The 106,372-nt window shown below is 36.9% G+C and carries 75 protein-coding genes (1 of these 75 running past the window's edge); 24 read left to right on the top strand and 51 right to left on the bottom strand.

All coding sequences use genetic code 11. From position 1 onward, the window contains the following. Nucleotides 1-104: 104 nt before the first annotated feature. The 3 genes from G5B32_RS02425 to G5B32_RS02415 all read left to right on the top strand — a co-directional run bounded on the left by G5B32_RS02425 (nucleotide 105) and on the right by G5B32_RS02415 (nucleotide 2,227). Nucleotides 105-542 carry a VOC family protein gene (locus tag G5B32_RS02425; RefSeq protein WP_165289957.1) on the top strand — a complete coding sequence of 146 codons (438 nt, stop codon included), beginning with the start codon at nucleotides 105-107 and terminating at the stop codon, nucleotides 540-542. A gap of 52 nt (nucleotides 543-594) precedes the next feature. Then, a complete protein-coding gene (locus G5B32_RS02420) occupies nucleotides 595-1,152 on the top strand; it encodes a YdeI/OmpD-associated family protein (RefSeq protein WP_165289956.1) in 558 nt (185 codons plus the stop codon). Nucleotides 1,153-1,474: 322 nt separating this feature from the next. After that, nucleotides 1,475-2,227, top strand: a complete 753-nt coding sequence (locus G5B32_RS02415; RefSeq protein WP_165289955.1) for a hypothetical protein — start codon at nucleotides 1,475-1,477, stop codon at nucleotides 2,225-2,227. A 6-nt stretch (nucleotides 2,228-2,233) separates the two neighbouring features. On the opposite strand, the gene G5B32_RS02410 is transcribed toward G5B32_RS02415, so the two are convergent. From G5B32_RS02410 to G5B32_RS02400, 3 genes are read right to left on the bottom strand one after another with little or no spacing between them, the layout of a single operon-like run. Further along, a complete protein-coding gene (locus G5B32_RS02410; protein ID WP_165289954.1) occupies nucleotides 2,234-3,244 on the bottom strand; it encodes a zinc-binding alcohol dehydrogenase family protein in 1,011 nt (336 codons plus the stop codon). A gap of 24 nt (nucleotides 3,245-3,268) precedes the next feature. Next, on the bottom strand, nucleotides 3,269-4,279 hold the full coding sequence (locus G5B32_RS02405; RefSeq protein ID WP_165289953.1) for an SMP-30/gluconolactonase/LRE family protein: 1,011 nt from the start codon (nucleotides 4,277-4,279) through the stop codon (nucleotides 3,269-3,271). Between the two features lie 57 nt (nucleotides 4,280-4,336). After that, complete coding sequence (locus G5B32_RS02400; protein ID WP_165289952.1) at nucleotides 4,337-5,977, bottom strand: alpha-L-fucosidase; 1,641 nt, start codon at nucleotides 5,975-5,977, stop codon at nucleotides 4,337-4,339. A 271-nt stretch (nucleotides 5,978-6,248) separates the two neighbouring features. On the opposite strand from G5B32_RS02400, the gene G5B32_RS02395 reads away from it, so the two are divergent. Together G5B32_RS02395 and G5B32_RS02390 are read left to right on the top strand one after the other, a co-directional pair. Beyond that, nucleotides 6,249-7,109, top strand: a complete 861-nt coding sequence (locus G5B32_RS02395; RefSeq protein WP_165289951.1) for an AraC family transcriptional regulator — start codon at nucleotides 6,249-6,251, stop codon at nucleotides 7,107-7,109. A 42-nt stretch (nucleotides 7,110-7,151) separates the two neighbouring features. Next, complete coding sequence (locus tag G5B32_RS02390; RefSeq protein ID WP_165289950.1) at nucleotides 7,152-7,826, top strand: MBL fold metallo-hydrolase; 675 nt, start codon at nucleotides 7,152-7,154, stop codon at nucleotides 7,824-7,826. A gap of 91 nt (nucleotides 7,827-7,917) precedes the next feature. On the opposite strand, the gene G5B32_RS02385 is transcribed toward G5B32_RS02390, so the two are convergent. The 22 genes from G5B32_RS02385 to G5B32_RS02280 all read right to left on the bottom strand — a co-directional run bounded on the left by G5B32_RS02385 (nucleotide 7,918) and on the right by G5B32_RS02280 (nucleotide 45,671). Next, on the bottom strand, nucleotides 7,918-9,651 hold the full coding sequence (locus G5B32_RS02385; protein WP_165289949.1) for a glycoside hydrolase family 43 protein: 1,734 nt from the start codon (nucleotides 9,649-9,651) through the stop codon (nucleotides 7,918-7,920). A gap of 21 nt (nucleotides 9,652-9,672) precedes the next feature. After that, on the bottom strand, nucleotides 9,673-11,547 hold the full coding sequence (locus G5B32_RS02380; protein ID WP_317166067.1) for a glycoside hydrolase family 97 protein: 1,875 nt from the start codon (nucleotides 11,545-11,547) through the stop codon (nucleotides 9,673-9,675). Between the two features lie 69 nt (nucleotides 11,548-11,616). Next, complete coding sequence (locus G5B32_RS02375) at nucleotides 11,617-13,176, bottom strand: hypothetical protein (RefSeq protein ID WP_165289947.1); 1,560 nt, start codon at nucleotides 13,174-13,176, stop codon at nucleotides 11,617-11,619. Between the two features lie 6 nt (nucleotides 13,177-13,182). Further along, entirely contained in the window at nucleotides 13,183-15,228 is a 2,046-nt protein-coding gene (locus tag G5B32_RS02370; protein ID WP_165289946.1) for an alpha-glucuronidase, read from the bottom strand. A 105-nt stretch (nucleotides 15,229-15,333) separates the two neighbouring features. Next, the gene (locus G5B32_RS02365) at nucleotides 15,334-16,299 is read right to left on the bottom strand and encodes a glycoside hydrolase family 43 protein (protein ID WP_165289945.1); all 966 of its coding nucleotides are present in this window, start codon (nucleotides 16,297-16,299) and stop codon (nucleotides 15,334-15,336) included. 26 nt (nucleotides 16,300-16,325) lie between these two features. After that, a complete protein-coding gene (locus G5B32_RS02360) occupies nucleotides 16,326-17,474 on the bottom strand; it encodes an endo-1,4-beta-xylanase (protein WP_165289944.1) in 1,149 nt (382 codons plus the stop codon). A gap of 11 nt (nucleotides 17,475-17,485) precedes the next feature. Further along, on the bottom strand, nucleotides 17,486-18,898 hold the full coding sequence (locus G5B32_RS02355) for an MFS transporter (protein ID WP_165289943.1): 1,413 nt from the start codon (nucleotides 18,896-18,898) through the stop codon (nucleotides 17,486-17,488). A gap of 23 nt (nucleotides 18,899-18,921) precedes the next feature. Further along, a complete protein-coding gene (locus G5B32_RS02350; RefSeq protein ID WP_240898979.1) occupies nucleotides 18,922-21,303 on the bottom strand; it encodes a glycosyl hydrolase 115 family protein in 2,382 nt (793 codons plus the stop codon). A gap of 386 nt (nucleotides 21,304-21,689) precedes the next feature. Next, nucleotides 21,690-23,786, bottom strand: a complete 2,097-nt coding sequence (locus G5B32_RS02345) for a hypothetical protein (protein WP_165289941.1) — start codon at nucleotides 23,784-23,786, stop codon at nucleotides 21,690-21,692. Nucleotides 23,787-23,805: 19 nt separating this feature from the next. After that, nucleotides 23,806-25,668 carry a sialate O-acetylesterase gene (locus G5B32_RS02340; protein WP_165289940.1) on the bottom strand — a complete coding sequence of 621 codons (1,863 nt, stop codon included), beginning with the start codon at nucleotides 25,666-25,668 and terminating at the stop codon, nucleotides 23,806-23,808. A 15-nt stretch (nucleotides 25,669-25,683) separates the two neighbouring features. Beyond that, nucleotides 25,684-27,048, bottom strand: coding sequence for a glycoside hydrolase family 43 protein (locus G5B32_RS02335; protein WP_165289939.1), 1,365 nt, complete (start codon nucleotides 27,046-27,048; stop codon nucleotides 25,684-25,686). Nucleotides 27,049-27,060: 12 nt separating this feature from the next. Beyond that, the gene (locus G5B32_RS02330; RefSeq protein ID WP_165289938.1) at nucleotides 27,061-28,428 is read right to left on the bottom strand and encodes a glycoside hydrolase family 43 protein; all 1,368 of its coding nucleotides are present in this window, start codon (nucleotides 28,426-28,428) and stop codon (nucleotides 27,061-27,063) included. 9 nt (nucleotides 28,429-28,437) lie between these two features. Next, nucleotides 28,438-29,841 carry a glycoside hydrolase family 43 protein gene (locus G5B32_RS02325; RefSeq protein WP_165289937.1) on the bottom strand — a complete coding sequence of 468 codons (1,404 nt, stop codon included), beginning with the start codon at nucleotides 29,839-29,841 and terminating at the stop codon, nucleotides 28,438-28,440. A 30-nt stretch (nucleotides 29,842-29,871) separates the two neighbouring features. Next, a complete protein-coding gene (locus G5B32_RS02320; RefSeq protein WP_223815185.1) occupies nucleotides 29,872-31,437 on the bottom strand; it encodes a glycoside hydrolase 43 family protein in 1,566 nt (521 codons plus the stop codon). 155 nt (nucleotides 31,438-31,592) lie between these two features. Next, nucleotides 31,593-32,921, bottom strand: coding sequence for a xylose isomerase (xylA, locus tag G5B32_RS02315; RefSeq protein ID WP_165289936.1), 1,329 nt, complete (start codon nucleotides 32,919-32,921; stop codon nucleotides 31,593-31,595). A 6-nt stretch (nucleotides 32,922-32,927) separates the two neighbouring features. Further along, the gene (locus G5B32_RS02310; RefSeq protein WP_165289935.1) at nucleotides 32,928-34,409 is read right to left on the bottom strand and encodes a xylulokinase; all 1,482 of its coding nucleotides are present in this window, start codon (nucleotides 34,407-34,409) and stop codon (nucleotides 32,928-32,930) included. Between the two features lie 18 nt (nucleotides 34,410-34,427). Beyond that, on the bottom strand, nucleotides 34,428-36,881 hold the full coding sequence (locus tag G5B32_RS02305; RefSeq protein ID WP_165289934.1) for a glycosyl hydrolase family 95 catalytic domain-containing protein: 2,454 nt from the start codon (nucleotides 36,879-36,881) through the stop codon (nucleotides 34,428-34,430). Nucleotides 36,882-36,926: 45 nt separating this feature from the next. Continuing rightward, entirely contained in the window at nucleotides 36,927-38,849 is a 1,923-nt protein-coding gene (locus G5B32_RS02300) for an alpha/beta hydrolase-fold protein (RefSeq protein ID WP_165289933.1), read from the bottom strand. Nucleotides 38,850-38,895: 46 nt separating this feature from the next. Then, nucleotides 38,896-39,852, bottom strand: a complete 957-nt coding sequence (locus G5B32_RS02295) for a transketolase family protein (RefSeq protein ID WP_165289932.1) — start codon at nucleotides 39,850-39,852, stop codon at nucleotides 38,896-38,898. Between the two features lie 86 nt (nucleotides 39,853-39,938). Then, on the bottom strand, nucleotides 39,939-40,790 hold the full coding sequence (locus G5B32_RS02290) for a transketolase (protein WP_165289931.1): 852 nt from the start codon (nucleotides 40,788-40,790) through the stop codon (nucleotides 39,939-39,941). Nucleotides 40,791-40,797: 7 nt separating this feature from the next. Beyond that, on the bottom strand, nucleotides 40,798-41,466 hold the full coding sequence (gene fsa / locus G5B32_RS02285) for a fructose-6-phosphate aldolase (RefSeq protein WP_165289930.1): 669 nt from the start codon (nucleotides 41,464-41,466) through the stop codon (nucleotides 40,798-40,800). A gap of 176 nt (nucleotides 41,467-41,642) precedes the next feature. Further along, nucleotides 41,643-45,671: a two-component regulator propeller domain-containing protein gene (locus G5B32_RS02280; RefSeq protein WP_206366766.1), complete on the bottom strand. Its 4,029-nt coding sequence runs from the start codon at nucleotides 45,669-45,671 to the stop codon at nucleotides 41,643-41,645. Between the two features lie 494 nt (nucleotides 45,672-46,165). Here G5B32_RS02280 and G5B32_RS02275 point away from each other — a divergent pair, with 494 nt between their 5' ends. From G5B32_RS02275 to G5B32_RS02210, 14 genes are all read left to right on the top strand, one after another. Next, nucleotides 46,166-49,315, top strand: a complete 3,150-nt coding sequence (locus tag G5B32_RS02275) for a SusC/RagA family TonB-linked outer membrane protein (RefSeq protein WP_206366765.1) — start codon at nucleotides 46,166-46,168, stop codon at nucleotides 49,313-49,315. A gap of 12 nt (nucleotides 49,316-49,327) precedes the next feature. Beyond that, a complete protein-coding gene (locus G5B32_RS02270; protein ID WP_165289928.1) occupies nucleotides 49,328-51,268 on the top strand; it encodes a RagB/SusD family nutrient uptake outer membrane protein in 1,941 nt (646 codons plus the stop codon). Nucleotides 51,269-51,287: 19 nt separating this feature from the next. Beyond that, nucleotides 51,288-54,140, top strand: coding sequence for a SusC/RagA family TonB-linked outer membrane protein (locus tag G5B32_RS02265; protein ID WP_165289927.1), 2,853 nt, complete (start codon nucleotides 51,288-51,290; stop codon nucleotides 54,138-54,140). A 22-nt stretch (nucleotides 54,141-54,162) separates the two neighbouring features. Beyond that, nucleotides 54,163-55,932, top strand: coding sequence for a RagB/SusD family nutrient uptake outer membrane protein (locus G5B32_RS02260; RefSeq protein ID WP_165289926.1), 1,770 nt, complete (start codon nucleotides 54,163-54,165; stop codon nucleotides 55,930-55,932). Nucleotides 55,933-55,962: 30 nt separating this feature from the next. After that, entirely contained in the window at nucleotides 55,963-56,979 is a 1,017-nt protein-coding gene (locus G5B32_RS02255) for a DUF5627 domain-containing protein (protein ID WP_165289925.1), read from the top strand. Nucleotides 56,980-57,029: 50 nt separating this feature from the next. Then, nucleotides 57,030-58,700, top strand: coding sequence for an endo-1,4-beta-xylanase (locus tag G5B32_RS02250; protein WP_206366764.1), 1,671 nt, complete (start codon nucleotides 57,030-57,032; stop codon nucleotides 58,698-58,700). 557 nt (nucleotides 58,701-59,257) lie between these two features. Continuing rightward, nucleotides 59,258-62,425, top strand: a complete 3,168-nt coding sequence (locus tag G5B32_RS02245; RefSeq protein WP_240898978.1) for a SusC/RagA family TonB-linked outer membrane protein — start codon at nucleotides 59,258-59,260, stop codon at nucleotides 62,423-62,425. 11 nt (nucleotides 62,426-62,436) lie between these two features. Beyond that, nucleotides 62,437-64,338 (top strand): RagB/SusD family nutrient uptake outer membrane protein, encoded by a 1,902-nt coding sequence (locus G5B32_RS02240; protein WP_165289923.1) that lies wholly within the window; start codon nucleotides 62,437-62,439, stop codon nucleotides 64,336-64,338. Between the two features lie 27 nt (nucleotides 64,339-64,365). Further along, nucleotides 64,366-67,230 carry a SusC/RagA family TonB-linked outer membrane protein gene (locus G5B32_RS02235; protein ID WP_240898977.1) on the top strand — a complete coding sequence of 955 codons (2,865 nt, stop codon included), beginning with the start codon at nucleotides 64,366-64,368 and terminating at the stop codon, nucleotides 67,228-67,230. 21 nt (nucleotides 67,231-67,251) lie between these two features. Beyond that, complete coding sequence (locus G5B32_RS02230) at nucleotides 67,252-69,018, top strand: RagB/SusD family nutrient uptake outer membrane protein (RefSeq protein WP_165289922.1); 1,767 nt, start codon at nucleotides 67,252-67,254, stop codon at nucleotides 69,016-69,018. An 18-nt stretch (nucleotides 69,019-69,036) separates the two neighbouring features. Continuing rightward, nucleotides 69,037-70,071 carry a DUF5627 domain-containing protein gene (locus G5B32_RS02225; RefSeq protein ID WP_165289921.1) on the top strand — a complete coding sequence of 345 codons (1,035 nt, stop codon included), beginning with the start codon at nucleotides 69,037-69,039 and terminating at the stop codon, nucleotides 70,069-70,071. Between the two features lie 29 nt (nucleotides 70,072-70,100). Beyond that, nucleotides 70,101-72,266, top strand: coding sequence for an endo-1,4-beta-xylanase (locus tag G5B32_RS02220; protein WP_165289920.1), 2,166 nt, complete (start codon nucleotides 70,101-70,103; stop codon nucleotides 72,264-72,266). 102 nt (nucleotides 72,267-72,368) lie between these two features. Next, on the top strand, nucleotides 72,369-73,199 hold the full coding sequence (locus G5B32_RS02215) for a sialate O-acetylesterase (RefSeq protein WP_165289919.1): 831 nt from the start codon (nucleotides 72,369-72,371) through the stop codon (nucleotides 73,197-73,199). Nucleotides 73,200-73,268: 69 nt separating this feature from the next. Next, on the top strand, nucleotides 73,269-73,634 hold the full coding sequence (locus G5B32_RS02210; protein ID WP_165289918.1) for a winged helix-turn-helix transcriptional regulator: 366 nt from the start codon (nucleotides 73,269-73,271) through the stop codon (nucleotides 73,632-73,634). Between the two features lie 51 nt (nucleotides 73,635-73,685). Here the strand turns inward: G5B32_RS02210 and G5B32_RS02205 are convergent, their stop codons facing one another. The 4 genes from G5B32_RS02205 to G5B32_RS02190 all read right to left on the bottom strand — a co-directional run bounded on the left by G5B32_RS02205 (nucleotide 73,686) and on the right by G5B32_RS02190 (nucleotide 78,922). Continuing rightward, the gene (locus G5B32_RS02205; protein ID WP_165289917.1) at nucleotides 73,686-74,315 is read right to left on the bottom strand and encodes a YceI family protein; all 630 of its coding nucleotides are present in this window, start codon (nucleotides 74,313-74,315) and stop codon (nucleotides 73,686-73,688) included. A gap of 93 nt (nucleotides 74,316-74,408) precedes the next feature. Beyond that, complete coding sequence (gene murA / locus G5B32_RS02200; RefSeq protein ID WP_165289916.1) at nucleotides 74,409-75,734, bottom strand: UDP-N-acetylglucosamine 1-carboxyvinyltransferase; 1,326 nt, start codon at nucleotides 75,732-75,734, stop codon at nucleotides 74,409-74,411. Between the two features lie 90 nt (nucleotides 75,735-75,824). After that, nucleotides 75,825-76,589: a DUF4290 domain-containing protein gene (locus G5B32_RS02195; RefSeq protein WP_165289915.1), complete on the bottom strand. Its 765-nt coding sequence runs from the start codon at nucleotides 76,587-76,589 to the stop codon at nucleotides 75,825-75,827. A 59-nt stretch (nucleotides 76,590-76,648) separates the two neighbouring features. Then, nucleotides 76,649-78,922 carry an ATP-dependent helicase gene (locus G5B32_RS02190; protein ID WP_165289914.1) on the bottom strand — a complete coding sequence of 758 codons (2,274 nt, stop codon included), beginning with the start codon at nucleotides 78,920-78,922 and terminating at the stop codon, nucleotides 76,649-76,651. A 124-nt stretch (nucleotides 78,923-79,046) separates the two neighbouring features. Between G5B32_RS02190 and G5B32_RS02185 the strand changes: the two genes are divergently transcribed. Further along, a complete protein-coding gene (locus G5B32_RS02185; protein WP_165289913.1) occupies nucleotides 79,047-79,724 on the top strand; it encodes a M15 family metallopeptidase in 678 nt (225 codons plus the stop codon). A gap of 4 nt (nucleotides 79,725-79,728) precedes the next feature. Next, the gene (locus tag G5B32_RS02180) at nucleotides 79,729-80,076 is read left to right on the top strand and encodes a VOC family protein (protein WP_206366763.1); all 348 of its coding nucleotides are present in this window, start codon (nucleotides 79,729-79,731) and stop codon (nucleotides 80,074-80,076) included. Between the two features lie 74 nt (nucleotides 80,077-80,150). Here the strand turns inward: G5B32_RS02180 and G5B32_RS02175 are convergent, their stop codons facing one another. The 13 genes from G5B32_RS02175 to G5B32_RS02115 all read right to left on the bottom strand — a co-directional run bounded on the left by G5B32_RS02175 (nucleotide 80,151) and on the right by G5B32_RS02115 (nucleotide 95,105). Then, nucleotides 80,151-80,681, bottom strand: a complete 531-nt coding sequence (locus G5B32_RS02175) for a YfiT family bacillithiol transferase (protein ID WP_165289912.1) — start codon at nucleotides 80,679-80,681, stop codon at nucleotides 80,151-80,153. A 10-nt stretch (nucleotides 80,682-80,691) separates the two neighbouring features. Next, the gene (locus G5B32_RS02170; protein WP_240898976.1) at nucleotides 80,692-82,200 is read right to left on the bottom strand and encodes a M14 family zinc carboxypeptidase; all 1,509 of its coding nucleotides are present in this window, start codon (nucleotides 82,198-82,200) and stop codon (nucleotides 80,692-80,694) included. Beyond that, nucleotides 82,197-83,249 (bottom strand): LD-carboxypeptidase, encoded by a 1,053-nt coding sequence (locus tag G5B32_RS02165; RefSeq protein WP_165289911.1) that lies wholly within the window; start codon nucleotides 83,247-83,249, stop codon nucleotides 82,197-82,199. The genes G5B32_RS02170 and G5B32_RS02165 overlap by 4 nt, the downstream gene beginning before the upstream one ends. Continuing rightward, nucleotides 83,249-84,583 carry a dihydroorotase gene (locus tag G5B32_RS02160; RefSeq protein ID WP_165289910.1) on the bottom strand — a complete coding sequence of 445 codons (1,335 nt, stop codon included), beginning with the start codon at nucleotides 84,581-84,583 and terminating at the stop codon, nucleotides 83,249-83,251. Before G5B32_RS02160 ends, G5B32_RS02165 begins: the two co-directional genes overlap by 1 nt. 136 nt (nucleotides 84,584-84,719) lie before the next feature. Then, entirely contained in the window at nucleotides 84,720-85,352 is a 633-nt protein-coding gene (locus G5B32_RS02155) for a gluconate 2-dehydrogenase subunit 3 family protein (protein WP_165289909.1), read from the bottom strand. Nucleotides 85,353-85,364: 12 nt separating this feature from the next. Further along, nucleotides 85,365-86,789: a Gfo/Idh/MocA family protein gene (locus G5B32_RS02150; RefSeq protein ID WP_165289908.1), complete on the bottom strand. Its 1,425-nt coding sequence runs from the start codon at nucleotides 86,787-86,789 to the stop codon at nucleotides 85,365-85,367. A 19-nt stretch (nucleotides 86,790-86,808) separates the two neighbouring features. Next, entirely contained in the window at nucleotides 86,809-88,500 is a 1,692-nt protein-coding gene (locus tag G5B32_RS02145) for a GMC oxidoreductase (RefSeq protein WP_165289907.1), read from the bottom strand. A 38-nt stretch (nucleotides 88,501-88,538) separates the two neighbouring features. Beyond that, nucleotides 88,539-89,774, bottom strand: a complete 1,236-nt coding sequence (locus G5B32_RS02140; RefSeq protein ID WP_165289906.1) for an MFS transporter — start codon at nucleotides 89,772-89,774, stop codon at nucleotides 88,539-88,541. A 21-nt stretch (nucleotides 89,775-89,795) separates the two neighbouring features. Beyond that, complete coding sequence (locus G5B32_RS02135) at nucleotides 89,796-90,716, bottom strand: hydroxypyruvate isomerase family protein (protein ID WP_165289905.1); 921 nt, start codon at nucleotides 90,714-90,716, stop codon at nucleotides 89,796-89,798. A 5-nt stretch (nucleotides 90,717-90,721) separates the two neighbouring features. Further along, nucleotides 90,722-91,732, bottom strand: coding sequence for an FAD:protein FMN transferase (locus G5B32_RS02130; protein WP_165289904.1), 1,011 nt, complete (start codon nucleotides 91,730-91,732; stop codon nucleotides 90,722-90,724). A gap of 3 nt (nucleotides 91,733-91,735) precedes the next feature. Further along, complete coding sequence (locus G5B32_RS02125; RefSeq protein WP_223815178.1) at nucleotides 91,736-93,049, bottom strand: Gfo/Idh/MocA family protein; 1,314 nt, start codon at nucleotides 93,047-93,049, stop codon at nucleotides 91,736-91,738. 40 nt (nucleotides 93,050-93,089) lie between these two features. Then, nucleotides 93,090-94,091: an SUMF1/EgtB/PvdO family nonheme iron enzyme gene (locus G5B32_RS02120; protein WP_165289961.1), complete on the bottom strand. Its 1,002-nt coding sequence runs from the start codon at nucleotides 94,089-94,091 to the stop codon at nucleotides 93,090-93,092. 99 nt (nucleotides 94,092-94,190) lie between these two features. Then, nucleotides 94,191-95,105, bottom strand: coding sequence for an AEC family transporter (locus G5B32_RS02115; RefSeq protein WP_165289902.1), 915 nt, complete (start codon nucleotides 95,103-95,105; stop codon nucleotides 94,191-94,193). A gap of 124 nt (nucleotides 95,106-95,229) precedes the next feature. Here G5B32_RS02115 and G5B32_RS02110 point away from each other — a divergent pair, with 124 nt between their 5' ends. Then, nucleotides 95,230-96,363, top strand: a complete 1,134-nt coding sequence (locus G5B32_RS02110; protein ID WP_206366762.1) for an acyloxyacyl hydrolase — start codon at nucleotides 95,230-95,232, stop codon at nucleotides 96,361-96,363. A 20-nt stretch (nucleotides 96,364-96,383) separates the two neighbouring features. Here G5B32_RS02110 and G5B32_RS02105 read toward each other — a convergent pair whose 3' ends face one another. From G5B32_RS02105 to G5B32_RS02090, 4 genes are all read right to left on the bottom strand, one after another. Continuing rightward, a complete protein-coding gene (locus G5B32_RS02105; RefSeq protein ID WP_165289901.1) occupies nucleotides 96,384-96,992 on the bottom strand; it encodes a hypothetical protein in 609 nt (202 codons plus the stop codon). Between the two features lie 9 nt (nucleotides 96,993-97,001). Continuing rightward, nucleotides 97,002-97,745, bottom strand: a complete 744-nt coding sequence (locus G5B32_RS02100) for a hypothetical protein (protein WP_165289900.1) — start codon at nucleotides 97,743-97,745, stop codon at nucleotides 97,002-97,004. Nucleotides 97,746-97,850: 105 nt separating this feature from the next. Continuing rightward, nucleotides 97,851-98,714: a flagellar motor protein MotB gene (locus G5B32_RS02095; protein WP_165289899.1), complete on the bottom strand. Its 864-nt coding sequence runs from the start codon at nucleotides 98,712-98,714 to the stop codon at nucleotides 97,851-97,853. A 226-nt stretch (nucleotides 98,715-98,940) separates the two neighbouring features. Next, complete coding sequence (locus tag G5B32_RS02090; RefSeq protein WP_165289898.1) at nucleotides 98,941-99,972, bottom strand: quinone-dependent dihydroorotate dehydrogenase; 1,032 nt, start codon at nucleotides 99,970-99,972, stop codon at nucleotides 98,941-98,943. A 96-nt stretch (nucleotides 99,973-100,068) separates the two neighbouring features. On the opposite strand from G5B32_RS02090, the gene G5B32_RS02085 reads away from it, so the two are divergent. Then, complete coding sequence (locus G5B32_RS02085; protein ID WP_165289897.1) at nucleotides 100,069-101,982, top strand: ABC-F family ATP-binding cassette domain-containing protein; 1,914 nt, start codon at nucleotides 100,069-100,071, stop codon at nucleotides 101,980-101,982. 39 nt (nucleotides 101,983-102,021) lie between these two features. Here G5B32_RS02085 and G5B32_RS02080 read toward each other — a convergent pair whose 3' ends face one another. Genes G5B32_RS02080 through ubiE form a run of 5 tightly spaced genes read right to left on the bottom strand, consistent with a single transcriptional unit; the run spans nucleotide 102,022 to nucleotide 105,271 of the window. Further along, on the bottom strand, nucleotides 102,022-102,471 hold the full coding sequence (locus tag G5B32_RS02080) for a GNAT family N-acetyltransferase (RefSeq protein ID WP_165289896.1): 450 nt from the start codon (nucleotides 102,469-102,471) through the stop codon (nucleotides 102,022-102,024). A 5-nt stretch (nucleotides 102,472-102,476) separates the two neighbouring features. Further along, the gene (locus G5B32_RS02075; RefSeq protein WP_165289895.1) at nucleotides 102,477-102,926 is read right to left on the bottom strand and encodes a GatB/YqeY domain-containing protein; all 450 of its coding nucleotides are present in this window, start codon (nucleotides 102,924-102,926) and stop codon (nucleotides 102,477-102,479) included. 7 nt (nucleotides 102,927-102,933) lie between these two features. Continuing rightward, nucleotides 102,934-103,692 (bottom strand): SDR family oxidoreductase, encoded by a 759-nt coding sequence (locus tag G5B32_RS02070; protein ID WP_165289894.1) that lies wholly within the window; start codon nucleotides 103,690-103,692, stop codon nucleotides 102,934-102,936. Between the two features lie 2 nt (nucleotides 103,693-103,694). After that, nucleotides 103,695-104,477, bottom strand: coding sequence for a PorT (locus G5B32_RS02065; RefSeq protein ID WP_165289893.1), 783 nt, complete (start codon nucleotides 104,475-104,477; stop codon nucleotides 103,695-103,697). 53 nt (nucleotides 104,478-104,530) lie between these two features. Then, complete coding sequence (gene ubiE, locus G5B32_RS02060) at nucleotides 104,531-105,271, bottom strand: bifunctional demethylmenaquinone methyltransferase/2-methoxy-6-polyprenyl-1,4-benzoquinol methylase UbiE (protein WP_165289892.1); 741 nt, start codon at nucleotides 105,269-105,271, stop codon at nucleotides 104,531-104,533. A 410-nt stretch (nucleotides 105,272-105,681) separates the two neighbouring features. Here ubiE and dnaB point away from each other — a divergent pair, with 410 nt between their 5' ends. Then, nucleotides 105,682-106,372 carry the 5' end (the start) of a replicative DNA helicase gene (gene dnaB, locus G5B32_RS02055; protein ID WP_165289891.1) on the top strand. The gene runs 902 nt beyond the window's last position, so the window shows 691 of its 1,593 coding nt (coding positions 1-691); the start codon lies at nucleotides 105,682-105,684; its stop codon lies beyond the right edge, outside the window.

Genomic DNA, 106,372 nt, shown 5'->3' with positions numbered 1-106,372 from the left:
AAAAGTGAGGCTTTTTTTGTGATCACTTATATTTATCCACTCATTCGAAACCCACTATTTTTCCTTAAATTTATCGTACTAATTCCGAATTAAAAGCTTTAATTATGGCAAACATCAATCCTCACATTAATTTTAATGGAAATGCTGAAGAAGCTTTTCTATTTTACCAATCTGTCTTTGGAGGCGAATTTGCAAATATCACCCGCTTTAAGGATATGGCTAGTGAAACATTTCCCATAGCTCCACATGAGGAAAACAAAATAATGCATATTGCGCTACCTATTGGTGAGAGCGTTTTAATGGCTAACGATGTACCCGAAATATTGGGAAGAACCAATGAAAGGGAAAATAGAAGTAAAATAGTGGTAAGCGCAGAAAGCAAAGAAGAAGCGGAGAAAATTTATGAGGGTCTATCCGAAGGAGGAGAAATAGAAATGCCTTTGGATGAAAGTCCTTGGGGCTCTTATTTTGCAATGTTTAGAGATAAATATGGCATTGAGTGGATGCTGGATTATGACCCTAGATATAAAGGGAAAGTATAATATCCTTATTTGCATCTCAACATTAAAAGAAATTTTTCAGCACTCCTTACTTATGACGCCCATTTTCTTCGAAAATCAAGAACAATTCAGAGCGTGGCTGGATAAAAACCACCAAAAGCAAACAGAATTATTAGTCGGATTCTATAAGGTGAAAAGTGGAAAACCAAGTATGACATGGTCTGAATCTGTTGATCAAGCCCTGTGTTATGGATGGATCGATGGTATTCGAAAATCCATAGATCAAGAAAGTTATAGCATCAGATTTACCCCTAGAAAGCCTAATAGCATCTGGAGCAATATCAATATAGCAAAAATCGAAAAACTAAAGAAAGCAGGTTTACTCCAACCAGCTGGTTTAAAAATTTTTGAGATAAGGAAGGAAGAAAACTCCCGAATATATTCTCATGAAAAAGAGCTATCCGTATTAACAGAAGAATATGAGAATTTATTCAAACAAGACCACTCGGCTTGGAACTTCTTCAATAACCAACCACCATCCTATCGGAAGGTTATTACGCATTGGATTATGAGCGCAAAACAGGATAAGACCAGACTATCTCGATTAGATAAAACAATCCTTTTTAGTAAAAATCAACAACGAATTAAATAGTTTAATAAAAAAATAATTTTCCCACCCTTTATTACAACTAAGCTGTTTTAAGTTAAAAATTATCCAAGCAAAAATAACATTCTCTACTAGGAGTATGGATAATATTCTACAAAATTATTAAAACCTTAGTTTTCACCTCTATAATTTAATTAAAAGATATTTTCTATCCTTATATTTAACCCGTTAAAAATATTCTACTGTATTAATAATCATTTACATTAGAACCTCGATAACTAATACTTTAAAAACTAATAAAACAAACATAAATTCCATTAGGGATCATATGTGGGTACTTAATAGTATTCAGAATTAATTCAATCATATGAAGAGACGCTTAAATTATTTAATAATCGTATTACTTATAATTCTTCCTTTTATACCTATCTCAGATATAATTGTACCCAAAGGTTATGTATTAGATGATGATATTTTTTGTTTAATTCTGATAATTTCTAGTATTAAAATTATCTGTTCTACATTATTAATCATGTCACATCGTTCCTACAATTCTAATAAAAAAGGATGGTTGCTTTTTATATGTGGATTATGCATGATGCTGCCTCTTTATTTGGAAATTTCTACACACAATCCCAAAGATTATAACTTAGTATTAGTATCTTATCTGAGACAAGGATATATTATTATAGCACTTATATCACTCCTATTCGTATTTGTTAAAACACTTCTCCCCTTCAAAACATTTATTGTAAGATCAATACTAACAGTAGGCTGTCTTTTATTAGCTTATCATATTGGAAATAATCTGATGACCTTAATTCATGCTAAATCCTTTTCCGAAACGAATGGTAGTAGATTGGAAACATTGACCATATCTTTAATCTATTTTATTCCTGTACTAATCGGATTAGCCTATGTTTATAAAGGAAAAATCAAGTCTTGGAAATTTTATGCCGTAACTTTATTATCCCTAATTGGTGTACTATTTTGCTTGCCCAATATAATCTTAGGCATGAACACATTTAATTCGATTTTTATAAATATAGCGATGACCTTTATTCCTTCCTATTGGCTAGGAATTATCTTACTTACCAAATCAGCTAAAAAATTAAAGTAAGTCTATTTATAGTTCTATAACCGCTTTAATTACATTTTCTGAAGGAATATTAAAAATATTAAACCTTTCTATTACCTCCTCGAAAGGAATACGATGGGTTATAAATAATAACGGATTTATTTTTTTATTTTTTATACTCTCCATCACGAAATCAAAATCCAATTTGGTTGCATTGCGGCTGCTCATAAGCGTAGATTCTCTTTTGTGAAATTCTGGATGGCTGAGGCTAAAACTTTCTTTCTGTATACCTACAAGCACATAAGTACCACTGTGAGCTAAATATTCCAGAGATTGTTCAATAGCATTTAGATTACCAGTTGCATCAAAGATTGCTGTGGGCATATCACCGTTTGTAATTTCTTTTAATCGCTCATAAGGATCAACCGTTCCAATATGAATAGTGTGCTTCACTTCTAATTTACCCTTACAAAAAGCCAACCTTTCTTTGTTCACATCCATTACAATGACTTTCGCACCTGCAATTCGACCAAACTCAACTAAACCTAGCCCTATCGGTCCAGCTCCTACTACCAAAATAAAATCATCTTTTTGCAAATTTGCCCGGGCAATAGCATGCGCACTAATTGCAAAAGGCTCTACCAAAGCTAATTCATCCAATTCTAATCCTTGCCCCTTTATAATCAAATCATTAGGCACAGTAATGTACTCCGCCATTCCGCCATCAATATGAACCCCTAATACTTGCATCGAAACGCAACAATTATTTTTTTCCCTTTTGCATGCTACACATTTGCCACAAGACTTATACGGCATAATCGTTACGTATTCGCCTACTTTTAAATTATCAGAAGTAGTTTCAACAATTTCAGCAGCTAGTTCATGCCCTAAGACACGCGGATAATTAAAGTAAGGCTGTGTGCCTTCAAAAGCATGAATATCCGTTCCGCACACTCCTATTCTCTTTATTTGAAGTAGTGAATGTCCATCCTCTAAAGAAGGAATTGATGTTTCGTGGAATTGGAAGTTATGCGGGTTTTCGCAACTAAGCAGTTTCATAAAGATTTAGGGAGTAATAAGCAATTATTTTAAAGGAATTCGAATGACACGTCCTGTATTCGTTAAATACATATATTTTTCATCGTCTGACAAAGCCACATTAGAAACAGGCATCTTGAATTTTATTTTTCCAAGTAATTTGGCTGTAGAATCAAAAATCCAAACACCGCCCTGACCACTGGCAAACACGATATTATTCTTACTAATTTTTAAACCATCAGGTAAACCAGGAGAGCCATCCAATAAGGGTGTGGCATCATAAAAAACTGACGTCCGTACGGTATCTGATTCAGTTTCTATGATATACCAAGCTGCATTTTTTACATCCGAATTACTTACTAGTAATTTATTAGAATAAGGAAATAATGCTATACCATTAGGCCGTGATAATTTATCGGTAAGAAGCGTTAAATTACCATCTTTTTGAAATACAAAAACACCATTGAAGGAAATTTCTTTGGATGGATCAATATCATTTTGAGTGGGTAAACCATAAGGTGGATCGGTGAAGTACAAGTCTCCATCAGGATGGTAAACCGCATCATTGGGACTATTTAATCGTTTATTATCGTACGAATCCACCACAGTTTTGTAAATAGGAATTGGAGTTTTTAGCGAACCTTTCATCCGAGCAATTCGACGATCTCCATGTTGACACAATACTAGGTTTCCCTCTTTATCCAGTAACAAACCATTACTTCCAGGTTCTCGTGTAGAAGGATTAGCATTAGAAGTATAGCCACTCGGGTTTAAGTATAGTTCTTTCCCTTTTTGCTCAGTCCATTTATAGACAGTATTGGAAGGAATTTCAGAAAACAACAACATTTTCTCTGCTTCAACCCACAAAGGACCTTCTGTCCAACGCAAACCTTCGACAAGAACCTCCACCTGAGTATTAACATCTAAAATACTATGAAGAGCTTCATGTAATACTTCCACCTCCAGCTTTTCCTTTTTAGATTGTTGCGAAAAAACTGGAAGTTGAATTAAAATAAACACTAAAACAAGGAATATGTTATTATTTATGTTCTTCATGTTGGTGGTCTATTGGTAAAACATGAAGATAATAAAAAATAATTTCTCTCTTACTCATTATGAAAGCTTTAGCACGTGTGCAATTTCATTCTTCTTAATATCCTGAGGCCATTCTACTTGTAAGTTATCACCTTCTTGTTTAAATGCTAACGACTTTTTATAGCCCAGCAATTCGACTTTTTTAATTTTTAATCCTTTTGAAAAGTTTGTACCCAAAGATTGTATTTTAAGCTGATTCGTGCTGGGTTCCCCCATAATAAAAGCATACAAGGATTTTCCTTTTTGCGTAAAACGGAAATCTTCAGCAGTAAGCGGTTTTCCTCGACCTTCATTGAATCCTTGCGCATGTAATTCAGGAGCATGTGCTATAGCTGGCCCCTCTCCAAATGTATGCCATGGTCGTGATCCGATAATTCCCTCACTATTTACTTGCATCCAATCGGCAATTCCCTCTACAGTTTTGCGTGCTTTATCATCCAAAGAACCATCACCACGTAATGGAACACTTAATAATAAATTACCATTTTTGCTGACTACGTCCACGAGCATATGGATTACAGTTTTTGCAGACTTATAATTTCCTCTATCATATACACGACGGTCATAATGCCAGGATCCTATACAGGTACAAGTTTGCCAAGGTTCGGGTTCTATTCGCTTGCTTTGTCCACGTTCGATATCCCAAACCATACATTTACGCTGCTGCTCGTTTAGAATTTTCCCGGTAATAACAGCCTCCAGTTTACCTTTATTATCTTTTATACTTTTATTGTAGAAGTGCGCTGCAATTTCGAGTCCCACATTACTTACTGGCCATAACGGCAAAGCCGTGTCGTCAAAATAAACCACATCAGGCTTGTAATTATCTATTAACTCTATTGTTCTGTCTTTAAAATTAGCACAGTACTCTGGAGTTGGGACACTTACTCCCGTCTTGACATCCCAGTGCCATTGCTCATGAACCGAGTGGTCATTCAAACTATCTTTGCTCAATTCATGGTTTTGTGCATATAATTCTTGCGGATCGTAACCTTCCCACCAAGTACCCTTACCGTCTTCCTTAGTCAATTTACCATCATAAGAAACTCCTTTGTATGGACCTTCCTTATCTGATCTTTGTGCTGTTTCATACCAAGTCCAAGCATGTGCAGCATGCACACTCACCCCAAAGCGTAACCCTCGCTTGCGAGCTGCTTTTTGCCATCCTCCTACAATATCTTTTTTAGGCCCAAAATTCAGACTATTCCAACGGTGATGAGAACTTTTATATAAATCCAAATTATCATGGTGATTTGCCAATGTCATGAAATACTGTGCTCCGGTGCGCTTATACAAATCCATAAGCTCTTCTGGATTCCATTGTTCAGCCTTCCACTGATTAATGACATCTTTAAAACCGAACTTGGACGGATGTCCATATTTCTCCACGTGATATTTATATTGATCCGATCCTTCCTGATACATTCCCCGCGCATACCAATCCCCACGTTCAGGCTGACATTGTGGTCCCCAGTGTGCCCAAATACCAAACTTAGCGTCACGAAACCATTGAGGTACTTTATAATTTTCTAACGATGACCAAGTAGGATTAAAAGGTGCTTTTCCCCAATTATCATTCGCTAATAAGGGAAAAGATTTACTTAAAAATAAGGTTGGTAGTATTGCTCCTAATGATTTTATTGCGGTTCTTCTATTCATAATTTAATTTCTTCAAATCATTTTTCTCCCATTAATTACAGTATATCGATATGGTCTTGAATTAGAATTAAAAGCAAAACATATATCTTTTTTTGTTACTGTTGGATATTATTGATTTTATAATTGGATATAAGTAAATGTCTCTATTCAAAAGTAAGGTATTAAAGACGTTAAATCGTTTAATACTATCGACTAATAATTGCACTATATCGACTTTCTGAGATATTATATATAAATTAGAGCAAACCATAGAAACTTAATCAGAAAAACAATGTCTCTTAAAGGCGCTATTGATAATTTAGATTTCATCTTGTTAAATATTGGATATGCAGAGCATGTTGCTGACTGGAATTATCAAGGAATTAATAGTCCCTTTGTTCGCATACATTTTGTTGTGAAAGGAAAAGCGGTGATTTTGCACCATAAAGAATCTATCGAACTCAGAGAAAATCATCTGTATCTCACTCCATCCTATACACAGCATAGTTATAGTTGTGATCAGGAATTTCATGTTTTTTATATCCATTTGTATGAAAATTTACAACACTATTCCAGCATTTTCGACCTATATAAATTCCCTATTGAAATAGAAGCAGATCCTTTAATTGCGCAATTAATTCAAAGGTTATATTTTATCAACCCAAATCGAGAATTGACAAAATATGATCCTTCTTCTTACGAAAGTTCAAAAGAACTCATTAAGAATATTTCGCTCAATTACGAAAATCATCCAGCCATCAAACTAGAATCTCAATCCATAATTAATATCTTACTTTCTAGATTTTTGGATCATGCAAAGGTTAAAACAGATATACATGACAACCGAATACATCGCGTAATAACTTATATTCATGAAAGAATAGAGCATTCCATTAGCATTGAAGAGTTAGCCAACTTAGCGAATCTCACAAAAGACCACTTGATTCGTTTATTTAAAAAACAAATGGGCTGTACTCCAGCAAAGTACATCAATCAGAAGAAAATTGAGAAAGCTCAATTACTTATTTTAGTGGAAGATATGAGCCTCAAGAATATAGCTTATAAATTAGGTTTTGATAATATTTCCTATTTTATTAGGTTATTTAAACAACTCACTGGAGAAACGCCAAGTACCTACCGCAAGAAACAGTAATTCACCTTAAAACACTTATATTGTTATTGAAATTAAAACCAAATGAATCAAATCAACCAAGATCTCTTACAAATTTCTGTTCTGCCCAGAAATAGTATCAATTGCTATATAGCGGATGGCATACTATTCGATTCTGGCATACAATGCGGATATAAAAAGATCCGTAAAGCCTTTGATAAAAACCCAATACATACACATGTTTTAACTCACGCGCATGCAGATCATCAAGGCTGTAGCGCACGTATATGTAGTGAATTAAACGTTCCTTTACTTTGCCATAAAGAAGAAGTACAAAAAGCCGAGACTGGTTTCGTCGTAGCGGATTATCCTTCACCTAGCGGAATGATAGCAAAACTTCAACAAAAATACTGGGCAGGAGCTGGTTATCCTGTTACACAAATACTCCAAAATGGGGATGTTATTGGCGATTTTGAAGTAATAGAGACACCTGGTCATACAGCAGGACATTTGTCCTTCTATAGAGAAAGAGATGGTACTTTAATAATTGGAGATGCTCTTTGCAATATGAATTTATTAACTACGGTAGTAGGGTTACAACTTCCGCCTTTCCTTTTCACATCCAATCAAAACCAGAATATTCAATCCCTGCAAAAGCTGAATACTTTGCATCCAAAGATTATTTGTTTTGGTCATGGACCTGTGTTGATGAATAGAAAAAATGAGTTTGAAAAATTTATAGACAGCCTGAAAAGTTAAGAGTAATTCACAAAAAAGTGCGATTCACTTTCATCTTAGGGGACTTAAGAATCAAATGAATCGCGAGCTTAACTATACTAACAATTATGAATTAGAGATTTATATCATTGTTTTTGGTGGCATACAAACCGATTAAAGCACCAGTAAATCCGCCTGCTATATTGGTGGACAAAATGTCGCCAGAAACAGTACCTCCTAGATTTTCGTACTCCTTACCATTCTGCGAAAAATTGAAGGTATAATAATCGCCAGCAGCATTAACATTTAATTTTACAGGAGAATTATTATCAAATTTTTTAGATGCCAAAATTTTTGTTTCGCCTTTCTCTGTTCTAGCGAGCACAATGTAGCTATCGTTACCCGATTTGGTAACTCCGAATACATAATGAAAATTCTCGCTTTGTAATGTTGAAATACCTGCAAGATCTTTATCCGAAGTTGGGGTATAATCCATCTCTACCTCCACAGAAAAACTATTGTGCTGTTGACGATGGAATAGAGCCGAAATTGGTTTCTTCTCTTTTATCGAAACTTCGAAAGGTTTTATTTTTAAACCCTTTTCCGTTAATTCAGAAAATGATTCTCGAGGTCCTCTTAAAGCCACCCAACGATGATCAAAAGCATTATCATTAAACTTTTCAGTGAAAATGAAATTTCCATTCGGAAAATAATCAGAAGTATTCATTTTATTTGTTACACCATTCGGCATAGGAATAGTGGGTTTGAATGCTTCCAAACCTCCTTGAAAAACAGGAAATTCACCTGACCAATCTACTGGCAACATGAAAGTCTCACGTCCTATATTTACTCGGTTCTTTTCGTTAGGTCTGATGGCCAAGAATACAGCATACAACCCTCCGTCAGGCCCTTCGACAATATCAGCATGACCTGCCCATTCTACAGGATTAAGGCGACTTTTGTCCAAATGACGCTGAGTTAATATTGGATTTTTGGCAGCAGGTTTATAAGGACCTCGAGGATTATCACTCACGAAAATAACTTCGCTGTGATCATCTGCTGTGCCTCCCTCTGCACACATAAGATAATATTTATTATTTCTTTTATAAATATGTGGCGCTTCAATCCATATCGGCTTTTTGGAAATATCGACTCCTCCATCCACGATGATTTTGTCTGTTCCTGCTATAATCTGATCTTTTTCCACATCGTAATCCCAAATTTTAATTACGCGATGTCCAGTATATAATTCTTTTCCGGGATCAGGAGCGTCATTATGAACTACGTAAGCTTTACCATTATCATCAAAAAAAAATGACGGATCAATACCTTCGAAATTAAGTTTAATTGGATCAGACCAATTGCCTTCTTTAGGATCTTTCGTTTTTACCACCATATTGCCAATACCTCCAGCAAATTGAGTGGTAATCATGTAGAATGTGTCATTGTTCGGGTTATAACGAATTACAGGTGCATAAATGCCTTCACTAATTCCTGCTGTTTGCACTTTTAATTGCGATTCACGATCCAAAACATGACCTATTTGTTTCCAGTTAACTAAATCATTGGAATGAAAAATAGGTACTCCAGGAAACATTGCGAAAGAAGAATTCACTAAATAATAATCGTCTCCTTTACGAGCAATGCTAGGATCTGGATAGCATCCTTGCAATATTGGACTATAAAATTGCCCTTCTTGAAGTGGATTTTGTTCGTAAATTTTATCTTTTCCGACATAGGTGAAATTACTAAATAAAGGTTCTCCAGGTTCTGTGTTAGAATTTCCGTGTTTAGATTGTTGGCAACCGAAAGCAAATACGGTTGATAGCAAAGGAATATATTTTAACAATCTTCTCAAATTATTCATAGTGACGATTTTTTATATTAATTAATGAATTACAAAACCTCCATTTGGCTGAATAGAAATTTCAAACTGACCATTTTTATCTATTTTAATATCTTGATGTTTAGGGCTATTATTTTGATCATCTGTAATCAGTTTTAGTGTTTTACTTTTTAGCATGGACGCATTCACTTTCAGTTTGATTACTTCTTTTTTAGCATTCACCCCAGCTATATACCACTTCTCTTTATGTCTTCTGGCAAGAATTACATATTGACCGGGATAGCCATCGAGATATAATGTTTCATCCCAAGTAGTCGGTACTTCTTTCATAAAATCTATGAGAAAAGGCTCCGCATCTGTCAAATTATTTGGTGTAAGCGCAAAAGGCTGTATAGGATTTTGAAATAAAATCGCTGTCGCTGCTTGAAAGGCATCCGTCGTAAGTCGCTTATTTCTACTTTTGTTATCCTTAGTCAGAAATTTATTGAAAAAGACTCCTCCAAACTCCATACTACCCACTGCATTGCGAATAAAAGGATGTAAGGTGGCAAAAATCGCTTCATTGTCGCGAGCATATTGTGAGAATATCAACATTTCCGAGGCAAGAACTGCTTCGCTCCCTACATAATTTGGATACAGTCGTTCCCAACCTCTCGGTAAAGTAGCTCCATGGAAAATAATCATCAAACCATGATCATTTGCGTCGGAAAGAATATCTTCATACAGACGCATAGTTTCTTGTTTATCTCCACCGAAGAAATCTACTTTTAGTCCTTTCACGCCGATTTTCTGAAGCCATTTCATTTCTTGCTTCCGCGCGATAGCTGTATGCATACGGTTTCTAGGACCTTGTGGTGCATCATTGAAAGTACCATTTGAATTGTACCATAAGAAGACATCTACCTTTTTAGAATTAGCATATTGAATTAATTTCTCCATTCTATCTCTGCCAATATTTGTATCCCACAAAGCATCAATCAAAATATATGGATAACCCAAAGCAGAAGCCAGATCAATATATTTTACTTGATCATCCCAGTTCATACTCTGATCTTGCCACACAATCCAACTCCAAGTTGACTTACCAAACTTGTAGTTTTGTGATGGGGCATACAAGGGATCCACCACATCAAAAGGAATGGTGGTCTGCACAATAGGATTTAAATTCTTACCTACTGTAATTGTCCGCCAAGGAGTCGATCCTGGTAAAGAAAGTGCTGCTCCAGTACTACCAAAACCGTTGTTTTGTTCTTGTTGTGGATAAGCCACATAAAAGATGCCTTCGGCAGAAATCTCACTTAAATGAGAGGCACAATAAGCACTTGTTACCCCCGTTTCCGAAAGTAAAGCCCAGCCATTTTCTCCGACTTTGAATAAACTTGGGAAAACAAAACCATATTGACTTTTAGCTGCAGAAATGGGCGAATCAATATTATATCCACTTTCGTAACTCACAGCCGTACGTGCAAAACCTGTCATTGGTTTCATCATCGTAGAAATGAAAGCTGTTGTAGTCGATGGAAATTTATAACCTGTGTTCTCTTCGTGAATTACTACACTTCGCGTATCTTTCCAAGTAGGCAGATCATATCGAAATGCAATATCATTATTACTTACTTGAAATGTGACAGCAAAGGATTTTTTATCCGTATTTGAAAAACTAACCGTTAGTGAATTGGCTTTATAATTTACATTTGAAACCTTTATTCGATCTTGTGCATACTGTTTTTCTACTACCGAAGATTTACTTCCTTCAAAGGTAATACCTGAAGAAAAATCGCCTTCATTGGTTTTAAAGCCAAGTGGGGACGTTTCCAAAATGGTCTTTCCTTGAAATATTACGGTATAGAAAGCTTTATTTGCATCCACGTGTACATCCACCCGCAATTGTTTATCAGGGCTTTCTATAATGGCCACTTGGGCTTTTACAAAAGCATAATTACATAGGATTAAAAGTGTAAATAGAAATCGAAGATTATACATAATTTATTTCTTAATTTTTACGGAGAGAATGGATTTAGGATTAATTGTCAACGATACAGCTTGATTATTTTTTATCGCGCTGACCGTTACAGCTTCCATATTTTTGGTAGAATTAGTTTCCACAGCACTCACACTATTAAACGCTTGTGGAAAATCAAATTGAACAGATGGTATGATAGCGTCACCTTGATTTTGAATAATCAAAGTATAATCGTTAACGCTTTCATAAGCTGTCAAAAGAATATTGTTATTATTTGGAACTTTATCTACAGCTATTCTCTTACGCTCTGAAGCATATTGTGCATAATGCGACAGTACATAGCCACGTTTCAACACTTCACTTTTTGTTGTGCCATATTCGCCATCTCCAAGCATACTGTAATGTCTTTTCAAATACCACCAGATGTAGGCATTAAAATTAGCTTCCATACAATCGTGCAATTCTTTAGCAAAAATCAAGGCATCATTCCAGCTCCAATCATTCGCAGAATTGTTATTCAACAAATGCTCTGTCATCCAGATTTCCTTATTGTACTGTCTTGCCAAAGGATAATCGCCAATTCCCCCACCATAAAGATGTGTTCCAACAATATCCAAATGTTCACGCGCTATAGGATCGTTTAATACAGGATCCGTAAATTCCTTTTTGAAATTCACCGCTTCCGCAGCTATTACTTTGACTTTGATATCTTTTCCATGATTTTTTATAAAATCCAAAATTTGCTGACCTGTCCATACACATGCATCATATTCTGGATCCCAATCTGGTTCATTCTGTATAGAAACAGCTTCTATGGTCACACCATTAGCAGCCATATAATCAACGAAAGCATTCAAATGTTTGGCATAATCCGCATAATATTCAGGCAATAAATAACCGCCATTTCCACCTCCCTGCTGTTTACTGCTCTTCATATGAGCTGGTGGCGACCAAGGAGAACCAAATATTCTTGCCCCCAAAGATTGTGCTTTTTGTGCAACAGCTAAATCTCTACTCCAATCATTGGAGTTTGGATAAATCATCATACGCAGCATTTTGTATCCAAGACCATTGGCCCCGTACAATCTTTCTATCTCTGCGTTAGTTAATTGGTTTCCTCCTTGCCATAAAGCTGGATTAAGCATTCCACCGAAACCTGTTATCTGTTGATAAGTTGTAGACGACTTTACTTCAAGCACATTCGGGGGTTTAGGCGATTGTTTTACTGTAATCTGCGTAGTTTCACTTGTTAAGACATTTTTAAGCTGAATAGTCTGCACACGCTCCGAATTGGTATTGTTTTCAGAAAAATTGAATTGAACACGAGTTTGATTACTATGCGTAAAACTCCCCCCTTTTAAGAAATTAAATCCTGAAAGAAAACCATCTGTTGGCGTACTAATTTCCCATTCTGTATTGCTCCAAATGATAGTCAATGCTGCTATTCCTGCTTGGGAATCTAACAAAAGTTCTTCTTCTTTGAATCTCAAATCTACATTTTGAGTTTCATCGGAAGATTTTGCACAACCTAGCAATAGTGCACAGGCAAAAAAGATATTAAGAATAAAACTAAGTCTTTTCATGGTTGATTAGTTATGATGTTTTAGAGGAAGTTTTATTTTCTTTAACTCTTCCAGCTCATGAATAGGCCTTTCAATATAATAAGGAATCGGCTTTCTCGAAAACGTCTGAAAATAGAGTAAACAGGCATCTTTCCACCAAACAGCATCTTTAATTTGTATTTTAAGTTTGCTTTGTATTTCTTTAAATCTTTGGGCGTCCACATAGGACTCCATCTTGTCCCAAAGACGCTGATACGCTCGCACATCTTGCACGCCGCGATCATAATGTGTGCATATCTCTTCCCATAAAGTAAGTCCGCTTTTCATTTTATGATCCCAAGAAACATGGTGAAACCATAATATGAGGTTTTCGGGACAGGTTTGAATATCATTGAATAAGGATCGCAAAGGCTCATTATATTGCACTACAGCATTACTACCTGAGGTAGTTCGATTAAAACCTAACCCCTTCTCATTAGCATTATGATAATACCAAGGCATCCAATCTGCTCTTCCCCCAGGCATATTGCCCCAAGGTTCGGGACCGTAATGATGATCGAAAGCAAAAATGTGATGTAAACCTAATGGCATCATATAATTCACTACAGTCTCACGAGAAGTCAACATCATATCAGTGACATCTTTTACAAAAGTTTCATCTTTTGTAAAAGTGAGCTTCAGCCATTCTTTGGCAATATCTTCTGAACTCAGTTGATGATTCCAGGCTAATTTTCCAAACGCAAACCAATTGGCTTGCGCAAAATGATGTCCTGTCCAATTCACATCTTCTCCAATATTTGCAACTCCAGCAATAGCTGATTTCGAAATCTTACGAACAGTACCATCTGTAATTTTAGCAATAGTAGTTCCCGCACCATCTGCATACGTATCACTATCCAATGTTTCTTTGAATAATGGTGCTAAGTATACCAAGTGATTGGAGAACCCTAAATATTCTTGCGTAATCTGAAATTCAACCATCTGCGCTGTATTTCGCATTGCTCCAAATAAAGGTGTGAACGGCTCTCTTGGTTGAAAATCAATTGGACCATTTTTTATTTGAATAATTACATTATCTCGAAACTGTCCGTCCAAAGGAACAAACTCCTGATAAGCCTGTTTTGCACGATCTTCTTTCGTTGGATTATACACAAAAGCACGCCACATAATCATTCCGCCGTAAGGCTTAATCGCATCTGCTAACATATTCGCTCCGTCCGCATGTGTACGTCCATAATCTTGAGGTCCGGGCTGACCTTCTGAATTGGCTTTCACTAAGAACCCGCCAAAATCGGGAATCAGCTGATAAATTTCTTTCACTTTATTCTTCCACCACAACTGAACGTCTTTGTTCAACGGATCTGAATTTTCCAATCCTCCAATGACTTTAGGAGAAGAAAAATTCACAGACAAATACACTTTGATGCCATATTTTCTAAATATATCGGCTAGGGCTTTGACTTTGGTTAAATATTCGGGCGTCAATATCTGAGGTGACGCGTTTACATTATTTAAGACCGTCGCATTAATACCAATTGATGCATTGGCACGTGCATATTCTTCATAGCGAGGACTCAAAACTTGTGGTAATTCAGCCCATTTCCATAAAGAATATCCTGCGTAACCACGTTCCACTGTACGATCGAGATTGTCCCAGTGATTTAGAATACGAATATCATAAGATGGGATTTCTTCTACATTATAATGGGTTATTTCAGCACCCTCATTTTGCTTTTGCAATATATGATACGCTGCATATAAAAGACCTGCAGGCTTATTAGCAACGATTTGCAGTTTACTTCCTGATGAAGTGATTTTAAAGCCGTCTTTCAGTTTCGTTAATTTTCGGTCTATCAATAGTTCTACATTATTTCCTTTCCAATAATCTTCCAATTCTTGTTTGGCCAGTAAAACTGTAGGATCAACGGATTTTGTTTTAATAGTTCTTTTAGCTGAAATTTCTGCTGAAACTTTTTCAAAACGTAGCCACAATTGACTTCCATCTTCCGCAAAAGTTTGGGTACAGATTAGAATAAAAAGAATATATACAATATGAGCTCTGCGCAACGACATAAAAAAGGTAGATTAGATTGGTTAATTTTCTAACAGAAAGAAAATGCAAATAATAAATAGTAGAAAAAGTAAGCAGGCTTACTTCTTCTACTCAATTTTGAATCACTATTGACCCTCGATGGTAATAATTTTCCCTTCGTTATCGTATTGCAGTTCGATAACTTTCATGCTTCTTAGCCAGGTTTTACCACCCGAAGGCACCGAATCATGATGGAATAAATACCATTTATCTTTGAATTGAAGAATACTATGGTGTGTTGTCCATCCCACAACAGGTGTTAGTATAACGCCTTGGTAGGTAAAGGGACCGTATGGATTGTCGCCAATCGCATAGCACAACAAATGAGTATCTCCCGTTGAATAAGAAAAATAATACTTACCATTGTATTTATGCATCCACGAAGCTTCGAAAAAACGTCTTTCGGTATCGCCTTGTTTCAATGGATTGCCTTCTTCGTCAAGAATCAGTACATCTTTTGGTTCTTCAGCAAATTCTAACATATTATCTGTTAGTCTTGCAACTTTTGCTGTCAATGAATCTTCATCAAAGTGTGGTAATACCGAACCATCAATCAGCTTATTATTGCGGTAATATTGCAACTGCCCCCCCCAAATTCCTCCAAAATAAAGATAATAAGAACCATCATCATCTTGAAAAGCACATGGATCAATACTGTAGCTTCCTTTAATTGGATTCTCTTGTGGAATGAAAGGTCCTTCTGGTTTGTCACTAACCGCAACTCCAAGACGAAAGATATCCGTCTTGTCTTTCATAGAAAAATACATATAGTATTTTCCATCCTTTTGTGCTACATCCGAATCCCACAATTGTCTACCCGACCAAGCTATATCCTCTACACCTAATACTTTACCATGATCCACCACTTCAGATTCAATATCTTCCATCGAAAAGACATGGTAGTCTTTCATATTAAAATGATCGCCATTATCATTTTCAGGTACACCGCTCTCCCAATCGTGCGACGGATATATATAAATCTTACCATTGAAGACGTGAGCTGATGGATCAGCCATATAGTCATTTGGAAATAAATATCTTCCCTTGCTCATTTATCTACGTTTCTACTATTTATCAATTATTTTTTTCTACCCAACTCAATTAAATCCTGTACAAAAGGTTTTACTTTATACTCGCGATCAAATAATAGCGGATAATCTGTTCTTCCTGGCACAGGGAAACCATTTTTCCATGAATCTCCATCGCCAACACCCCAAAGTGTCACCCGGTCGATTTTATCTTGATGTTTTAGATAGAGTGAAAAGAACTCTTTATAGCGCGCTCCCAATTCTTTCATTTTTTCATCCGGCAAACCATCCACATATGGATTTAATTCTTTTCTGTATGCAACACGATCACTAATTTCCGCCCCCATATTTGGACGACCATTTGGAAGTACAGAAATTTCCATTTCAGTAACCATTACTTTTACTCCTAAACTAGAGAATCTTAGGATAGAATTTTCTGTCTCCTCAATAGAAGGGTGATCTAAGCCATTGTGCTCTTGCATACCGATTCCATGTACTTTGACACCACTATCTATCACTTGCTTCACCATTTTATATATACCCTCACGCTTCGCTGGAATAGCAGTAGAATAATCGTTATAATACAATTCTGTATTAGGATCGGCTTCATGTGCGAATTGGAAAGCCAACTTAATGAAATCCTCACCTACAATCTGATAGAATTTACTTTTACGCCATTCACCATTATCCAAAATCGCTTCATTCACCACATCCCAGCCTCGGATTCTTCCTTTGTATCTTCCTACTACTGTATGGATATGTTTACGCATACGTTCAATTAACACTTCACGGCTCACGTCATTGCCATTAGCATCTTTAAAAAACCATGTAGGCGCTTGTGAATGCCAAATCAAAGTGTGACCTATGATATGCATGCCATGCTTCTCTCCATACTCCACGAATTTATCGGCATCTGTGAAGTTAAATTCTCCCTCTCGCGGTTGGAGATTTTCACTTTTCATACAATTTTCTGCTACAATAGAATTGAAATGCGTTTCGATTACTTCTTTCGCTTTTTCATTCCGCTCCCAAATCTGATTAAGATTTAGAGCCGTTCCTATATAAAATTTGCCGTTATAAGCATCTTTCAATGTATTGCTGTAAGCCTTTGTATTGGAGACAGTTTGCGACTTCGTTGATGAACATGCAACACAAACTGATGTTACACCCACCAAAAGGATTGTCTTAATTATATTCATGTAGTATGTATTTATTTAGAGTTTCTAGTTTCAATTTCATAGTTTATTTTATCGATAACATCATCTTCTAATTCATATTTGGAGATAATGAACATAGCTACAAACAGAAGTATTGCGGGTATCACCACCACTAACCACAATATACCTTGTTGTGCTTTAGCAGATTGTGCAAGGACATTATCCTTATCAAATTCTACATAGGCCAAAACTAATCCTGGCACTACCCCACCTAAAGCCATCCCAGCTTTGTAAAAGATTCCTGTCAATGCGTTTACAATTCCAGATATACGTTTTCCTGTAGTGTATTCCCCAAAAGATATTACTTCGGGCACCAATGCCCACATATAACCTGTTGCCACAATAATACCTGTTGATTTTATAAATTGTGCTACAAAAACCAACCAAATTTGAGATTTAAGTGTGGGTACGACTGAGATAATATAAAGCATCACCATGCCTATTATAGCTACAGTCAAAAAGACATAAAACATCTGCTTTTTGCCAATAGCTCTTTTGATAGCAGGCACCAAAGGCATAAAAATAAAAGCTGGTATTGAGCCCAAAGCCATAAAATAAGGGAGCATTTCTGGAGACTGAATATTATAAATCATATAGTATGATCCTGCGGAATTCCCAATTGCCATCATCGCAAAAGCTGTAATAAAGAAGAACGCTAAAATGCGCAAAGGACCATTATGCTTAAATTCTAGCCATAGATCAGAAACCTTCACATTTTCTGTTTCTTTCTCATCCATAATGACCCGCTCTTTGGTCTGTGTATAACAGAAAATCAACAATACTAGACCGACAAGCGCGTATATTGTCATCGTGATGAACCAAGCTTCTCCTGAGGCACTAGAATTTATTTTTCCATCAGGTGAAAAATATTGGACTATAATTGGCACTCCATAACCCACGGCTAATCCGCCCAAATTTGCCATAAACATACGCGTAGATGTAAGCTTGGTGATTTCGTCCGTATCGCGAGTTAATGATGCGTTCAAAGCCCCATATGGCACATTTATCAGGGTATAAAGCATCGATAAACCTACATACGTAATATATGCATAGGTCAATGATCCTGAAAAACCATTCCAGAAACAAAGTATAGCAAAACCTGTCAGCGGAATACCTCCTAAAATTAAATATGACCTGTACTTTCCTAACTTCGGATTACCTTTGTCGACCAATGCCCCCACAATTGGATCCCAAATCACATCAATAATGCGTACTACCAAAAACATAACGCCAGCTGCTGCAGCTGATATACCAAAAACATTGGTATAAAATATCAGCAAATACATCGACACGGTTTGATAGATTAAATTTTGAGCCAAATCCCCAGAACCAAAACCTATTCGTTGGACTTGAGAAAGCTTATAAAAGCCTTTGGATTCACTCTTTGTTTGTGCATCTAGATTCATATCTCGATTTTATAATTGATTAGTTATAGTTTCATTTTACTTTGAGGCGGACCCAAATATGACCTTTTCAGCCCTCCAGTATCCAAGATTAGTTTTTGAATCACAATGCCATGTTCCAAGGGACGAATACGAATAGTGTATTCTCCTGCTGATTCAAACTTATGCGTAGTGAAATTTTCAATAATGCGCTGCGCTTGCCATCTTCCCAACTCCCCTTTGTAATGGCCATTAATATTGTGAATAATCTCAGGCTGTCCATTTATGGATATTGCATATCGCAATCCTTTATTGGCATTATAATTCAATGTAGGTGAAGTCAACACATTTAATTTATGCTCTCCAGGAGTAGAAATTTGGACTTTATATTCTACATATACATTATTATTTAATGACGCTGTTACTGGAAATGTTGTGATAGCAGACTCTGTCTTTCCTAAATTTGGAATCTCTTCCCAATAGACTTCTCCCGAATTATTTGCTTTAAAATAATTTTTAGCTTCAATAGAGACATATCCATTCTCTTCAACGAAAACCTTCGAAGCATTAGAAGATGGAGTCACATAAGTAACCGCTGGCATAATACTTTTTGGAGGATCATTCCATATTCTATAGCCTATACGAACTTGATCCATCATATGCTTCCATTTTCCATTCGAAAGTTTATGATAATGCTCGGTCAACAAAGAATCTCGCTCAAAGCTAGCTTTCACTTTATCTGCCCAATAATTAGCTTCTACATCATTATTCTTGACCAATTCATCATGCTTTGCTTTCGCATAATACAGGTCATACAAATTGGACATGCCGTTAATAGGGAATAATACCAACTGATCAAAGGCATCTTTGTATGCTGTCGGAATCTCACTGTAAAGCCTGTACGCATCAACCAATAATTGTTTATATTCGGCTACTACCCTTTCAAATTCGTTGTAATTTTGCAAACTATAGGTACGATGATCTAATAATTCAGGTGTCACGCGGTGATTAAATTTCGTATACTGATCGATTAGTCGCGCTGCCTCTTTTGCATATTTTTCTCCAAATTGCTGTGCACACCAAGATTCGGTATGATTTAACAAATTAGAAGGTTTAAATTGTTTTGGATTCCACGCCATATCTAAGAAAAAAGATATAGGATATTCCATCGGTTTTAAATCACCAACATTTACCACCCAAATTCTATCGACACCGTGCTCGTATGTTAAATTCATTTGCTCCCATACCCTTGAAATCTGCGAAACGTTAATCCACTTGGAGTTACGAGGAGCACCCACATAATCAAAGTGATAATACATGCCATAGCCGCCTTTACGAGGCTTCGCGTTGAGGTCAGGAAGTTTACGTACATTTCCCCAGTTGTCATCACAAAACAATAAAGTCACATCATCTGGTACGCGCATTCCTTTGTCATAATAGTCTTGCACCTCTTTATATAGTGCCCACACTTGTTGCGTCTCACTCGCTTTCTTTTTCGTCACATTCTCAATAATCTGACGTTGGTCCTTCACTATTTTTTCCAAAAGGCTCACATTCTGTTCTTCACTCATAGGTTCATCGCCATCACCACGCATTGCAATGGTAAAGACAGTTTCCCAATCTTTAGCGCGCTCAACACCACCACGCCAAAATTCTTTTAGTCCTTGCTCATTCGCACTATAATCCCACGCACCACCATTTCCATGTCTTTTCCACTCCTGTTGAGCACGAGCCAATGGTTCATGGTGGGAAGTACTCATCACAATTCCCATTTCATCAGCCAGCGCACCATTTGATTTATCGTCATCATAAAAAGCATTACCCCACATAGCTGGCCACAGGAAATTTCCTTTTAGACGAAGAATCAATTCAAATACTTTCTCATAGAATTTGCTATTATATCCTCCAAATGTGCGATTTGCCCAGCGAGTCAATGCTGGATACTCATCATTCAAGAATATACCACGGTATTTTACAGCTGGCTCACCCGCTGTATAAGTTCCTGGCTTAAAATAAAGGTTGTTTTGCTTCAATACTGGAACGTCAGCCCAATAATACCATGGCGAAACACCAATCTGCTTAGACAATTCATAAATACCATAAATAGTTCCGCGCTTATCACTACCTGCGATGACCAAGGCAGAATCAACACCCGGCATCGGATTTACAACCAACTGCACAATAAACTTTTCATTTTTGCCCTGTAAATCTTTAGCGTTTATTTTTTTTGATTTTATTAATTGATCGATATAAGTTGAATGACCTATTGTACCTATTAGTATAGATTTCTTAGCTACATTATTTGAAGGTCTCTTGGAAGTAACCTGTATAAAATCTTCTTCCAAATTGTGGATGGCTCTCACTACGCCTTTCCAATCCTGCGCATCATAAAGAATAGGAATTGGATTTCCAGATTCAACTAAACTCATATAGCCTTCCTGCTGATTTGTATACACAAATTGACTAGTAGAAATTTCTTGCGCATGTATCTTCCCACAAAAAAGTAGCAATAAAAATATAAGTGTATATTTCAGACGAATCACGGTAGAAATAAAATTTGGTTTACAATCCAGTTTATAATTAGTTATGGCAAATCTGCCTTTGTTTATATTGTAAAAGTAGTAGTCCATTCAATTAGCATATGATACATATGTATTATTAAAGAATAAAAATGTTTAAAAAGCCGATTTATCACTATAAATCGAGAATTTCCGCAACGAAAAGACTTTCCGAGAAGAACATCTTAATAAAAAGAGAGGGCATTATTTGCAGTGCAAATAATACCCTCGGATTCACGATTTTATATATTACCTAATTATTGAGCGAAACTTACCTGGTAAGTTTTAACCACTCCATTGTAATCAAATTTTACGACTGCAGGCTCCTGTAAAGATTTGGCTTGAGTGATAGAAACCTTTACATTTTTGTTATCCGAACTCGCAGTAACGTTTGGTAAATCAGTTAATTTTTCAGCATATTTTGCTTCATACAAATCATATCCTACTATACCATTCATATCCGTCGAACGCACGGGTGTTTTAGGAATTTCTATAGCTTTACCATTTACCATAATATTTACTTGAGGAACTAATGGTCTTACTAAAGGTTTGTTTTTAGCACTAAAGCCCAATCCACTCAATTCGTACAATAATTCTCCTTCGCTTCCTTCAGTAACCAAGAAAATGGCGTGTTTCTTATTCAAATGATCAACAAACTTGGATACATCTATAGTGAATTTTTGTTCTGTTGAATTCGCGTTCGCTGGAACTACAATTTCTCCAATTTTTGTCCCCTTCCATGTGGCATTTGTCCAAGGGCCATCCAACCAAACCTGTACTTTAAATGATTTTTTTGATTTTGGAATTAAGAATAAATTGAATGCTGTCTTATTGCCTTTCTGCGTGCCTTTAAAAGCTTTCAATCCATATTGGTCTTTTGCTAAACCGCCAAATCCAAAATATTTATAACCCAGAATAAGACCATTTTTAGCATGTACTGGCATATGATTGTCCCAAATATCCCAAGAATCCTGTTGTGCGCCTACGTCAGACAAATAACTAGCATATCCTGCAGAATAATACTGATAGGGGTCTAATCCATAAAAATGAAAACCTTCGGAAGTCACTTCAGCACCTTTATATTCATTGCCTTTGCTATCTTTTGCTGTCCAAATGCTATTCTCACCATAAGGATCAAAAGCGCGAATACGAACAGAACCTCCGTCGGCTACTGATTTTTCATCCCATTCAATTTTTACTGGCGCTACGACTGCTTGCCGTGCAAAACCAAAATTACGCGGTGGTCTATGGTAAAACACGTACCATTGCCCGTTTATTAACTCTAAACTTCCATGTGTATTGTGTCCACCATTTGTGCCAATCAAAGCTGATCCATCCTCATTCAACACAGGCCCTCTTGAATCCACCAACACGCCCCCACTTTTCCATGGTCCTAGAGGAGAATCTCCTACCAAATAACGTAATGTAGAATTTGAACTTCCCATCCCATACTCTGGCCCCGAATAACCACTGTATACCGAAACAAACTTATTACCTACTTTACGAATAGACGAAGCTTCGAAAAAGTTAAACGAACCTAAATCTTCTCCCGGTAAAATATGCGGATATACTGTTCCTTCCGGATCACGCAAGACACCATAACGCGCACTCGCTGGAATAAATCTATCGATTACTTTTGTGCCAGGACGAACAGAATACATCGTATTTTGGTCTAATTCTGCTGCTAAAGATCGTTGAAAACCCCAATACGCATATGCTCTGAAACCAATTTCATAATCTGGATCTTTTGGATCATCAATTTGTTCCACATACACAGCAGGATCAAAACCCAAGATAGACCCTGGAATAGTACGCTTGCCGTCTTCTGTTAAGTTGATCGGTTTAAACGGACCATCAGGACGATGGCTTTTAGCTACCATGGCTTCTCGATTGGGTCCACGACTATGTGGATACAAATAATATTCTTTGACGCCATTTCTACGTTTTACCTCTACTAAGTCTGGAGCATACATGACATCCCATTTACCATCAGATTGATACGTAAAAATGGGACCTTCGTCACGCCAACTAGACAAATCTTCCACTGGTGCAGACCACATTCTGATATCAGGTCCACAATAACTCGTAAGACGCAGATCATGAGATCCTATGATATAAGCACGATATTTACCTGGCTTATCTGGATCTTCAAAAACACGTGGCTCGCCATCTGGCAAATGTTCCCATAAAGGCAGGTATGGATTTCCTGCTGCCTTATGTACGAACTTTATCGCGGCATTGCTGGGTTGTAGTTGCGTACTCGGCACTTGAGCATAGCTGGAAGACAATAATGCGAATGTCGTTCCTATAACAAGGGCCATTTTCTTCTCAAATTTAAAGTTATGTCTTTTCATAGTTAATAATATAGGGTAGTTACCAATCATCCGTTCGAAATGGGGAAGCCAATAAACCTTCTTGATTTATTAAATTCGCGTCTTCTGGATTATCTGACCAAGCATAGCGAACGGCTTTAGGTTGTTTAATGTCTGGATGACTCACTACAATTCGGTCTCCCTTAATTACAGCGTTCGCCCAAACAAATTTTTTATCTTCTCCGGCTATTGCAAAATGTTTCAATAGCTCATTATTTTTCACTTTCAATTTACTTCCGTTCTCTTCGAAGGAAATTTCAATTTTATCATTGATAATTTTAAAACTGTCATAAACTGGTCCTGAGGAAATTAATTTTTCTTTATATACTACAGAACGAGCGCCTAACATTAGTCTTTTTGCAATATCTTTTTTATTTAATGGATGGATATCATTCCATTCTCCTGTATCATAGGTAGTTGCCAAGAAAGTATTTGGAACTTTTTTTGAAATTTTAAACTGGGCATCCCGAATTCTAGCCCAACCTGAATCCGTTGGTTGTTCCCGTTTTTGCATAAAATTAGGAAGCTGAACAAAAAGAAAAGGTAATTGCTGATTATTCAAAAGCTCTCTCCAATCTGAAACCAAAAGTTCTAACAATCGCTCATAAGGTTGTGGATTACCCGCATTCGTCTCCCCTTGATACCAAATCACACCTTTCAAAGCATAATCGCGTAACGGATAGATCATACCATTAAACAAACCAGAACCAGCGGATCTGCTATTGGATATTTTGGATCGAAATTGCGAAATCTTGTTTAAATCTATTCCGATTTTGTATTTCCATTCTCCTGTTAAGTATACAGTAAAATCATCCACTTGCAATTTATACTCCTTATCTGCAACAAACTCACCATTGCCATTATTGGCACGTAACCGCACTACTATTGTATTCTCTCCTGATTGTAATACACCACTTGGAATATTATACTTTCGCGGTGGATATTGATAAGAAGTACTACCTATAAATTTTCCATTTATAAATACGGAATCACTATCTGTTAAATTGCCCAAATACAATTTACCTTGTCTTCCTTCTTTTTGAGATGGAATATCAATTGTTTTTCGATAATATACTACGCCTCTATTCTTGATGCCTTGCTCTCGCCATGTAGCAGGAATAAATGTTGTATTCCAATCCTTGTCATCAAAATCATGTCGTGTCCAATAGGGCATTCCTTGATCTTTATCATAATATTTAAGACTATCCAAAGCTTCAAAATCGACAACCGAAGCAGGAAATTCTTTCAAATTACCCTGACTAATCCAGCTTTCAATAGCAGATCCCCCTAGACTCGAAACCAACATTCCTTGTGGGATTTTAGTATGATTATATGCTTCTTGTGCGTAAAAGAAGGCTAAAGCAGTCCAATTCATAACTTCTGAAGCAACTCCTGAAAACCATTTTCCACCGTTGAGAATATTTTCCTGTAAAGCAAGCGCAGTATTTTGCGTCGGCACTTTGAAATATCTAATCATATGGTTATTTGAGACATTTACTTCAGGAAATCTTTCCACTAATCTTTCGATCGGAGTTTCCATATTAGACTGTCCCGAACACAACCACACATCTCCAAATAAAATATCACGAATCACTATTTCGTTTATCTCTAGGATATGGGGGCCACCCGCAGGTTGGGCCGGTAATTCTACAACCCATTTTCCTGCATCGGAAGCTGCTGTATAATAATATTTGCCAGCAAATCGTACCGTCACTTTTTCTTGTGGATCAGCCCAACCCCAAATTTTTAATTTTGTATCGCGTTGCAAAACCATTTTATCACTGATCATGGACGGTAGCCGAACTTCTGCCTGAACAGGTAAAGCCAAGATTAATAGAAGTACTATTTGCAATAAATATTTCATGACATTCTAAGATTATCAGTTCTTGCCAAATTTCCAGTAATCAAAAAATAAAATATTTGAAGGCGCATTACCCTTCGCTATAAAATATAGATCGTGAACGCCAGTGATAGCATTATCTAATTTGACCTCTACATTCGCCCATCTATCATCTCCTCCAGTCAATGGTACTTTTACTGTTGCTATCAGCGTTCCATCCACACTTCCAGAACGAACTTCCAATGTAACGCCACCATTATGTGTAGTTCCCACACGGGCAAATAATGAGCGTGCAGCTGATGTACCAAAGTCAACATTTTTTATACTTGTAAAAGCGTCTTTCTTTTTAGCTTTTACAAAAACACCGACCTTTTTATTCTGAAAAGACTTGAAATCTTTTGACCAAGAAATCGTTTCCGCTTGATTAATTTCAAAAGGATTAATAGTTGCCAAAGGCTTTAGAATACCTTCAGTCATTTTGATCGGAGAAATACTTCCATCTTTATTGAACTTCAATTCTTCAACCGCCACGGAGCGTGTAAAACCAGTTCCTCCTGGTAAAGCGGCATTATGGTAAAAAAAGTAAGTCTTTCCTCTAAAATCTATTACACCAGGATGGTTTGTAAAAGCGCCTCCTTCACGCGCCATTACGACTCCTCCATATTCCCACGGACCTTGTGGACTTTTACTCATAGAATAGCCTATAAATTCCGGAAGTGGACCTCCCGGCCAAAACAGATAGTATAGATTGTTACGTTTGTAAAGCCAAGGTCCCTCCTCATATTCTGTTGGCCTTTTAGGATCTCCTTCGCGTTTACCAAAAGCTTTTTCCACCATCGGCACGTTCACAACTTCTCCTGAATAAGAAATCATGTCCTCATTCAATTTGATATATTTTAAATCAGGATTTCCCCAATACAAATGGGCTTGTCCATCATCATCTATGAATACGGTTGGATCTATATCACCCCAATCCGTTTGAACTAATGGTTTTCCTAATACATCGTAAAAAGGTCCTATGGGACTATCACCTACAGCTACGCCAATTGCTGGTTTATTATTTTCTTTCGCAATAGCAGGAACATACAGATAAAACTTTCCGTTCTTCTCGATACATTGTGCTGCCCAAGCGTCACCATTAGCCCATTCAAAATTTGAATACGACATTATTACCCCATGATCGGTCCAATTGACCATATCATTTGTTGAATATACACGCCAGTTGTTCATATTGAACCAAGTAGATTCATCTTCATCGTGCGTAGTATACACATACAATCTATCGTTATAAACCATAGGAGCAGGATCTGCCGTGTAATTCGTTTGAATAATCGGATTCTGCGCAACAGCAGTTGTTGCACCGAAGAAAGTATATAGTAAATAACTGATTAGTTTCTTTTGCATATTAATTCATAATTAGTGTTGGAATTCCCAACTGTCAAACCTAAATAACTCATGTGGAGAACCTCCTTTGAATACGAAATAAACGTCTTGAACTCCTGTTATCTTTTTCACCTCCACACTTTTGGTTACATAATTCGACCATTCACCCGTATAAGGAATTTGTAAATTTCCAATCAATTCACCATCTATCTTATTTAAGCGAATCTCTATCGTACCTCCATGGTATCGACTGGATGCTGTTGCTTTAAATTTTGTTGCGCCTTTTTCACCGAAATCTACTGCTCTCACTTTGATGTAGTCATTTTGATGAATTTCCCCTATCACTACTCCTCTATCCTTATCATCGTATGCGGTCACACCTTCAGCAAATGCTATTGTTTCTGCTTGAACCACTGTGTAAGGATTGAGCACACCTACAGCTTTAGTAATTCCTTTATCTGTCATTTTCAATAGCGGCATTTTACCATCTGGAAGATATTGGAATTCTTCAACCGCTACCGATCTTGCATAACTATGTCCGTTAGGTAGCGCGTCATTATGATAAAAAAAGTAAGATTTTCCTTTGTAATCAATGACGCCTGGATGATTGGTGTTACTACCCTTTTCCAATGGCATCGCTTCCCCTTGATAACTCCAAGGACCTTGAATATTTTTCGCTGTAGAATAGTGTAACGATTCCGGAAAACCAGAAGCATAATGCATATAATACACATCATTCCGTTTGTAAACCCAAGGTGCTTCCGTGAATCCAGGACCAAACACATCTTTATCTTTTGCATTTATAGCCTGAATTGGACTCGCTAAAGAAATCACATCGGGATTTAATTTAGCCCAATAACAAATGCCATTTCCCCAGAATAAATAAGCTTGTCCATCGTCATCGATGTAAACAGTTGGATCCAGATCATCCCAAGCATGCTTAGCCTGCGTTGTCATATCATTGGTCACAAGTGCTTTACCCAATGGATCTTTGAAAGGACCAGCTGGACTATCTGCAACTAAAACCCCAATGGATACACCTCCTTTGCCGGGCGTGTTATTCATTGTAGAAATATACCAATAGAATTTTCCATTGCATTCTATAACTTGAGCAGCACTGGCATCGCCAACCGACCAAGATATTTGAGAAGTACGTAATACTGCACCGCGATCTGTCCAATTCACCATATCTGTAGTTGTAAACAATCGATACTCACGCATGAGATAATGATTTTTCGGCGCTTCAGCTTCATCCCTTCCGACATAAAGAAACAATGTATCCTTATGTACGAGAGGGGCTGGATCGGCCGTATACATCGTTTGGACAATAGGGTTTTGAGCCTGCGATATTAAACCTAAGCACAATAAGACTACAATTATATTCCAACGTAATACCTTCATTGGGCTACATTATTTCTCAAAAATCCAATGATCAAAGTTGTACAGCTCTCTACCTGCTGTTAGGTTTTCACCTTTGAAAGCAAAATAAACATCATGTTTTCCTGTCACTGGAGATTCTATGGTAGTGGATAAAGTTTTCCATTCATTCCATCCGCCTGTGCGAGGAACTTTCAATGTTGCTATTTTTGGTCCTCCAATACTATCCACATAGACTTCTACAATACCCGCACCTAATCCAGAAGCCATTGAGGCTTTAAAAGTTTTTGGTGAAGTATTACCAAAATCTACCTCTCTTACCTTTATGTATCCGCCAATTCGCGTATTCGTAACATATACTCCAACTTTATCGTCTTGTGTTGTTTTACACTTTTCTGCCCAAGCAATAGTCTCCGCTTCATTGCGCACATAGGGATTGATCGTACCCACAGGAGAAACTCCTTCTTTGGAAATATTAATCAAAGGAATAGTTCCATCGGCATTGTACTTGAATTCTTCAATAGCGGATGAACGTCCATAACTGCCGCCTCCTGGCAACAAACCTGTATGATAAAACAGATACGATTTACCTTTATAATCAATTACGCCTCCATGATTAGTAAAACTGTTGGTGGGTTGATTCACCATAATACGACCTTGATATTTCCAAGGACCTGTTGGGTTATCACTAATTGAATAAGAAAGACATTCAGTTCCTTTTTCCATTCCTGCAAACATCTGATAATAAATACCATTCCGCTTGAAAAACCAAGGTCCTTCAATAAACATATCTTTATTAGGTTCTGCTGGAGGTTGTTGATTTTCACTTCCTCTAGGACGTCTTACACCGCCAAAAGATTCGATAGATTGGGGTACTTCTACTATATCTCCGGAATAAGAGATCATGTCTTCATTTAATTTGACATAATATAAAGTGCCATTTCCCCAGTACATATAAGCCTGACCATCATCATCTACATATACTGTTGGATCAATATTTGACCAACTGCCGTTCATAATCAAGGGCTTACCAATTGCGTCCTTAAATGGACCTGTTGGACTATCGGATACAGCTACGCCTATTCCGACATTATTTTGATTCGTCTGTGCACAGATATACCAATAAAATTTTCCATTGCGCTCTACACATTGTGCTGCCCAGGCACGGTCTATAGCCCAAGAAAAATCTTCCAAAGCCAATGGCACACCATGATCTGTCCAATTAACCATGTCCGCAGAAGAGAATAACCTCCATTTGGTCATATAATAAAAATCATATCCTGGAATATCATCTCCAACGTACATATACACACGATCTTTGTACACCATTGGTGCTGGATCAGGTGTAAAACTGGTCTGTACAATAGGATTTTGAGCGAGCACATTTAGTGCAGCATAACCACATAAAAAAGCCGTTGCAATGCATTTTTTTATCATAACAGAAAACTATAATTGGTTACTTTATTTTTATTGGTCGATACGGAAATAATCAAAATCCGCATATCCACCTATATTTTTGGTTGCAAAATTAAACAAGCCAAAACGGTATCCCATAAAATGTGGAAGCGTATACGCCATTTTTAAAGTCGTGCCGATTGGTTTCCAATCTGAACCATCTAAACTATAGAAGAAATTTGCTACATCTTTTCTATTTGTAAAATCACATTCAGCTTTAAAATGAACTATATCTTGTTCAAAAGGAACTGTTGCTACCTCTTCAGGTGTTCCTGAAGACGCATTTACCATCACGATTGATTTTTTATTTCCCTCTACACGAACTCCTACTAAACCGTAGTTTTTCTGTAAAAGCGATAAGCCTGCAAAATCTCCATCTTTCATATTGGTTACCTCCAAAGATGTAGTACCTTCACAAGTAGGACCTATAGTACGTTGTGTCAATGTATTACGCGCTTGTAAGAAATCAGTGTCTAATCTTCCTGTTTTCAGACGTAGATACCCCGTACGTTCACTCAATGACCATAAATCATTTGCAGGATTATGATTCCATTGCCATACTAAAGGCAGATCAGGATCCCCCATATTTCTATTAAATTCATCTGAACTAACGATATAGGGAATTAAACTTTGATTTGCTGGTAAATCTAATTCCATAGGAACTTTTCCATCGATGCCCAATACTGGCCATCCATCCTTCCATTCCACCGGTACCAAAAATGGAATTCGACCTACCGCTCCATGATCTTGAAACAAATAAGCATACCATTTACCATTTGGCATATCAATAAGACCGCCTTGTGCCACCCCTTTATCTTGCAACACGACACGTCCTTCATATGGTCCCTCTAATTTGTCAGCTTTATGCACGATAACCGTACGCATGCCGCCTGGAGGCCAAGATATATTGAATAAATAATATTTGTCTTTTACTTTGAATAATTGCGAGCCTTCTGCCGGAAGTCCTCCTTGTTTTCCAGCAGGCATACTTACCGCTGTGGCATTCTCTATTAATACACGTTCGGTTTCTGGTTTGATACCAGACAAATCGGATTTTAATTCTACAATATTTATCTTTCCTCCACCCCAAATCATATACACTTTATCATTCTCAAAAAACAAGGTATGATCATGCAGTGATGGTGAAAATTCATGAACTTTCCAATCTCCTTTTTCAATATCTTTTGTGGTATAGATATAAGTTTTACCTGTAGTCTGCGCAAATGTGCTTACGTAATATGTTCCATTGTGATAACGAATACTACTTGCCCATGTGCCACGACCGTATGTGTTTTTTCCATTTTCAAGATTCAATACATCCATATCAGCTAATGAATGATGACAATAGCCTATCAATCGCCAATTCACTAAATCTTTGGATTTCATAATAGGCACTCCAGGATTCATATGCATAGTCGTACTACTCATGTAATAAGTGTCATTGACACGAATCATAGACATATCCGGTACATCAGCAAATATGATTGGGTTGGTGGCTTTCTGTCCTAAAATAATGCTACTGAAAAATAAGACGTAGACAAATAATATGCCCACTGCTTTAGCAAAGGTTCTCATCATAGAAAAGTATAAATGGTTACAATAAACGTCAATTTAACATTTATTTTCTAATGAATAATAATTCTAACCCCATTTTAACATTAATTGCTATATTTTATCAATATGTGCTATATGAGGCTAGAATTAAGGACTTATTTATCGAGTTGGTTTGGTAATTATATAAAGCGATTGATTAGGTTTTCAAGGTATTCTTGTCTACCTGAAATTAATTTTGGCTCACCATTTTGAACAGCATAATTTCTTAAATCTTCCAATGTTAAGCGGCCATTTTCAAAATCTGCTCCTGCTCCACTATCATAGCTTGCGTAGCGAGCAGCACGAATGCTATTGTAATCTGATTTTTGTAAAATATTATCAGCAATCACCAATGCACGAGCAAAATTGTCCATTCCACCGATGTGTGCATAAAACAAATCTGCAGGATCCGTTGAATTACGACGGATTTTGGCATCAAAATTTACACCTCCTCCTTGTAAGCCTCCACCTTCTAAAATAATCAACATGGATTCTGTCAATTCATTCAAGTCATTTGGAAATTGGTCTGTATCCCAACCATTTTGGTAATCACCACGGTTCGCATCGATAGACCCAAGTAAACCTGCGTCTACAGCTACTTGCAACTCATGTTGGAAAGTATGACCCGCTAAAGTCGCGTGATTCACTTCCAGATTTAATTTGAAGTCATCTAACAAATCGTATTTGCGTAAGAAACCAATTACCGTAGCGGCATCGTAATCATATTGATGTTTCGAAGGCTCACATGGTTTTGGTTCGATAAAGAAAGTACCTGTAAATCCATTTTTACGTGCATAATCCTTTGCCATATGTAAGAAACGAGCCAAATGATCTTGCTCACGCTTCATATTTGTATTCAAAAGTGACATATACCCTTCACGTCCACCCCAGAACACATAATTTTGTCCACCTAATTTTATGGTCGCATCAATAGCTGCTTTTACCTGAGCACCAGCATGTGATACCACATGAAAATCCGGATTAGTAGAAGCACCATTCATATAACGATGGTGACTAAATAAATTTGCTGTTCCCCAAAGCAACTTAATTCCTGATTGTTGTTGTTTTTCTTGTGCGTAGGAAGTAATAATATCTAAATTCTTTTCATTCTCTACTACATTATCACTGTAATCAATTAAATCTACATCGTGAAAACAGTAATATGGAAGTCCCATTTTGGTCATAAACTCAAATGCTGCATCCATCTTATCTTTTGCTCTATCCACTACATCCGAACGCACATCCCAAGGGAAAAACTGCGTACGTCCGCCAAAAGGATCGGAACCATTGCCATTAAATGAATGCCAATAGGCACAAGCAAACTTAAAATGTTCAGCCATAGTCTTTCCTGCAACTACGCGATTGGCATCATACCAACGAAAAGCTAACGGATTATCGGATTCTACACCTTCATATTTGATCTGACCAATGTTTTTGAAATACTCTTGATTTCCTAATAAAATTTCCATTTTCTCTTATTTTGTTAGTTTTTTAATTAAGCTATTTTTCCATTTATCGTACAACTCATCATACAATGTGACATGTGATGGCTCTACAGTTGCGTGCTTTTCTAATCCTGCAAATGCTTCACTGCGCGACTTAAAGATTTTTGCACCTAGCCCTGCGCCTAATGCTGCACCGACACTACCATCATTATCATAAAGTTCTACCGGCGTATTTGTGACGCCTGCAAAAGACTGTTGAAATATTGGGCTCAAAAACATATTAGCATGTCCCGCTTTGATAACTTTAGGTTCAATACCATTTTGTCTTAAAATATCTAAACCATATCTGAAGGAGAATGCAATCCCTTCTTGTGCCGCTCGCCATAAGTGAGCTGGACTATGACGAACAAAGTCAATATTCTCCATATGTCCCTGTACCATTTTGTTGTTGAGCATACGCTCAGCGCCATTACCAAAAGGCAAAATGATTAGTCCGTCAGCACCTATAGAAATATCCGCAGCCAGTTGATTCATTTGCATATAATCATAGGATGACGCCGTTGTTTTCTTGATCCAACTATTTTGAATTCCCGTACCATTGATACACAGCAAAACACCCAAATTTGGCTTTTCATTTTCGTGTGTGACATGTGCGAATGTGTTTACCCGAGATTCTTTGTCATAGACTAATTGATCTGTCACCGCGTAAATCACGCCTGAAGTCCCAGCTGTCGCAGCCACTTCTCCAGCTTCAAAAACATTCAAAGACAGGGCATTATTAGGCTGATCACCTGCTTTATAACTCACGAAAGCTTCTGTGGAAAGTCCCAATTCTTCTGCCACCTCAGCTTTTACTTTCCCATAATTTCCAAACACTGGTAAAATCTCAGGTACTAAATCAGAAGAAATACCATAATGATTAAGTAAGGTATCTGATATATCTTTTTTCTTAAAATCCCATAGAATACCTTCCGAAATGGAGCTGATATTAGAATTAATTTCACCTGTAAAACACATGCTCAGGAAATCTCCTGGAAGCATAAATTTGTGTACCATCTCATAAGTTTCGGGTTCAAATTGTTTTACCCAAGCTAATTTTGATGCTGTGAAATTCCCTGGCGAATTGAGGTGAGCATCCAAAAATCCTGTCGGGCTTAATTCTGAAAATGCAGCATTTCCAATTTCTACCGCGCGGCTATCACACCAAATAATAGAATTGCGCAAGGGTTGGTGATCTTTATCAACCACTACAAGTCCATGCATTTGGTAAGCAATTCCTATTGCGCCGATATTTTTAGGATTATACAAACCTAAACTATTCAACTTTTGAATAGCCAATCTTGTATAATTCCACCAAGTCGCTGGATCTTGCTCAGCCCAACCCGGCTGTTCTGAAAGGATCGCAGCTTCTGTCTCCGGATATTGAGTCGAAGCTATCTTTTTATTTGTCTGCGCATCGATGACCGAGACTTTAATAGAGGACGTACCTAAATCTATTCCGAGTAATAACATATTTTTTCCTTCGAATACTTACTTAACGATTGTAAATGAATAGGATTTACCTGCAACAGTAGGGATATCGTATTCATATATTTTTTTCAAATCAGATCCTTTTATCTGTGCTTGTGGTGATACCAACGGTTTTGGCACCTCTATACGATTATTTAAAATATTAGGATTAGTACCATGTGCTTCTTTCAATCCTTTTCCAGTCAAAGGTACATGAGAACGAAGACGCAGGTTTCCACCTATCTTAGAAAGGACTTTTACAGTTTGCACCTTACTATCCGACCATTGCATGTCAATTTCGAATCCTCCCCGTGCCATTAAACCTTTTACCGTACCTTTCTTCCATGCATCTGGTAATGCAGGCAAAAGATGTACTGCATTGTCATGACTTTGAACAAGCATTTCAGCTACACCCGCAGTCAATCCAAAATTTCCATCAATTTGGAATGGCGGATGAGCCGTAAACATATTCGGATACGTACGACCATTTCGGTTTTCTCTATCTGCTAATGTTAGCATATTATTAATGATCTTATACGCACGATTTCCATCCAATAATCTCGCCCACAAATTAACTTTCCATCCAATGGACCATCCTGTCGCAAAATCACCTCGATATACTAATGAATTCCGCGCTGCTTCAAAAAGTTCGGGCGTAGTATAAGCCGATATTTGGTTACTTGGATATAAGCCATACAAATGTGATACATGTCGATGTTCATTTTTGGGATCATCTACATCTTCTAACCATTCTTGCAGTTGCGTATATTTACCGACTTGCATCGGCGGAATACGCTTAGCCATGGCTAATAATTTTTCACGGTAAGCGATATCTTCATTTAATATTTCATTAGCAATAGTTGTACGCGTCAACATATCGTAGACAAGTTGATTATCCATGGTTACACCTGCAGACATCGGTCCCTGTTCTGGAGAAATAGAAGGTGACAAGACCATCCATCCTTTATCCGTATGTTTAGGATGAGGTATTAATGTCGAAAGAAGGAAGTCGCTAGCACTTTTTAGAATTGGATATACTTCTTTTAAATATTTTTTATCCCCATTGTAGAGATAATGTTCCCAAACATGCTGTGCCAACCAAGTACCGCCCGTTGGCCACATTCCTGCTGCCGCAAAATCTATGGGACTTGTTACGCGCCAAATATCTGTATTGTGGTGAGCTACCCAACCTTCTGCATTATATAATACTTTGGCTGTTTCTTTGCCCGATTCGGAAAGTTCTTTCGTCATCTGAATCAAAGGCTTGTGCGTTTCCGAAAGATTGGTTACTTCAGCGGGCCAATAATTCATTTCTGTGTTAATATTAATCGTGTACTTACTATCCCACGGAGGTGTTAATGAATTATTCCAAATTCCCTGCAAATTAGCTGGCTGACCACCTGGCTGAGAAGAACAAATCAACAGATAACGTCCATATTGAGTTAAAAGCGTGACTAAAGCTGGATCTTGTGTTTGCTGAAATTGTCTGATTCTTTCGGTTGTAGAGATTGTAGAAGATTCGTTATGTTTTCCTAAATCCAATTGAAAACGACCAAATTGTGCATAGTATAATTTAGAATGCTTAGCTAACGATTCTTCGAATTTAGCAGCTTTTGCCTTATTCAATTTTTCCAAAGCTTTCTTATATCCATCCGCTGAGACAGACTTATAATTAGTAAAGTTTGTTCCAATGGAAATATAGACTACAGCCGTACTTGCATTTTTTACTTGAATTTTGGAGTCGTCTATTACAACCGTACCATCTACATTTTTAACCGAACTCAACGTATGATAGACTATCTCACCTTTGATACCTTCATGATCACTGCCTTTACCTTGCAAAACCAAAGCATTATCCTTCGCATAAATAGAATGTTGTGCTGGATTTTTATAAGACAGCTCAAAATTTAGAGCTCCCTTTTTGCTCGCTGATATTTTCATTACAATCACATCATCCGAAAAAGAAGAAATCACTTCTCTGGTGTATGTAACACCATCTACTACATATCGGGTCGTTGCTTTTGCTTGCTCAATATCCAACTCGCGATAGTAATTTTGAAAATTTTTATGATCTTCAAAATTCAATAACACACCGCCTGCAGTCTGATAAGGCATACCATGTGTTTTGGTAAAAAATGTCTCATTGATCAATTTATCTGCTTCCGGAGATTTACCTTCAAACACCAATTGTTGAATATTCTTCAGATTCGATCCACCTTTCGGATTATCATTGCGATAAGGACCACCGCCCCATATAGTTTCTTCGTTGAGCTGTAATTCTTCTTTGTCAGGTATACCATACACCATAGCGCCCAAACGGCCATTACCAATAGGTAACGCTTGTTCCCAGACTCTAGCGTCTGCTGGCGTATCGTATTGTAGCTTCAAACTTCCTTTATCTTTAGTCTGAGCATGTAGATAAAAAGAAGATATAAGTCCTAAAAGAAAATAAATACTAAGGATCGGCTGTCTCATAACTTGGTTTATTTGGTATATCCTAAAGAGTCTAATAAAATTAATTTATTTAAATAACTCTTGAGAAAATTTATAAATATTATTTCTCCATACTGGCCAAGTATGACCACCTGGATATTCAGAATAAGTGTACTTTATGCCTAACTCATCAAATTTAGACATCATTATCTGACAATTATTATATGCAATATCTTCTTTGCCACCCATAGATACCCAGAATGATTTTATGTTTCTGTTGATTTCGTCTTTATGTTCTTTCATGAAAGCATATTGAGGATCGGTTAATTCTTTTTGATTGGCAAACCATCCTGAACTAAAAACGCCTAAAGCTGAGAATAATTGTGAATCCTTCACACCTGCATATAATGTTTGTATACCGCCCATAGATAACCCCGCTAAAGCTGTGTTTTCGCGACCCGTTTTCACCTTATAATTTGAAGTAATAAAAGGCATCAAAACTTCTTTCAACTCACGATCAAAAACCTTCAAAGGAGCTTCAGAAAATGCGCCACCACCGCCAGGTACAGTCATATTTCCATCCATCATGACAATAACCATAGGTTTTGCTTTACCCTCTGCAATCAGGTTGTCCATGATTAAATCAGTTTTTCCCTGATTCACCCACCCCGTTTCGTCCTCGCCTCCACCGTGTAATAAGTATAAAACAGGATAACTTTCTGCGGATTTGTCATATCCTGCAGGGACATAAATGTAGCATTGACGCCATTCACGCAATACAGGAGAAAAATAACGCTTAATGCGTACCTCACCATGCGGAACTTGTTTAAGAGCATAATAATCACCTCCTGCAAATGGAATTTCTATGCCACTAGCCATCCTTCCCATTCCATAATAGGTTTTGCTTGCAGGATCAGCGATAGCCATACCATCTACTAAAAGTGAATAATAATGAATTCCTTCACCGATGGAATCTGTTACGACAGTCCAATTACCATTTGCATCCTTTGTCATATCATACTTTTTTCCAAGATCCACTTGAAGCTTATTCACTTCGGGTGCATGGATTTGAAAATGTACTTTACTATTTGGTAAAACTTGGGGATACTTTGCTCTTCTCACATTAGTTTCTGGCGTAAATCCTATAGGACTCAGATCGTTTAGTTTGCTGTAATCTACATCCTTAAACAACAATTGTGAGATCATATACAGATCATTCTTCCAAACCTTGAAATCATGACCTCCTGGCTCCAGGTAAAATACGTGCGGAACATTATTTTGTTTCAAATAATCGCTTACACGTCTACTATTTCCAATCAAACCATCCTGATCACCACAAGAAATCCATAGTAATTTGAGTTTTTTCTTCGCTTCTTCTGGATTTGATAACAATTGTTTTCCTTGACGCGTGTTAGGAGCTGAAGAAAAACCACCTACCCATCCAAAATGATCTAAATTGCCCAACCCGAAGTTCAAAGATTGCCCACCTCCCATAGAAAGACCAAAAATTGCTCTGCTAGATTGCTCTTTTTTGACAGGAAATTTCTTCTCAATAAAAGGTATCAAATCGTTTAACAAATCCTTTTCGAAAGTTGCAAAAGCCTCGACTTTGTCTGGCGCCATAATATTTCCTGTAGCGCGGTCATCTTTCATCGCACGGCCATTGGGCATTACCACAATCATAGGCTCTAATTTTCCTTCAGCGTACAGATTATCAAGGATAATGTGGGGTACACCACCATTAAACCACTCTTTCTCGTCACCACCGATACCATGCAATAGATACAGCACAGGATATTTTTTGGATTTAGAAAATCCAGGTGGCGTATATACTAATGCACGTCTATTCGTCCCTACTGTTTTGGAAGAATAGGTTATCGTATCGATCTTTCCATATGCAGTAAGCTCCTTCTTCACGTCGAAACCCGAAGGGGCTACTTTGCCATGCTGAGCGAAACCATTGGACACAAACATCCAAACAAGTCCCATTAAGAGAATTTTTTTGAGCATGATGTATTATTTATAATTGGTTATGATTAAATAATTCTAATCGTTTTTATTTTTTTCGGCTCATGACACGTTGTACCGCTTGAACAATATGTTCTGCGTCCAAACCATATTTCTGCATCAATTCCGCAGGTGTCCCAGATTCACCAAAACTATCATCTACTGCTACATATTCTTGGGGTACCAAATAATTTTTAACAAGAACCTGCGCCACACTATCTCCCAAGCCTCCTAAGCGGTTATGTTCTTCTGCTGTCACCACACACCCTGTCTTTTTAACAGATGCCAAAATAGCTTCTTCATCCAGAGGTTTTATTGTATGAATATTAATGATTTCAGCATTAATTCCCATTTCCTCCAATTTTTCTCCTGCTTGAATTGCTTCCCAAACCAAATGTCCCGTAGCAATAATTGTCACATCTGTACCTTCGTTTAATAAAACTGCCTTTCCTATTTCAAAAGTTTGGTCTACGGGTGTAAAATTTGGCACTACAGGGCGGCCAAAACGTAAATATACTGGACCATGATATTTTGCTACGGCAATAGTTGCGGCTTTAGTTTGATTAAAATCACAAGGATTGATTACCGTCATTCCAGGCAACATTTTCATCAATCCGATATCTTCTAATATTTGATGTGTGGCACCATCTTCACCCAAAGTCAAACCTGCGTGTGATGCCGCTATTTTTACATTTTTGTCGGAGTAAGCAATAGACTGTCTGATTTGATCATACACACGTCCTGTAGAAAAATTTGCAAATGTACCTGTAAAAGGAATTTTTCCTCCTATAGTCAAACCAGCTGCTATACCCATCATATTAGCTTCCGCAATACCAATCTGAAAAAATCTTTCTGGGAAAGCATTGATAAAATCCTGCATTTTCAAAGAACCTACCAAATCTGCACATAAGGCTACCACACGCTCATCTTGCTTTCCTGCTTCCAGCAGCCCTGCACCAAAACCTGATCTTGTATCTTTTGATTCTGTATATGTATATTTTTTCATGTTTATATTTAGATGTGAGACTTTTGATGTGATATATCCTCTTTGGAACGATTCCTTTATCTAATATCTCCTGTCTAATAATCTTCTTAATAGTCTCCTAAAGTCTCTGGATTTTGTTTCAAAGCTTCAGCTAACTGATCGTTATTGGGTGCTACACCATGCCATTTGTGCGATCCCATCATGAAATCAACGCCGTGTCCCATTTCGGTATTCAACAAAATAATAACAGGTTGATTTTGATTGGATAAAGATTTGGCCAAATGAAGTCCTTCCAATACTGAAGGAATATGGTTTCCTTTTAATACCTCAATAACTTTCCATCCAAAAGCTTCCCATTTTGCTTTAAGATTCCCCAAGGATAACACATCTTTCGTTGCGCCATCAATTTGAGCACCATTGTAGTCAATGACAGCAATAAGGTTATCCATTTTATTATGAGGAGCATACAAAGCAGCCTCCCAGACTTGTCCTTCTTGCAATTCTCCATCACCCATTAAGACAAAGACATGCTTATTATCACCATTTAGTTTTTTAGCTTGTGCTGCACCTATCGCTACAGACAAACCCTGACCTAAAGATCCTGAGGCAATACGCACACCAGGTAATCCTTCATGCGTAGTAGGATGACCTTGCAAACGAGAATTTAGCTTCCTGAAAGTCGCTAATTCAGCGACATCAAAGTATCCAGCTCTTGCTAAGACACTATAGAAAACTGGTGAAATGTGACCATTGGAAAGAAAGAAAAGATCTTCGCCTATCCCATCTATATCAAATTGGTCATTGCGTTGCATGATTTCAAAATAAAGACAGACTAATAATTCTGTACAGCCAAGCGAACCTCCTGGATGTCCAGACTGACAAGAATGAACCATACGTACAATATCACGGCGTACTTGAGTACAGATTGCCTCCAAATTGTGTACACTATTTCTAGTCATGACCATTTTAATTAGAGTTTAATTGTGATACTTTTCGATGATCTTCTAAAAATTGGGCTAACCCCGAATCTGTCAATGGATGTTTTAACAAAGACACAATTGCAGAAATAGGTCCTGTCATGACATCAGCACCAATTTTTGCACATCCTAAAATATGTGCGCTATGACGTACCGAAGCCGCTAAAATTTGCGTCTCATATCCATAATTGTCGTAGATTTCTCTAATCTCGGCTATAAGATCTAGTCCATTCACTGAGATATCATCTAATCTTCCAATAAAAGGAGAAACATATGTAGCACCTGCTTTCGCAGCTAACAATGCCTGTCCAGCTGAAAAAACTAATGTGCAGTTTGTTTTGATTCCTTTAGAACTAAAATATTTGATGGCTTTAATGCCATCCTTTATTATCGGAACTTTAACTACGATTCGCGGATGCAATGCGGCTAACTTTTCGCCTTCTGCTATCATTTCAGGGTAAGTCGTCGAAATCACTTCTGCACTCACATCACCATCCACAATAGCACAAATAGCCTTATAATGATCAATAACATTTTGCTCTCCGCTAATTCCTTCTTTAGCCATCAAAGAGGGATTGGTAGTCACACCATCCAGCACTCCCAAATCTTGCGCTTCTTGTATTTGCTGCAAATTCGCCGTATCAATAAAAAATTTCATGTCTTAAAATAGATAAGTAATTTATCTTGGTTTATAATTGTTTCTCACTAGTAATAAGACAAATGTATAGGATTCAACGGGCAAGGGATGAAACATATAAAAAAAATAAGGGTAAAAATGTCTAAAACATCTGTTTATAACACTTATACCCTTATTTTTTTCACTATGAATAAATTCTACACTTTATCCTTTTTAGTCGAGTGAATATATTCCGACGGTGTCATTTGATATTTAGCTTTGAAAACCTTTGTAAAATAATTAGGATTCGCAAAACCCGTCTCATAGGCGATTTCCGAAATGGTCTTATCACTACGTTCTAACAGATTTGCAGCTTTTTCCAGTTTCACCGATCGAATAAAATCTACCGGAGACATGCCTGTGTATTCCAACAATCTATTGTACAAGGAAGCGCGACTGATACAAAGATGTGCACTCAATGCCTCAACCGAAAGCTGTGGATTATCCATATTCTCATATACATAATTCAATACATTTTGTAAGAATTTATCCTTTTCCGATACTACAGCTACTTCAGGCACTGCAATAGAAACTTGTTTGCTATATACATCCTTAAACGCTTGATTAAGAATCATCAAACTGTTGACTTTCGCCAAAAGAACATTGATATCGAAGGGTTTAGTTATATAATCCACCGCACCAGATTCTAAACCACACACCAAGCCATTTTCCACCTTGGAAGCTGTCATCAATACGATTGGAATATGCTTTGTACGCTTATCTTGTGCCATTTTTTGTGCTAATTCCATTCCGTTCATTATAGGCATCTGCACATCGCAAATCACGATATCAGGGTGATGGAACAATGATTTTTGCCAGCCTTCTTTTCCGTTGACAGCTTCGAAAACCTTATAATTTTCTGCTAAAATTTCCCGCAAATAATCTCGAAAGTCATCATCATCTTCCACGATTAAAAGAGAAGGTTTATTTCGAGCATCCGCATCATAGGTCTCTTGCTCTACCAAAATTTCATCTGCTTCTTCGACCAAAGGTTCTTCGGCATAATTTAAAAGGAGATCAAAATAAAACACACTTCCTTTTCCTACTTCGCTATCTACTTGTATTTTGCCCTCATACATTTTGACAAAGGAATCTGCTATTGATAAGCCAATTCCCGAACCTTGATTCAGCACTTTTCCAGCCGTATCGTGTTGGAAAAAACTTTCGAAAATAGATTCTCGTGCCTCCGCAGGAATACCTATTCCTGTATCCCGAACCTCGAAAGAGACTTTTATTTTGTTGTTGTCCTGATAATCCGCAGAAACTATACTTACAGCAATATCACCACCCTTTGGCGTAAATTTGAAAGCATTGGAAATTAAATTAAACAGAATACGCTCAATCTTGTCTTCATCAAATGAGGAATAAAGTTTTTCTTGACAGCTATAGAACGAATAATCTATTCCTTTCTGAAGAGCCATATCATTGAAAGATTGGAATACTTCTTTCACCGCAGCGACAAGATCACCTTCGGAATTTTGAAGTTTAAGCTCATGCTCTTCCATTTTGCGGAAATCCAAAAGTTGGTTCACCAAATTCAGCAAACGACGTGCATTTCGTTTTACCAAATCCAATTGGGTGCGAGCATGAATATCTTGAATTTGATTAATCAAAGTCTCAATAGGCCCCACAATTAAAGAAATTGGTGTACGGAATTCATGACTCAAATTCGTCAAGAACTTGATTTTCATTTGATCCAACTTATGCAAAGTCTCTGCTTCGCGTTTTTGTTGTTCTATTAATTGTTTAGCTTGAATACGTTCTTGTTCTAAAGCAAATTTTTGTTTTAAATTTTGAATACCACGGTGTCGGATATACAATAAGGTTCCCGCAGCCATCATGAGGTAAAAAATATACGCGTAGATGGTCATCCAAAATGGAGGATTTACGATAACATGAATTCTTGTTATATTTTCGCTCCACACGCCATCATTATTACTCGCGCGCACTTCAAAGGTATACTCTCCTGGGTCCAAATTCGTATAATAAGCACTCAATTCCTTATCAACTTGAATCCAGTTTTTATCGAATCCCACCAAACGATATTCGTAGGCGTTATCTTCTGGCACAGTAAGATTCAAAGCTGCAAAAGAAATAGAAAAATTTTGTTTGTACTTCAAATTAATTTGTTCAGAAGTTTGCAGAGTGCTTTGGATTGGTCCATTTTCGGATGGTAATACAATCTTATTATCAATCTTTAGGTCGGTTAAAACTACGTTTGCAGGGTTCTGATTGATTTTTAAATTTTTAGGATAAAAATGATTAAATCCATTCTGTCCTCCAAAAAATATCTCACCATCAGAAGTCTTGATTCCAGCTCCTAACATAAAAGCGCCTTGCTGCAGACCAGCGGATTGCGTATAATTTTTGAAAGACTTGTTTGCAGGATCGTAACAGCTTAACCCTCTGTTGGTACTAAACCAAATTTTCCCATTATCTGCTTCTATGATACTTTGTATCACGCCATTAATCAGTCCATCCTTTTCGGAAATAACCTGAAATTTGTTAGCACCTTTTGGAAGTACCCCAATGCCATTTCCATTAGTTCCTACATAAGCGGTACCTTTGTTATCAATATGGATGGATAGAATATAATTGCTTGGCAAGCCGCTATTTTCGCGGTCATAAAACACCGTCTTTTTAGTCTTTGGATTATACACCGAGACACCTGATCCATATGAACCAATCCACATATTATTATCCAAATCCTCTTTCAATACACGGATAAAATTATTAGGTGGCTCAATATCAATATGTTCATTGCGTCCCTGAACCATATATTTTTTGATCGTTCCGTCCTGTGTATTCAGAATATTTATGCCCCCGCCATTGGTGCCCGCCCACAAATTACCTGCGTGATCCTTGGTAAGACAAAACACCTCATCGTTGTTTAGGTCATTCACTCCTTCACCTGCGCGGTATTTTTTCAATGATTTTGACGTAAAATTATATTCCAATATTCCTTTTTGGTAAGTACCAATCCAAACCTTATCGTTCTTTCCTTCTAAAGCTAGAACTGTATAGTTATTAATGTTTTCTGGAAGAGAAAGAGGCGATAGTTTGTCCAGATTACGTTCATAAATGTAAACGCCTCCTCCATCAACACCTAACAGTACATCCTCTTTGTGCTGCAAAAAGGAAGTTATCATATTAGTACTTTCTCCTCTTCGCTCAAATAAGTTAATACCCTTTAACCCAAATTGACTTAAATTAGTATCATACTTATTTAGACCTCCTTGATAAGTTCCAACCCAATATATACCAAACTGATCCGCATAAATGCTACGAATAGATTTATGGCTCAAGCTATGAATATTAGAAATATCAGGTTTGAATCGTTGAATAGTAAGATCTTTGGGATTCAAAATGTCTAAGCCGTTGTCCGTTCCTACCCATACACCTCCTTTACTATCATTCCCTAGCGCATATACTTTATTACTGCTCAATTTGGATGGAGCAAAGTGATCAAAGTCTTTAAATTCCTTCCCCTTATGTTCCAAAAAGTATAATCCATAAGAAGACCCTGCCCAAATTCTTTTTTGTTCATCCTCAGTAATAGAACTAATTTCAATTCCATTGTGGATTTTTGAAGGAATTTTAAACTCTATGATATGTTGAAAATCTTTTGAAATTTTGTACACATTACCAATGGAAGAAATCCACATCTGCCCTTCCTTATCTTTATAAATGTACCGTGTAAATCGCTCCAAGAAAAAACTGATAACCTTATTGTAAGAAGCATCGGGCATCTTATTAATATCTTTCGCATTGATTACACTAATATTGCCATAGGAGCTTACCCATATATTACCATTGTAATCCGTAGTAAGTGATGTAATTGCGGCACTCATCCAGCGATCATCTGGAGTTTTTTCGTATGCAAAAATTTTATCTAGTTTTCTGTCATAATAACTAAGTCCTCCCCCCGTAGTAGCAATCCAAATTCTACCTTGCTGATCTTCGCACAACGAAGTAATGTGATTAGATTTTAATCCTTGCTCATTATTAGCATCATAGCGATAGACTTTATAGGTACGTCCATCATAACGATTCAGTCCATCTTCCGTACCAATCCATAAAAATCCGTAGGTATCTCGATATATAGTATAAATGGTATTAGATGATAGTCCATCTTTCGAATAATACCTTTGGAAAGACACAGGCAATTCTTGCCCAAATAAAGGCACAATAAAAAATGTAACTATAAAAAATAATATATATCTCCTCATCTTCTGTTTATAAAAGGTAGCTGTATTGGTTATCACATGTGATCGCACATGGTAAATGTATTCTAAGATATTAAATAAAAAATTGCAAACGAATAATACTCCCTCAAAAACATAATTTTAGCTTATCGATTAAACATTCTTATCCGTCATTTTGACATTCTTGCTAGCTCCCGAATAGCCCCACAAGTAACTTTGATATACAATTATAAACCGAAAATCGGAAAACAAATTAATTAACTTAACCAGCTGCAATGAATCTGCGCCTATAAGTTTTTATGCCTAAAAACTAAACCGTGTTATGAGAACAAATTATGTGAAAAACTTAGACAGTAGCTAAGGGAATTTTGTAATGATTAGTGAAAAATAGATTTCAAGCTAATCATAGATAATTGACCAATTATCATCGACCTATTCCAAAAAAAATAACCAATTAAATTTCAAACATAAATGCTATGATGATAAAATTTACTATCAGGTTCATATGGCATTGGAAAAAAATATGGGGATTATCATTACCCTATGTATTTTTTCTGCTTTTCACGATCTGTAACGTTTTAATTCTTAATGCACAACCAAGTCCTACTGTGCAAGGAATTGTTAGAACTGAGAATAATGAAGCTTTAGAAGGAGTTTCTATTAGAGTGAAAGGTGCCAATACGGTGACCACTACCAAAGCTGGAGGATTATTTACGATAACCCTTCCGCCAGGCAAAAATACATTAAACATCTCAATGGTAGGATATCGACCATTAGAATACAAAGTTGAAAATCAATCCACTATCGAGATTTTTCTACAAGAATCAGCTATTGATATCGAAGAAACTGTCGTTGTGGGATATGGTGCGCAGAAAAAAGAAAGTGTGGTAGGCGCTATCACACAGACCACTGGCGAAGTATTAGAACGTACAGGTGGTGTTACTAATCTTGGTATGGCCTTAACAGGAAATTTGCCCGGACTTGTGACCACAACTTCCACGGGTATGCCTGGAGGTGAAGATCCACAAATACTTATTCGCGCGCAAACATCTTGGAACAATAGCTCTCCACTTATTCTTGTAGACGGAATCGAACGTCCTATTGGAACTATCGATATTGGTTCTATCGAAAGTATATCGGTACTAAAAGATGCTTCTGCAACAGCCGTTTTCGGGGTAAAAGGTGCTAACGGTGTAATATTAATTAAAACCAAAGAAGGATCATTAGGAAAAGCAACCATTCGTGGAAGAGTAAATTCTACAGCCAAGGTTCCTTCCAAACTTCCTGAAAAATACGATTCGTATGATGCTTTATCTTTACGTAATCGTGTAGTGGAGAATGAATTAATGATATTACCAACCTCTTGGTCACACATCAGACCTGAAGAAATATTATTAAAATACCGCTACCCGCTCAATGATGAGGAATGGGATAGATATCCAAACACCGATTGGGAAAAAGAATTATTTCGCGAATATGCAACCTCATATGGGGCGAATGTCAATGTACAAGGTGGTAGTGATATTGTAAAATACTTTGCTTCTGTAGATTACGTGGGCGAAGGTGATTTATTCAAGACTTTTGAGAATAACAGAGGATATAAATCCAATTTTAGATACGACAGGTTAAATGTTCGTAGTAACCTTGATTTTACCCTTTCGAAAACAACAAAACTTTCTACCAAATTATTTGGCTCTAATGGCGTAAGACAATATCCATTTGGCGTTGGCGGAAATGATGGAAGATTCTGGACTTCGGTTTATAGAACTGCTCCAGATGCGATGCGTCCAATCTATTCTGATGGAACGTGGGGATATTATCCACAACGTGATTATGATGTACCAAACTCCATGTACATCTTAGCATTCTCAGGCGCCGAAAAAAGTACTCAAACACAGTTAACAACAGATTTCACCTTAAATCAGGATTTAAAAGTTCTTGTACCAGGTTTGACTTTTAGAGCTAATTATTCTATCGACAACTCTTTTAGAGAAAATGGTCGTGGGGTAACGGATCCTAATCAACCTGTAAAGAAATGGATAGATCCGGATTCAGGAAATATAATATTTGATCCAATCGATTTATCGACAAATATGGACCAAATGGATATGATTCGATGGAGTAATCAAAGTGGTTCAGTGGACAAAGGTGCGACTTATAGACGTATCAACTATTCAGGTCAATTAAATTATGCGACCTCCATTGATAAGCATAATATCAGTGCTACAGGAGTATTTCTTCGTGAAAAATATGCACGCGGAAGCGAGTTTGCACATTATCGTGAAGACTGGGTTTTCCGTACTGTTTACGATTATGACAGACGCTATTTATTCGAAGCAAACGGAGCATACAACGGTTCTGAAAAATTTGGACCAGATTATAGATTTGACTTCTTCCCTTCATTTGCAGCTGGATGGGTAATCACGAATGAAAAATTCATGGAGAACGTTAAATTTATCAAAAACCTTAAACTACGCGCTTCTTGGGGTAAAATTGGTGATGATAGCGGGGGTGGTCGCTGGTTATATAATGACCAATGGGCTTTTGGTGGTAATACCCAAATGGGAAGTCCATTACAAAATACACCATATACCTTCTATCGCATTAGTACTTTGGGTAACCCTTATATTTCATGGGAAAAAGTCGAAAAGAAAAATTTTGGTATTGAATACTCATTATTCAATGGGTTGATATCAGGTGATTTAGACTTCTTCAAAGATCTGAGAACTGATATCTTAATTTCGGGTGGCTCGCGAGCCGTTCCATCTTATTTTGGTCAGTCTGCCCCTATCGCCAATTTGGGCAGTGTAGAAGGTAAAGGATACGAAATTACATTAAATCTGAATCATCGTTTTGCATCAGGCTGGCGCGTTTGGGCGAACACCAGTATGACCTATGCAAAAAATACAATTTTGTTTAGAGATGATCCTGCATTATTGCCTGACTATCAAAAGCAACAAGGCACACAGCTGGGACAGTACAGAGCATACTTAAATCATGGCTTCCTGGAGTCATGGGATGATATCTATGGAAGTACAACACGTACTTCTAATGATAACATGAAGCTGGCTGGAGATTATAATATCATAGATTTTAATGCAGATGGTATAATTGACCGTTTTGACTCTACACCTTATGAGTATTCTGGATCTCCAAGAAATACATATAATGCAAGTATTGGTACAGAATACAAAGGCCTTTCATTCTTCTTACAATTCTATGCAGTGAATAATGTGACACGTGAGGTTACATTTCCTACATTCAACACGTATTCTGGCTCCAATGTAGCCTACGTAGAAGGTACATATTGGACAAAAGAAAATGGTGGTGGACAAGTACCATTGCCAAGATACTCATCGGCTATTCCTTTTGGCGGTGAAGGTACACGATACCTATACGATGGATCATATGTGCGACTTAAGAATGCAGAGTTAGCTTACACGTTTAAAGGTCAAACCATTAATAGACTTGGGTTAAATGCATGTAGACTCTATTTGAATGGAAACAATTTGCTTCTGTGGACGAAGATGCCTGATGACAGGGAATCTAATTTCGCGGCTGGTTCGTCTGGAGGAGCTTATCCAACAGTAAGACGTTACAACATAGGTCTAGATATTACCTTTTAAAACATGTTAATTATGAAGAATTATATAAAAAAGCTAGTTTTTCCCTTTTTGATTGTTTCGATAATCTTAGGAATAACTTCTTGTAAAAAATATTTAGATAAATCCCCATTAGCAGATATTGACGAAACACAAGCTTTTGAAAGTTATAGAAATTTTCAGGGTTTCGTCGAAGAACTTTACAATTGTGTGCCCTTGGTAACAGCTATTGGTTCTCACAATAACTGGAATTTTGGGGAAGATGAACTATGGGAAATGGGCGATAACCGCTTATTTGCTTATAACGTAGATCATGGTGATTACTGGGCATGGAACACGGCAATATTTGGATCATGGTTCAAAACAGGAGGAAATCCAACAAGTAACAACAGAGGTGATAAAGGAAACTTGTGGGGATTATCTTGGTATGGAATCCGCAAAGCTAATATCGGATTAGCGAACCTGGATTTATTACTTGAAGCGACTCCAGAAGAGAAAAAATTGATTGAAGGTCAATTGTACTTTTTTAGAGGCTGGTTTCATTTTATGCTGATGCAATATTGGGGAGGTTTACCTTATATTGATGTTGCCTTATCACCAGCAGAGCCACCAAGAGTGCAACGCTTAAATTATCAAGAAACAGCTGAAAAAGTAGCCGAAGATTTACGTAAAGCCGCTGATTTATTGCCTGTGGATTGGGATCAAATTGCAGCAGGAGCTGCTACCAGAGGAAATAATGATCGCAGAGCGAACAAAATTATGGCATTAACTTTCTTAGGCAAAAACCTGTTATACGCGGGAAGTCCATTGATGAATGAAGAATCAACCGGTAGCCGTACCTATAATGCTGACTTCTGTAAAAGAGCTGCTGAAGCGCTTGGTGAGGCATTACAAATTTGTGAATCAACAGGAAGATATTCCTTAATACCGTTTGAACATTATTCTAAAATTTTCTACACGTTCGCACAAAATGGAGCTATTCCAGGTGCTATAAGTGTACAGGAAGGTGGTACAGAAAAAAGATACCGCGAAGCTATTATGCTTGAAAATCATGCGGAATCAAATGGTCGTTTCAGATGGAATCAATCTACGGATTACCGTCCTTATACCATTATAGCCAGAGGTATAAAAGCCTATCCTACGGCCAACTATGTAGATAATTACGGCATGGCCAATGGTTTACCGATCAATATGACCAACCCATCTCAACCTGATGCGGAGTCTGGTTATGATCCAAACTTTCCTTGGAAAGACAGAGATCCTAGATTTTATCACGACATCATGATAGATGGGGAGAAAGTCGTTAACAATGGTAGCTACGTAGGTAACGACCACAGAAGACAATATGCAAGTTTGCATACTCAAGGTCTCTTCCGAACCGACCCGGGTAATACACATAGAGCTCCTATTACAGGTTATATGCTCGCTAAATATATCTCACGCCTATCCAACGATTGGGAAGGATATATGGACAACAACGTCATGTATTTAAGTTTCATGAGATTAGCGGATGTGTATTTGATGTATGCAGAGGCAGCTTCAGAAGGTTATAATTCTCCTACAGGTAAATCATCGAATTACAACAAGACTGCTGTAGATGCTGTCAATATCATACGTGATAGACCGGGATTAAATGTAGGTCATGTAGCACCCAAATTCTTAGCCTCACAAGATGCTTTCCGTTCGGAATACAGAAGAGAAAGAGCAGTAGAACTTTCTTTCGAAGGACATCGTTTCAATGATCTTCGACGTTGGCTTTTATTAACTGAAAAACCTTACGTGTACAAAATGGGGATTCATTTTGATAGAGGTATGCCAGATCAGCAAGTGTACGCAGACCCAAGAAACGCTCGAGTACTGAATTACAGACAGTATACAATCTTCGAAAGAAAATATGAAAAAAGACACTACTGGTTTCCATTCATAGTATCTGATGTAAATATTTACGAAGGTTTTTCACAGAATCCTGGTTGGTAAAATTTAAACTGTTGATAAAATGATAAAAAATAACATAAAAGTTTGTTGGATTCTTTTAGCACTCTCTATAAAAGTCTCTACTTCCAATGGACAAGATAAATTGAACATACCACAAGCATCTGAAGATAGTCTTGTCAATGTTGCCTTTGGAAGTATTCAGAAAAAAGACATAGTAGGTGCTGTATCGGCAATAAACATAACAGAACTTCTTAATAAAAGCTTTAGTACATATAGTCTAGATAATCTTCAGAGCTTAATAAGTGGTTACACAGGTAATATTTGGGGACAAGCTCCATTGATATTAATCGATGGTGTAGAACGTCGCGCTTCTGATGTAAGATTAAATGAAATTGAATCCATCTCTGTACTTAAAGATGCGAGTAGTGTAGCACTTTACGGATCTGCGGGTTCTCGTGGTGTGGTATTGATTACGACCAAAAGAGGTACACAAAAACCATTAGGTGTGGATTTCAGGTTGAATACAGGGATTTTTGTTCCAAAATCCTACCCTACCTATTTGAATGCTGCGGAATACATGGGCTTGTACAATGAAGCACTTCGCAACGATGGTCTCGCAGAGAAATATACGCAAGAAGAAATTTACAACACAGCTTTGGGTACTAATCCCTATCGCTATCCAGATTTAAATTTCTATTCGGATGATTTTTTAAGAAAGTTTAGCTACAAGTCCGATCTTACTACCGAAATAAGCGGTGGTAATGAACGCACCAAATACTACACAAATGTGGGCTTATCTTACAATAATAATATTTTGAAATATGGTGTGGCAGACAAAAACAATGATTTTTCACTCAATGTGCGTTCTAACGTGGATATGAAATTAACCGATTGGTTAAATGCATCCACAGACGCCGTAGCGATCATGACTGACCAATATTATGCACGTGGCGATTTTTGGGGAATGGCAAGTAGCTTCCGACCTAATAACGACTGGTTTCATCCCTACGTGCCAATCGATATGTTGGATCCAGAGAATGAAGAGTTGCAAATCATTGTGAAAAACTCGAATAATATTATAGATGGAAAATATCTTTTAGGTGGTCTTTCGACAATCCAAACCAACCAATTGTCCCAAATGATGGCTTCAGGTTACATCAAGAATAAACATAGAACATTTATGTTTAATGTAGCTGCAAAAGCGGATTTGAGTGGTATCACACAAGGTTTATCTTTTAGATCACAATTTAGTATGGACTATACCACACGTTATACCGAAGGTTATAGTGTTCCTTATGCTACTTATCAACCAGAATGGGTGACCATTGATGGCAAAGAGGTGATTAAAAGTCTTCAAAAATTCGGAAATGATGGAAACAGTACTAATGAGTTCATCGGAACGTCATTGTACGATCAAACATTAACATCAATTTCTCAATTAGATTACGCACGCACATTTAATGATCATCACAATGTGAGCGCTAAATTGGTAGGTTTTGGATATATTTCTCAATATTCCAGTGATCCAGATACGGATGGAGGTAGTGAATACCACCCCTTCCGCAACACCAATTTAGGGATGCATTTTGGATATAATTTCAAGCATAAATACTACTTAAATTTCAATGGAAATGTGGTTCATTCGAGTAAGCTTCCAGAAAATAAAAGAAGAGGTTTTTCTCCTACAGGAACTTTAGGATGGCGCTTGAGCGAAGAAAGCTTTATCAAAGATAATGCTTCGTTTATCAATAATTTAATCGTTACAGGTAGCTACGCTTCATTGAAACAAGACTTAGACATCAATGGACATTATCTGTATGCGGGAAATTTTGGTAATCAAGAAGGCCTTGGTGGTTGGTTTACTTGGAGAGATGGTGCCAGTGGAGGTTATACTACAATGTCTGGTAGAGGTGCCAATCCGAATCTTACTTTTGTTAATCGTGACGAAATCAGATTAGGTTTGGAGTCTTCTTTTTTTGGAAATAGAATTCATTTGAATGCTAATTACTTCAAGCAAAATATCAAGGGTTTATTATCGAGAGGTTCTACCTTATTCCCTTCTTATTTTACTGGACAAGGTGACTTTCTTCCAAACTTCAATTTTGGTGAGGAAATGCGTACTGGTGTAGATTTCTTCTTGAACTTTAATAATAAGATCAGTGACTTCTCGTACAATATAGGAATTGTGGGAATGGTATACGATTCAGAAGTAATTCGAAAAGAGGAAGCGTACGAATACAGTTATCAAAACCGTGTTGGTAAACCATTGGATGCTTATTTTGGATATATAGCAGAAGGTTTCTTTCAATCTCAAGAAGAAATTGACAACCATGCAAGACAAACTTTCGGTGGTACTTTAAAGCCTGGTGATATCAAATACAGAGATGTAAATGAAGACGGTATTGTAGACGCAAGAGATCAAGTCGAATTGGGCCACAATGGCTGGTCTGCAAATCCATTAAGTTATGGTGTCAACCTTACCTTGAAGTACAAAAACCTTACATTCTTTGCTATGGGTTCAGGTATTCATGGTGCTATTGGGTTTAAAAACAACTCTTATTACTGGGTACGCGGTCTGAATAAATACTCTGATGTAGTATTGAATAGATGGACAGAAAGTACTGCACAAACGGCCACTTATCCACGCTTGACAAGTACCAGTAGCGCGAACAATTTCCAAAATTCTACCTTCTGGATGTATGATAATAATCGCTTCAACTTAACAAGAGTACAGTTTACATACGATTTGGGTGAGCAATTTTTCAGAAATTCTTCATTAGTGAAGAAAATGGGCGTTTATGTAAACGGAGACAATCTTTTAGTTATTTCCAAAGAGCGTAAAATGATGGAAACAAATTTCGGTTCTGCGCCGCAAAATCGCTTCTATAATTTAGGATTTACAGCATCTTTTTAGGTCTTATTAAAATTAGGAAATTATGAAAATCAAAATATTTATTTTAGGATTATGTGCTCTCTCTTTTGTTAGCTGTAAAAAGTGGTTTGAGCCAGATCCTGAAAATCTAAAATCGGAAGATCAAATGTATGATGATTCCCGATTTGCACAGGGCTTCTTAAATACAACGTATAGAACGATCCCGACATATTACAACAACAGCGATGTAGCTACCGATGATGCTGTGACGAATGTCCGCACAAATGAATATCTACAAATCGCGACGGGCTCATGGACAGCGTCTTATAATCCTTTGAATTTTTGGAATACAGGTTATGGTTCTTTATTATACCTAAACTTATTTTTGGCCAATTCGGAGAAAGTAAATTGGGCTAATGATCCAGAAGTTGCCAAGCTATTCAATATGCGTCTACGTGGAGAAGCATTTGGTTTACGCGCTTTATACATGTATTACTTAGTTCGTAATCATGGTGGTATTGCTTCCAATGGCGAATTATTAGGTGTTCCTCTTATTAAAGAATACCAAACTTCGACCAGCGATTTTAATATCCCAAGAGCAAGCTTCAAAGACTGTATTGACCAAATATTAACAGATTTGGATAGTGCGGAATATTATCTTCCAATGGAATATAATGATATAAACAATGCCAATCAGATTCCAGAGAAATTCCGAAACGTAACCAATAGTCCAGGAAATTACAGTAGGGTAATGGGTACACACAGCCGCCAATTGTTTAATGGATTAATTGCAAAATCTTTCAAAGCTAGAGCAGCATTGCTTGCCGCAAGTCCAGCATTCCAACACGCAAGTAATAATTTTTCGTGGGAAGCAGCAGCCAATGCAGCAGCAGAAATCATTAATTACAAAGGTGGTGCTAATGCACTTCCAGCAAACGGTCATACATTCTACAATAACCAAGGAGAAATTGATGGGTTATCTCAAGGAAATAACCCACCTGAGATCATTTGGAGAGAGAATATACAAACCAATAACGGAGATCAGGAAGCACAAAACCTACCTCCTAGCCTATTTGGAAATGGGTTTATCAATCCTACTCAAAACCTAGTGGATGCTTTTCCAATGGTGAATGGTTATCCTATTAATCACGCGAATAGTGGATTTACTGCTGCAAATCCTTATGCCAACAGAGATCCTCGCCTTACACATTATATCATTTATAATGGTGCACAAGCTGGTATAAATAATACGCCTATTTACACCACTAGTCAATCTACTACAGTAGATGCCCTAAACAATAGAGAGACTTCTACCAGAACAGGGTATTATATGAAGAAACGATTGAGAATGGATGTAAATAGAAATCCAAACAGTACAAGCAACAAAAGTAGGTATCTGCCAAGAATCAGATATACTGAAATGTATTTAACTTACGCCGAAGCTGCAAATGAAGCTTGGGGACCAACTGGAACTGGCACACATAGTTTCTCGGCTTATGATGTTATAAAAACTATTCGCAGAAGAGCGGGTATTGGGTTGACTAATAATGATGCGTATCTCGAAGAATGCAAAACGGATAAAGATAAAATGAGACAATTGATCAGAAATGAACGTCGAATTGAATTAAGTTTTGAAAGCTTCCGCTTTTGGGATCTCAGAAGATGGAAAGAAGATCTAAATACTACAGCGCGTGGGATCGACTTAGTTAGCGGAAATTATACGCCTATTACAGTAGAGACTCGTACGTATCAAAGCTATATGCTCTACGGCCCTATACCGCAATCGGAAACGATCAAGTTTAATAATCTATATCAAAATAATGGTTGGGAATAACATTTCAGTTACCAGTTAATGAATATTTATATGAAAAAAAATAATATAACAATCACCAAACTTATACTAGCAGTCCTAATAGGCTTAGTATCGGGTTGTAAAAACACTGAAATCGTACATCCTGATTTTGATTATCAGGCAGTGTATTTTGCAAACCAATACCCTATTCGAACGATCGTACTTGGTGAGGATCTAAATTTTGACAATTCATTAGATAATGAACGTAAAGTGGAAATTAAGGCAACATTAGGCGGTACTCGATACAACCAGAACGATGTAGTGATTGATTACTCCATAGACAATAACTTATTATCTAATCTATATTTTGGGTCAGGCGGGGCAAAGCTATTGCCCATGCCTTCCACCTATTTTTCGGTTAATTCTAATCAAATAACTATTAAAAAAGGAGAAATTTTAGGTGGTGTAGTCGTGCAACTTACGGATGCTTTCTTTGCTGATCCGCTAGCGATTTCCAATAATTATGTGTTGCCTTTGAAAATGAACAGCGTGAAAAATGCGGATACGATTTTAGCTGACAAAAACTTTGTGTTTTATGCGCTAAAATTTATTAATCCATGGCACGGAAATTATTTAAGAAGAGGAAAAGACGCAATGACTGGAGATGTATCCCGAAATGTAGTACGTCACAAAGCTTTTGTAGAAAATGATGACGTAAATAATTTAAAAACTAAAACATTAAGTCAAGTCGAGTTCCCGGTGCAATTTCGTGATGCTGATGCAGGAAATATTTTCTCTTGTACCCTACTTTTAACTTTCAACCAAAATGGTGAATGTACCATTAGCACTAATTCAAATGGCTATACCGCTACTGGCTCAGGCAAATACGTAATCAATGGAGAGAAAAATAGCTGGGGCAATAGAGACAGAAGTGCCTTATATCTCAACTATGAAGTGAATTATTCGAATGTTACCGTGGGTAGCGGAGCTAATTCAAGACAGATTAGCGGAAAAATAGTTACGCAAGATACTTTAGTGGCGCGTGACCGTGCTGTTGCTCCTGAATATTTTACGCCATTTCAGAATTAATTAAATTTTAGAAATCTATGAGAACAGTAAATAAAATTACAATGCTGCTAATGTCTACTGCACTATTTGGCGCTTGTACTAAATTCGAAAATAGAGAAATTTACGTTGACAAACCGCAAAGTATCATTGACCAAGAAGCAAGAGACGAGTATGATGTTTTAAAAAGTTATGTCAATAAAGGCAATCAAGCCAATTTTAAATTAGGCGCGGAAGTTAGTCTTGGAGATTTAGGATCAAACAGCCTACTTTACAGATTGTTATCTGAGCATTTTGATGAATTAACTCTGACTGCTGGAACTTTTAATCATAATAATATCGTTCAAGCTGACGGTAGTGTAGTTCTAGAAAATTTAGAAACGGTATTCACGGCTAATTCAACTACGCCACTTCATGGTGGTCATTTAGTATGGCATCAAAATCAGCAATCCACCTATCTCAATCGATTAATAGCCGATATCGTACTTCCAGGAGTTTCTGGCGTGGACAATGTCGTCGATTTTGAGGGAGATGCATTAGGTACAACTTATCGTACTACGACAAGTGATGCCACAGCAACCGTAGTTAATGATCCTGTAGCAGCAGGTAATAGCGGAAAAGTATTACATATTTTAAAAAATCCATCTACGGCTTTCCCACAATTTAGAATCACCTTACCTGATGGGAGAAAATTGAAATACTACAAAAACGTAACAATTGATTTCAAAGGTGATGGTTGTTGTGGCTTTTATGGTGCGGGTATGCGTATGGCTATTACCGCGGATTATGGCAATCCTAGCCTTATTGGATATGGAGGTCCTTCAAGCTTCGGGATTCCTATTAATGCCTGGGGAAGAGGAATGATTACTATGCCAATAGCAGCCTTGAACTTAACAGAAGCACAAAAAGAATGGAATTCCTTTGTACTTACGTTAGGCTCACAAACTGGTGCTCCAGACTACTTGATTGACAATGTTAAGATGAATTATGAAATCCCAGGTGAAACCATCGTAAAATCTGCTGAAGAGAAAAGACACATCCTCACCGCAGAATTGGATAAATATATCAAAGCTGTAAGTGAAGTAGCAAAAAATAAAGTAAAATCCTGGAGTGTGGTATATCAGCCAATTGATAATGATAATCCTACACAATTGAGAAAACATCCAGGAGGTACTTTGCCAGCAAATACATTCTATTGGCAAGATTATTTAGGTAAAGATTATGCAGCTGTTGCAATTAATATGATTAAGCAATATGCAAACAATGATGATAAAATTTTCATTACCGAAACGAATTTAGATGAGTTCCCTGACAAAATCAATGGCTTAAAAGACCTGATAACTTATACCGAACAAAGAGGTGCAAGAGTGGACGGAATAGCTACTGAATTTGCCTTAAATCTCGATGCAGATAAATCTAAAATAGAAACAGCATTAGAAAGGTTAGCAAGTACCGGAAAGTTAATTAAGATTTCAGCTTTAGATATTGGTATCGGTGGCCCTATCACAATAGCTACACCTTCATTATACTTACAGCAGTCGTCCATGTATAATTGGTTTATAAAAGCTTATAACAATAAAATCCCTGCTGCACAACGTGCAGGTATTACTTTTAGAAGCCCTGTAGATCAACTCGAAACATCTTCTTGGCGTCCGAATGAGCCTGTAGGAATTTTCACAAATAAATCTGGTTATCAACGTAAGGATGCTTATGTCGGTATTGTTGAAGCTTTTCAAGGCAAATAAAAAATAAATATTTTTAAAATTCCTAGAAAAGGGAGGTATGAAAAAATTCAACCTCCCTTTTTCTATTTTAAGACTTGCTGTCTTTTCCTGAAATATCACTCCTTGTTACAAGAAAACTTCTCAAATCAATTATTTATTGCAACAGAAATTAGAATTTGATTAAAACCCACTAAAACGTGTTCTCTAGAATGTAGAAACTAAGATTAGACATTCTTATCATTCATTTAGACATTCTTATCCTATCGAAAAAATTACTTACTGTAGCTTTGATATACAATTATAAACAAGTAACCAACATCGACATTTATTTTTTGCTATGAGATAGTGTACATATATATGAATAACTATTTTAAATCATCTATTTATAACCATTTATAAACTAAAGAAACTATGAAAAACAAAAAACTAACCTATGATTTACAATAGCAGCTACTAGATAGACTACATTACCTATTAAAGTAATATAGTTTCATAATAGCTAACCAAAAAAATCTTATAGAAGAACATAATTCTACCTACTAAGTATAACCAATTAATTTATAAACTTAAGAAATGCTATGATGATAAAATCTACCATCACACTCATTAGGCATTGGAAAAAACTTTGGGGAATAATTTTCTCATTTGCCTTTTCCTTAGTGTTGGCGCTGAGTGTGCCAGTCGACAGTTTGGCACAAACATCCAGAAGAGTCCAAGGAACTGTCCAAGATCAGAACAATGAAGCAGTAAGTGGTGCTTCTATATTAGTAAAAGGAACAAATGTCCAAGTAACTACCGATGATGCAGGTAAATTCAGTATACAAGTACCGCAGAATAGCAACACCTTGGTGGTGACCAAACTTGGATATGAAAGGACAGAAGAAAACATTCAAAACAGAACTAACGTTACCATTACGCTGAATTCTATAGAAATCGAAATCGAGGAAACCATCGTAGTCGGTTACGGTACGCAGAAAAAAGAAACCGTTGTAGGTGCAGTAGCACAAACAGCAGGGAAGGTTTTAGAACGTGCCGGAGGTGTATCAAGTGTCGGTGCAGCGTTAACAGGAAATGTACCTGGGGTAGTAACTACAGCAAGTACAGGTATGCCAGGTGAAGAAGATCCTCGTATTGTAATACGTGGTCGCAGTACTTGGAATAATACAGAGCCATTAATTATGGTTGATGGTGTAGAACGTCCTATGACCAGTGTGGATATCGGGTCTATTGAAACTGTATCTGTCTTAAAAGATGCCTCTGCCACAGCTATCTATGGTGTACGTGGTGCAAATGGTGTAATCCTAATTACAACCAAAAGAGGGCGTGAAGGACGCGCATCCGTGCGTGGAACTGTAAATAATATTGTAAAGACAGTATCACAATTACCTGGAAAAATGGATGCGTATGATGCAATGATGCTTCGTAACCTGGCTATTGAAAATGAATTAGCACTTTCACCAGACAGCTGGTCGTATTATCAGTCACAAAATATAATTGATAAATATCGCTATCCAGTCAATCAGGAGGAAAGAGAACGTTATGTTAATGTGGATTGGGCAGATGAATTATTTAAAGGATATGCTTTATCCCAAAACAGTAATGTTAATATAGCTGGTGGTACATCCAAAGTAAAATACTTTGCTAGTGCAGATTATTTGTTCGAAGGAGATATGTTTCGACATCGAGACAACAGCCGAGGTTACGAATCGGGGTATAATTTCAACAGAATTAACGTAAGATCTAATTTGGATTTTCAATTAACTCCTACCACCAAATTCTCTACTAACCTAGCAGGATCAACTGGTACGCGCAAAAGTCCACGTATTGGTGTGAATGAATATGATTTTTGGATAGCTGCTTATACTCTAGCCCCTGATGTAATCTATCCACGATATTCGGATGGCTCATGGGGTTATTACCCAAATGATTCACAAGCTGGTATCAATTCGGCAAGGTCATTAGCTTTAGCGGGTTACCAATTTATAACCACTAATCGAATTACATCTGATTTTACGCTTGAACAAAAATTAGACATGTTTGTGAACGGTCTTACAGCAAGAGGAACTTTTTCTCTCGATAATACCTTTGTAGAGACAGGAAGAGGTATTAACGATGTATTTAATGACCCTCAAGAAAAATGGATTGATCCTGAAACTGGCTTAGCCAGATACAGATTTAATCAAAATAACAGTGGTTTTGATTTCGTAGAGGGAATTGACTGGACTCAACAAGAAGGAAACGTAAACAACGGATCTACTTATCGTAGACTTTTCTATCAATTTCAGTTGGATTACAGAACAACAATTGCTGAAAACCACAATCTTACTGCTATGGGTTTATTTAACCGTAACCAATATGCAACAGGAAGTCAACAACCCTATTTCCGTGAAGACTGGGTATTTCGTGCTACCTACAATTTCAAGAATAAGTATATGATCGAATACAATGGCGCATATACTGGTTCAGAGAAATTTGCGCCTGAATATAGATTTGGATTCTTCAATTCTGGAGGTCTAGGTTGGTTAGTTTCAGAGGAAAATTTCCTAAAAGGGAATTCCGTATTGAATATGTTGAAGCTTAGGGCTTCTGTAGGTGATATTGGGGATGACAATGTCGCAGGTAGATGGTTATATCTTACGCAATGGACTATGGGTGGAAACTCTAAAATGGGGGTAGTAGGTGTGAATCCAGAGACAAGTAGCTACATGTGGTTCAAAGAAAATGTTCTTGGAAATCCAAATGTGCGCTGGGAGAAAGTTAGAAAAACAAACTTTGGAGCTGATTTTGGATTATTTAATAATTTAATTACTGGACAAGTTAACATATTCAAAGACAAAAGAACTGATGTTTTAATCCCTGGAAATAGCCGAGCGATTCCTGACTATTTAGGCGTTGCGGCTCCTGTTGCCAATCTGGGTATAGTTGAAAATGAGGGATATGAGGTAGAAATTAAAGCAAACAAGTCTCTCAATCAAAACTGGAGAATTTGGGGGGACATGAATTTTACACATGCAAAGGATAAAGTCATTGAAGGTGATAGTCCTGCCCTACTACCGGAATATCAAAAACTTGAAAATAAACAAATCAGTCAAACTTATACGCATGTGAATGCTGGTCGCTATAATACTTGGGACGAACTATATTCATCTACAGCGCATGATAATAATGATCATAATAAGTTACCTGGGAGTTATCATATAGTGGATTTTAATGGAGATGGAATTATCGATTCAAGAGATAATATCCCATATGCATATCCATCTGTTCCTCAAAACACATATAACCTTACGCTTGGTTTTGATTTCAAAAATTTCAGCTTAATGACACAATGGTATGGTGTGAATAATGTTACGCGTCAAGTGGTATTTGAAAGTTTTGGCCGTCAACGTAATTTGGCTTATCATGAAGGTACATATTGGTCGAAAGACAATATTGACGCTGACGTGCCTATGCCTAGATGGTTAGCTTTAGCAAGTAGTTACAATAATGCCGATAGGTTTATGTACGATGGATCCTATGTTCGACTAAAAACAGCAGAAATAGCCTATAACCTAACTACTGACCATAACTTCATACGCAGAATGGGGTTACAGCATATACGTATCTTTTTAAATGGGCACAACTTATTGCTATGGTCTAAAATGCCAGATGACAGGGAGTCAAATTATGCGGGTACAGGTTGGGCATCGCAAGGAGCTTACCCTACTGTAAAGCGTTTTAATTTAGGTGCTAACATTACATTCTAATTGGATTTATTATGAAATATTCTAAATATATTAAAGTGCTTATTTCTTGTGGAGTCTTAGGTGTTACATCCTTAACTTCTTGTGAGAAATATTTAGATAAAGAAGAAGAATCCATTGTCTCTCCTGATGATGCATTCAAAAACTTCGTCAATTTTCAAGGTTATACCGAAGAATTATACCATTGTATTGTGAATTTCACAAACAATTATTGGACAAACTCTTGGAACTGGGGTGAAGATGAAATTACTACTACTGCTGGCGACTATCACTTTATTCATAAAATAGATAATGGGAATTTTTGGGGCTGGCAAGCGCAACACGATGGATGGGGGGCTGGTTGGATGGAGCAAAATGACTTTACAACAACTTGGGGTAATAGAGGTTCTCAAGACCTATGGAATGCTGCTTGGTTTGGCTTACGCAAAATTAGCATTGCATTAGAAAATTTTGACAAAATGACTGATGCCACAGCAGAAGAACGTAACTTAATAAAAGGTCAATTATTATTTTTCAGAGGCTGGTTTCATCACCGTCTAATGGAATACTTTGGTGGCATGCCATATATCAATTATGTACTACCAAGTGATGAAAAATTGACATTACCTAGGCTTAGCTATCATGAATGTGCAGACCTTGCAGCTGCAGATTTTCGCGAAGCAGCAAATCTTTTGCCGCTCGATTGGGACAATACCGTGACAGGAAGAAGAACATTAGGTAAGAATGAGCTTCGAATCAATAAAATAATGGCCCTTGCCTACCTAGGTAAGAATTACCTATGGGCAGGTAGTCCACTAATGAACCAAACTGTAACGGGTGATAGAAATTACCATGCGGAATATTGCAAAAAAGCAGCAGAAGCCTTTGGTGAATTATTGGGATTGGTTGAAGGTGGTCAGACAAAATATAAACTGGTGGATTTCACTAATATTCATACCGTATTCCGTACAATTAATCAAAACTGGGCTTTGCCAGGTAGTACGGAGGCTATTTTTCGAGGACCTTATAATAATGGTAACGACACCCATTATAATACCAGTAAACAATACCTCCCTGGTTTAATTTCCGAAGGTGACGCAATAAAATTCAATCCTACAGCAAACTATGTACATGCCAATTATGGTATGGCAAATGGATTACCAATAAAGGACATTACTAAAGCTGATCCAGAATCTGGGTATGATCCAAATTATCCTTGGAAAAATAGAGATCCTAGATTCTATACAGACATACTATTTGACGGCGTGAAAGTGGTTACTGGAAATATTACGGAAACTGATATGGATCCTAATCTCAGACGCTACGCGCAATTATACACAGGAGGATCATATAGAAGTATTCAAAATGGGTCTCGGACAGGTTATTCTTTACGAAAGTTTACGACGTTGGCTGCCAATAACTACGACAGGCATTTCGATTACTCATACGCTATGAATATTTACATACCCTATTTACGGCTTGCTGATGTGTATTTAATGTACGCAGAGGCTGCTTTAATGGGAAACAACAGTATTAGTGGCAAATCATCAAACTTTAGTAAAACAGCGTTGGATGCCGTAAATGTTATTCGTGAGCGCGCTGGTGTAGCCCCTGTGCATCAAAAGTTTCAAAGTTCAGTGTCTACATTCTTGGATGAGTTAAGACGCGAACGCGCGGTGGAATTAGCATATGAAGGACACCGTTTTAATGATTTAAGAAGATGGCTATTATTAATCGAAAGACCATATACCTTAAAGACGTCGGTAGAATTCGACAGAGCATCATTTGACCCCGAAGATCCAACAAATAACCGTATTGTAAATATTCGAGAGAATGTGATATTGGAAAGAAATTTTTCTTCCAAACATTATTGGTTACCACTTAAAGTATCGGATGTGAATTTATATCCTGAGTTTTATCAAAATCCAGGCTGGTAATCCGGAGGATGATCCATTCATTAAATTATGAAGACAATGAAGTATAAAAACATAAAGAAAGCGGTGTGCTTAAGTATTGCATCCATGGGAATATTAGCTTCTCCAGGAATATACCTATTTGCACACCCAAATAATATATCTTTTTCTATTGCCCTGCAAGATAGTTTGTATACAGATAGTACCGAATTGGTTCAAGTAGCTTTTCGTAAAGTAAAGAAAAAAGATGTAATGGGCGAAGTAAGCGCCATCAATATTAATAACCTATTAAATAAAAATTACACCACTTACAGCTTAGACAATTTGGATGCCTTTATTCCAGGATACAATGGTAATATTTGGGGAACTGGGGGATATCTATTATTGGTAGATGGTTTTCCAAGAGACGCTAATAATGTAATGCCTACAGAGATCGAAGAAATTTCTGTAATGAAAGGAATTAATGCAGTTGCGTTATATGGAAGTTTAGCATCTAAAGGAGTAATATATATTACTACAAAACGCGGACAGGAAGATAATCAAAAGATTAATATCCGTACGAATGCGGGTATTAATACGCCAATTAGCTATCCAAAATATTTAGGATCTGCCGAATATATGACATTATATAATGAGGCCAGAAGAAATGATGGACTACCTAACCTATATAGTGAAGAAACTATATATCATCATGCAGTCGGAATTAATCCTTATAGATATCCAAATGTAGACTATTATTCTTCGGATTATATCAAGAACAGCTTCAATCGCTATGACGCCACAGCTGAAGTTTCTGGAGGAGGTGACAAAACTAAATATTATACAAATTTTGGTTTTTGGTCGGCCGGATCACTTTTAAATTTTGGTGAAGCGAAGGGAAATACATCTAATAGATTCAATATGCGCGGAAACATTGATTCTAGACTTAATAGCATCATGTCACTTAATGTTGATGCTTCTGCTAGCTTCTACACCCAAAAAGGTGTAAACACGGACTATTGGGCAGCAGCAGCGACTGGTAGACCACATCGCTTCTCACCACTTATTCCCATTAGTATGCTCGAGGAAGCAGATGAGAACTCTTGGACTTATGTAAATACCACCAACTTCTTAGTAAATGGACAGTATTTATTAGGTGGAAGCCAACTTGATCAAACTAATGCCTTTGCCACTATATATTCTGGTGGAAGCAGTCGTCATATGAATAGGCAATTTCAATTTAATACAGGATTAGATTTTGATTTGAAAGGAATTACGGAAGGACTTACTTTTCAAACAGCCTTAGCTATTGATTATCAAAATCAATACAATCAATCGTACAATAATACCTATGCCGTCTACCAAGCCGCATGGAATAATTATAATGGAGAAGATTTGATTAGCAGTTTGACAAAATATGGCGAAGATCGTAGAAACGGTGTTCAGAATATTGGAGGTAGTATTTATCGTCAAACAATTGGCATGAATGCTAGGCTTAATTATTTCCGTACATATAACGACAATCATCATGTGTCCGCGATTCTTCTGGCTAATGCATTTCAAATAACACGATCAGCAGAATATCATAAGCAAAGTAATGCAAACTTAGGCTTACATCTGGGTTACAATTTTGCAAACAAATATTATGCTGACTTCAGCGGAGCATTGCCGCATTCTGCAAAATTACCGGAAGGTAAACGTAAAGCCTTCTCCCCTACACTATCCTTAGCGTGGAGATTAAGTGAAGAAGAATTTATGAAAGGAGGCATTTTTAATGATCTTCGATTTAAAGCTTCTGCTGGTATAGTGAATACAGACGTGGATATTGAGCAATTCTATATGTATCAAGGCTATTATACCTATCAAGAAGGTGCATGGTACAGTTGGGCAGATGGTCAACTTGTACATTCTTTTGATCGTGTGCGTGGAGATAATAAAGATATGACTTACCCGAAACGTAGAGAGTTTAGCTTTGGCTTTGAAGCCAATATGTTTAATAACTTAATCAGTTATAATGCAACTTATTTCTATAATCAGATGAATGGTTTATTGACCCAGCCAAGTACCATATATCCTATGTATTTTATGTCATACTGGCCTGTATATTCTGATTTACCATATGTGAATTATAATATAGATGAACGTAAGGGGGTTGATTTTGGAATTAATATTAATAAATCTTTTAATAGTTCTAGCAGTCTTTCTTTAGGAGTGAATGGACTTTATTATGACACCCAAGCTTCTAAACGTGATGAGATATTTGAATTTGCTTACCAAAACCGTACAGGAAAACCATTGGATGCTATTTGGGGGCTCCAAAGTAATGGATTCTATAGAGATCAAAGCGATATAGATAATTCAGCTACTTCATCATTTGGTGAAGTGAGACCTGGTGACATCAAATACATAGACCAAAACGGTGATGGTACAATTGATACACGTGATGAAATTTATCTCGGCAAAGGAGGATGGGCCGGTGCGCCTTTCTCTTTAGGATTCAATATTACTGCCAAATGGAAAAACTTAACCTTGTTCGCTGTCGCGACAAGTCGTAATGGTGCTAATGCTTTGCGTAATAATTCTTATTTCTGGGTTGATGCGGAAGACAAATATTCAGAAGTCGTTCGTAATCGTTGGACTCCGGAGACTAGTACGACCGCTACTTATCCCCGATTGACTACTAACAATAGTGATAATAATTATAGAGCTTCTGATTTCTGGATGTATAGTACAAATCGTTTTGATTTAAGCAAAGTCCAGATATCATACGATTTTCCTAAATCTATTTTGGGCAAGGGAATTCTTCGTGAGTTAGGCACTTATGTAAATGGTTTCAATCTAATGACTTTTGCTAAAGAAAGAGAAACTATGCAGCTATCAGTGGGTAGTACACCACAAACCAGATTTTTCAACTTTGGCGTTAAGGCTCTATTCTAGAACAAGACTAATAGATAAGACATGAAAAAATTACTATTCATATTAGGTGTTACATCGACTATAGCATTCACGTCATGTGAAGATATGTTTACACCTTCAATCGAAAATTTTCTAGATATTGAAACTGCATATACAAGACCTTTATATGCACAAGGTATCTTACTCAACGGCTATAACAGAGTACCTACAAATAGTTGGTCATTCAATGATGTAGCTACAGATGATGCGGTAACAAATGATCGCGCGAGCAATTATTTAAAAATTGCTACGGGTCAATGGACTGCCATGAATAATCCTTTAGAACAATGGAGAAACAGTCGTTCAGCAATTCAATACATTAATAATTTTCTATCCATTCAAGATAAAGTGGAGTGGTCATCCTCTGCTCCTATTAATTCGATGTTCAATGATCGGATGAAAGGTGAAGCATTAGGCTTACGCGCATTATTTATGTTCCATTTATTGCAAACACATGCTGGCAAAACAAGTAGCGGTGAAGTATTGGGAATACCAATTGTACTAGAATACGAAACTTCAGAATCTGACTTTAATAAACCTAGAGCCACTTTTGAGGAATGTATGCAACAAATTTATGCAGATTTAGATAAAGCAGACGAACTTTTACCGCTTGATTTTGAAGATATTTCAAATGCAAGCCAAATACCCGCTAAATACCAATCCTTAGGTGTAAACTTAACAGACTATAACCAAGTTTTTGGCGAAAAATTCAGACTTCGTATGACCAAAAGAATTAGCCAAGCTATTCGCGCTAAAGCAGCTCTTTTAGCAGCTAGTCCTGCTTTTAATGATGGTAATACAGCTAAATGGGAACAAGCAGCAAATTATGCTGGGAATGTTATACAGCAAAAAGGTGGCATATCTGGTGTTGATCCTCAAGGTGCACTATTCTATTTACCAGCAAGTGTAAATCAGATGGAGTCCGGAAGAAACACAGCAGAAATTATCTGGCGTGTTGACAGAGGTGACCTTTCTTCCTCTTTAGAGGCAGATCACTTTCCTCCGACCTTATTTGGGCGAGGAAGATTAAATCCTACACAAAATTTAGTAGATGCATTTCCAATGGCTAATGGTTATCCAATTAATGATGCGGCAAGCGGCTATAATGCAAATAGCCCTTATGATAATAGAGATCCAAGATTAAAAAATTATATCTTGGTCAATGGGTCTACTTCTGGAGTAAATAATACCGCTATCAATACCGCGGTAAATAGTCCAACTAACGATGGACTCAACAAAGTTGAGACATCTACACGTACGGGCTATTATATGCGTAAGCTTTTACGTCAGGATGTAAATTTAAATCCATCAAATGTATCTGGTCAATACCATGTCACTCCCCGATTACGCATGACAGAAATTTATTTAGCTTATGCCGAAGCTGCAAATGAAGCTTGGGGACCTACTGGTCGAGGTTCATTCTCGTTTTCAGCCTATGATATTATCAAAGCTATTCGTACACGCGCTGGTGTAGGAACTACGAATGGAGATCCATATTTAGAACAGGTAAAAAACAACAAAGATCAAATGCGTCAGTTAATTCGTAATGAAAGACGTTTAGAACTATGTTTTGAAGGATTCAGATTCTGGGATTTGCGCAGATGGAACGAAAATCTAACAATTCCTGCTCAAGGCATTAGCATAGAAAACAATACTTATAATGTAATTACGGTAGAAAACCGTGTTTTCGAACCATATATGCAGTATGGCCCAATTCCTTACAGTGAAATATTAAAGTATAATAACCTTCAACAAAATAATGGTTGGTAACATTTCAAATTTGAACTCATGAAAAGAATAAATATAATTTATGCGACCTTATTGTTGGCTATTACAAGCTGCAAAAATCAAGATTGGGAATTTCCTGATTACGAATATCAAACGGTTTACTTTGCCTACCAATATCCTGTACGTACCATCACATTGGGTGAAGATATTTTTGATACATCTTTGGATAATCAAGGTAAAATCAATGTAATGGCTACTACTGGTGGTGTATACAGTACAAAAGAAGACGTCAAAGTTGATTTCGTCGTTGATAATGCGTTGACACAAAATATAATATATAGCCCTGAGGGAGGCGATGTACTCCCTTTACCATCAAATTATTATACATTAGCTTCTAATCAGATGATTATTCCACAAGGAAAGCCTTCAGGAGGTGTGGAAGTACAATTAACCGATGCATTCTTTGCAGATCCCAAATCCATTAATACCACATACGTATTACCCTTACGTATTACCAATGTGACTAATGCAGATTCTATATTATCCGGTACACCTAAAATTGGAAGCCTTCAACGCAGAGCAGTTGCAGATGATTGGGAAGTTCAACCTAAAGATTATACATTTTATGCTATAAAATATATCAATACTTGGCATGGTAACTACCTTAGACGTGGTCAAGATATAATAGTAGGCAAGAATGGAAACAATTCCTTGAACCAAACATTAAACCGTAGAAATGCTTCTGTCGAAAAAGATGAAGTTAAAAATTTAATAACTGCATCTCGTCAAAACGCAAAACTACCGTTGACCTTCAAAGATGTAGATGGCACAAATATCAACATCGAATTGATGTTAGCATTTGACAATAATAACAATTGCACTATTAGCTCAGCAACAAATGGAGTAACCGCCACTGGTCGAGGAGCTTTTGTCAAAAAAAGAGAAAAAAACAGTTGGGGTAATACAGATCGAGATGGATTATATCTAGAATACCAAATAGAAATGGCACAAATGAGTGTATCCACAAAAGATACATTAGTTATGCGTGATAGAGGTGTTAAGATGGAAACATTTAATGTAGCTCTTAAACCTTAATATTCTAAAATTATTAATCAATTAGAATTATGAAACGTTTACATACAAAATTAGGTTATGGATTAATGGTGAGTCTACTACTCTCCTCCTGCGCAAAACCCGAGTTTCTTGACTACTTTGCTGAAAAACCCGAAAGTGTAATCGCACAAGAAGATATTAATTCATATGACCCTTTAATTTCCTATATCGATCAAAATGCAAATCCAAATTTCAAATTAGGAGTAGCACTTAATATCGATGACTATATCAACAAAGGTGTGATGTACAGATTAGTAAATCGCAACTTTAATGAAATGGTGATGGGCTATGAGATGAAACACTCTTCCATCGTGAAAGCGGATGGAACAATGGATTTTTCACGGGTTGAAAAGTTAATTGAAACAGCTAAAGAAAACAATGTGGCTATATTTGGTCATACCTTAACTTGGCATTCTGGACAAAATGCAGCATACCTAAATAAATTAATTGCACCTATCAAACTTCCTGGTTCAGGAAGCCCCACTTGGGATGTGATCACATCAAATAATTTTGAGTCCGCGGACAATAGCAATTATGAATTTAACACGAATGCTGTGGTATCATTTACAGCCGCTGGACAAGGTGAAGGTGGAGAAGGTCGTGCTCTAAAATTAGTAAATGCTGAAGTAAGAGCAAATGATTGGGATACGCAGTTATTCATTAAATTCCCAGCAGCAACAAAATTGGGTGAAAAATACAGATTCACAATGTATGCAAAGTCGGATGCTCCGGCTGAATTCGGTTCTCAAGCGCATACCGTTCCTTATTCTTATAAACACTGGGATTTCTTCGGTTCATTCAAAACAACAAGTGAATGGGTGAAATTTGAAAGAGAAATTAACATTGGTAGCGACACCGAAAATTGTACCACGATAGCTTTCAATTTAGGTAAAACTGCGACGACATATTATTTTGACAATTTTACTGTTGAAAAATATAATGAAGAAGGTAGTGGCGGAAGTGCTCCTATTGAAAAAGGATTTGCTTTAAAAATGATAAACCCATCGGTGGTAAACACGTGGGAAGCACAGGCGGCCTTTGATATTTCTGGTATTGAAAATAATACAGAATACGTATTGACATTAGCAGCTAAAGGTAGCAAAGCGGGTACATTAGGTGCAGACTTACAAAGCACCTCGGATTATCAAGGCAACAGCTTCGGATCCGTGGCTTTAACGACAGAATACCAAGAATTTGAATTGAAACTGACAACTACCGCTGTACGCAACCGCTTTATTTTCAATTTCGGACATTATGATGGTACTATTTACGTAGACAATGTCAAATTGGTAAAAGCAGGTAGCAATACAAATATCATTGGAAACGGAGACTTTGAGAATGGAATAGATGGATGGATAGGCTGGGGTAACAATTCATCTCGCGTATTATCAGCTGATGGCGAAGGTTTCGGTGGTATGGGCGGTAATGTAATTGAAAAAACACCTGAAGAGAAAAAAGATATCATCACGAATGCACTTGAGGATTTTATCAAAGGCATGATGACGACCACTAAAGAATATGTGAAAGCTTGGGATGTCGTAAATGAACCAATGTCGGATTGGCCAGATCAATATGCTTTGAAAACGGGTATTGGAAAAGCTGAAATGGCGGATGATGAATTTTACTGGCAAGACTATATGGGCAAAGATTATGCTGTCAAAGCTATTGAGTTTGCACGTAAATACGGTAATACCAATGATTTACTTTTCATTAATGACTACGGCTTAGAGGGCGGTGGCAATAAGTGTAAAGGGCTGATTGCCTATGTGGAATATGTGGAAAGCAAAGGTGCAAAAGTAGATGGTATTGGTACACAAATGCACATTGATATCAATACGAACAAAGACAATATTGTCAGTATGTTCCAATTATTGGCAGCTACCGGCAAACTTATCAAAATTTCGGAGTTAGATATCGGTGTAGGTGTAAAAACACCTCAAGCTACTGCCGAGATGTATGCTAGACAAGCTGATATGTACAAGTTTGTAATTGAAAAGTATTTCGAAATCATTCCGAAAGCACAACAATACGGTATTACCATTTGGAGTCCATTAGATAGTCCAGACAATGAATATTCATTCTGGAGAAGAGGTGAGCCTATTGGTATTTGGACAGAAGGTTTCGTAAGAAAACCAGCATATAAAGCGGTTACAGAAGCTTTAGGCAAAATGAAATAAGAACCTTGTGATAAATATAATGACTGAGCCAGTCATTGGAAGGGAGGTAGATTCATGCTCCTCCCTTTTTTTCAACAATTTAAAAAACTTAAGACTTTTCGAATGAAATTTATAAAGCAAATATTTCTTCTGATTTCTATTACAAGCTATAGCTTGGTGAATGCCCAAGATCCAAACTTTCATATTTACCTATGTTTTGGACAATCTAATATGGAAGGCCATGGAAAATTCGAACCTCAAGACACCGTTACTGATAAACGCGTAATGCTATTGCAAAGCGTAGACTGTCCAGAATTAAATCGTAAAAAAGGAGAATGGTATATTGCACAATCCCCCCTTACGCGTTGTCATACAGGACTTACTCCAGCTGATTATTTTGCAAAAACTCTAGCGGAAAACACCGCTCCCAATGTGCGCATCGGCATTATCAATGTATCGGTAGGTGGATGTCATATACAGTTATTTGATAAAGACAGCACGGCTACTTACGTAGAAAAAGCACCGAATTGGATGAAAGGCATGTTGTCAGCCTATGACAATAATCCGTATGCTCGATTAGTGGAAATGGCTAAGATTGCTCAAAAATCAGGTGTCATTAAAGGAATTTTGCTACATCAAGGTGAGTCCAATACAGGCGATAGAGATTGGCCAAATAAGGTAAATAGAGTGTATACAAATTTATTGAATGACCTTAATCTAAAAGCGGAAAACACCCCTATCCTAGCGGGAGAAATGCTTTCTGCTGAGGAGGGAGGAAAATGTGCTAGCATGAATGCTATTATCCAAACCTTACCCCAAACAATTCAGAATGCGCATGTAGTTTCTTCCAAAGATTGTGAAGGTATTCCAGACGGACTTCATTTTAGTCCAGCTGGTTATCGACAACTGGGTAAAAATTACGCTAAAATACTTCTCAATATATATCATCATTAGTTTATTGGAGTGGCTTTCCAGAGCCACTTTTTTTTAATCTTCTAACAAAATATCCTTAATTTTAAGGATATGATTTCAAAGCCAATTTCAGATCCACCAGCTTGTACAGCCGATTTACTCGCCTTACAGGACTCCTTAGAAATTATTGGAGGCAAATGGACATTACTTATTATTCACTACTTGGCAACTAGAGAGCATGAAGTAAATACATTTAAGAAAATAGAGCATGATATTCCAGGGTTATCTGCAAAAGTTTTGAGCAAAGAGCTTAAAACATTGGAAACAAATAGGCTTATTTTTAGAGAACCTCCCCACACAAAACCGGTATCCGTAAAATATGAAATTACGCCTTACGGAAAAAGCTTACAAACGATAATAACACAATTAGTAAATTGGGGCACTAATCACCGAAAAACTTTATTTGACAAAAAATAAGAGGTCTATATTTTTATATATAGGCCTCTTAAATATATTTTGAGCTACTAATTATTTATTAGCTACGATAGTTACTTTGAAATTGATTTCTTTAGAGATCAAATCGTCTTTTTTACCTTCGTAAGTTACGCCCCAGTCTTCACGTGCAATATTGAAGTCTGCAGAAGATTTAACTACTGAATCAGATACTTCATCCACTTTAGCATGGAAAGTGATATTTTTAGAAATACCTTTAATCGTTAAGTTACCAGAGATTACTACGTCATTAGCAGTTGCACCAGCTTTAACTTCAGTAATTTGGAATGAAGCCTCTGGGAATGTAGCTACTGCGAAGAAGTCGTCTGCTTTTAAGTGTCCGTCTAATTTCTCTTTGTATTCACCATCTAAGTCAGTGCTGCTGATTGTATTCATATCCAATACGAAGTTACCACCAGTGATAGCACCATTATCTACAAATAGAGAACCTGATTTGATAGCTACAGTACCTTCGTGAGCACCCGTCACTTTAGTACCTTTCCATACCAATTGCGATTGTGTAGTATCGACAGTATACGTATTACCAGCTACTGAATCAGCAACTGCTACTGAATCTGTTGCTTCTGCTTTTTTACCTTCTGGATTTCCAGCACATGACGCTAATACAAGAGAAGCTACTGCTGCAAATAAAACTAATTTTTTCATGCTAAATAATGTGTTTAAATAGTTAATACGCAAAAATAGAATTCTTAGACATAAAAGAAAGTTATTTGTTGTTTATTAACATTAAGCAGACAATTAGTGACCCATCGGTTGTGCTTCTACTCGTTTGATATCAGCTCCTAAAGCACGTAAACGCTCTTCGATATTTTGATAACCGCGCTCAATCTGTTCAATATTAAAAATAGTAGATTTACCCTGAGCTGATAAGGCGGCGATCAATAAAGAAACACCGGCACGGATATCTGGCGAAGACATCGGAATACCACGTAATTGTGTTTGTTTGTTCAAACCAATTACTGTAGCACGGTGTGGATCACACAAAATAATTTGAGCACCCATATCGATTAGTTTATCCACGAAGAACAATCTACTTTCAAACATTTTTTGGTGAATCAATACATTACCTTTTGCCTGAATCGCCGTCACTAACACTATACTCAATAAATCAGGTGTAAAACCCGGCCAAGGTGCATCAGAAATCGTTAAGATTGATCCATCGATAAATGTATCGATCTCATAGGAATCTTGTGCGGGAATAAAGATATCGTCGTCACGCAGTTCCATCTTGATACCCAAACGTTGGAATACGGAAGGAATAATACCCAATTCTGGATAGGCTACATCTTTGATCGTAATTTCCGAACCCGTCATAGCTGCCAAACCAATGAAAGAACCAATCTCAATCATATCTGGCAACATACGATGTTCCGTACCACCTAATTTTTCTACACCTTCAATTGTCAACAAATTAGAACCTATTCCAGAGATTTTCGCTCCCATACGGTTCAACATTTTGCACAATTGCTGTAAGTAGGGCTCACACGCTGCATTGTAAATCGTCGTAGTGCCTTTTGCTAATACAGCTGCCATGACTACGTTTGCCGTACCTGTCACTGACGCTTCATCCAACAAGATATATGTACCTCGTAATTGCGTAGCATCTACATTGAAAAATTCATTTTCGGCATCGTAGATAAACTTTGCACCTAGTTTTTCAAATCCTAAGAAGTGTGTATCCAAACGACGACGTCCGATTTTATCACCTCCTGGTTTAGGGATTGCAGCCTTTCCAAAGCGAGCTAACAATGGACCTACAATCATAATAGAACCACGAAGACCTCCACCTTTCTGTTTGAATTCCTCAGATGTGAAATAATCTATATTAATATTTTTCGCTTCGAATTCGTAAGTATCCTTATTTAATTTGTTTACAGTAACTCCTAATGACCCCAATAAGTCAATCAACTTATTCACGTCTTTGATGTCAGGAATATTACTAATCGTCATTTTTTCTTCTGTCAACAATACCGCTGACAAAATCTGTAATGCTTCGTTTTTTGCCCCCTGAGGAATAATTTCACCTTTCAAAGGTTTTCCACCATGTATTTCAAATGCGTTCATATATACTAAAAAGGATATTTCATTAAATAAAATAAGTAACTAATTACTGTATTAGTTACTTATTGAAAATACTAAAACAAACTACAAAGATTATTTTTTGTAGTTGTTATTTTGATAATTTTTTTTGAAACCGCTACCGCTATTGTTGTTGTTATTGCTGTACGATTTTCTCTTATCGTTGTTGTTATTATTGCTTCTTGTATTATTGCTCGGCTTTCTATTATTGTTATTAGATTGCGCACTCTTATGATTATTATTCGAAGAACTTTGTTGTGTTTTCACACGGTTTCCTGGAGGCGGAGTACGGAAATCTAATTTTGTCAATACAGTATCCTCTGGCAATGTCAATGCGCCTTTTGACAACTCTTTCAAGTCCTCAATGATCTGCAAGTCATTAACAGAATCTTTATTCCAAGTGGTATAAGCCATTTTCATAAAATTAGCTACACCTAAAGTTAATTTAGCTCTAGTCTCTTCGTTAGATACGGAAATAGCCTTCTGGATCATTTCTTCTACGATATGACCATAGTGTTTGAAACGAATCTTATGTTGAGGATAAGGTAACGTTTCTGGCTTATGATGTATTTCCTCACGTTTTGGAACTGGATACGGTGAATCTACATCGATTTTGAAATCCGAAATTATATACAAGTGATCCCAAAGTTTGTGCTTGAAATCAGATACATCACGCAAATGTGGATTAAGCACGCCCATCATATCAATCACCACCTGAGCCAATCTGTTGCGCTCTTCTTTATCAGGCACCGTGCAAATATAGTCGACCATATTTTGCACATTTCTACCATATTCGGCCAATATTAATTTGGGACGAGTACTGTTATAATCAAAATTCATATAGTGATATTAAACGTATAATACGTTATTATTTTTTAATCTAGTAAAGATATAAGTTCTTATTGAACTATCCTAAGTTTTGCAAATTTAAGCAACAATTGTTTCTGTCCCAACTCTTTGAAGAAAATAGTTGCTTTAATATCAGGTTTGTTTCCTTCTAAGTTGACAACTTTTCCAAAACCGAAACGTTCGTGCTCTACTTCCATACCTACTTGCAAATTGCTTGTATCCGATGGAGCAAACCCTGCGGTCGGTACATGCGCCTTTGGTAAAATAGAAGTCGTCTTGACTACCTTTGGCTTAGGCTTCGAAAAAGCATCTTTTTCTTTAGTTTGCCAAGCGATACGATCGGATTTGAAAGCACCATCCGAAGGTCCAGAAGTGCGCGGATTGAAGTCCAAATCCAAATAGCTTGGATTCAACTCATCGATGAAACGACTTGGTTCGCAATTATTCAATGTTCCCCAACGGTAACGAGATGTAGCATAAGACAAATGCAATTTTTTCTCAGCACGTGTTACAGCCACATAGAACAATCGACGTTCTTCTTCCAATTCACTGCGCGAATTTAAGGATAATTGTGAAGGAAATAAATTTTCTTCTAATCCAACTATAAATACCACAGGGAATTCCAACCCTTTAGAAGCGTGAATAGTCATCAAAGATACCGTATCCGCATTTGGATCCTTGTCATTATCATCGTTTGTCAACAATGCGACATCTTGCAAGAATACATCCAAAGACTTTTGCTCAATATCCTCTCGTTCCGAAAACTCTTTGATACCATTCAACAACTCTTGAATATTTTCGTATCGTGCTAAACCTTCTACTGATTTATCTTCGTACAAATCTTTCAAAATGCCAGAATGCTGCGCAATATGCATCGCAGTATCGAAAGCACTAGAGTTATTACCAACGGCTTGAAAACTTTGAATCATTGTAGCAAAATTCCCTACTGAAGTAGCGCTACGACCATCCAAAAACATCTGCGCATTAGCAACAACATCCCAAAGTCTATATTGATTACGATCTGCAGCCACGATAATTTTTTCTACAGTAGTATCACCAATACCACGACGCGGATAATTGATTACACGTTTCAACGCTTCCTCATCGTTTGGATTGTAAGTCAGACGGAAGTAGGCAATTAAATCCTTAATCTCCTTACGTTGATAGAATGAAGTTCCACCGTACAGTTTGTATGGAATATTTAATTTACGCAACGATTCCTCCATCGCACGTGACTGCGCATTGGTACGATATAGAATCGCAAAAGCTTTGTAAGGAAGCGATTTTAACGTTTTCTCTTGAATAATGGCTTCGGCTACAATCTTACCTTCCTCATTATCCGAAAATGCACGCGCTACTTTGATTTTATCGCCTTCCTCATTATCAGAGAAAACATTTTTCTCCAATTGATTTTTGTTATTTGCGATAATGCTATTCGCTGCGTTTACAATAGTTTTTGTCGAACGGTAATTTTGCTCTAATTTGAAGACTTTCACATCTGGATAATCCTTTTGGAAATTCAAGATGTTTTGAATATTCGCACCACGAAAGGCATAAATACTTTGGGCATCATCCCCTACCACACAGATATTTTCATTTACCGCAGCCAATCTTTTTACGATCAGATATTGTGAGAAGTTGGTATCCTGATACTCATCCACCATCAGATATTTGAACTGATGCTGGTATTTGTAAAGCGTTTCTGGGTATTTATTCAATAACACATTCGTCTTGAACAGCAAATCGTCAAAGTCCATTGCCCCAGCACGGTAACAACGTTGCGCATAGGTCATATAGATTTGTCCCATTTGTGGGCGACCATTTTCACGGTCTTCAGCCATCAAGGCTTCATTTTTATTATACTCCTGTGGAGATATCAAATTATTCTTTGCAGAAGATATACGACCATACACGTGATTCACATTGTAAAGCTTGTCGTCAAGATTCATCTCTTTCAAGATTGCACGCAACAAACTTTTGGTATCATCTGTATCGTAAATCGTGAAATTCTTTGGATAGCCGATCAACTCTGCTTCTACACGTAGAATACGCGCAAAAATAGAGTGAAATGTTCCCATCCAAATATTCTTAGCCTCTGAACCTACCACTTTCATAATACGTTCACGCATCTCTTTGGCCGCCTTATTTGTAAAGGTCAGAACCAAAATATTAAATGGATCTACTCTTTTTTGAATAAGGTGAGCAACCCTATAAGTAATTACACGTGTCTTTCCTGAACCAGCTCCCGCTACTATCATCACCGGTCCTTCGGTTTGTTCTACAGCAGCTCGTTGGGAGGGATTTAATCCTGCTAAAAAATCCAAAATATAATGCTTTATTTTTTCGTTAGAAATAGGTTGTAAAGTTAGGAATTTTGATCCAATGTACCACAGCTTTACTATAATTATTAGCACTTTTGATTACCTTTATGACTTAAACCTTACATCTATGAAGCATCTTTTATTGACGTTATTTTTAATATTAAACCTAATTGTTTACGGACAGAAAAAGTCTACCTTACCAGAAGGATTTGTCTATGTCACTGATTATATTCCACATATTGCAGTGGAATTAAGATATTATACAACACACAATTTTGTGGGTAAAAGAGTGGATGGCTATAACGCAAACAAAGTCATCCTAACTAAACGTGCAACGCAAGCATTACAAAAAATAGAAAATGAACTCAATAAGGAAGGTTTAGGGTTGAAAGTATTTGATGCTTACAGACCACAGACAGCTGTTAATCATTTCAAACGATGGGCGCAAGATATTAAAGATACATTGATGCGTCAGGAATTTTATCCGCGAGTAGATAAGCGAGATTTGTTTAAAAAAGGGTTTATTGCTTCCAAATCAGGACATAGTCGCGGAAGTACCATTGATTTAACTATTATTGATTTAGAAAATAAAAAAGAACTCGATATGGGTGCACCTTTTGATTTCTTTGGTGAAGAATCTGGACATGATTACCAAAAAATCACCACCACGCAGAAACAGAATCGTATTAAGCTTAAAAAAATCATGGAAAAATATGGCTTTAGAGCCTACAGCAAAGAATGGTGGCATTATACGCTAAATAATGAACCTTTTAAGGATAAATATTTTGATTTTAAAATAAACTAAAATTATGAGATTCAGATATGCAAGACATACAACCCACCTTGCTCAAATAATTAAATTCTATACGGATATTGTAGGATTAAAAATGTTGGGAGGTTTTGAAGGACACAGCAATTACGATGGTGTCTTTCTTGGTCTAGAAAACGTAGATTGGCATTTGGAATTCACAGTTTCTCCTGATAAACCAGAATCTACATTTGACGAAGATGATGCTTTAGTTTTCTATTTGTCCTCAATGGAAGAATTAGCAGTAAAACAGAATTTCCTACAGCAAAACGGAATTGAATTAATAAAGCCAAAAAATCCACCTTTGGGAAGAGAATGGGATAATGATTCTGGATCCAGATGGATATAGAATTATCTTCTCCGTTAGACCATAATAAAAGAACTCCACATATTAATTAAAAAAATGTGGAGTTCTTTTTATTATTATAACTTTTTAGCATTTACAATATGCGCTAAATGGTGCTCACAATGCCAAGCGTAGATACCGAGATTGGTTTTTAAGCTTATTGTTTTACCACTTTCGGGATGAACAAATTCCTTATCCCATTCTTCTATGCTCAGATTTCTAAGAAGATACGCCCACCTCGCATGCAAACCCTCCAACAGTTTTAATGATCCAGCGATTGGGAAATCTTTTGAATCAGGAAGTTCAGCCCACAAGTTTTCAAAGTAAGGCTTAATAGTCGGCTTTTCTTCTGTCAGAGCTAGTTTGAATCGAATAAAGCTGTTGATATGACTATCCGCAAGATGATGTACGACCTGTGCAATCGTCCAGCCATTCGGTCTATACTTTTTTTGCAAATCCTCAGCATTCAAACTTTCCACTTCTTTTCTTAGCCTTGATGGAAACTCTCTAATGATATCAATCCAATTATTAATCTCCACAGCTGTTATTAAAGACGGTTGAATAAATTTTCCAATCGGATATTTCAATTGTTCAATATTCGTTTCCATAGCCTTATATTTAATTCACTCTATTTTTTAATAGCGTAGAGTTATCCAAACCTTTTGTCAAGTCAATCAAGTAACCGTTCATGACTGCATATTTCAGATTCCCACTTTTATCACCAATAAAGAAATTTGCCATTCCTCCAAAATCTGCCGTAATAGGCAAATAAAAATTAGTCTGTGTGAATAAATGTATAGGAAGGTTATGTAAAGCTTTTTCCTTCGTAGCTCCTACTTCTTTTACTTGCACAGCCATAAAACCTTGTTTCAGTAAATCAAATGATTGTTGAGTTGTCAATTGTGCTACATTACTAATAGTTACTGTAGATGTCTTAGCTGGAATAAATTGAAGTCCTTCAACATCGATTTCTTCATAACCGATTGATTCTTTTAAATCTCCGATATCTTCTATTTTACCGCGCACAAAAAAATCTCTTCCTATCGTGGTTTCGTTGCGACGGATAGCTAAATCCGTTTTAAAAGATGTAGAGTCAGAACTTATAGTAATATTACGAATGACAATATCATGCAGCTGTGAAGCATTGAATGGAATATCCTCATATTGCTGTTTATCGAATTGTGCATAACTGCCTTCAGCAATCTGAACTAAGGCGTTCAATATGATGATAAAATTTAGCTTTCGGATTTCTTGTTTCTCTGGATCCCCTTTCATTCCACCCGATTCAATAAGCACCGTACTTGCATCCCACGATTGAAAATTATCCCCAAAACCTCTTGGTGTGTACGTATCATCGTATTTTGCTACAGCATCGGGAATATATTTCTGCAGAATTTCATTCATTCCACCAGCAATCTTCATGGCGTTTTCACGCACTGAATTGATCTCACGTGGCTCATTAAACGCAGGCGCTAATAATGAAATCGTTACGGGATTTTTTGTTCCTGGTACATTGTAATATATGCTTTGATCATGCAGATTAAAACCGTATTGAGGTTTTATAGCTTGTGCTCGTGCACGAAGCAAAGCACCTTCAACGGTCTGTCCAGCACGCGCATCACGGTTCATGTCAATACCTTGCGCGGTGCGACGTTGGTAACGCTCTGCTCCATCAGGATTCAACATTGGGATAAAATGAATTTCCAATTTATCATTTAACAGTTTGCGAATTTCCTCATACCCATCTTGCTTTCCCTCCAAGAAATTAAACAAATCAAATAAAGCCATTGTCGCAGTAGGTTCATCACCATGCATTTGGGACCACAGCATTACTTTCTTTTCCCCTTTTCCAAAAGCTACTTCATAAATTGCTCTACCTTCAAACGATTTTCCGATTTGGTCAATCGCCAATGTGCCGTTATTTTTATGAACCCGCAATAATGAATCTATATCTTGATGTTTAAAACGTCGATGCTTTAAAGCTGGCTCTTTATATGTAGAATAAATGGAATTAAAAGTAGATGTATCGATGTTCATGAAATTAGTGTTTTGTTCAGAAGATTTATTTTTCTGATCACAAGAGAAGAATAGTCCGAATAAGAAAAACAAAAAGATTAATTTTTTCATAAGAGTGATTTTTCTAGGTATTCGATTTTGCCCGTATTGGCATCCATTCTTACACGAACCCCCACAGGCATTAAAAACTGATCCGAAATATGTCCAATCATAGCTCCGCTGTAGGCTGGAATCCCCAAAGGTTTGATATAGTCATTCATCATTTGATCTAATGACAATGAACCATATCCGCCTGATGGACCACAGTTGGTACATTTACCGAAAATAAAACCTTTAATTTGCGATAAAATCCCTGCATTCATCAATTGGCAAAACATACGGTCTAATCGCTCGGACTTTTCATCAATTTCTTCTACAAAAAGAATAGCGTCTTTGAAGTCTGGCAAATACGGTGTACCACACAATCCTGATAGTAAAGTCAAGTTTCCTCCTAATATGGTACCTTCAGCAATTCCTGGAGTGATTGTTTGTATTCTATCCTTATATTGGACGATGTGATTTTCCGATTTTTTCGGATTCTCATACACTGCTAATTTATTCTCCAGAAATTGTTCTTTGAATAATTTAGCCACATATGTGCTCCATGTACTACTTCCCACTACACCATGAAACGAAACTAATCCAACTTTTACATAAAATGCTAAAATTAAAGCGGTAATATCGCTATATCCCAATAGGACTTTTGGATTTTTTCGAATTAAGTCATAATCGATTTTCGAAAGAAGACGAGATGCTCCATTCCCCCCTCGAATACAGAGTATACCATGCACCTCTTTATCAGCAAACATAGCATGTAAGTCTTCCAGGCGCTCTTCATCCGTACCGGCTAAGTTACCATAGCGGGACCGAATATGCTTTCCTTCCTTTACCTTAAATCCAAAATAAGCTAAAACCTCTTTGGTAGTGGTAATAGTCTCTTCTTCGGATAAAGCTCCCGCTGGCGTGATGATACCAATCGTATCACCCTCTTTCAAAACCTTCGCTTTTAATAATGATTTGACAGCACCTGTAGCTTCTGATACCGCTTTTACAGTATGATCAGAAATGGCGAAGGCCCCCAAACCTAGTCCAATCGATTTTAAAAACGTTCTTTTGTTCATTATCGGTTAAATAATAATCGATGTCCAGAACCTACTTCAATGATTTGACCACTGGAATAAGCAAGATTTCCTGACACGATTGTATGTTCTATTGTAGATGTAAAAGTATGGTTTTCAAAAGGTGACCACCCACATTTTGAAAGAATATTTTGACGTGTGACCTCGTACGGTTTATTTAAATTCACCAATACTAAATCCGCCCAATAGCCTTCACGAATGAATCCACGTTGCTCTATTTGGAAACAAGTCGCCGTATTATGTGCTGTTTTTTGAACCAACTGTTCTAAGGTCATTTTGCCTTGGTGTACCACATCTAACAAAGCTAATAAAGCATGTTGTACCAAAGGACCACCGGATGGAGCATGCAAATAAGCTTGTTCTTTTTCCTCTATAGTGTGCGGAGCGTGGTCCGTTGCTATTACGTCAATATGGCCATCCAATACCGCTTTCAAAATCTGATCTCTATCAGCAGCTGTTTTCACAGCTGGATTCCATTTGATATAATTTCCTTTCGTTTTATAATCTTCGTCCGAAAACCATAAATGATGAATACACGCTTCAGCTGTGATTTTCTTCTGATCTAATGGAATAGAATTATCAAATAAAAATGTTTCTTTACCTGTACTAATGTGCAGAATATGTAAGCGTGCGTTGTTCTTTTTGGCTAATTCTACCGCTTTGGATGAAGATAAATAGCAAGCCTCTGCCGAACGAATTAGAGGATGCATATCTATAGTTACATTCTCTCCGTATTTTTCTTTGTATGCAGCTAAGTTAGCTTTTATAGTAGCCTCATCCTCACAATGAGTTGCAATCAATGTCGGGGAGTTTCGAAAAATATTTTCCAACGCTGTTTCATTATCCACCAACATATTACCGGTAGAGGAGCCCATAAAAACTTTAACGCCACATACGTCACGTGGATTAGTCTTCAATACTTCATCCAGATTATCATTTGCTGCACCCATGAAAAATGAATAATTGGCCAAGGATGAATCTTGTCCAATATCATATTTATCCTGAAGTAGTTTTTGTGTTAATGTATTTGGAACAGTATTAGGCATTTCCATAAAAGAAGTCGTACCTCCCGCCACAGCAGCACGGCTCTCTGTAAAAATGTTAGCTTTATAAGTCAATCCTGGCTCTCTAAAATGCACCTGATCATCTATCAATCCAGGAAGAAGATGTAACCCTTCAGCATTAATTTCTTGATCAGCTTGAATATCAATTTGCGGAGCAAGCTTTTCTATTCTTCCATCTTTCACGTAAATATCAAAAACTTGAATCGTTCCTTCATTTACCACCTGTGCATTTTTAATAAGTATTGATGACATTTTATACTATTTGATGAGATATATTTATTCGTATACAAACATAACAAATTGATAAATATTATTTGATTCAAAATGCAGCAGTATACGGATTTAACCAAAGAAGGTGAAATTTTCATTTCACCTTCTTTGAATTTTATTAAACAAAGGCGCGGTCACCTTTTTTGTATGGATAATTTCCATCGTATTTTCCTGGAATCTTTACATAGCGTACAGCTTTGGTCAATCCTAGCTCAGAATTAAAATATCCTGTCAAAGTCATTTGTCTGAATAGATGGAACCAATGCTCTGGTTCGTATTCTACATCATCTTTAACCAGTTCATTTTGTTTAGTCGAATTCTTTTCGACTTCATCTTTAATTCTTTCCCAGCGTTGACCATTATATTCCTCTGCTTCTTTGTAAAGTTTATCAGCTACCTCAGTTTTTTCATCCAAAGTCAAGTTTGCGAAATCTTTACCTTTTAGGTCTTTGCTAGTTTTATCTAATGTAGCTAAACCATCTACAATTGCTTTCTGTTGCTTTTCAGTGTAGCAATCGCGAACATATACAGGTATAAAATTACCTACACCAGCTTCTTTAGCGCCTGGTGTTGATGTAGGCGGCAAAATGGCATCTGCCAAATCACCTATTCTGTCAATCATTTTTTCTTCGAACAGCACTTCAACTGTTTTTGTTGCAGATCGAGTACATCCTTCTAAAAACAAGTTGGCTCCAACAATAGATCCTCCAAGGATCATAGCCACGCGCTGTAATGCTTCTCTTCTATTCATCTTTTAGTTTTATTAAAATGTATAGTTTACTTCCCAACCTGGGCGATAGTTGCGTTTCACATATTGATTCACTTCATCAAAATTAGTTACACGCATATTATCATTGTCCCAAATCAATTTTTTACTTCTACCAGGGTATTTATCACCCACTTTCAAATCCACACCACGAATAGCCAAATTAGCCATCAATAATGCTTCAGTCAAAGGACCTGCAATTTCGAATGGTGAAGACATCTCCATATTGCCGTATCCAGCAATACAACCTTCTACCCACTGTGCCCAGTGTCCATTCGCACCTTTTGGTACTCTTTGATATTTTTGTTTTACTTCACGGTAAGTTTTACTTGTTGGCAAAAGACGCGGATTCGCTGCATAAGTATCGGCTAAAATCTTTCCTTTTTTACCAATCAATAAAATACCATTACCGCCATCCCCAAAGATTTCATCTGGCGCTAACTCCTCTGGTCTTGGAGGTTGAATACCACCATCCATCCAGTGTACTTTCACATCGCCTTTTGTTTTAGCTGTTTTGGGGAAAGTCATTGTTACCGAACTTGATGGAGGACAAGATTCTGGGAAGTATCCACGTTTGAATTCATCCACATACACAGAACCTACACTAGCTTGCACATCTTTTACATATTGCAAACCATAGATACTGAATGGAGCTTCCAAATTGTGACAGCCCATATCCCCTAACGCACCTGTACCGTAAGGCCACCAGCCACGCCAGTTAAATGGAACTAACTTATCAAAATACTCTGTATATGGCGCTGTTCCTAACCATTTGTCCCAATCTAATGTCGAAGGAACTTTAGCTTTTTGACTAGGCCATTGGATACCTTGTGGCCATACTGGACGATCTGTCCATGCATAGATTTCCACTAAATCTCCGATTAAACCAGCATCCACCCATTCACGCATTTGACGTACTCCATCACCAGAAGAACCTTGATTACCCATTTGCGTTACTACTTTATATTTTTTAGCGGCGTGAGTCAATGCACGCGCTTCCCATACATCATGCGCTAAAGGCTTTTGTACATAGACATGCTTACCTAACTGCATAGCAGCTAAAGCTTGAATAGCATGGTTGTGATCAGGAGTAGACACAGAAACCGCATCAATAGACTTGTGTTCTTTGTCTAACATCTCACGGAAGTCTGTGTAGAATTTTGCTTTTGGAAATTTTTCAACACTTCCTTTCGCTCTTGCTTTATCTACATCACATAAAAAAGCAATATTTGCTTTACCGCTTCCGTAAATATTGTTTACATCCGAACCTCCCATACCACCAACACCAATTGATGCTACTTGAAGCATATCACTGGGTGCTCTGAAACCAGAACCGCCCAATACATGGCGAGGAACTATAGTAATTCCAGCTGCCGCAACAGCTGTTGTTTTGATAAAATCTCTTCTGCTTTTGTTTTCCATTGGATAGATGATTAATAGATTAAAGATTACCTTTTTTCAACTCATTAACAGCAAAATCCACCGCTCTAGCTGTCAATGCCATGTAAGTCAATGAAGGGTTAACACAACCTGATGAGGTCATAGCTGCTCCATCTGTTACGAATACATTAAGTGCATCCCATACTTGGTTATTACCATTCAATACGGAAGTTTTTGGATCACGCCCCATACGTGCGGTACCCATTTCATGGATACCTTGTCCTAATCCGTACACATTGTTCCAGCTACTTACATCTTTAACGCCTATGCTTTCGAGCATTTCTTTCATCTCGTTTTGCATATCGTTACGCATCTTCAACTCGTTATCTTTGATTTCAGCATCAAATGCAAGTACAGGTAATCCCCATTTATCTTTTTTATCCTTATCTAATTTGATATGATTTTCGTGATAAGGTAATATTTCACCAAATCCACCAAATCCTAATGTCCAATCGCCTGGCTCACAAATAGCGTCTTTGAATGCACCTCCTACGAATTTTTCCTCTTCTGAACGCCATGCTCTCCCGCGATTCGCACCACCTTGGTAACCAAAACCACGTACATAATCACGTTTTTTATCGTCAAAGTCTACGTTTACAAACCTTGGCACATAAATACCATTTGCACGTCTACCGAAAATTGTTTTGTCTAAATATCCTTCTACACGACCTGATGCACCTACACCTAAATGGTGATCCATCAAATTGTGTCCTAACTCACCACTGCTACTGCCTAGACCACCTTCCCATACATCAGTTGCTGAATTCATCAACACCCAAGCCGAGTTCAATGCAGAAGCACATACGAATACTACTTTTGCATAAAATTCATAGGTTTGATTTGTTTCAGCATCAATAATTTCAACACCTGTTGCACGTTTTGTGTCTTTATCATAAAGAATACGTGTAACGATTGAGAATGGTCTAACTGTCAAATTTCCAGTTTTCACTGCCGCAGGAAGTGTAGCAGATTGTGTACTGAAATAAGCTCCAAAGTTACATCCTTCCCAACATCTATTTTGATATTGACAGTTTACACGTCCATTATGAGGTACAGTAATATTTGCTGTTCTTCCCATGATGAAATGACGTTTACCACCGTATTGCGATTTTTTCAATCTTTCAGCGTAGTCCTTTTCAACCACATTCATAGGCATCGGAGGCATGAATTCACCATCAGGCAAAACATCCAAACCGTCTCTATTACCAGAAATACCAGCAAATTTCTCTACATAACTATACCAAGAAGCTAAATCCTTATAGCGAATAGGCCAATCAACACCATGGCCATCCTTTAAATTAGCCTCAAAATCCAAATCTCCTAAACGGTAAGATTGACGTCCCCACATCAATGATCGACCACCTACGTGGTAACCACGATACCAGTCAAATCTTTTGATTTCCGTATAAGGGCTTTCTTTTTCATTTACCCAGTATCCAAGATTCTTTTCATTCAAAGGATAATCACGTTTCAATACGGGATAATCTTGAATCATTTGTTGAGTTCTGCCACCAGCGTGTGGGAATTCCCATGGTGATTTGGTTGGAGAAGTATAGTCTTTGATATGCTCTATATTTCTACCTCTCTCCAACATAATTGTCTTAAGACCTTTCTCTGTCAGCTCTTTCGCTGCCCATCCCCCACTGATACCTGATCCTATGACAATTGCGTCATACTTATTGTTCTCTACCATTAGTATTTAAGCTTATAAATTTGTAAAAAATAATTGTATTATTCTGCGCTTTTGACTTTTTCGTCTTTAAAGAAAACCAAGAAAATTAGCATAACCACAAAGGCAATTCCTGCTGGTACAATCCATGTTTGCTCCCAAAAGCCTGCCAGATCGGTTCCTTTCAAATCTTTGTATTTATTCTCTATAAATCCTGCTACCCAGAAACCAATTAATTGACCCACACCATATGTAGCCAAAGTAATTAGACCTTGTGCTGCTGATTTATACTTTTCACCTGCTTTACTATCTGTATAAATTTGTCCTGATACAAAAAAGAAATCATAACAAATACCGTGTAAAGCAATACCTAATATTAACATGAATGATAGTTCGCCAGCATTACCGTAAGCAAATAATAAATAGCGAACCGCCCAAGCTAGCATCCCTACCAATATTGTCTTTTTAAAACCAAATTTGCTAAAGAATACAGGTAACAATAATAAAAACAAGACTTCCGAAACTTGGCCAATTGTCATTTTTCCAGTAGGATTTTCTAATCCTACTTCAGTCAAAAATAGGTTAGCATTTTGATAATAAAACGCAAGAGGAATACAGATTAGGACAGATGAAATAAAGAAAATAAAGAAATTTCTATCTTTCAATAATTTAACTGCATCCAATCCTACAATAGAAGCAAACGAAGCTTTTTCGCCATCGTTGGATTTTACAGGAGGTGTTTTTGGTAAAATAAAAGAAAATAAACCTAATGTCAATGAAGCTATTCCCGCCATCAAAAACGTATTAGACAATGCGCCTTCAGAAGCTGAAGCATCCCATTTGAATAAGTAACTAATTGACAAACCAGCTGCGATCCAACCAATAGTACCCCAAATACGAATTCCTGAAAATTCCTTCTCCGGATTCAGCATCTGACGAAATGAAATAGAACTTGTCAAAGCTAATGTCGGCATATACAAAATCATATAAGACAAGACATAAGGATAAAATCCAGAATAATCTTGCGCTTGATACATTTGGTACATCAGAAAAGCGCCTACTAAATGTAAGACACCTAAGATACGTTCTGCATTGAAATATCTATCTGCAATCATCCCTACAATAAATGGAGCGATAATCGCACCTAAAGATTGTGTCGAAAACACATTTGCAATCTCAAAGCCTTCAGCCTTAAGATTAATGTTTAAAAATGTACCTAAAGTAACGAACCATGCTCCCCAAATGAAAAATTCAAGGAACATCATAAATGATAATTTAGTTTTTATAAGTGAATTCATGTTTATAAGTGGTTAATCAATTTAAAAGTTATCTGCTTCTCTATAGGCCGCTACTAGTTTATCTTCTCCTTCTTTTCCAGATTTGGACATACCGTGTTCCATTCCTACGATACCTTTATAGCCTTTTTCATGAAGCCATTTGAAGACATTTTTGTAATTGATCTCTCCAGTATAAGGTTCCTTACGTCCTGGATTATCACCTACTTGTATATAAGCGATTTCGGACCAACATAAATTCATTAAACTGATTAGATTACCTTCATTTTTTTGCTGATGGTACGCATCATATAATATTTTACATGAAGGACTATTAACTGCTTTACAAATTTCGTAAGCTTGATCTGTAAATCTTAAAAATAAATCTGGCGTATCACTTAATGGTTCTAATACCATTGTAATGCCATGAGGCTCGAATATTTCGGCTCCTCGTTTTAATCCTTCTATTACGTTAGCAGTTTGAACACCAATAGGCAAGTTTCGTTGATAATCTCCAGGAACAACAGTAACCCATTTCGCGTTTACGCGTTTTGCTACTTCAACAGAATCACGACACCCTTTTAAGAATATATCAATATGCTCCTGTTTATTTGCCGCCAATGTATTTTGACCATTACCACCTTTAGGGACTACAAATACCCCCATACGCATGCCCAATTTGGCTAACAATTCACCAACTTGTTTTTGCTCATCTACTGAACGACCAGGCATTCCATTGTCCTCGATGCTACGGAATCCTAAATCATACATGTAACGTATTTCATCTAAAAAGTTCTTCCCTGCACTCGCAGAAAACATACCTTGATGAGGTGCATAATCTAATTTAAAGGGGGTTGATTTAATCATTTCTTTATTTGGGTTTATAAATTCTGAGGTTTTATTACTTGACAAGAAAGCGCCTGTAACTAGCAAAGTGGAATTTTTAATAAAATCATTTCTTTTCATGCCGTTTATAATGGGTTTTGTACTTTATAAATATAATTATTAAATCCTGAGCTTTGCAATTCTTTTAACGTATTATTTTCATAATATATTATATATGCTTCCACGTGAGGTAAAGTCTCCACAAATGAGATAGCTTCCTCAGGTGGCAAAAACATAAGATAATTGTCCAAAGCATCTGCTTCCATTGCTTTATTGGCAATTACAGTAGCAGAAAGCGTATTATTGGTTAGTGGATAACCTGTTTTGGGATCAATGTGATGAGAAATTGGCTTTCCATCAACGACCCTATATTTTTCATAACTACCAGAAGTTGTTATGGCTTTATTTTTTAAAGATATTTTATAACCACCTTTCGTATCGTTGCCAGGTCTTTGTATTTCTATTTTATACGTTTCACCACTCGGCTTTTCGCCTTGACAGTAAATTTCACCACCAACTTCTACGATGAAAGAAGTAATATTTTTTTGCACTAAATACTTAGACAACACATCTACAGTGTACCCCTGTGCGATACCATTTAAATCAATGGCAACATTTTTATTCCTTTTTTTGAGATATTTCCCGCTTAATACAAGTTTATCTCGACCAATATGTTGAAGTACACTGTCCACCTGACTCTTGCTGGGATTGAACCGAAAACCATCTGGACCAAACCCCCACAGTTTTAAAAGAGGAAAAACGGTTACATCAAAATAGCCATTTGTAACCTTATGATATTTCAAACTTGCCTGAATAACCTTATACATATGCTCATCAAGCTTAACCTTCTTGTTATCTCCCGAATTAAAAGAACTAATTAAGGAATTGGGTTTATAAAGAGACATGGACGCATCAATAACGCTAAATATGCTATCAATATCTTCTTTTGTTACGATTTCTTCGTCAGCAAAATACTTCACTTCGTAAGTCGTTCCTTGGGCTTGACCTCTAATTATATAGGGGATAGTAACAATAGGATATGCTGCAGAAGCAACATATCCCATTAAAACATATGATATAAGAATAAAAAGTTTCAAATATTAAATAAACAAATTGGTATTAATACCAGGTACTGCTACTGGATAAACACCATTAGCATCCGGCAAAATTTTTGGTTTTGCATCCCATGCCAAAGTTTCTGGCATCAAATCAATTTCTGATTTCAATGCATCCTCCCATTTAATCACCTTACCTGTATAACATGCGATACGTCCGATGATACCAGCTAAAGAGCTGTAAGCACCGTATTCTGCATTATTAAATTTATATTCACCTTTTGCAATCGCAGCAAATAGTTCTACGTGCTCTTGTTGATACGGATTTGGATTTCCTTTAGGATCATGTCGATAAATTTCGTTTCCTTTAGCATCCCAAAGAATAGCTCTACCTCCAGCTGAAAGGTAGATTCTTCCTTTAGTACCTTGGAAAGTTTCGTCGACACGGTTGTGTGATCCTTCAAAGTGACAACATTGGCTTGTCACAACAGCCCCATCATCATAAGTCATTTCAATAGAGAAATTATCATAAATCTCCCCATATTCTTTACCAACACGATGCGCTCTCGAACCTACACCTTGGATAGAAACCGGATATTTTCCTTTTATCCAATTCGCTATATCAATATTATGAACGTGTTGTTCTACGATATGATCACCACACAACCAATTGAAATAATACCAATTACGCATTTGGTATTCCATCTCCGTTTGCTCTGGTTTACGCGGACGTACCCATACACCACCACTATTCCAATATACCTGACCTGCTACGATATCACCAATTGCACCATCCAACACACGTTTAATACCTTCGCGATAGTTGAACTGATAACGGCGTTGTAGACCAACTACAACATTCAATTTCTTTTGTTCAGCAATCTTTGCAGCAGCTAAAATACGACGCACCCCTGGTACATCCACTGCTACAGACTTTTCCATAAAAATATGTTTTCCTTGTTTTACCGCTTCCTCAAAATGTTGAGGACGGAATCCTGGAGGAGTTACTAGAAGAACTACATCAGCATCTTTAATAGCGTGCTTGTATGCATCAAAACCAACATATTTGCGAGACTCAGGAATATCCATTTTATCCGAGTATCTTTTGGATAAGTTGTTGTAAGCTGCATCTAGATTATCCCTAAAAGCATCAGCCAAAGCTACCAATTTAATGTTTTGACCTGAATTCAACGCATCCGCAGCTGCACCTGTTCCTCGGCCCCCACAGCCGATTAATGCTACTTTAATGACATCCGAACCCGCTGCAAATACTGACGAAATGCTTGAAGCATTTACAGCAACACCTCCCGTAACTAGGGCAGATGTTTTTATAAAGTCTCTTCTTTTTATATTTTCCATGTTGTTTATCATTGGTAATGTTGTAAAATATATACTAGGTTTAAAAATCTTCTATTGGAGCTTGATCATAATAAGCCATAATTTCTTCGTGTGTCGGTGGGTTTACTGGACGTACTAGACGCAACCCCACGAATGGTGCTTCTGGAAACCACCAATTCGATTTTGGCATTTGTGGATCTAATTGTTTCCATATTGGATCAGAGGCACCTCTTGCTGCTGAACGCAATTCATTAGCAGGGCTACTGAACGACCCACCTCGTACTACATGTGGATACAATTCAGTCGGTACTACCACTGGATTTTTTGCCTTTTTACCAGCAAATTGTTTATAAGTATCAGCATGATATTGATCGTATGTCCATTCAGCCACATTCCCAATAATATCATACAAGCCAAATGGATTAGGTTTCTTTTGTCCTACAGGATGTGTTTTCTGGTCGCTATTGTTTTCGAACCAAGCATAATCATCCAATTTACCTGCATCGTTGCCAAAGAAATAAGCATCCGTAGAACCTGCGCGGCAAGCATATTCCCATTCCGCTTCTGTTGGCAATCTATAAAATACACCTGTACGCACGTACAGCCATTTACAAAACTGAATTGCATTGTAATGCGTCATCGCTAATGCAGGAAACCCTTCTTTACCAAAACCAAAAGTCATATCCAAATAAGGTTTCGTAGGCCGTGTTACCGCATCTACATCAGCTGGTACCTTACCGTCATTTTGCTTGGATTGTTCGTAGTCTTTGTATAGGAAAGATTGAAAAATATCCCAGGTCACTTCGTGTGTTCCCATCCAGAAAGCATCGATTTCAACTTGATGAGCTGGTTTTTCATCTGCTTTGGCAGATTTATCATCACCTCGTGTGTACACACCTGCAGGAATTGCTTCCATAGAAAACGAAAGGGTAGTACCTTTTATTTGTTGAACATATCTCTCGTGAGATGGCTTATTTTGATTCTTCGTTTCTGACTTTTTTATTTGCGCATCGGCAGAATATATACTTCCCAAAAGTAGAAATGAACAAATTGCTTTGTGCATCACAATTATTAATATTTTATTTAAATGTTATAACAGTTATCAAATTCTAAGATAAGCGAATTATAACTTAATAAAGTAATAACAACAGTAACAATTAGATTACAGTAGTGTATTAATTACACTATACCATATAAATGAGAGAAATATGCCAATTATGATACTTATACCAATAAGGGTATTTGCAAATTTTACGTTAAGACCAAATTTTTCAACAACGATACTAGAAGCCACCAAGCATGGCATAGTCATCTCAAAAACAGACACTCTAAAAAAATCACCATGTAAACCCATTGCATAAAAAGTTCCTATAGCGAAAATGGGTATTATTAACAATTTCATAACCACACCTGCGTAAAGCGCATTCAGCTCATGCGAAATACGTTTGAAATTCAATTGCATACCAATCGAAAACAAGGCCATTGGACTGACTGTTGCTGCAAATGATGAAAATACACTATTTAAGGTTTCATTTTCCAAATATGAATGAAATATCAACGCTAAAAAGCAGGCTATCAAAGGTGGAAAAGTAAGGATACGCTTGAATATATACTCGTATTTTTCCTTATCCGAAGCAAAAATATCTTTGCAGCTTGCTGCTAATAATACTCCGAAAAGTGATAACGTAAAAAAGGTAACCTGATCACTGACAATTGCAACTTTCAAAAACTCTTCACCGTAATAAGTGCTTACTAAAGGAAATCCTATAAAAGAAGTATTGGATAACCCTGCAACGATGATCAAAGTATATAATGTTCTTTTGGAAAATTTCGTCCAACGGTTTAGAAACCGAAAGAAAACATACGATAAACCAAAGCCTGCAAAAGGTAAAGCTGCCGTATATACATAATTAAAACTCCAGTTAATTTGAGGGATATACTTAAGTGCAATAGATGGCAACCCCACATAAATCACCCATGTATTAATTGCTAAATGCCCTCCTTTTTTGGTCAGTTTAAAATATCTAAAAAGATAGCCAAACAGCAAACACAAAAAGATTACTATAAAATTAGACATCAGCAAATGGTTTAGAATCTAAGTCATTAGAATTGACTTAGATATTATAAATATTAAACTCTGTAAAAAAGTATTTTCTCTATTTTTGCACAAAAATAAAGCATTAATAACTCAGATCTACGTTTTGAAACACATTTTTTTACTAATTTTTACTATTATTTTATATTCGGAAAAATCTCTTGCAATAGTCATTCAAGATAGTATTAAGACTAAAAATTTAACTTCTTTAGTTATCGAAGCTGAAGTTGAAAATGGTGGGATATTAGCTTTTGGTGAAGTAAAGGAAAAAACTTTTCAGGACGCTTATTATAATGGTGTGAATGTAAAAGTAGGCTGGAAAATTCACAAATCACAAGATCAATATTTTAAATTATATAATAATCCTATCTATGGCATAGGTTTATATAGTAGTACTTTTCATAACAAAGTAGTTGGAAGTCCCTATGCAGTTTATGGTTTTGTACAAACTCCTTTCGGGAATATAGACAATGAAAAATGGTTGTTTGATTACCGTATAGGACTCGGGCTTTCCGGGAATTTCAAACCTTATCACGAGAATGAGAATCCGCTTAATCTAGCAATTGGAACAAAAAATAATGTTTTCATCGATTTCGGAATTCGTAGCCAATATAAAATTAGTCCTAAAATAACGGCGGGTTTAGGTTTAGCATTTCATCATTTCTCCAATGGAGCCTTGCAATTGCCAAATAAAGGTGTAAACCTTGTACCGTTGACTGCTTCAGTGACATATTATCCTCATGTTATAAATTCTATGAAAGACAGTTCCACCATACAAGCGTATACGGATAAACTATATTACCACGTTAACATAGGAGCTGGTTGGAAACAAGTTCAACGGGACCTGGACAAAAGATTTTTCAAATCAACATTGAGTTCGTATGTCAGCAAGCATATTTCACACAAATGGAGATTGGGGTTGGGAGGAGAATTATTTTATTCGGCTTCAGGAAATAGTGAAGAAATTGCGGAAGAGAAGTCGGGAAAATTGAGCTCATATCTCTCAGGTGGTCCAAGCTTTTATGTAGCGCACGTGTTAAATCAAGACTTGCTTCTAAATGGTAATATTGGATATTACATTCATAACCAAGATTTCAATGGTGAAATACAAAAGATATTTTTAAGAGCAGGATTTAGGTATTATGTGTACAAAAATCTCAACGCAGGTGTTTCCATCAAAGCACACAAAGGAAAAGCAGATTATATAGAATGGACAACGGGATATACCTTTAATAGATAATAGCCCATTGTCCGCATATTTTAATTTAAGCTTCTTCCTACCGCTTTAGAAATGGATCTTCCAAAATCTTTATCTACAGTAATATATCCTGGATAGAAGTAATTTTTGCCACCAATTTTCACAGACGGTTTTATTTTCAAAGCTAAGAAAGCATCGCTGTTACGTGTAAAAATATCACTTAACACTTTTTCAATACCCTTTTCTTTAGCTACTCCAAACAAATTCGCTCTGAAACTCAAAGGAACAACCATGCTTTGACCCTGAGCCAAATTAATATTTTCATTTACCGATCCTTCAAACAAAGGCTTTCCGCCCATTTCGATTAAATATTTAAATTCATTAATCTTAGTAACTGTTGAAGTTGGATTAGTCATTTGAAGATTAACTGTGGCCTCCAAAGGTAAATCCTTAGTCAACAACGCCATCGCAATTCCTGGAAGACTACTTAATGATACGCCACCATTTGTTTCAAATGAATTGATATCTCTTCCAGCGATTCGCATATTATTTACCGATGTAACATCATAATTGAATTTCCCTAAAGCAGCTATTTGCGCCTTTTGATTCAATGCACAACCGCTCAATATGAAGACGGTTGCTACTATAACTAATAAACCTATTTTTTTCATATGTAAATTTTATTTTCCAAATGTGTAAACTAATCCTAACGTAAATACAGAATTACCCGCTTTCAAATACTCATTGTTGTTTAATCCTATATTAAAGCCATTGGTATATTGTAGTTGCAAACCATTAACCAATTGCATACGGGTATAAAACAAAGGTTCAATAAAGAAATTTTCTTCTGTTGGAGAAGTTGCTCCATTCAACCAAAATTCTTTCATCCCTACTCTACTTAGACGAATTGCGGTACCATAGTTTAATTCTTTTTTGTCACCAAAAATATTTATTTTCTTTTTGCGTGTAGATGAATAGTTTAGCTGTAAAAATATTTTATCAAAATTCATTTCTCGCGACTCCACCAACTCATAACCGTAGATAGAAGCACGCTGCTTGAAATCCTTTGTATTTCCTATACCATAGCCTCCATAGATTTCCAACACCTGTCTTTTTTCTTTTCCTATAGCTGTAAAGTAGCCAATTCCTCCTTCTACTAATTGCTGACGAAAATAATCGTTATTACTTGCGCCAGTGTTGACAGAAGAACCATTTGCAATAACTGCTATATGCTCACTAAGAGCAGCACCAGCAGTAGCCGAAATATTTCCTTTCGCATTAAAATGTCCTGCAACATAAACTTCACCCGCATTTTTAAACATCGGCGTCGCTGGAACATTAGGCATATATATTGAACTACAGCTTGACAAAAATACTGCACAAAACAGTATAAATAAATAATGATTAGTAATGATTTTTGACATACTCTTTGACACGAACAATCATGCCAAATTACAAGAAAAAGTCCTTGGTAATGAACCAAGGACTTAATTTTATACTTTTTAACGAAAATCTCTTATCCGAATGATTTATTCTGTCTCAGGAGCTTGATCAATTAACTCCATAAATTGATCCAACTTAGGCGTAATAATGATTTGCGTACGTCTATTTCTTGCTTTACCAGCTGTAGTAGAATTATCAGCAATAGGATTATATTCACCACGACCTCCAGCTGTTAATCGCTTAGGATCTACACCATATGTATTTTGTAAAGCCTGTACTACCGACGAAGCACGCAAAGCTGATAAGTCCCAGTTGTTGCGAATATTCGGTTTAGAAATTGGATCCGAATCGGTATTACCTTCAATCAACACCTCGTAATCTTTGTAATCTTGAATAATCTTGGCAATCTTACTTAATGTTTCTCCTGCCTTATCAGAAATTTCATAACTACCTGATTTATAAAGCATGTTATCCGACAATGAAATGTAAACTACACCTTTTAATACTTGTACATCCACATCTTTCAATTCTTCGCGGCTCAATGAACGTGTCAAATTGTTAGTCAACACCATGTTTAAGGAGTCTGACTTATTTTTAGTGTTCACTAAATGTTGGATGTATTTGTTCGAAGCATTGATTTCGTCCACCAACTTTGAAATGTTAACATTTCCTTGAGAGTTTTGCGCGATACTTTGATCCAATGTACCTTGTAATTTAGCATACGCTTCTTTCAAAGCAGCATTATTTTTACGTTCGTACTCTAGTTGATCTTCTAAGCTTTTGACTTTCGCACGGCTTTCCGTCAGTTCCAACTGTGTTTTTTGATACAGTTGACCTAAGTCTTTGTATTGACTGTCTAAGGCAGCGTATTTTTTATTGCTGACACATCCTGTCATCATCAATCCGCCAAGCAATATTGTTAGAGGAAGGATTCTTTTTATTGTAACCATAATCTGTTTTTTTGTTTGGATGAAAATTAGCAATTATAATACCTAAATACAATGTTTTATTGTTAAATAATATTAAAAAAAATCCTTCAACCGGGGAGATTGAAGGATTCTTAACTAACCAATTATTAACCTAAATTATGAATTACTAAAACTTATTCAATACTTATGCCAAAATTGGTTGTGTCATTTTCTTATTAACATATTTTAACAATATTATGCTAAGACGTTATTTCTTATTCAATAATCCTTTACAGATATTACTTACTAATGCTGGGCCTTCATAAATAAAACCAGTATATACTTGCACTAAAGATGCTCCAGCATTCAATTTCTCTATGGCATCTTCAGCCGAATGAATACCACCTACCCCAATAATTGGAAATGCGCCATTAGATTTAGTATGAATATATTTGATCACCTCTGTCGAACGTTTGGTCAATGGTTTTCCACTCACTCCTCCAGTTTCTTTCACTAAGTTCGGATCAGATTGTAATCCTTCTCTCGAAATCGTCGTATTCGTAGCGATTAATCCAGCAATTTTTGTTTCCGTTACAATTTCAACAATATCATCCAATTGCGAATCTGTCAAATCTGGTGCTATCTTCAATAAGATTGGTTTTGCTAGAGGCTTTTCAGCATTCAAACCTTGTAAAGTATTTAAGATATGCATCAACGGACCTTTCTCTTGCAAATCACGTAATCCCGGTGTATTCGGCGAACTTACATTCACCACGAAATAATCTACATACTCATATAATGCATGAAAACAGTAGATATAATCATTAACAGCTTCTTCATTTGGCGTCACTTTATTTTTACCAATATTTCCACCGATAATGACACCATTACGCTTTTTAAGATGTTTCAAACGACCTGCTGCTACATCCGCACCTTGATTGTTGAAACCCATACGGTTGATTAGCGCTTCATCATTTACCAAACGAAACATACGTGGTTTATCATTTCCTGGTTGAGGTTTTGGAGTCACTGTTCCGATTTCGATAAATCCGAAACCAAAATTTGCCATATCTTCAATGTACTCAGCATTTTTGTCAAAACCAGCTGCCAATCCTACAGGATTTTTGAATTTCAAACCAAACACTTCTCTTTCCAAACGAGGGTCTTCTACCGTGTAAATCGACTTTAATAGCGACTTTGCTCCCCACACTTTCGTGAAGTTGCGTAATCCATTCGTAACGGTGTGATGTGCCTGTTCTGGCTGCATCGAGAAGAAAATTGGTTTTACTAGTTTGTACATTATAAATATGAATCTTTATTCCAAAAATGATAATCCTTTTTGCGTAGCTACAAAGGTAGAAAAGAAGCAGAAATATTCACTACTTTTGCATTCGAAATGATATCAATAAATAACTTAACATTTGAAATTGGCTCAAGAGCCTTGTACGACGAAGCAAACTGGCACATCAAGCCGGGAGACAAAGTAGGTTTAATCGGTGCTAACGGTGCGGGTAAATCCACTTTATTGCGTTTAATCGTCGGACAGTACACACCTACCTCAGGTACCATTTCAATGGCCAAAGACTTGAAAATTGGTTATTTGAACCAAGATTTATTGTCTTACCATTCGGAAAAAAGCATTTTACATGTAGCTATGGAGGCTTTCGAGCGCCAAAATCAGCTGCATACAGAAATAGAAAATCTACTTAAGAAATTAGAAACGGATTATTCGGATGATATCCTAAACAAACTAAGCGACAAACAAATGGAGTTTGAAGCTTTGGATGGATACAACATCGAATTCCGTGCGCATGAAATCCTAGCGGGTCTTGGTTTTTCGGAAGAAGAACAAAAAAGACCGCTTGCGACGTTCTCTGGAGGTTGGCGTATGCGTGTGATGTTGGCACGAATTCTATTGCAAGCGCCTGATATCTTACTATTGGATGAGCCGACCAACCACATGGACTTACCTTCCATCAAATGGTTGGAAAATTACTTACAAGCATTTGAAGGTGCCATTGTCATTGTGTCGCACGATAGATATTTCTTAGATAGAATTATCAAAAAAACTGTAGAATCCCGCAAAGGTAAATTGACATTGTATGCAGGTAATTATAGCTTCTATTTAGAAGAAAAAGCTATGCGTAATGAAATCCAAGCGGGACAATTCAAAAATCAGCAGGCTAAAATCAAGCAGGAAGAAAAGTTAATTGAACGTTTCCGTGCCAAAGCTTCAAAAGCTAAAATGGCTCAGTCTCGTATCAAGGCTTTGGAACGTATGGAGCGTGTGGACGATGTTGATGATGACAATCCAGAAGTAAACTTCAGCTTTAAGTTTTCTAAACCTTCGGGTCGTCATGTGGTGACTTTGGAAAATATTTCGAAGTCGTACCCGAATTTGGAAATTCTTCGCAATACGAGCGCATTAATTGAAAAGGGCGATAAAATTGCCTTAATCGGTGCCAATGGTAAAGGTAAGTCTACCCTATTGCGTATAGTAGCGGATGCAGACCAAAATTTCGAAGGTAAAGCTATAAAAGGACATAATGTTTCCCAAACTTTCTTTGCACAGCATCAATTGGAGGCTTTGCACTTGGAAAATTCCATTATTGCAGAAATGCAAGCATTCGCGCCAAAACATACCGAAACGGAATTGCGTTCTATTTTAGGCTGTTTCTTATTCACAGGCGATGATGCTTTCAAAAAAATCAAAGTCCTTTCGGGAGGTGAAAAATCACGTGTTGCCTTAGCAAAAGCCTTGACTGCGGATGCCAACTTCTTGGTACTCGATGAGCCGACCAACCACTTGGATATGGCTTCGGTAAATATTTTGATTCAAGCTTTGCAACAATACGAAGGAACTTTCATCGTCGTATCCCATGACCGTTATTTCTTGGATAATGTAGCTAATAAAATTTGGTTTATCGAAAACAAAGAAATCAAAGAATACCCAGGTACTTATCAGGAATACGAAGAATGGAATGCCAAACGTGTCATAAAAGCAGAACCTAAAGAAGATAAAAAGGTAGTCAAAGAAAAGCCGAAAAAACAAAAGCAAGCGCCTTCGGATGATACAAAAAGAATATTATTGAAGAAAAATAAAGAGTTAGCACAATTAGAGGAGCAGATTGCTACAAAAGAATCGGAAGTAAAACAATTAGAAGCACATTTAGCTTTAGAGGAAGTTTACTCGGATGCCATCAAATTGCAAGAAGCAACTCGAAATTATAATACTGCGAAAGCTGAATATGACCAATTGCAACAAAATTGGGAAACATTAGCAGAAGAAATAATGGAATTAGAGGGATAATAAAAAGGAAGGCTTTACAAATTTGTAAAGCCTTCCTTTTTATGCTAACACCATTTCTACATGGGGAATATTATCCTCTAAATAAGGTTCTTCACTTACCCGTACAAAACCTACATTTTCATAGAAAGCTTGTAAATGCGCTTGTGCACTAATTCGGATAGCTTCATATGGAAAATACTTACGCATTGCTGAAATAGCTTGTCGCATAAGTTCTGTTCCTAATTTCAAATGGCGAGCATTGGGGTTAACGACTACCCGACCAATTGATGCATCCGTATAAGATACATTTGGCGGAAGCAATCGCGCATAAGCTACTACCTCATCATTAATTATCCCCATCAAGTGTTTACCTTTCAAATCTTTGTTATCACATTCAGGATACAAACATTCTTGTTCTAGCATGAACACATTGATGCGAAGTTGTAAAATCTTATACAACTCAAGACTTGTCAAGTCAGCAAATTCTCGAACTATCCAAGTGGTGCTCATGAAGGTTATGCTAAGCTTGATTTTACGATTTCAGAGATCGTCTTACCGTCTGCTTTACCAGCTAATTGTGCATTTGCAGCACCCATCACTTTACCCATATCTTTCATGCCAGCAGCACCAGTTTCAGCAATGATATTTTTCACCACTACCTCGATTTCTTCACGAGATAATTGTTTCGGAAGATATTCTTCGATTACTTGTTGCTCTTCAAATTCTGTTTGAAATAAATCCTCACGACCTTGTGCTTTATAGATTTCACCAGATTCTTTGCGTTGTTTTACTAATTTTTGTAACACTTTTATTTCAGCATCTTCTGTCAATTCCTCAACTCCAGCTTTCTCGGTTTTTGCTAACAAAATAGCAGCTTTCACCGCACGTAATCCTCTCAAACGCACAGCATCTTTAGCGATCATTGCCGCTTTGATATCTTGATTAATTTTTAATTCTAATGACATAATACAATTATTTTCTGTTTACAATAGTTCCATTTGCTTGCGCCGTAGGCATAATCAGCAAATCATTAATATTCACATGTTCAGGACGAGACAATACAAAAGCAATTGTCTCCGCAATATCTTCACCACTCAATGGTATCAAACCATTATACACCGATTTTGCACGTTCCTTATCTCCATGAAATCTTACTTCCGAAAATTCGGTTTCAACCATACCTGGATTTATCGCTGTCACTTTAATACCAAAAGGCAACAAATCGATACGCATCCCTTTATTTAATGCATCCACAGCATGTTTTGTGGCACAATACACATTACCGTTTGGATAAACTTCCTTACCCGCGATTGAGCCCAAATTAATGATATGTGCATTGGAGCTTTGTTTCAGCAAAGGCGTAACAGCTTTTGTGACATATAACAAACCTTTAACATTCGTATCAATCATACGATCCCAATCATCTGTATCACCATCTTGAATAGGATCCAATCCCTGACTAAGACCAGCATTATTGATTAATACATCAATATTTTTCCATTCTTGGGGTAGAGTATCTATAGCTGTAAATACTTCTTCCTTATTGCGCACATCCAACACAAAAGTATGTACTTCAACCTCGACAGATTGTTGCAATTCTTCTTTCAATTGCGCCAACCTATCTTCGCGACGCGCACATAGAAGCAACCTATAATTTCCTTCTTTTGCTAATACCTTAGCACAAGCAGCGCCTATTCCCGAACTAGCACCTGTAATAAAAACTGTTCTCATTTTTATTGAAATATGAGGCTAAAATAGATATTGCGAATTAATCCTCGATCTATTGGAGCCATAAATTTGTTTTCCGCAGATAAAATATGATTTGTACTCAATACATTATTGAGACTTTGACTGAATCTCACTTCTGGTGAAACCTTAAAGTAAGATAAATAAAAATTAAACCCCAACCCTGCTTCCCAAGACATATATTCAGGTCTAAGGATAATAGCATCGGATATTGGTCTTTTGTTTCTTTTCTCAACAATAAGGTCAGAATACTGATTTAAAAGCCCCGTCCATCTTGTAAGTCGAACTCCACCCAACATATAGGCTCGATATTTGGAATCGGAATTAAAAAATCTTTTTTCTTCCGAACGATAATTCAGTCCAATAGGAAATTCGAACGAAGTAAAATTATCCCCTCTTAAGTCCTGTAATATATGTTTGGATTTACGAGAAATAATAGCTTTCTCCACATCTAAAGGCGTGTAGTCAATGCTGTGAGAATTAAGAATATTAAATGAAGGCGAGAAATTTATCGAAAGTCTCTCACTCCATCTGAAATCCATAGGAATACCTATAGCAAATCCATGTGAACGTTTGCTATTAACAGATTTTATTCCTCCCAGATAAGTAATATCCTGCGCATCATCATCGAAATTGTCAAATAATTGCTTCCAATTATCCTTTAATTTCAATTGATAGTTTTGATTTATATAATTATACTGAAACCCAATCTGAATTACGGCATCTTCATCATAACCGCTAAATGGGAAACTCACAAAACTCTGTGCCAACGATGTGGAAATTGTTAGCAGAAAAGATATAATTATAGTAAAGCCATATTTGATCATTTTGAAGCTTCGTAAATCGTACAGAATCCAAAAGTTTGGGGTCTTACATGAGTAGAAGCAAACCCAACTTTATCCGTAATTTTTGCGAAACGCTGTCCATCCGGAAATTTCGCCACAGACTCCGGCAAATACGAGTACGCACTTGAATCTTTAGAGATCAATTTACCGTATGCAGGTACAATTTTGTGGAAATAAAAGTTATAGAACTGTTTGATTGGAAAAGCCGTTGGATTCGACAATTCCAAAATAATAGCTTTACCTCCTGGCTTCAAGACGCGATGAATTTCAGAAAGGCCTTTTTCCAAATCTTCAAAATTACGAACCCCAAAGGCAACGGTTACCGCATCAAATGAATTATCCGCAAATTGAAGATTTTCAGAATCACCTAATTGCACTTCAAATACTTCTTGAAGCCCTTTCTTTACAATCTTTTCTTTAGCAACTTCCAACATTCCTTGCGAGATATCGACCCCAATAATTTTCTTTGGTCCCAAAATCTTAATTGACTCAATTGCAAAATCACCTGTTCCTGTCGCTACATCAAGGATGGTTTGTGGCTGAATAGCCTGAAGTAATTTGATTGCTTTTTTACGCCATATAACATCAATACGCATCGTCATAAGACGATTCAAAAGATCGTATTTCTTCGAGATATTGTTAAACATATCTGCGACTTGTTCTTTTTTTCCTCCGTCTTTCGACTTATATGGTTTTAGTGTAGAAGCTTCATTTGACATACGACAAAGATAGTATATATTTTATGTACTATAAAAAAGAAAAAATTGCTCTTTACGACACGAAATTTTCTTAAAGTACTGATAATGAAAAACTAACTTACCTTGGTATAATCAAGCAATTGATACAACAACCAATTTCAGGTTATTAACACAGCAGAGAGTTTTCCACATATTTTTAAAGGATTGTTTTACAATATATTAACAACCCAGTCCACACATATTCCACAATAGATGTTAATAATAAACCGTTATAAAATAGAACAAAATGCATTTACAAAAATTACTTCACAAAGGAATGTGAACAATTAAAAATCGCTATGGAAAGTATTTTTACTACTTTTGTTATACGATGATTTACTGGTATAACACAAGAGTGAATCTATTGAAAAACAGAAATAATCAACGGGATAATGGAGCAAGAATTTTCGGGTCAAAACACAAACTTTAACAGAGCTAATGTCAATAAAAAACGTACTAGTCTGAATAACATGATTAGTGGTTTAGGTAAGCTACCTCCTCAAGCTGTAGACTTGGAAGAGGCAGTACTTGGCGCATTGATGTTGGAGAAAAATGCACTGAGTGAAGTCATTGATATTTTGAAGCCAGATTCATTTTATAAAGAAGCACATCAAAAGATTTTTGAAGCAATTTTTTCTTTGTTTCAAAAAACTTCTCCTATAGATATTTTGACGGTCACTGCCGAATTGCGCAAAATGGGTGCATTGGAAATGGTGGGTGGCGCTTATTATATTACGCAATTAACAGATAGAGTTGTTTCTGCAGCTAATATTGAATACCACGCACGTATCATCTCGCAAAAATATATTCAACGTGAGTTAATTAAAGTTTCAACAGAAATTATCAATTCCTCTTATGATGAGACATCTGATATTTTTGATTTATTAGATCAAGCGGAGAAAAGTCTATTTGATATTGCTCAAAACAACTTAAGAAGAGACTCACGTAAAATGGATGACATTATGCGTGAAGCGATCAACAACCTTGAATTATTACGTGATCGTACGGACGGTCTTACAGGGATTCCTTCTGGATTGACCGCATTGGATAGAATGACTTCTGGATGGCAACCATCCGATTTAG

The sequence above is a fragment of the Sphingobacterium sp. SGL-16 genome, from assembly GCF_011043515.1.
Lineage (GTDB): Bacteria > Bacteroidota > Bacteroidia > Sphingobacteriales > Sphingobacteriaceae > Sphingobacterium > Sphingobacterium litopenaei.
Note: the sequence above shows the minus strand (reverse complement) of the source record. Positions and strands in the feature narration are given on the sequence as shown.

Excerpts from the sequence above, each read along its gene's own strand:
- G5B32_RS02090 (WP_165289898.1), bottom strand. The coding sequence starts at position 99,972 with ATGTACAAACTAGTAAAACCAATTTTCTTCTCGATGCAGCCAGAACAG.
- G5B32_RS02135 (WP_165289905.1), bottom strand. The coding sequence starts at position 90,716 with ATGAAAAGAAATGATTTTATTAAAAATTCCACTTTGCTAGTTACAGGC.
- G5B32_RS02210 (WP_165289918.1), top strand. The coding sequence starts at position 73,269 with ATGATTTCAAAGCCAATTTCAGATCCACCAGCTTGTACAGCCGATTTA.
- G5B32_RS02255 (WP_165289925.1), top strand. The coding sequence starts at position 55,963 with ATGAAAAAAAATAATATAACAATCACCAAACTTATACTAGCAGTCCTA.
- G5B32_RS02085 (WP_165289897.1), top strand. The coding sequence starts at position 100,069 with ATGATATCAATAAATAACTTAACATTTGAAATTGGCTCAAGAGCCTTG.
- G5B32_RS02195 (WP_165289915.1), bottom strand. The coding sequence starts at position 76,589 with ATGAATTTTGATTATAACAGTACTCGTCCCAAATTAATATTGGCCGAA.
- G5B32_RS02405 (WP_165289953.1), bottom strand. The coding sequence starts at position 4,279 with ATGAAGAACATAAATAATAACATATTCCTTGTTTTAGTGTTTATTTTA.
- G5B32_RS02310 (WP_165289935.1), bottom strand. The coding sequence starts at position 34,409 with ATGTTATTACTCGGAATAGATTTAGGTACGTCCTCTATTAAAGTCTCG.
- G5B32_RS02080 (WP_165289896.1), bottom strand. The coding sequence starts at position 102,471 with ATGAGCACCACTTGGATAGTTCGAGAATTTGCTGACTTGACAAGTCTT.
- G5B32_RS02220 (WP_165289920.1), top strand. The coding sequence starts at position 70,101 with ATGAAACGTTTACATACAAAATTAGGTTATGGATTAATGGTGAGTCTA.
- G5B32_RS02175 (WP_165289912.1), bottom strand. The coding sequence starts at position 80,681 with ATGGAAACGAATATTGAACAATTGAAATATCCGATTGGAAAATTTATT.
- G5B32_RS02165 (WP_165289911.1), bottom strand. The coding sequence starts at position 83,249 with ATGAACAAAAGAACGTTTTTAAAATCGATTGGACTAGGTTTGGGGGCC.
- G5B32_RS02145 (WP_165289907.1), bottom strand. The coding sequence starts at position 88,500 with ATGGTAGAGAACAATAAGTATGACGCAATTGTCATAGGATCAGGTATC.
- G5B32_RS02240 (WP_165289923.1), top strand. The coding sequence starts at position 62,437 with ATGAAATATTCTAAATATATTAAAGTGCTTATTTCTTGTGGAGTCTTA.
- G5B32_RS02370 (WP_165289946.1), bottom strand. The coding sequence starts at position 15,228 with ATGTCGTTGCGCAGAGCTCATATTGTATATATTCTTTTTATTCTAATC.
- G5B32_RS02305 (WP_165289934.1), bottom strand. The coding sequence starts at position 36,881 with ATGAGACAGCCGATCCTTAGTATTTATTTTCTTTTAGGACTTATATCT.
- G5B32_RS02265 (WP_165289927.1), top strand. The coding sequence starts at position 51,288 with ATGATAAAAAATAACATAAAAGTTTGTTGGATTCTTTTAGCACTCTCT.
- G5B32_RS02120 (WP_165289961.1), bottom strand. The coding sequence starts at position 94,091 with ATGCACAAAGCAATTTGTTCATTTCTACTTTTGGGAAGTATATATTCT.
- G5B32_RS02410 (WP_165289954.1), bottom strand. The coding sequence starts at position 3,244 with ATGAAACTGCTTAGTTGCGAAAACCCGCATAACTTCCAATTCCACGAA.
- G5B32_RS02400 (WP_165289952.1), bottom strand. The coding sequence starts at position 5,977 with ATGAATAGAAGAACCGCAATAAAATCATTAGGAGCAATACTACCAACC.
- G5B32_RS02205 (WP_165289917.1), bottom strand. The coding sequence starts at position 74,315 with ATGAAAAAATTAGTTTTATTTGCAGCAGTAGCTTCTCTTGTATTAGCG.
- G5B32_RS02290 (WP_165289931.1), bottom strand. The coding sequence starts at position 40,790 with ATGACTAGAAATAGTGTACACAATTTGGAGGCAATCTGTACTCAAGTA.
- G5B32_RS02250 (WP_206366764.1), top strand. The coding sequence starts at position 57,030 with ATGTCTACTGCACTATTTGGCGCTTGTACTAAATTCGAAAATAGAGAA.
- G5B32_RS02295 (WP_165289932.1), bottom strand. The coding sequence starts at position 39,852 with ATGAAAAAATATACATATACAGAATCAAAAGATACAAGATCAGGTTTT.
- G5B32_RS02385 (WP_165289949.1), bottom strand. The coding sequence starts at position 9,651 with ATGAATAATTTGAGAAGATTGTTAAAATATATTCCTTTGCTATCAACC.
- G5B32_RS02150 (WP_165289908.1), bottom strand. The coding sequence starts at position 86,789 with ATGGAAAACAAAAGCAGAAGAGATTTTATCAAAACAACAGCTGTTGCG.
- G5B32_RS02075 (WP_165289895.1), bottom strand. The coding sequence starts at position 102,926 with ATGTCATTAGAATTAAAAATTAATCAAGATATCAAAGCGGCAATGATC.
- G5B32_RS02425 (WP_165289957.1), top strand. The coding sequence starts at position 105 with ATGGCAAACATCAATCCTCACATTAATTTTAATGGAAATGCTGAAGAA.
- G5B32_RS02180 (WP_206366763.1), top strand. The coding sequence starts at position 79,729 with ATGAGATTCAGATATGCAAGACATACAACCCACCTTGCTCAAATAATT.
- xylA (WP_165289936.1), bottom strand. The coding sequence starts at position 32,921 with ATGGAAATTTTATTAGGAAATCAAGAGTATTTCAAAAACATTGGTCAG.
- G5B32_RS02335 (WP_165289939.1), bottom strand. The coding sequence starts at position 27,048 with ATGCAAAAGAAACTAATCAGTTATTTACTATATACTTTCTTCGGTGCA.
- G5B32_RS02140 (WP_165289906.1), bottom strand. The coding sequence starts at position 89,774 with ATGAATTCACTTATAAAAACTAAATTATCATTTATGATGTTCCTTGAA.
- G5B32_RS02375 (WP_165289947.1), bottom strand. The coding sequence starts at position 13,176 with ATGAAAAGACTTAGTTTTATTCTTAATATCTTTTTTGCCTGTGCACTA.
- G5B32_RS02355 (WP_165289943.1), bottom strand. The coding sequence starts at position 18,898 with ATGAATCTAGATGCACAAACAAAGAGTGAATCCAAAGGCTTTTATAAG.
- G5B32_RS02350 (WP_240898979.1), bottom strand. The coding sequence starts at position 21,303 with ATGAGTTTAGTTGAATCTGGAAATCCAATTCCTATTCTTTATGATGCG.
- G5B32_RS02345 (WP_165289941.1), bottom strand. The coding sequence starts at position 23,786 with ATGAAAAGACATAACTTTAAATTTGAGAAGAAAATGGCCCTTGTTATA.
- ubiE (WP_165289892.1), bottom strand. The coding sequence starts at position 105,271 with ATGTCAAATGAAGCTTCTACACTAAAACCATATAAGTCGAAAGACGGA.
- G5B32_RS02215 (WP_165289919.1), top strand. The coding sequence starts at position 72,369 with ATGAAATTTATAAAGCAAATATTTCTTCTGATTTCTATTACAAGCTAT.
- G5B32_RS02070 (WP_165289894.1), bottom strand. The coding sequence starts at position 103,692 with ATGAGAACAGTTTTTATTACAGGTGCTAGTTCGGGAATAGGCGCTGCT.
- G5B32_RS02230 (WP_165289922.1), top strand. The coding sequence starts at position 67,252 with ATGAAAAAATTACTATTCATATTAGGTGTTACATCGACTATAGCATTC.
- G5B32_RS02365 (WP_165289945.1), bottom strand. The coding sequence starts at position 16,299 with ATGAGCAAGGGAAGATATTTATTTCCAAATGACTATATGGCTGATCCA.
- G5B32_RS02245 (WP_240898978.1), top strand. The coding sequence starts at position 59,258 with ATGATGATAAAATCTACCATCACACTCATTAGGCATTGGAAAAAACTT.
- G5B32_RS02415 (WP_165289955.1), top strand. The coding sequence starts at position 1,475 with ATGAAGAGACGCTTAAATTATTTAATAATCGTATTACTTATAATTCTT.
- G5B32_RS02275 (WP_206366765.1), top strand. The coding sequence starts at position 46,166 with ATGATGATAAAATTTACTATCAGGTTCATATGGCATTGGAAAAAAATA.
- G5B32_RS02395 (WP_165289951.1), top strand. The coding sequence starts at position 6,249 with ATGTCTCTTAAAGGCGCTATTGATAATTTAGATTTCATCTTGTTAAAT.
- G5B32_RS02095 (WP_165289899.1), bottom strand. The coding sequence starts at position 98,714 with ATGGTTACAATAAAAAGAATCCTTCCTCTAACAATATTGCTTGGCGGA.
- G5B32_RS02320 (WP_223815185.1), bottom strand. The coding sequence starts at position 31,437 with ATGATGAGAACCTTTGCTAAAGCAGTGGGCATATTATTTGTCTACGTC.
- G5B32_RS02300 (WP_165289933.1), bottom strand. The coding sequence starts at position 38,849 with ATGCTCAAAAAAATTCTCTTAATGGGACTTGTTTGGATGTTTGTGTCC.
- fsa (WP_165289930.1), bottom strand. The coding sequence starts at position 41,466 with ATGAAATTTTTTATTGATACGGCGAATTTGCAGCAAATACAAGAAGCG.
- G5B32_RS02100 (WP_165289900.1), bottom strand. The coding sequence starts at position 97,745 with ATGTCAAAAATCATTACTAATCATTATTTATTTATACTGTTTTGTGCA.
- G5B32_RS02235 (WP_240898977.1), top strand. The coding sequence starts at position 64,366 with ATGAAGACAATGAAGTATAAAAACATAAAGAAAGCGGTGTGCTTAAGT.
- G5B32_RS02160 (WP_165289910.1), bottom strand. The coding sequence starts at position 84,583 with ATGTCATCAATACTTATTAAAAATGCACAGGTGGTAAATGAAGGAACG.
- G5B32_RS02170 (WP_240898976.1), bottom strand. The coding sequence starts at position 82,200 with ATGAAAAAATTAATCTTTTTGTTTTTCTTATTCGGACTATTCTTCTCT.
- G5B32_RS02325 (WP_165289937.1), bottom strand. The coding sequence starts at position 29,841 with ATGATAAAAAAATGCATTGCAACGGCTTTTTTATGTGGTTATGCTGCA.
- G5B32_RS02360 (WP_165289944.1), bottom strand. The coding sequence starts at position 17,474 with ATGAATATAATTAAGACAATCCTTTTGGTGGGTGTAACATCAGTTTGT.
- G5B32_RS02260 (WP_165289926.1), top strand. The coding sequence starts at position 54,163 with ATGAAAATCAAAATATTTATTTTAGGATTATGTGCTCTCTCTTTTGTT.
- G5B32_RS02420 (WP_165289956.1), top strand. The coding sequence starts at position 595 with ATGACGCCCATTTTCTTCGAAAATCAAGAACAATTCAGAGCGTGGCTG.
- murA (WP_165289916.1), bottom strand. The coding sequence starts at position 75,734 with ATGAACGCATTTGAAATACATGGTGGAAAACCTTTGAAAGGTGAAATT.
- G5B32_RS02340 (WP_165289940.1), bottom strand. The coding sequence starts at position 25,668 with ATGAAATATTTATTGCAAATAGTACTTCTATTAATCTTGGCTTTACCT.
- G5B32_RS02105 (WP_165289901.1), bottom strand. The coding sequence starts at position 96,992 with ATGAAAAAAATAGGTTTATTAGTTATAGTAGCAACCGTCTTCATATTG.
- G5B32_RS02125 (WP_223815178.1), bottom strand. The coding sequence starts at position 93,049 with ATGGAAAATATAAAAAGAAGAGACTTTATAAAAACATCTGCCCTAGTT.
- G5B32_RS02225 (WP_165289921.1), top strand. The coding sequence starts at position 69,037 with ATGAAAAGAATAAATATAATTTATGCGACCTTATTGTTGGCTATTACA.
- G5B32_RS02185 (WP_165289913.1), top strand. The coding sequence starts at position 79,047 with ATGAAGCATCTTTTATTGACGTTATTTTTAATATTAAACCTAATTGTT.
- G5B32_RS02155 (WP_165289909.1), bottom strand. The coding sequence starts at position 85,352 with ATGAATAGAAGAGAAGCATTACAGCGCGTGGCTATGATCCTTGGAGGA.
- G5B32_RS02390 (WP_165289950.1), top strand. The coding sequence starts at position 7,152 with ATGAATCAAATCAACCAAGATCTCTTACAAATTTCTGTTCTGCCCAGA.
- G5B32_RS02330 (WP_165289938.1), bottom strand. The coding sequence starts at position 28,428 with ATGAAGGTATTACGTTGGAATATAATTGTAGTCTTATTGTGCTTAGGT.
- G5B32_RS02115 (WP_165289902.1), bottom strand. The coding sequence starts at position 95,105 with ATGTCTAATTTTATAGTAATCTTTTTGTGTTTGCTGTTTGGCTATCTT.
- G5B32_RS02270 (WP_165289928.1), top strand. The coding sequence starts at position 49,328 with ATGAAGAATTATATAAAAAAGCTAGTTTTTCCCTTTTTGATTGTTTCG.